Raw genomic sequence first — 115,343 nt, 5'->3', positions numbered from 1 at the left:
CTTTTGTCCAATCTATTATTTCTTTTTCACGTTACTACTATTTACTAATGTAACCCCTGTTGGTAAATCAATCGTAAAATCTTTTTCACTAAATGTAGGGTTGAAATCGACTTTGGTTACTATATACTCATTGGTTTGTTTGTTATTGTTCAGTTACCAGTTGATTTTAGCTCGAAACCTGTTTCTTTATCAATCCACCAGTCTTTAAATGATACATTAGGTTTCTCATTCCACAACCTGAACGGTCTTTTTCGTACCAGGAGAAGTATACTTTTTATTTATAATCCGAAAATCCAAATCTTTTTTTACTTTATTGATTACATTATTTTCAACAGTTTGTCCATCTGGATAAAGTCTGGCTTCCTTATCTCCTGTTGTATACTTTGTTGTCTTACCTGCTTTGCTGACAGAATAATCTATTTCTCTATTCTTTCTTATTTCTATTCATTCTTCTCCTTTTACTGTATGATCCCAATGCTTTATATGTCTGGTAGATTTCTGGAGTGTACCATTCATGCGATCATGCGTAGTGTCTGTTGCTTCAAAGTAGACAGATATTGGCTTCTTTTGGTTTATTTCAGCAATCACCTGATCAATATGTAAGGTTTGTTTTTCCTTACTAGCCGCCTCACTATTCACTGTTTCTGCTAACACTGTGGAAAATGGAGATGTTGCTGATAGCATTAAAGCCATCATACCTACTACTGCTATTGCTTGCTTTTTCATAGGAAATGTCATCCTCTCTTTTATTATTCATTTATTTGATCCAGCATAAGAGATTTTGTGAAAATAAATCTTTCATTTCTAGCTCAATCAGACAAATGAATAAGCTCCCCTATTCTCTACTCGTTTTATCTCTCTACTTATAGGTGGCTTTTGCATCACAAAAAAGCCTATCCTTCAACAGCAGGTCCTTCATTCACTTTCTAAAATAAACCTTAGAGGGACTAAAACGTATCCACAATAGTTGCTTATCATGAATCGATTTATGTATAAATTTTATTTACTATTGTACGTATCTACTACAATCGACCTATCCACAAAAAGTTCCACTCTTTATTTTCTTTTTTAATGGTACCGAAATTTCAAATTCAGCATCACCTTGAGTTTATTTTATGATTAGTAGCTAGCTCACTATTCATTTCATTTATACCTAATAATTCCGTTACCTCATTACCTTTTTCTTGCTGTTCTACATATCCTTAAAATGTATTTTCATATTGTCGTGTAGATAAGCCGCTTTCACTTTTCCTGTCATCAATCACATACTTGCTAGCAGTTACCGCATCTCCCTTATTTAATGCTATGTATAATTAGTTGGTTTTCATCTTTTTTCATGCTCTCTCCCGAGCTATTCCTAGAGAAACCTTTGTAAGCTTGTACACCACGCCCAGAGTGGGCGATCATACCGAAACACCTTTGGCATGAAGGGATTTGATAATTGCCCATCCTGCATTGTGATAATCACGCAGCACTTTCTGCTTCTCCTCCTCAGTCATTGGAGGGGGAGCTACGATATACACAGTTGTTTGGCCATCTTGAATTGACATATCGTATTTCATTAGGTCATCACCCCTTGATCTATCTATATGAGGTGAAGTGGGTAGGACTACCCTATATGGTACTTATTGCTAAAACCATAGTTAAGGTTGTTTACTTAAAAACTCCATGAAAGAATTGAGGAAATCACCAGAAAGGTCAGTTCCATTTGGTACTTTTATTTTGTCTGAAATAGAAACTATGCTTAAATTCAGTCCTTTTCCCGTGAAATTATAGGTATTAACCTCGGTATTGGGATACACATCACTATAATGATCTGATATCCCATAATCTTTTTTTTGAGAGTTATAAAAATTTGGTGCATATCTAATTGCGTTTTTCCACTCATAAGCTTCGGAATTACTAGGCGTTAATCCCATTTGGATAATAATTCCTTCTTTTTCGTTTTTATAAACTAAGGTTTTATTATTTTCTTGAAACACATCATGCTGTTCTTCAGATTCTCCTACTAGAGTTGGAACCATAGTGGAAATTTTCCAATCTCCTGTAATTTCAACATAGCCTTCTGGTTTAAAATTATTTTTAATGTTCTCATACATATTGTTGAATTTATTACGATCAACAACCACTGAATTTTTTTTATCGTCACACGAAATTAATATCAATGAAAATGCAAGCATATAACAAGCTAAAAAAAAGTAATATACCCCTTTTTTTGCAAACATCTAATCACCTTCTAATATTTGTGATTTTTATATCCACTAAATATTACCATAATGTAATAAAGAGTCAAACCTAACTAATTTTACAGAACAATCCTTAATAAAAGAAAACTATACCGTTAGGGAATGCTCTATGATCTAAAAAAAGGCTTCGTGGAACCGTCGCCAGTATCTACGTAAATCACTTACTTATTTAAGACTGGATACCCGGAATGAGATATCTATAGTAATAAACGGATAACTCAAATGACAAAATGTACCTTAGAAAGTCTAATTGACTAATAGTTACCATAGCTAAGAGAAATAAAGTAATAAAAAACTTTTTAACTCCTACCACATTACGTTATTTATAAACACCTATAATATGGGTATTATAAGAGTTAAGCTTGCATATAATTAAAAAACCGCAGGTGCGGGAACACCTACGGTTTGTACAATAAGCTGGCTCTCAATGGGGCTGGCTCAGGTCACGAAGTAAGATCGTCAAGCTTTTCCAGGCTCAATGGCGACCTTACTTTTTTGTCATTTTGACAAATAGTCCAATTAAAGCAATGCTGAATGTTCCGAATGCAAACATTATCATAGGTGCTTCGTATACGGACATAAGCATCCCCCCTTGCTACTATGACATGGGGATGAGCCAAGATCGCCATTGAGAGAGCCGATTCTATTGTACCTAATCATTATAGCCTGAATATTTTCCTATTCTCTGATTATTTGTTTGGGGGTATTGTATGGATCGCGTTGCTATATACCTACGCAAATCCCGAGCAGACCTAGAAGCAGAATCCCGAGGTGAAGGGGAAACCCTCGCAAAACACAAAAAAGCATTACTGAAGGTTGCAAAGCATTTGAACCTAAACATCATCAGAATACGCGAAGAAATCGTCTCTGGGGAAAGTCTCCTCTACCGTCCAGAAATGCAAGAGCTTTTAAAAGAAGTTGAAGCTCATCAATACGATGCTGTACTGGTGATGGATATGGATCGTCTGGGACGTGGTAATATGCAGGAGCAAGGACTGATTCTTGAGACATTCCGTCAATCTAAAACCAAAATCATTACCCCCCGAAAAACCTATGACCTAGAGGATGAATGGGACGAAGAATATAGCGAATTTGAAGCGTTTATGGCTCGAAAAGAGCTTAAAATCATTAATCGTCGGCTACAAGGTGGACGCATTCGCTCTATTGAAGATGGTAACTATATAGGCACACGCCCACCATATGGATATCTGATTGAAAAGAAGGGGAAAGAACGATACCTCATCCCTCATCCTGAGCAAGCACCTGTTGTGAAAATGATCTTCGAATGGTATGCACACGACGACTACCAACAACGACTGGGAACAAGTAATATCGCTAATCACCTAAACGAGCTTGGCTACCGAACCTATACAGAAAAACCTTGGACGGCTGCTTCAATTCTGGTAATTATAAAAAACGCTGTCTACATAGGTCGTGTACAATGGAAAAAAACAAGCTACAGAAAATCCACAGATGTAACTAAAAAAAGTGAAAAGAAACTCCGACCGCCAGAAGAATGGATTGATGCAAAGGGTAAGCATGAGCCTTTAGTTTCGGAAGAGTTATTTCATAAAGCCCAGAAAATTTTAAAGAAGAAATACCATGTCCCCTATCAATTAGTAAACGGTATTACGAACCCATTTGCTGGCGTTATCAAATGTGCTCTGTGCGGGTCATCTATGGTTTACCGTCCATATGGTGATAATGCGGCACATTTGAAATGCTATAACAAGCTTTGCAAAAATAAAAGTAGTCGTTTTGATTATGTGGAAAACGCCATAATAAAAAATTTGAAGAAATGGCTAAAACAATACAAAGCGAACTGGGATGCATATAAAGAGCCTGAAACAAGTACTAGCTCCATCGAACTGAAAGAATTTACACTAAAAAGCCTTTCACGTGAAATAGAGGAATTAGAAAATCAAAAATCTAAGTTACATGATTTTTTAGAGCGCGGCATCTATGACGAAAAAACATACCTGGATAGATCACAAAACGTAGCAACACGCATAGATGCAACAAAAGCAGCTATTAAAAAAGCAAAAGAAGAATTATGTGTGGAAATACAAAGAGACCAAGCACAGCATGACATAATTCCAAAGGTTGAAACTGTAATAGATCTGTATGAAAAAACAGATGACTCTGCCGAAAAGAATCATCTGATAAAATCAATCCTTGATAAAGTGATATATCGGAAGGAAAAGTATCAACGAAACGACCAGTTTGAAATAACCCTTCACCCTAAATTACCCCAATAAAAAAATGACACTTAGATGGATAACGTCTAAGTGTCATTTCATTTCCCTCTTTATCCATTCCAATCGGATCGTGCAGAGATACATCTTTTTTGGTTTTCTTCAGACTACGTAGGTGCATCAGGATTTCGATTTCAAAGTCATTAGTAATGCGTGGTTAGAATGTATAAATTTCTACGCTGTCATCGTATACCCTTACTTCACGAACGATGTGACGAATAATTTCCTGTTTGTCTTCAAAGGTAAGCTTCTCACGTCTTTTATTCAGATAATATTCGACCGCTTCTCGAAATTGGCTCTGGCTGTACTTGCTTCTTTCCTGATGCTGAACAGATTCTTTTAGAACTGTTAGTTTCTTTGTTAATTCCTCTTCTCTTTCCCTCAGCTCACGAATAGATTGTCGAATCTCTTCCTGGGATATACCCAGGTCTTGGGAAAATAAAGTAAGCAGTCGTTTTTTTCCATACCTAGCCTTTACGATTTCCGTTTCCATTCTAGATATTTCAACTTCTTCCAATGAAATACTTCTATTCTCCTGCATCGCTTCACTTGCTGCTGCAATTTCATTCGGTTGGTCCAGCCAGGTCATAATTGTTCTCCATACCTCGTTCTCCAGATTCTCAGCTATTATTTTTCTACCACAACCAGAATTTTTCGCACCTGAAAAGTTTTTTAGATCTGTATATTCAAGTATGGACTTCCCCCAGTTTTTTGCTCTTCTACCTGTCATCGTATTCTCGCAAATTCCGCAGCGTACTAACCCACTTAAAAGATACCGATTATTACTCTCCTTCGCCCATCTACGCCGTGATTCTTTCATTAATCGTTGTGCGTGTTCATACGTTTCTTTCTTTATAATCGCTGGGCAGGCGACTTGTATCCATTCCTCTTTCGGGCGTTCTCTCATTGGGACACGTTCCTCTGGAGCCTTATGCTTATTACCGAGCATTCCCTCCGTATTCCAACGATTTTGATAAAACTCACCGATATACGCTCGATTTTGAAGGATCTGTCGCACTACTTGCCGATGCCAGACATCAGCCCCACGTTTCGTCGGTATGTTCTTTTTTGTAAGGTAATGGGCAATTCCATTAATTCCCTTCACGAGATCGTTCGGTTTAGTAAACAAATCGAATATAAATCTCACAATTTGCGCTTCGTTTTCATTGACAATCATCTGTTCATGTTCTTTATCAAAGGCGTATCCATATACTTGAAAATCTCGCAATACTTTACCCTGCCGAGCTTTTTGTCTACGACCTCGGCTCATGCGTTCTGTTATTTTTGCTTTCTCAAATTCCGCGATTGCACCGCGCATGCTGTAAAACAGATTACCCTCGGGAGTTTTAGCATATTCACCATTAACAAAGACCAATTCCACACCGAGCTTATCTAGCTCATCTGTAATAATAAGTTGGTTCATAAGTTTACGCGAAAGTCGATCCGGGTCTAAGCATACGATTTTTTTAATGAGTCCAGCTCGCGCATCCTGACGCATTTTCATCAATGCAGGCCGATCGAGGAATTCCCCTGAAATTCCTTCGTCCACATATTCTAAAACTTCATCCGTTTTTGCTTTTCTTCGGCATTCGGCTATCTGGTCTTTCAAGCTGAACCCCTTCCTGGCTTGCTCCTCCGTACTCACCCTCGCATATACTCCGACCATCTAACCTCTCCTTTCTGTATTTTTCTTCCAGATAAGCATAGCAGGATAGTCGTATCTCGATAGTAGATTCACCTTCAATCAATTTGATATGCATCTATGCATCCCCCCCATAGAGGTTATGCGGGTTCTGCTTGTCTGCTTTCGAAAAAATGATTTTTTGCCAGCAAACGGTTTCGTCATTCGGATATTTGAATATTAGAGTTTTTTGTTGTTTATTCGTGATAATATTATTTTAAATCTAATGCGTATGAAGAAAGGAAAGAATCATTATGTTTGTTTTAATGAAAAACGATATAACGAAAATAGATATAGAAAAAGAGATTATGAATTCTAATATTGAATATAATGTCATTGCTCATGATAAAGAGCTATTAGAAAGTAAGGATATTTTCGAAGAACACCTTGAGGCTCAAAAGCTACATCTTGAACGATACCTGGTAAAAAAAGAGGGAGAGTATATAGGCATCCTGGATTATGGAATGTCTAGTCCTCGTGCAAAAAAGCCATGGCTCAGTCTACTTGTCATACACCATAAATATCAAGGTTACGGGTACGCCAAAAAAATATATATGACATATGAAAACATAATGAAAAACAAACAAGTACAGTGTATTCAAATAGCTGTTCATGCTACTAACAAAAAAGCATTACATTTCTGGACCTCTCTAGGCTATAGACATTATGATGAAAGAACTTATAAGGATAAAGAGTTTTATAGCTTGGAGAAACATTTGGACTAGCCACTAGTATATAAGTGGCGGGTTATAGATGACTGTAGGCTCAATTAGGATACTCCCTCTCCCTCTAACTTTTTGCTCTTCTTCAATACTTTTCAATCCTAGCAGGTTTTTTTATACCCTTTTACCTGTCGATACATCTCATAATCACATAAACAAGCGCATTTCCATGAAGGTTCGTCCAATCACTTTTCACTATTTTTGCTTAATATAGAGTATAAACGGATGGAGGTGGAGTGCATGTGTTGTTTCCGTAGACGTCGCTGTGGGTGCTTTAGACGCCGCCGTCGTTGTTGTCGTCGTCGCTTCTTCTGTTAGATCTAATCCGATACCGTCCAATATGCTACACGGGCGGTATCATTTTTCATGATTCAAATGGAACACTAGGGTAATTTCGGTAGGTCATTAATTTGTTACATAAAGGGTGATTCACTGCTTTTTATGGAGGGAATTAAAGGAAAGGTTGTCAATATGAGAAGACTATGGCAGTATATAAGGATATAAGAAACTCCCTATATTTTTTTGTGAAATTTCAAGTTCGTTACTATTTCTTCGGAGTTGTAAAACGGAAATTGAACATAATTCTTATATATTCAATTAGCATGAAACGGATGGAGGAAATGAATAATGTTAGATTTGCCAAATTGCCCAAAGTGTAATTCAGAATACACGTATCAAGATGGAAGTCTTTTTATTTGCCCTGAGTGTGCTCACGAGTGGTCTTTAGAATTAGAATCTGATAATAATGAGGATAAAAGAATTATCAAAGATGCAAATGGAAATGTCTTAAACGATGGAGATACTGTAACAGTAATCAAAGACCTTAAAGTAACAGGAAGCTCTTCAGTCGTAAAAATAGGTACAAAAGTAAAAAATATACGCTTGGTTGATGGCGATCATGATATTGATTGTAAAATTGATGGTTTTGGAGCTATGAAATTAAAATCTCAATTTGTTAAAAAGGCATAACGATCGTTTACTACAATTGCCGAATCGTTACCCCATACCTTATAAAAGCCGTGGGTGCTTTTGGCACCTACAACCGATACATAGCCTCTTCCACAAAGGAGAGCTCATTATTTTGGAAGAAGTGACCGTAAGAGCTAGGAAGCTCAGAGACGGTTGCTTCTTTTTAGTAAACACAGTTTTAGCACATTAGCGCGATCAGCAGTGTCCATGCATGTAATACTGTTCTATCTCACCTTTCATTCCTGATTGACTAATGACATTAGAATATCATTTTCAATGCATCTTGCTGCATAGGTAGCAAGTTTCGTTCCTTTATTCACCTGGTAACTTTCAATGGCTTTAATTAGTCCGATGGTACCAATAGAGATCAAATCCTCGCTGTCCTCGCCGGTGTTTTCGAATTTTTTGACGATGTGCGCCACCAATCGCAAATTATGCTCAATTAATTTATTTCGAGCGATGGGGTCTCCCGTTGCCATTAATTTAAGATACTTCTCTTCTTCTACCTCGGGCAGCGGTTGTGGAAACGCATTGTTTTTCACGTACGCCACAAACATAACCAATTCCTTAAACAGTAGCGAAAGCGCCACGAAGACACTTGACAAGTCTGCCACCTCCCCTTCAGTCTGCTCCTCTCCCTATCCATATGTAGGCAATTGCCTATACGTGCCTGTACAGAGCGAAAACCAATAAAATCCTGAAATAAAATCAACAGCTCTTAAAATAGTAAGCTAAAGGCACGCTCATAACAAAAAATACCCGACTGTATCTTTATTATATGAATGTAAACTTAGCAATAAAAAAACCAGCTAATAAGCTGGCGAATACGAATGTAATCTATATGTTAGGAAAATCTAACAATTCCTAATGTATTTAAGAACACAAGAATAATTAAGAAAGGTAGCACATATCTCACCAGTATAAACCAAATCCCAAAGAAGCTTGTTGCCAGCTTGGAACCTCGAACGAATTCAGCTTGTAACAGCTCTCGTTTCATTTTCATAGAAACAAACAGAGAGATAAGCAGGGCTCCTAATGGTAACAACATATTACTAACTAGATAATCTGCTGCCTCGAAAATGCTTTTGCCAAAAATAAGCTTATCTGACCAAATTCCAAATGACAAACAGGATGGTATTCCTAGCACAAAGACTCCCATTCCTGCTATCCAAGAATAACGTCGACGTTTGCTTGGATCTTTTCGCGTAAGCGAAGCTACAGTAATCTCTAAAAGAGAAAAAGCAGATGTAATTGTGGCAAAAAAGAAGAGTGCCAAAAAACAAGCTAGAAAGAATCCCCCTAAAGGTATTTGGCTAAATACAGCAGGTAACACATGAAAAAGTAATCCCGGTCCCTGTGTTGGTGTAAATCCAAGTGCGAATACAGCTGGAAAAATCGCTAACCCTGCCAGCAAAGATATGAGCAAATTCAAACTTACGATCGAAACCGCTGATCGTGTCAAGCTTACCGATTTATCCAGATAGGACGTATAGGTAGCCATGGCAGATGCCCCAAGACTTAGTGCAAAAAATGATTGTCCCATCGCAGCCAAAATGGTGGAGGATTCAATTTTGCTCACATCTGGTTTTAAAAAGAAAACAATTCCTTCCCATGCGCCAGGTAACGTTAAAGCTCGCCCCATAAGTACGATAAACAAAACAAATAAAGCAGGAAACATATATTTATTGGCTTTTTCAATACCATTTTGGACGCCACGAGAAATGATGATGATAGTTAATACGATAAAAATAAATTGGGCGATCAACGCTATATAAGGCTCTGAAATGACTTGCCCAAATAACTGCTCGTAATTCATATTTGGATGGCTTAGATTTCCAGTCACCGCCATACCCAAATAAAGTAATATCCAGCCACCTACTACACTATAAAAGGAGAATAATAAAAAGCAGGTGATGACACCCATGATACCTAAGAAGTACCATTTCGTTCCTGGAGCTAATTCCCGATAAGCAGACACCGCTTCCTTGCCTGTACTACGACCAATAACAAATTCACAAAGTAACAGTGGTAAGCCAATCAGTAGAGTAAAGAAGAGAAATAGTAAAAAGAAGATTCCTCCCCCACTTGTTCCTGCTACATATGGAAATTTCCAAATTGCTCCTAATCCGATAGCCGATCCTGCTGCTGCTAAAATAAATCCAATTCGCGATGTCCATTGTTCCGACTGATGACTCATACTATACTCCGCTCCTGACTTTTCTCTGCTACATTCTTTGGGACCTCTCTAAAAGCCCCCCCTAAACTTTATATTATACCTGATTTTCTTCCAAATCCAAAGTACTTTACGAGTATACTTTCGTTTTTGAAAAGGAGATCATAATTATTATTTGTAAAAAAAGACGACAGGTTACTTCTCTGTCGTCTGTCGTCTTCCTCATGATTTCCAAACCATATTTACCTATCTGACTACTATGATTAGTTATCTACAATCCTCTAGTCTTTTCCTGTTTAGAATTCTTCCCTATTGTAAAAGTGTAATAGGCTATATCCTTCTGACTGCTCTTAACCTTTTCTCACTTTAAAATGTTCAACTGCTGTCTGTAAATCTTTTGCGGTTCGATTCACTTCACTTGCAGAAGCAGCAACCTCTTCAATGGCAGCTAATTGTTGCTGAGAGGAAGATGCCACATTTTGTGTATATTGCGTAGCTCCCTGAGCAATTTGTGATAACTGCTCGATGGTTGCCGTGACCTCCTCTGTACTAGCTGACATCTCTTCAGAGGAAGCGGACACTTCTTCAATTTGGCCCGTAATGTTTTGAATGGAAGAAACAATTCTTTCAAAAGCTTGTCCAGCCTGTTCAACAGCTCCCACCGTTTCTACTACTTCTCTTTCTCCTTTCGTCATGGAATCCATTGCTTGTTGCGTACCTTCCTGAATACCTTGTACCAGCAATCTGATTTGATCCGATGATTCTTTTGATTGCTCAGCTAGTTTACGCACTTCATTGGCTACGACAGCAAAGCCTTTTCCATTTTCACCTGCACGTGCCGCTTCAATCGCTGCATTTAATGCAAGTAGATTGGTTTGATTAGAGATCGTAGTAATAGCACCCGTAATATGTCCAATTTCAGTAGAAACTTCATTTAAAATATTAATAACCACTACAGCTTCATTTACGGTCTGACTTAACGCTCTGATTTGTCCGATCGTATTTTGAATCACTATATTCCCTTGCTCAGCTTCTTTTGTTGCTTCTCCAGCTACCTCTGCTACTTGAGAAGCAGATTCCGCAATACGCTGAATTCCTGTTGCCATTTCTTCCATTGAACGTACACTTTCCAGAGCCCCTTGCATCTGGGTTTCTGAACCCGCTGCTACCTGCTGAATGTCTGCAGAAATTTGCGTCGTGGCTTGCGTTGTCTGTTCAGCGTGGACAAAGAGATTTTCTGAAGAATCAACCATACTTGCTGTTGTTCGATCAATCCCCTTCACAACCTCTTCAATGCTACATAACATCGTATTAAAGTTCTCTGCTAATACCCCTATCTCATCCTTAGAAGTTACTGGTACACGAACAGTGAGATCTCCTTGTGCAGTCTGTAAAGATAGGTCAGATACACCTTTAATGCGTTTCAATGTGTGCCGAATGGCATAGATACTACCACCAAGTAAAAGACCGCCCATACATAAACTTATCAATACAGGAAATTGTAAGCTTTGCAAAAGATCCTTTTGCATCAGATCATAATCAAAGTTAATGGCTAGTACAGCTGAAACTTGATCGGAACGATTCTTAATTGTGGTAAATACCGTTAAAATCTGTCTGTCTTCAGTAATAAAGGTTTTTGAAATACTTTCTCCCTTGTCCAATGCTGTTTGATACGCCATAAGCTGTGATGGATTAAGGTCGATAACAGTATTAGGCTTAACGCCCGCCTCTACAAGCTTATCACTTGCTAAAATAACTTTAAGCTGACTCTTTTGATCTGTTTCAATAAGGTCTGGAGCAAATAGATATCCATCTGTTATATATTCCGCTTTTAGTGAATTGTCCAACTTATTGGACAGACTTATAAAGACGTTGGTGTAACCCGAATAGGTGTTTGAATCGTCAGCAAGCAGACGTTTAACAGCATCTATTTCTGAAGATAATGTCTCGAGCTGGGTATCGACTGTTTTTGAAATCGCTGCAATTACTTGAATAAACATCTGTTTCTGACGATCGTATGACAAGACAATAGAAACCGAGGCAAATAAAAGAATGATGACGGAGATGAAAGCTATCGCACGAAACGAAAGGCTTCTGTGATTCAAATGGTATCGCCCCCCACAATTTTCAGTGATTTGAACAGACTTATGCATTATCTATATCGTCAATATACACCAAAAAATTTAGGCCTAATTACTTACTAACTGTAAAAAAAACGGGATTATACCTTTTCACATAAAAGAACAGTGTAATTTTTCCTGTTATTCTTCTGTTTTTTTGTTTTTCAGCTATAGTCACTTGACCAATACACGTCCTCCCATCTTCTCACATATACTGGCAAGATAGTTATCACTTCCGTCATTTTTGGAAAGGAGGTCTTGGGATGTCAACCTTATATCTTACAGAAACCGCATGGTCCCAGATTCAAAGAGCGGTTGGAGAATATCCTGATTTGGAAACAGGTGGGGTTCTTTTAGGTTATCAGCAAGATGCTACTAGTTGGATTATTACATTTGCTAGTGAGCCTGGTCCTAATGCATTACGGATGGAACATTCCATTTTATTTGATGATCCTTATCTTCGCCGTATCATTAGGCGTAAAACACGACCAAATAGTAAAATACAGTACATTGGCGATTGGCACAGTCATACAATGCCGCGTCTTACGCCTAGTCGAACCGACAAAAATACGTTCGTTCAAAAAAGCAATAAAAATGAATATCGTTCCAATTCCCCTATCATGTTGATCGTCGGATTAAACCGACAGGAACAGCTAATGGCTCGCGCTTATTTCTTAGACAGAGGAATTCGTTCTTTTTCTAAGATCGAAGTTCAAACGTCGCAAGCCGCTCGATAGCTAATTTAAATGCTTGAGTCGCTTTGCTCGCCGCTGATATCTGTTGGTTTTTAGCTACCACTACAATAGCGTATCGAGGACTATTAGCGGGAGCAAATCCAGCAAACCACTGATGCACCTTAGGCTCTCCTTTATATAAGACCTGTGCGGTTCCGCTTTTACCAGCGACAGATAACGGCAGGTCTTTCAAGGAGCTGCCCGTACCTTCTCGGACAACCTGTTGTAGAAAACGCGAAAGCTTTTGAGAAGTAACCTTGTCCACTCCTACCCCAGCTAGCTCATTCTCCGGAAACTCATAAAAGCGACTTCCATTCCGGTATTCAATTTCTGAGACGAGGCGAGCTTCCTTTGCTTTACCACCTCTAGCAATCATAGCCATCATATTTGCTGTCTGTAGAGGAGAAACCTGTACATCGCGCTGACCAATCGCTGTCTGAATGAGAACACCCTCATCATTTGGCGATACTCCTTTAGCAAACACTTGACCTTTCTCTTCTCCATCTAGCTGCTTAAAATTTTCCATTTTATATAATTGGTCAACCTGCCACCCAACTTGGTTGGCTAGCCCCATTTTCTCCGCTTGTTTCAAAATTCGTTCTCCACCTAAACGCTTGGCGATCTCAGCAAAAGTAATATTACATGACTCCGCAAAGGCTTCCAGCATAGTTAAGTGTCCATGACCTTCTTTTTTCCAGCAGGAGAATCCATATTTTCCATAGCTGCCTTCACAGGTAAAGGTTTCTCTAGGAGATACAACCCCATCCTCTAGTGCAGCGGCAGCTACGACTGTTTTATAAACCGATCCTGGTGAAATCTGAATTAATGCTTGATTTTTCCATTTCCCTTCTTCCACATTCACCTTCGTTGGGTCAAATTTTGGACGAGAAGCCATTGCCAGGATATCACTATTTTTCACATCAAGCACCACGACCGCCCCATCTTCTATTCCCGCCATATCCATTGCTTGTTCCATATATGATTGGATTTGGTGATCCACTGTTGTTTTCACGGTCAATGGATAAAAGGCATTATCCTCTATAGAAAATCTTGTATCCAATCCACTTAAGGGATTTCCTTGACCATCTACATAATAAGAAAGGATAGATGGTTGCATTCCTTGCAAAAAACGATCAAACGTTCGTTCTAGTCCAGAAGATCCAATCGGGGTATCGGCCATCATTTTTCCATTTCGTAAATCATCTGCATATAATTGCGCAATTCGCTCAGGATTTTGACTTACATACCCGATCACTTGTTTAGCAATACCTGTTGGAGCATACCGTTCCGTCATTGCTACAGATAAGATGCCTGGGATTTTTAAATCATTAATTTGCTTCATCTGTTTTTCATTTAATTCAATGATATTTCCAGCGAAGTCACGCAAAGGTGCCGGGTTTTTTCCTTTCTGAATCATTTTCATGATTTCAGACTCCCTACTTTGCACAATCTCCGCTACTTTTCTGATCTTCTCATTTACCTCTGTATTACCACGAGCCAATGGAAAAATAATGAGTGCATTTTTTTCTACTCCCGTAAGCGGTTCTCCATGACGATCTGTGATTTCACCTCGTCCACTATTTAATGTAATGGCCTGCTGTCTTTGCCGAACCGCCGCTTTAACCAAATCAATATTATGAGGGGAAAAAGAATGGGCTGCTGCTACCTGAATCCACCAAAGCCTCACTAATAATCCCCCGAACAGTAAACTGATAATTAGTAGGATAAGAAAGCTTCTCCGCTTATTAAGCGCTTGCAGATCCATTTTCTTTCTCACCTCCTTCACTGTTTCTCCCCAGTATTTCCCTCTAGCCACCTTTTCAAACCAAAAAGACCCACACCATGTAAGCTGGTATGAGTCTTTTGTAATCATTTATTAGCTATGTCTATTCAAAAAAACATTGGTTCTTATCATGTAAGATGTTGTGTATTTTTGTGGAGAGCAGATCAAGTGCTACCTTGTTATAGCCACCCTCTGGAATAATGATATTTGCATAGCGCTTTGTGGGTTCGATAAATTGCAAATGCATGGGACGAACAACATTTAAGTACTGTTGAACAACACTGTCTAAACTGCGTCCGCGCTCCTCAATATCACGCTGAATACGCCTCACGATACGAACGTCGGCGTCTGTATCAACAAACACCTTAATATCCATCATGTCGCGAATACGTTGGTCTTCTAAGATCAACATACCTTCAAGGATAATAACATCGGCTGGCTGGACATTAACCGTCATTGCCGCTCTAGTATGCTCCTTAAAATCATATTGCGGTTTTTCGATTGCTCGATAGTTGAGTAGCTCATGGAGGTGTGTTAGCAATAGATCATTATCAAAAGCAAAAGGATGGTCGTAATTTGTTTTTACACGCTCATCCATTGTCATGTAGCTTTGATCCTTATAATAAGAATCCTGCTCAATCATCAAGACACTCTCGTCTTTAAACTGGCGGTATAATTCTCTTGCAACGGTGGTTTTACCGGACCCGCTTCCCCCGGCTACCCCAATCAGTACGGGGCGACCCATTCTATAGCTCCTTCCTCATCATGTCATAAGGTTTCACCGGTTGGTTTACCTTCATTTTGACCAATGACATTGGATGACGTGCTGCATCTAATGTTTCATCAGTGACATGGTGCCAAATTTGTTCTACTTGTTGTGCAAAGAATGTATCTGGTCCAAAGAATTCTACCTTCGAGCCCACTTTAAAGTGGTTGCGCACTTGAACAGTTGCAATACTTGTAGCAGGATCATAGTCCATAACCAATCCGGCAAAATCGTAAGGGATCGGATGATCTGGTTCACCAAAGATTTGTTCTTGTGTGCTTGGGCTTCCGTAAAAGAATCCAGTAGACAGCGTACGTGGCGCAGCCTTGTACACTTCGTCGATCCATTCTTGTTTGATCTTGAAGTTTTTCGGATTTTCAAAGTAAGAATCAATCGCCATGCGATAAGCACGAGAAACGGTTGCTACATAATGGATAGACTTCATCCGGCCTTCCACTTTTAGGGAATCGACACCTGCGTCAATCATATCTGCAATATATGGTAACATGCTTAAATCCTTGGGAGACATCGTATATTGCTCGTCTCCTTCAGCAAACAATGTCTTGGCACCGTTTTTCTCTGCCTCTTCAAAGTTAAATCCATCTTCAAATAGATCATATTTCCAACGACAGGATTGTGCACACCCTCCACGGTTAGAATCACGCATCGCCATATGATTAGACAATACACATCGACCGGAATAAGCAATACACATCGCGCCGTGAATAAACGCTTCAATTTCTACATCAACATGAGATTTTATATCATAAATTTCTTTCATGGAAACTTCACGTGCTAGAACGACACGAGAAATTCCTTCATCTTTCCAGAACTGAACGGAACGCCAGTTCGTTGTAGAAGCCTGAGTGCTCAAATGCACTTCAATTTTTGGAGCCGCCTTCTTACATGCCTGAATCAATGCAGGGTCTGCTACAATAACAGCATCAATGCCAATATTTTGTAGTTCTTGATAATACTCCGCCATGCCACCTAAATCTTCGTTGTGGGCAATAATATTGGTCGCTACAAACACTTTAGCTCCGTGAGCATGGGCAAATTTAACCCCTTCACGCATTTCATCATAGGAGAAGTTATCAGCATTGGCACGCAAGCTGTACACTTGACCACCGATATATACGGCGTCTGCTCCATAACGAATTGCAAACTGTAATTTTTCTAGGTTACCTGCTGGAGCTAGTAACTCAGGCTTAGCAATCACCGATTTTAATCCTGTTTGATTTGGGGTTATAATCGTGCTCAAGATGATTCACCTCTCATTTCAATTTACGCAAGTCTTCTTTACCCGTTTATGCATGGTAAGGAATTGGTGGTTTATAATAAAATCCAGTGTTCAAAGGTCGATTTTTTGGTTGCAGGGCTTCGATTTTCTCAAGAAACTCAGCTGCTTTATCACGATATTGTTCTACATCAGATACGCACAAATCTAGAGCTTCACGATATAGCTTGGTCACTGCAATTAAATACTCAGAGGTATGCAGCAATCCTTCGATTTTCAAACTGTCCAATTCACCATTCACAAAATCCTCAAGACCATCAATCATACAGATATCTTCCGCACTGATAATATGAGTTCCATGGAGATCTTCATATACAGGATAGCTAATATTGCGGCGTTTTTCTTCCTTCACGTACATGCCGCGATCCATACTGGTATCTTCCTGTTCCATATCACGTCCCTGATGACCAAAATAAGCCGATACAAGATCACGTTTGGATTGGAAAATGCAAGTTGGACCATGTACTTGCGTTTGAATCTCGCATTTTGCTTCTTGTTGATTTTCAAGGGTCTCATCTATGGTCAATTCACGTGCCAATACAGCACGGCTTGCCCCTTTTTCTGCCCAATAATTAATTGTATCGTAACTTGTGGATAGCATTTCCATACTCCAGTGTAGCTTTAGCTTGGAAGCCACTTGTTTAGCAGCTACCAACACAGCCGGATCACCAAATACTACAGCATCTGCTCCCACTGTTTCCAAATGAATGAGAAAATCGTCTAATCCATCTAATTCTTCATTGTGCAATAACGAATTTATATTGATGTACACCTTAGCACCCTTACTATGTGCCAAGCGAATCGCTTCGTCTATTTCTTCAACGGTAAAATCTCCTGCATTGCGTAGTCCATAGCGTGCTTCTCCAATGCTTAGAGCATCCGCACCAGCCTCAATTAACGGCAGAACATCAGCTAATTTTTTTACCGCAACCAATAGTTCAGGCTTTTTCACGCACTGCCCTCTCCTCTCGTCTGCTTTACACTAATCGCAATCCCATCCCCTATAGGTACAATGGATGTTTCTAGTTGGGGGTGTCCCATTAGATGCTTGTTAAATCCATCAATCTTCTCGACCATTTTCTTTTGCCGTTTTCCTGCCGCTTGCGGATCAGTAACAAGACCACGGTATAAGACATTGTCCGTAATTACTAGACCCCCTTCTTTTAACAAAGGAAGGTATAATTGTAAAAAGGTGAGATATTGTCCCTTAGCAGCGTCAATAAACAAACAATCAAACTCATATGAACCTGCTAAACCCTTTGTCGCGTCGCCCTCTATCAGTTCAATTCGATCTTCTAGGCCAGCTTCTTTAAACGTAGCACGTGCGCGGGTGATTCGCTCTTCGTCTAGTTCCATTGTTACTATTTTTGCCGTAGGAGCAGCCTCAGCCAACCAGGTTGTTGAGTAACCAATGGCTGTACCTACTTCCAAGATGCTTTTGGGTCTTTTGATTAACAGTAAGGTACGTAAGAATTGTGCCCCAGTCAACTGAATGATAGGGATATTCTCTTCATGTGCCTCCTGCTCTAGTCGCGTTAATAGCGGGGAGCGCTGTGGAATAAGATCTTTTAAATAATTATCTATCGCAGGGTTCGTAATCATGTGGAAGGTCCCCCGTTCTCTTTCAACCAGATAGTATACATTTTGGTATAGAATCTGTCATAAGCTAATTCACAACCGTTCTATTATAACACATTTCACCAAAACAGCCACTATCGTTTTGTTACCAACTTCCTTGACTTTGAGCATTTTTAGAAACATGCTCTGCAAATGTCTTGGAGAAGTAATGCTCCTGTGTCCCGTCCTTTTTCGTCACAAAGAAGAAGTATTCGTTTTTTTGTGGATTCACGACCGACTCAAGCGACGCTCTACCAGGACTCGCAATCGGTCCAGGAGGCAGTCCCTCATGAATATAGGTGTTATATGGACTAGCTATCTTTAAATCTTCAAATGTAATGCGATCACGTTGCTTACCTAAGACGAACTGTACAGTGGCACATGATTGTAATTTCCAGCTATCACGTATTCGGTTATAAAAAATTCCAGCTACAATTGACCGTTCGTGGTCCACCACCACTTCACGTTCTACAATTGCAGCCAAATTAACCGCTTCATCTATTGTTAACTTGTGCTTCTTTATTTGTTCGGTCCATTCTGGCTTCCACTCTTTTTGAAACTGTCCCAGCATTTTGGCGATAATCTCATGCTCACTTGCTCCCTTACGAACCTCATAGGTTTCTGGAAACAAATATCCCTCTAACCGATATTTTCGCCCTTCTTTCTTGGGAATAGACGAGACAAACGGAAATTCAGGGAAATCTCCCTCGTTTATTTCATGTATAAAAATATCTTTCTCAATTAACCCTTTTTTAGCAAGCGCATCTGCAATCTGGCTTACGTTCCAGCCCTCTGGTATGGTAAAGCGAGCCACTTCTGCTTGAGTTCCCTCGCTCAACATATTGATCAATTGTTCGATGGTTACTTGTTGATCAATTTGATAGGTTCCTGCTTTCAGATCACCAGCTACTCCTTGATAGCGAACATAATACGAGAATAAAGTGGCATTTTTAATAATACCATTCTTCTCTAGCAGTGTAGCTATTTGCTTGACGCTAGAACCTGGAGGGATATCTACTTCGGTAGTAGCTGTAATGGCATTTGGTTGCAACTGTTGATATACATAAGAGGTCCCCACGCCGCCTACTATTAGGACAAGCAATGTGAACCATAGCAAGCCTTTTACTATAAACCCACCGCTTTGTTTCTTTCGCGATCGGGATTGATTCCTTAGCAAATCCTGTCTTTCTTCACTATCTTTTGCCAAACTCACACACTCCTCCTCACATTACATCGCCATTCATTATACAAAAAGATCGTATATCTTGCACGTTTTGATAACGATTCTTGTTGTTTGTCTATCCGTTTTTTCCATTATTTTTTATATCTTCAAAAACTCGCCTTACTAAATGGGCTTGACAAAGAGTGTCATCATCCAACTGCTCAATCTCTGTTAAACGAAACCATCTTGCTTCGATGATTTTTGTTCCATCTATCTGAATGCTACCTCCACTCACAGTCGCTGTAAAAACATTGCACACCACTTGTTCTTTCGTTGCATCTACAAATTGATAGATACCTGCTAGACCGATTAAATCTACTTGTAGAGCCGTTTTTTCAGATACTTCGCGCACAGCAGCATCCATAATTTTTTCTCCTGCTTGTACTACTCCTGATGGGATATTCCATAAACCTCCGCATTCTTTGCTTTCTTCTCGAATCAGTAAAAATTGATCTTCTTGTACTATTACCGTACTTACCATTTTCGTCGCCATAAGCTCCCTCTTCCATCCTTGATTTAAAAAAAGCATGAGCTACTGAAGAAAAGTCATCATCCTTGTGATGCCCTTTTCTCCAGTTGACCCATGCTCTGTTCTTCCTACGTGATCAAATACTAGCTCTCTTCGCTTTCCAATTCGTCGATCAATGTTTCAAAGGTAGCTTCTACAGCGTCCCATTCAGCATCATCTTCAATAGGCTCAAGAATGTCGCTTCCATCATAACGCAAGAAGTGAACTTCATACTCTTCGTTATCTTCCTGATCAACTGGAACTAAAACTAGATAATTGCGATCTTCCACTTCTAGGATGTACATGATGCGGAAATCACGGGTAGCCGAATCGTCTTCCCCTTCCTCCACCAATGCGATCACGTCGCCTACTTCATAGTCATTTTTCATGTCTTCACTCATTGTTTTCACCTCGAATTAGCATCCAAATACCCCTGAAGGATGAGTACGGCTGCCATTTTATCAATCACTTTCTTTCGCTTTTGGCGACTCACATCAGCCGAGATTAACATTTTCTCCGCTGCCATCGTCGTCAATCGCTCATCCCAGAGATGAACGGGTAACCCTGTCCGCTCCTTCAGTTGCTCAGCAAAAGCTTGACAGTATTCACCCTTGGGGCCAATCGTGCCGTTCATATTCTTCGGCAGACCAACCACCATTGCTTGTACTTGGTACGTCGCAATCCATTCTTCGATACGCCCAAAATCATTTTCTTTGGACGAGCGTCTAATCGTTTCGATTCCTTGAGCGGTCCAACCTAACTCGTCGCTTACAGCGACGCCTATGGTCTTTTCACCCAAATCCAATCCAAGTATTCGCATAATTATCTCCTATGAAGTTATGAACCTTTTGGTGACAAGTAAGCTTTCACCATTTCTTCAATTAGCTTGTCGCGTTCAATTTTACCAATTAAACTGCGAGCATTGTTATGGCGAGGAATAAATGCAGGATCTCCTGATAATAGATATCCTACAATCTGCGTAATTGGATTATAGCCTTTTTCTTGTAGAGCGCTATATACTTCTTCCAAAGTAGCACGTACTTCAGCTTCACTTGCTTCCTTTGGAGCGCTAAACTTCATGGTATTGTCCATAGACATAGCCTAACACCTCGCTTTATTTAAAAATGAGCCTATTATAAGCATAATGAGTAACTCATTTTTAGGGTTTATCCGAAAGGCAAAGGATTCACCCGCACAGCGAATGAATCCAGTTCACCTTGTTACTCTATATTGTAGACGTTTTACCTATTGATTTGCAACCGCTTGTCCTTCTACTACACTTGCAACAATAGAAAGTGCTTCGCCTAATTTAGCAGGTTCCTTCCCACCAGCCTGTGCCATATCAGGGCGACCACCACCGCCACCGCCACAACGGGTAGCGACTTCCTTGACAATTTTACCAGCATGGAATCCTTGGCCCATCAGGTCTTTGGTTACACCAGCTACAATGTTTACCTTATCGCCTTCTACAGAACCAAGGACAATAATTGCAGAGCCTAATTTATTTTTCAGCTCATCCACCATACCACGTAGGTTATCCATATCCGTTGCGGATACTTGAGTAGCCAAGAGTTTTACACCATTGATTTCTTGCACCTGATCCGTGAGAGTCCCTGCCTCAATATTACCCAATTTCGTACGTAGTGATTCAGCTTCGCGTTGTGTCTCTTTTAATTGAGCCAACACGCCCTCTACACGAGTAGGAGTCTCATGCAACTGTGGCGATTTGACCGCTTGTGCCACTTCTTTAAGTGTAGTTAACTGTTGATTTAAATACTGATAAGCACCGCGACCTGTCACTGCTTCAATACGGCGTGTACCGGCACCGATACCGCTCTCGCTCAAAATTTTAAATAGACCGATCTCAGCTGTGTTCCCTACATGGCAACCACCGCACAGCTCGATGCTATAGCCTTCAACATTAACTACACGCACAACGTCCCCATACTTCTCGCCGAATAGTGCCATCGCGCCCATTTCTTTTGCCTCAGCAATCTTCATGTTCGTAATGTTAACAGGTAAATTACTCCAAATTTGTTCATTCACGATTTGTTCGATACGCTCAAGCTCTTCTGCTGTAATGGAACTAATATGTGTAAAGTCAAAGCGAAGTCGCTCAGGAGATACCAAAGAACCTGCTTGATTTACATGTGTTCCTAGAACGTCTTTTAGAGCTTGATGCAACAAGTGCGTGGCTGTATGGTTTTTAATCGTAGCGTTACGTCCTTGTTGGTCTACCTCAGCCGCAACCTGATCACCTACATGCAATGTACCCGCTTCAATTAGTACTTGATGTACATTTTGACCATGAGGCCCTTTTTGTACATCTAATACGCGTGCTTTCACAGTATCTGCAGTCAAAGTACCCTCGTCATTAATCTGCCCGCCACTCTCAGCGTAGAAAGGTGTGCGATCTAGGACCACTTGGCAGGTAACACCCTCTTGAGCTTCGTTTACAAGTTGATTATTAACAATAATGGCCTCTACTTTAGCATCCGCAAACAATGTTGTATAACCGATAAATTCACTTGCTACTGTTAATTCCGACAATGCTCCACCTTGCGTCTGCATGCTGTCTACATCTTGACGAGCAGCTCGAGCGCGTTCACGTTGCTCTTCCATTGCTTGTTCGAAACCATCGCGGTCAACAGATAGACCATGCTCCATAGCAAAATCCTCTGTCAAGTCAATCGGGAAGCCATATGTGTCATACAACTTGAAGGTATCCGGACCACTTAGCTGGTTGCCACCAGATGCCTTTGTTACTTTTACCATACCTTCTAAAATGGACAGACCTTCTTCCAATGTTTCATGGAAACGTTCTTCCTCAGCACGAATTACACGTTCGATAAAGTCACGTTTTTGTACCACTTCTGGGTAAAACTCTCCCATCATATCGCCAACTGTTTTGGTCAGTGTGTACAAGAACGGCTTCTGAATGCCTAGCATTTTACCCATACGTACAGCACGGCGAAGCAGACGACGTAATACATAACCACGACCTTCATTAGATGGTAGGGCCCCATCTCCAATAGCAAAAGTAACCGTACGCACATGATCTGCAATTACTTTTAACGCTACATCCAACTCATCATTGGTTTTATAAGACACACCTGAAATTTTGCTAGTCTGTTCGATTAGCGGGAACAACAGGTCTGTTTCATAGTTGTTATCTACATTTTGGATGACAGAAACCATGCGCTCCAAGCCCATACCTGTATCAATATTTTTCTTAGGTAATGGGGTATAAGTACCATCAGGATTATGATTAAATTGGGAGAATACTAGATTCCATACTTCCAAATAACGCTCATTCTCTCCACCTGGATACAATTCTGGATCGCTTGGGTCATTACCAAATGATTCACCGCGATCATAGAAAATCTCAGTGTTAGGACCGCTCGGACCTTCTCCGATATCCCAGAAGTTACCCTCTAAACGAATGATACGCTCTTCTGGTACACCAATTTCTTTATTCCAAATCTCAAATGCTTCATCATCTTCAGGATGGATTGTAACAGACAATTTCTCTGGGTCAAAACCAATCCATTCAGGACTTGTCAAGAACTCCCACGCCCAATGAATGGATTCAACTTTGAAATAATCCCCAATGGAGAAATTACCTAGCATTTCAAAGAAGGTATGATGACGTGCTGTACGTCCTACGTTTTCAATATCGTTTGTACGAATGGATTTTTGTGCATTTGTTATGCGTGGGTTATCAGGAATAATACGGCCATCAAAATATTTCTTTAGCGTAGCTACCCCACTGTTAATCCACAACAAAGATGGGTCATCCACCGGTACCAAAGATGCACTTGGTTCAATACGATGTCCTTTACTCACAAAGAAATCCAAATACATTTGACGAACCTGATTACCTGTCAACTTCTTCATGCTGTTTGCCTCCTTTATTTTTCAACACGAGGTAATGACCTACTTCTGTTATTTACTCGGCCCACCATCGTTTTTGTATGCATTTGCTGACTTCAGACAAATAAAAAAAGCCCTCATCCCCTCAGGGACGAGAGCTATTGTCTCGCGGTACCACCCTGCTTACAGAACTCTCATTCTTCACACACAAGAACCGTGCTTGACTACGAGAGAAACTGTCGCTTTCATGACCATAACGGGGTCCTGCCGCCGGTTTTTTTCCGGTCTTCGGAGTAGCCTTCGGTTGTCCTTCTTTTGGAAGCTCTTTCAGCCGGGGAGCGTCCTCTCTTTGAAAAGGGTGCAACCTACTCGTTCCATCAACGATCTAGTCGCTATATAATTGATTACATTGAATAACGTTTCAACGTCATTATAGTGTTTTTTTCTAAGTAATGTCAACTTTGAGTTCGAATCAAAATCATGCGCTGAATAATCACTTTCAGTACTGCAAGTACAGGTATCGCCAGGATCATCCCGACCACTCCAGCTATCGCTTCTCCGGCAAGCAAAGCAAAAATAATCGTGAGGGGATGAAGATGGAGTGTTTTTCCCACAATATTTGGCGAAATGATATTACCCTCAATGATTTGTATTGCTAAGTTTATCCCTATAACAAACAAGGCTTGTTTTGTAGAAATGGTAAGGGCAATCAACAACGCCGGAACAGCCCCAATCAAGGGTCCAATAAAAGGAATAATGTTGGTCAAAGCCACAAAGCAAGCTAGTACAAAAGGATAGGGCATCTTAATTGCCCAATATCCAATAAAAATCAGCACTCCTACTATAAGAGACACAACCATTTGTCCGTGAATATATTTTCCCAACGAATCATTAATATCTCGCAACGCTACTTGTGTTTGGCGGCGGAACTTACGAGGTACCCATAAAATAAGACCTCGATGAATTTCTTTCATATCTTTTAGTAGATAAAAAGCAATAAAAGGAACAACCGCATATCCCAACACCTTTCCAAGCGTTTTTTTTGCACCATCAACAAACGAAGAAATATCCCGTGACATTTTTTCCTGCGATTGAATGATAGCTCGATCTACACCATGCTGAACGCTATCTGGCAAAAAGTATTTATGAGCCTCCCACTCTTGCATCCATGTCTCGTACCAGTTTGTTAAACGTGGCAGATCGTCTGAGAGTTCTATCAGTTGTTTAGTAAAAATAGGAATAGCATTCATCACAGTAATGACCACTAGTAGTACAAACCCCAAATAAATCAAAAGGAGAGCGGTCAAGCGCGGTACCTTCCTTTTTTCTAAACTTGTAACAACAGGATGAAGTAGATAGGCAATAATTAGTCCCACAATAAATGGAATGGTCACCTCTTCAATCAAAAAATATAGAGGTTTCAATGCAGGTCGAAGTAACACGAATAGATTGGCTATAATAAGCAATAAGATAATAGATACAGCAATATGATAAAAACGATAACGTTTTTGTTGTGGTGTTGGTTGTTTTGTCAGTTGCTCCATGGCATATCCCCCATATCTAAAAACTCCTTTTGGTAGGATGTGCGAAAAAGAGAGGAAAGATGCGGAAAAGCTAGTTATTTGAATCCAAAAAACAAAGCAACCTGTTCCACGAAGGGAAACAGGTTGCTTTGTTTTTTCTATGGGTAAAAAGTCTACCGCCACTTATCAAATGTGGGTTCCAGATTGAATAGAAGATTAGCGTGCAAACGAACGCTTCAGAACACGACCTAGCCTTTGCATATCTCGCTGGGAAAATTTCATTTTTCCCCACCCACTAAAGAATTTTTGACTCCGCTTAGACCTCATCAAATATCCAATAGCAGCTACGATCCCACTCATGATCAAAGTTCGAAAAATTCCGCGTCTCATTAAGCAGCCTCCTTCAGATTCTCATGGGATAAGATTGAAGTGTTACGCTTGTGCTCTTAGTTCTTGGTCATCCAGGAACAAGTCATTTAACGATTCCAAGGAACCGTCTTCTTCCACCTGATAAATAGAAGAAATTTGATCTCCAGACATGCTCATCTCAACATAGCAATTCCAGCAGTAGTACTGATTCGTTCCAATTTTACCAATATCTTTTGATGAACAATTGGGGCAAGTCATCATGCATAATAACCTCCTAAACGCTAATGCGCCTTAAATCCGGTGTGCATGGGGATAATAAGGTGTTCGTTTCCGATTGATACAGGCGTCGTTGCAATAATCCGCTTGCGCCCTTCGGTAATATCGGCAATCCAACCGTCCGATAACTCGTACCCTACCATCCTTTCCCAGTCAACAGAAAAATAAACATCTTCCACTTTTCCCAGCCAAGCACCGGTCTTTGTTACAACTTGTTTTCCTTTTAGTGCATGTTCACCTGTAAATAGGCAGAACATTTGATTCGTATCTAGATGGCGCATTGAGGTCACAACATGCTTGTCCTCTACAATGATGAAATCGTCCCCGATTGTACCGATATGGTTGGAATGAATGTAGCGTCCCTGCTGGAACCAGCCTGCTTCTTGCAAAACCAGACCAATGACTTGCAAGTGAAGATCACAGAGGATATCTCGGACAATCCCAATTTCTTCGCCGCTGTTCATGGCCAAAACTGGTAAGCCTACTACGTCCAATGCTCTCTTCATGGGCATCTCCTCCCGTTATGTTAGTATTGCAGTTGAGATGCTCTTATATCCTGCCTAAACTGTTCCACCTAAACCATACCTTCCTTTATCCGTACAAACGTAGCCGATCTTGTAAGTAGCTATAACGAATCCCTTCCTCGTCATTTTGCACCGCAATGCGAAAAGCATCTGGATCACCACACATTAGCAAAAATGACTTGCTACGTGTTACACCCGTGTAAATTAATTTTCTGCGTAACATTCGATAATAGTTACGTACTAAAGGTAAAATAACAATTGGAAATTCACTACCCTGTGATTTATGCACCGAGCAACAGTACGCCAGAGTAAGTTGGTGATATTGTGAACGGCGGTATACAACCTCTCGTCCTTCAAAGGACACCACCAATTGCTCTTCATTCTCCTCATTTTCTGTAGGACGAAAAATGGCAACAACTTCTCCCATGTCTCCGTTGAATACCTGTTCTTCTGCATTATTTACCAATTGAAGTACTTTGTCTTTTACCCGAAAAACCGTTTCACCAAATGTTACCTCTCGCTTCTGTTCCGAAGGCGGGTTGAACAAAAGCTGTAGCTCTTCATTGATGTGGTTAACACCGGCTACTCCTTTGTACACGGGGGCAAGAACCTGTATATCTTTTGCTGTATATCCTTTATTTACGGAACTGGAGCAGATTTGTTTCACAACATCAACAACATTTTGTGGCGAAGTTGTGAAAAATCTGCGATCTTGGGTTGGAGTAAGTAAATCTTGTGGTACTTTTCCCACTCGAATGTCATGAGCCAGTTGAATAATAGAAGATTCTTCTGCCTGCCGATAAATATCTGTCAACTGGACAACCGGGATCACATTTGACTCCAGCATATCAAACAAAACATTGCCTGGACCTACAGAAGGCAATTGATCAGGGTCGCCTACCATTACAACATTTATGTCCTTAGGGAGACAGCGGAATAATTGGTTAGCTAACCAAACATCCACCATTGACATCTCATCAATAATAATCATTTTGCCGCGAACGGGATTATCTTGATCATGCTCAAAGCTCTCTCCCTTCCACCCTAGAAGACGATGGATCGTCATAGCTGGTAATCCTGTCGTCTCAGACATACGCTTTGCTGCCCTACCAGTAGGAGCTACCAATAAAATGGGAAAGGGATTATCTTGTGTGTCATATTTCTTCATGTCCAAACTAATTCCCTGCAAATTAGCAAAAACATGACAAATTCCCCTAATGACTGTTGTTTTTCCCGTACCGGGCCCCCCAGTCAGTAGCATTAATCCTGAATCCATTGCTTTTTCTACTGCTTCTCGTTGTTTAGAAGCATAGCTAATACCTAATTCTTCTTCCACTTTTCCGATAGCTTGGTAAAACTCGGAAGCAGGATAGCTATCAGGATTCTCTCTTGAAGCAAAATAATGAAGTCGTTTGGCCAGTCCAATCTCTGCAAAAAATAAGGATGGGAGGTAAACGCGCTCCTCTTCCCAATGCACTTTGTTATCTATTACTAATTGTTCAATAGATTTCTGCACATCTTCTACCTCAAAAACGTGCCCACCACATTCTGTTAATAGCGAAATAGCCCGCTCCATTAATTCTTCATGAGGAAAATAAACATGTCCCTCACTATAACCTGTTTCCTGCAAAACATACAGACACGCTGCCATCACTCGTTCCGGGGAAGATGCGGCAATTCCTGTCGACAGAGCGATTTCGTCAGCACGTTTAAAACCAATGCCCTGCACATCTTCAATGAGCTTATATGGAGTTTCTGTCAATACCGTCATTGTATTATGCTTATACGCTTGATAAATACGTAAAGCTAAATGGACACCAATCCCAAACTCGTATAAGAAGACCATGGTACGCTCTAATGATTGATGCTCTAGAACTGATTCATAGATCTGCTTAGCTCGTTTGGGAGAGATACCTGGAATGGCGGCCAGATCGTCAGGGTTTTCAGCAATGATGGTAAGTGCATCGACCCCTAAATGTTCCACTATCCGCTTTGCCAGCTTCTTACCAATTCCACTAAAAAGTCCACTTGCTAAATACTTTTCAATACCTGATTTTGTTTTTGGTGTTTCACGTTCGTAGCGTTCGGCTACATACTGCTTTCCATATTTCGGGTGATCTTTCCACTCACCATAAAATGTATAAGTTTCATCCTCGTGAGGACGCGGAAAATGCCCTACAACAATAACATCTTTATCTTTAATCGGTTCCGTTGTCTCTTCCACTTTAAAACGAATGATGGCATACCAGTTCTCTTCGTTATAAAATATTTCGTGTTTTACTTGTCCTCGAATGTAGGTCTCACGAAACAACGGGAGGGCCTGTTGCTGCACGGTAGTACGCCTCCTTTTCTAAAAAACCTTGACTTTGGAAAGACTTCTGGAGCCAACCAAAGCCTTAGTTGAACTTTTTTCAGATAAATTTTCTGTAAGTAACATCCATCGTAAAAAAAATTCCACTATCCGGTGTGATAGTGGATGTATGCTACTTTTATTGTACTTTGAGGAAAAGGGTTTTGACAACTTGATTCGAACAAGCGTTCCAAACCTTTCACAACTAACTAATACTTTAACAACAAGCAGATTTATACTTTATTTTACTAAGCGCTTTACAATCTGCACAATTTTTTGAGCTGCTGCTATCACTTCTTCTTTTGTGTTGGTCATGCCAAAACTAAAGCGAATAGCTGAATCTGATCGCTCTTTGGACAAATTCATCGCTGTCAGCACATGAGATACCTCTAACGAGCCTGATGTACATGCAGAACCACTAGCTGCTGCAATACCCGCCAAATCTAGATTAAACAGCATCGTCTCAGTATTTACTCCTAGAAAGCTAACATTTAAAATATGTGGCAAAAATTGTTCATCATGACCATTTACCTCAAATGCAATTCCTGCTTCACTGAAAGCCTGTAGCATAGCCTGGCGCATATCTAAGTATTTTTGACGACGCTCTTCACGGTCGGAGCGCATGAGCTCGATTGCTTGAGCAAATCCAACAATACCAGCTAGATTTTCTGTTCCTGCCCGTCGTTTACGTTCTTGTGCTCCCCCGTGTAAGTATGGAGTAATTGTGATTTTACGTCCCATGCACAAAGCACCTACACCTTTTGGTCCATTGATTTTATGGGCAGATAAAGAAATCAGATCCACAGGTAGCTCATTTGCCTTGATGCGCAATAATCCAAAAGCTTGTACACAATCTGAATGGAACAGGATTCCTTGATCCTGCAAAAAGCTACCTATTTCTTGGATAGGTTGAATTGTCCCTACCTCATTGTTTCCATACATAATGGAGACTAAAATGGTATCAGGTCGTATTGCTTTTTTTACATCATCTAAGCTGACCATCCCCAATTCATCTACTGGTAAATAGGTTACTTCAAATCCCATTCGTTCGAGATGCTCACAAGCATGTAATACCGCATGATGCTCAATCTGAGTTGTAATGATATGCTTACCTTTTTGTTCATTAGCAAGCGCTCCACCGATCAATGCCATATTATCAGCTTCCGTACCACCGCTGGTAAAAATGATTTGACTGGGATCAGCCCCCAGAAAATCAGCAATTGTTTCCCGTGCTTTTTCCATTGCTTTGCGTGCTTCACGACCAAACCCATGAATACTGGATGGATTTCCATAAATCTCAGAGAAATATGGTTGCATGGCCAGTATCACTTGTGGATGAACAGGAGTCGTTGCTGCGTTATCCAAATATACGTATGAGTTCATGTTCTAATCCCCTACTTTGTAATCTAACACTAAATGTAGAACATATAATTATCAGTGCGTCCGTCATCTTGATAATTGATGAGGTCCCGCAGCGTAGTGGAGTCAATTACAGACGTTATACTATCTCGAATGCGCAGCCATAGATAACGCTTTGCTGGGTCCTCTTCTTCTGCAAACTCTACAGGACTAATTGGACCTTCTAGCACTCGCAAAATATCTCCCGACGTAATATCGTCAGGTGATTTGGAGAGTACATAGCCACCATAAGCTCCTCGAATGCTTTTTACCAACCCTGCATTCCGCAGGGGAGCGATTAACTGCTCTAAATAATGCTCAGATAATTCATGGCGCTGAGCAATGCTTTTCAATGAAATAGGACCGTCCCCATGACGGGTGGCTAGCTCCATCATAATAGTTAAGCCGTAGCGTCCCTTAGTCGAAATTTTCAACGTTAACAACTCTCCTCTATGTTTCACTGTACGTCTCTGACAAACTTCCCTGAAATTGTAGCACATGAGTCGCTTTCTTTTGGTCAAAATATGGTCAGGGAGGTGAGCTTATATGGCAACCAATAAGCGTTCCGAACGTGGACGAAACCATCCATCTGACGTTCTTTATGAAGTACCAGCAGGAACCATTGCTCACAAAGCAAGATTTGGTGCAAGCAAAACTAGCAAGCAACCAAATGAGAACGGAGATTTACCAAATAAACCGGGCGGAAATGTACGGACGTAAAAACAACAAGAATGAATCGGTCTTCTATTGCTTTACTAAATACTAAAGCTTTGTACTTTCCCGACAAGATTCCTTTTATCATTATTTTTTAAAAAATATTCATTCCTACAAGTACATGTTGCATGTAGAAACAAGAGTCACATGTTTACTCTGTAAGAAACCCTTCTCGCATGCTATTACTTCGATCTCTCTTGTTCAGAGGGTCGAAGTTCTTCTTTTTATCCAAAACAAAGAAATTGATCGCTACGCTCTAGTTATTTTTTATTACGATAAATATAAACTTTTCCCAAAAGAATGTAAAGGCATCGGAATAATAGGGGTTAATTTCGAGATGCTTGACGCTTTTGAATTTCTGCCTCATATCCTATCTGTTTAGGTTGATAAAATTTCTCTTCTACACCTTCAGGCAAATACTGCTGTTTCACATAGCCTTCGGGATAATTATGGGGATATAGATACCCTTCCCCGTGACCTAATTTCGCAGCCCCTTTATAATGCCGATCCCGTAAGTGAACAGGTACAGGCTTATGCCCTTCTTTTTGTACATGCATAAGTGCTTGATTAATTCCCATATACGCTGCATTACTTTTCGGTGCGGTCGCAAGATACGTGGTGGCTTGCCCTAAGGAAATGCGCCCTTCCGGCATACCAATCAATTCCAACGCTTGAAAGCAAGCTACAGCTACGGATAACGCTTGAGGATCAGCATTACCGATATCTTCTGATGCGGAAATTATTAAGCGACGCGCTATAAATCGTGGATCTTCACCTGCATCAATCATCCGAGCTAACCAGTAAAGAGCACCATCTGGATCAGATCCTCTAATCGACTTTATAAAAGCAGAGATGGTATCGTAATGATTATCACCACTTTTATCGTAGCGAACAGCTCTACGCTGGATAGATTCTACTGCCACATCCAGTGTAATAACGATCTCTCCTGCTTCATTTAATGGTGTGGTCGTAGCTGCTAATTCCAGTGCATTTAATAAGCGACGAGCGTCCCCTTCTGCGTAGTGAATCAAATGTTCTCTCGCTTCTGGTTTGATTTGAACCCGTAATTCTCCAAGTCCTTCAAGCTCATCAGTTAATGCTCTATCAATAACTTGCCCTAAATCCTCATCTGTTAGGGATTGTAAGGAAAAAATTTGAGAACGTGAGAGCAAGGCTGCATTCACTTCGAAAAAGGGATTCTCCGTTGTTGCCCCAATCAAAATGACTGTTCCCTCTTCTACATAAGGTAGGAGCGCATCCTGTTGAGATTTATTAAAACGGTGGATCTCATCAATAAATAACGTAGTACGCTGATTATTCATTACCAAGCGATCTTTCGCTTCCTCTACGATCCGCCGAATGTCTGCTACCCCCGCAGTAACCGCATTTAATTCACTGAAATGGGATTTGGTTGTACGTGCTATGACTTTTGCTAAGGTTGTTTTTCCCGTGCCCGGAGGTCCGTAGAAAATTAAAGAAGAGATCTGGTCCGCTTCAATAGCTCTCCGAAGCAACGATCCTTTGGCTAGTATATGTTGTTGGCCAACTACTTCATCTAGTTTTTTTGGTCTCATTCGTGCCGCAAGCGGCTTAGTACGCCCTTTAGAATCTTCCTGTTCATGGGCGAAAGAAAATAAATCCATCCTTCTCAACCCCCCAATCTGGTTTCTTCAACTATTTGCAACTATAATCTGTCTTTTGTTACCATAACTTTAAGATGTAATCATCCCTGTTCATTTTACTTAGAAAAGCAAGTTACGCCAAGTTTTGGAAGACAAACAATTTGGATGGCTGATTGTTAGTAGAATCAAGTCATTATCTTGAATCCAATACAGCATCTATAGTTCACAATTGATTACTAACCATACCGCGTTACCTTCCCTTCCGTAAAGAAAGTAGCGCAGAAAAGCCCGTGGGCCTCTGCGCTATCCATTACATCATTGTTAGTCACTTTTTTGTAAAACACATACTACTGTATAGGAATCCTGTTTACTATCCTTTTTTCGGTACCCAACCAATTAAATCCTGGACCACCACACTAGCTAAAATCAAACCTGCCACAGATGGCACAAAGGCGTTACTTGCCGGCGGTTGTTTTACTTTGCGAATAGGGGAATCGGGATTTTGAACAATCTGTTCCCGTACATCCGTACGAATTGTTACAGGAATCTCTTTAGAATATACTACTTTAACACCCTTATAAATGCGTTGCTTCTTCAGCTCACGACGAATTACCTTGGCAATAGGATCATAACTGGTTTTAGAGATGTCCTCCACTTGAAAACGTGTTGGGTCCATCTTGTTAGCTGCCCCCATACTTGAGATGATCGGGATATTACGTTTCTTTGCTTCTAAAATCACATGAATTTTTGCAGACACTGTATCCATCGCATCAACAATATAATCTAGCTTATGCTCAAATAGACGTGGAGCTGTTTCATCGTCATAAAACATCTGAAGTGTCACTACCTCACACTCTGGATTAATAGAGTGAATACGCTCTTTCATTAGTTCCGTTTTTTGTTGACCAACCGTGTGTAGAGTAGCATGAATCTGTCTATTAATGTTTGTAATGTCTACGTCATCTTTATCAATCAGGATCAGTTTTCCTACACCAGTACGTGCTAGAGCTTCTACTGTAAAGGATCCTACCCCACCGACACCAAGCACAGCAACGGTACTGTTTCTCATTTTCTCCAAGCCCTCTGGACCAAATGCCAGTTCACAACGCGAGAATTGATGCAACATTTCACTAACAACCTTTCCTACATTCATCTATTTTGATAAGTAACATTCTATCCATAAATTACATACTTTCCTGTCATAGATATATGACCTAGTAATCTTCTCAGATTTATACTTTTTATACAATCATAAAAATAGTGACATTCCGATTATACCTATCAATAGGCTTATATTCAATTCCTATTATTCCACTAGGACTCTAAGTAGATCGCGATCAGACATATGCTAGCATATTGAATTCTACAAAGCAAACAAAAAAACAGGTCCAACCAAAAGACGTTTTGTCTTGGTTGGACCCATTTACCCAAGTAATTTTACTTGTTGGTTACTTCTTCTTTTTTCTCTTCTTCAATAGTAGCGATAAATAGCTGTTTTAATTGATTCACATCTACTTCACTCGGCGCATTAACCATTAGGTCACTTGCGCTTGCTGTTTTAGGGAAAGCAATTACTTCACGTAAATTTGTACGTCCTGCAAGTAGCATTACCAAACGGTCTAGACCTAGAGCGATACCACCATGTGGAGGTGTACCATATTCAAACGCATCCATCAAGAAACCAAACTGCTCTTTTGCTTCTTCTTGACTAAATCCAAGGGCAGTAAACATTTTCTCTTGTACGTCGCGCTTGTAGATACGCATGGAGCCGCCGCCTAGTTCATAACCATTTAGAACCAAGTCGTAAGCTTGTGCGCGAATCGCACCTGGGTCTGTTTCAAATAGATGCAAATCTTCGTCTTTTGGACGAGTGAATGGATGGTGCAAAGCTACATAACGTTTAGCTTCTTCATCCCACTCCACTAATGGGAAATCTACTACCCATAAGAAAGCAAACTTACTGTGGTCAATTAAGCCTAATTCTGCACCTAGCTTGCTACGAAGAGCACCTAGAGAATCTGCTACTACTTTCGGTTTATCAGCTACGAACAACAATAGATCGCCTTCTTCTACTAGCAAGCGTTCTTTTATTGCTGTTATTTCTTCTTCAGAGAAGAATTTAGCGATTGGTCCTTTAACTTCACCATCTTTAAATGCAATCCACGCTAGACCTTTAGCTCCATAACGAGAAGCGAACTTGCCTAGATCATCAACATCTTTACGGGAATAATGTCCGCAACCTTTTGCATTGATTGCTTTTACTTGCCCACCAGTCTCAACTGTGCTTGCAAACACTTTAAAACCGCTATCTTTTACAAGATCTGATACGTTGGTCAACTCCATACCAAAACGAATATCTGGTTTGTCAGAGCCAAAACGATCCATCGCTTCTGCATACGTTAAGCGTGGGAATGATGTCCCTACGTCTGTACCAACTGTTTGTTCAAATACATATTGAACCATTTCCTCCATCATCGGCAATAGCTGTTCCATTGGTATGAAGGATGTTTCAATGTCGATTTGAGTGAATTCTGGTTGACGGTCAGCGCGCAAGTCTTCGTCACGGAAACAACGTACGATTTGATAGTAACGCTCGAATCCTGAAACCATTAATAACTGTTTAAAAAGCTGAGGAGACTGCGGCAATGCATAGAATTCACCTGGGTGTACACGGGATGGTACCAGATAATCACGCGCTCCCTCTGGCGTGCTCTTCGTAAGCATTGGTGTTTCAATATCTAAGAAACCCTTTTGATCCAAGAAATCACGGAACGCTTTTGTCGCTTTTGAACGTAAGTAGAATGCTTTCTGCATTTCGGGACGACGAAGGTCCAAATAGCGATATTTTAGACGAACCTGCTCATCTACTTCAATCTCATCTTCAATTAAGAACGGAGGGGTTTTAGCATCATTTAGGATGGTAATCTCCGTTGCAAGCATTTCGTATTCACCAGTTTTGATTTTCGGATTAACGGCTTCGGGTCCACGATGTACCAATTTACCTTTTACAGATAAAACATACTCGCTACGCACACGATCTGCTTTTTCCCATGCCTCTTTATTCACTTCTGGGTTAAATACCACTTGGCAAATTCCTGTACGATCACGCAGATCAATAAAGATAACGCCACCTAGGTCACGGCGCTTTTGAACCCAACCATTTAAAATAATCTCTTGCTCTACATGTTCTTTGGTTACTTCGCCACAATAGACAGTGCGCACATCAAATTTCATCGATGGTCCCTCCAATAAGTAAATGTTTCGTTCAATTGTTTTTCTTTATCCTTAACGTTTAGCCAAGAGCCAATCGCTTGCTTCTGCAAAACTAACTTCTTGCTGTTTTCCAGTCGCTAGTTCTTTTAGCATGACTACGCCTTTTTCCAGCTCTGATTCACCAATGATAGCAGCATACTTTGCTTCTACACGATCCGCTGCTTTTAATTGGCCCTTCATTTTACGACCTAAATAATCCATCTCTGCTTTAACACCTTTATTACGCAGATCATCTAGCAACTGGAATGCCTTCGTTTTCGCTGTTTCGGATTGCATCACGATGTAGGCATCTAGCCCTTTTTCTATTGGTAATTGAATATTTTGCGATTCTAGAGCCATTATCAAGCGTTCAATACTCATCGCAAAACCAATACCTGGCATATCTTCGCCGCCAATCTCTGCAACTAGCCCATTATAGCGCCCACCACCACACAATGTTTCAACCGCACCGATCTCTGCCATTTTAATTTCGAAAGCAGTCAGCGTGTAATAATCAAGACCACGTACCATACGCGGATTAATGTGGAATGGAATATGAATTGCGGTAAGGTATGCCTGTACCTCTTCAAAATGCTGTTTAGATTCATCGCTTAGATAATCTAAAATAGAAGGGGCATCTTTTGTAAGGGTTTGACATTTTTTATTTTTGCAATCCAGAACGCGTAAAGGATTCCGATCAATTCGGGATTGACAATCTTCACAAAGCTCATCTCGTACACCATTTAGAACCTCAAGCAATGCTCCACGGTGACGAGCACGATCTTCTAGAGTTCCTACACTGTTTATCTCTACGGACAAACCTGTAAGCCCTAATTCTTGATAGATACGCATCGCTACAGCAATTACTTCAGCATCAATTGCAGGATCTGCTGAGCCGATTGCTTCAACTCCGAATTGAACAAATTGGCGGAATCGACCTGCCTGTGGACGTTCATGCCGGAACATTGGTCCTAAGTAATATAACTTAGTAGGTTGATTAGGTACACCATACAGCTTTTTCTCCACATAAGAGCGTACTACCCCTGCCGTACCTTCCGGACGTAAGGTGAAATCTCCTTCTCCACGGGATTCAACACTGTACATCTCTTTTTCCACTACATCCGTAGTCTCACCTACGCCTCGTCGGAACAGTTCTGTCTGCTCAAATATTGGCGTTCGAATTTCTTGGTAATTGTAGCGTGTGCAAAGGTCTCGCATCTTCCCTTCGATGTGCTGCCAAAGCTCCACCGTGCCCGGCATAATGTCTTGTGTACCACGTGGAATTTGGATTTTCGCCATGTGAGTCTCTCCTTTTTTGTTTTTTACGTGCTATATAAAAAATCCGTACAGGGGCAAGTCAGGAAAAATAATTGTTAGAAAACACAAAAAATCTCCCGTCCTTGACATGCCCAACTTACGTACATGTCAGGGACGAGAGATTATATTCTCCCGTGGTGCCACCCTGCTTGGATATATATGTAATCATATCCCACTTCATTCTCATCCTAACGCCGATGCCGCGCCTTACAGTTACTCGTAGCAACGCTATCTTTCACTGGGGTCTTCAGGGAGGTCATTCACCTAATCGTAATAGAGAAGCACTTTCAGCCACGATGCTTCCTCTCTAGCTATTCGTCTAAAGGTTACTTGGTCCCGTCATCAGATCAAAATATATTACAGATCATAGCAAAATCGAGAGTGAGCGTCAACTATACAATCACCTAATTATTTATTAGAGTAAAGCGTATCTAAATCTTGCAGTTTTTTCTCGATTAACTGCTGATACGTATCATTATATGTTTTAGGATCTTTCGGATTTGGCCAACGCGACAATATTCCGCTACCAGGCCTCATCAATTTGGAGACGGCTCCACAGCCTAAGCCAAGAACCGTTTGTACCTCCTCCATCATAACGATGTTATAGATAGAATCTTGATCTCGTAGCGCATAGCCAACATTTTCAAGATTACCTAAAATATTTTTTTGTCGGTAGAGATAGTATGGTACATATCCTTGTTTCTTCGCCCATTCTTCGGTCTCTTGCATCATGTTTAGTATCTCTTCACGACTGGCTACCTGATATTTATCTTTATTTTGGGTCATTTCCGATGCACGTTTAAACGAGAGAGTATGAACGGTTAGAGAAGTAGGCATAAGCTTTTCTACTTCCTGAAGTGAATGCTTCATTTCCTGCATCCCTTCATTTGGCAAACCTATGATCAAATCCATATTAATGTTGGTTACACCCATCTCCATGGCCAAATTATATTTATCCACTGTTTCCTTGACTGTATGGTGTCGACCGATTGCTTGCAAAGTTTCTTGCGTAAACGACTGCGGATTGATGCTGATGCGGTCAACCTTCCACTTTTTCATGATCTCAATTTTATCAGGAGTGATGGTATCTGGTCTTCCAGCTTCTACCGTTAGTTCACGTACTTTGTCCATATGAGGAAAATGCTTATAAAGTGTAACAAAAAGTGCGTCTAACTCGTCAGCAGTAATACTGGTAGGTGTACCTCCGCCAAAGTAAATGGAGGTGATTACCAAGTTCTGGCGGGTCAACCAATCACCTATTGAGCGAATCTCTTCATGTAAACCTGCCAAAAATGGATTTACATTCTGACGATGCACACCAATCGCATAAGCTGGAAACGTACAATATGCACATTTTGTTGGGCAGAATGGAATTCCAATGTAGACAGAGACTTCCCGATCTATTTGATATAAATCAGGAACAACATGTAGCTGACGATCCACTATCTCTTGTAAGAGCTGTAGCTTGTGGGGGCGAACCATGTAGTCTTCTCGTAATTGACGATGAGCCTCCTCGCGACTCAACCCAGATTGTAGCATCTTGTGCAATAATTTAGTCGGTCGAATACCGGTTAAAATGCCCCACCCCTGTTCCATTCCGGTATGACGCTCCAGCAAAGTTAATAGCGTATAGCTAATTGCTTGCTTGGCTGTTTTGCGCATACCTTTTTCGGAAAGCTCCTTATAGGGACGATCGTACTCAAATGTATGCTTTTGATCGGCAAACAAAAGATGTCCAGTAGCATGGACTCCATCGTCTTGCGACTCACAACAAAGCTCTATCTTACTATCACGATGGGAGCAATTTTCCCAGTCTTGTACATAATGAATCGCGGGATCTTCATAGAACAGTGCGGCAATAAAGCCGATTTCACGTTCGAACTGATGACCCACGCATTTAATTTGCAACATGTTCTTCACCTGCTTCTTTCGCAATCCTTCTCATCTTACCTTACCAACATAAGGTGGTCAATTTCAGAGAAGGAACCAACTGTTCTCATAAAAGGTGGACGGATTTAGAAAGCCGTTCGTTGCATAAGAACGATTTTGGCATGATACATGCGAAAAAGGGAGTACATGAGATTATTAGACCATTGGTTTTTGCTACATGAAGCTCTCAACCTAAACTAGCCTGATTCCTGAACACTTGAACAGCTTTTCGCCACTTTCTAGTGTTTAGCACGCCGACGTAGCTCTTGTACCTCGCGGATGCTGATATGAAACTCCTGTGACATTTCTACATCGTTTAAAATGGCTTCTTTTTGTAAGAAATCATGAAAATCAACAGAAAAAATTTGACGGTTTAATTCTTGAGCGAAACGTTCTTTATTGGATTGGCGCATGCTTAATCCCTCCTTGCACTATTGTTTCCGCATGGGAAGATTTGCATGCATCTCAAAAAAAATGTCGAAAGTTGCAGGAAAGTATACGACCTATGAAGAAGATTATTGTTTTATGGAAAAATTGATTTTCCGCACGTCGGAATAAATGACAAACAGAAAGGATGGGACAAACGTGTTTTCTCGCAAGAAGATGATTATCGGGCTTGCAACATGTCTCACTAGCTTGGTCGCCCCCTTCCAAATGGTCTGGGCAGCAAACCAGGTGCAGGTAACAGCCGATAATTTAAACATTCGCTCTGGTCCAGGAACCAACTATCAACTCGTAAGTTCCGTGCCTAAGTCGACAAAACTAACCGTTATATCAAAAAAGGATAAATGGATACAGGTAAAATTACCGAATGGTAAGCAAGGCTGGGGAATAAATACATACCTTCAGGAGATCAAAGCAGCTCCTCAACCACCAAAGGTGATTTATTTAAAGAGTACGGTCGATATGTTAAACATTCGGACTGCACCCAATTCAGATGCTCAAATCATCCAAGTAATGGACAAGACAAAAAGCTACAAAATGATTAAAAAGGAAGGTATCTGGGCACAAATTCAGGTGTCTGAAAAAGTAACCGGCTGGATTAACGCCAAGTTTGTGCAACATGCTACTCCGCCCGCTACGTCAGCACCCCTACCGGGAACAACAGCACCAGCAGTCACTACACCAGATCAGAGCAATCAGCCTGCTAATGTATTGCCACCTGTAGAGCCTACTGTGCAGCCTCCATCTACCAGTAGTATTAAAATCTCTGTAGTAACTAACGTGTATGCAGAACCTAATGTCGCAGCCATGATTATCGGCCAGTTAAGCGCAGGGGATCAGGTAAGTAAATATTCGGAGTCAAATGGGTGGGATCAAATCTTATACAATGGGACAACAGCTTGGATCGCCAATCCAACAGCTCCTAAAACTGGACAGATAACACCTCCTCCGACACAGCCGAATCCTGCTTCATCAAGCTCTACGGTGAAGGTAACTGCAAATAATGTAAACATTCGAAGTCAAGCTAATACAACAAGCCAAGTCCTTACCCAAGTAAATAACGGAGTGGTACTACCGGTATTGTCTCAAAGCAACAACTGGTTTCAGGTAAAAACGCCGGATGGGAAAACAGGCTGGATTGCCAGCTGGTTGGTTACTAAATCAACTGTTGCTCCTCCCACGCTTGGAGTAGTTGATCCAAATGAACATAAGAACCAAAACTCCCTTCAGCCCTCAGTACCTAGTAATCAATCAGAATTGAAAATCAAGGTATTAAACGAAGGCACAAATGTTCGTTCTGGCCCAGGCACCGAATACGAGCCAGTAGGTACTGTACAACCAGGAGAAAGCTATTCGGTAATCAAAACAGAAGGCGATTGGTATCAAATTCGCCTAAAAGATAATTCAACAGCCTACATTGCTAGCTGGGTCGTTCAAAAGGAATCAACAGATATAGCCAATCTGCCTCCTTTAACCGGTAATGAAGCCAGAGGCAAATTGATTGTAGTTGATCCTGGACACGGTGGAACAGATAGTGGGGCTGTAGGGACGACATACAAGACGTTTGAAAAAGAAATTAACCTACAGGTTGCTCTGAAGCTAAAACAACGCCTAGAAGCTTCTGGAGCACGTGTGATTATGACTCGTTCCGATGATACAACTCTTACGTTGGAACAACGTGTTCAATTCGCTGTGCAAAACAATGCGGATATGTTTGTAAGTGTCCATCACAATACACATCCTAATGCAGCCACCAATGGGACCATCATTTTTTACTATCACAAAGGAAAATCGATGGAATTAGCCCAATTGACTCAAAATGAGATCGTTGCAACGACTCAATATAAAGATTTAACATCCAGATTCGGCGATTTTCATGTCATTCGGGAAAATCCAAAACCCGCTATTCTTGCTGAAATCGGCTTTATGACCAATCCACAAGAAGAAGCTAACTTACGTGATGATCAACATCAGCAAAATGCAGCTGAAGGGTTGTTCCGAGGCGTACTACGTTATTTCCAGGTTTATCCAAATTAATTTTTCCACACAAAAAAGCAGCTGGTCCGCCATGGACTAGCTGCTTTCTTTCTATGTGTGTAGCTTAATTAATCGGCTAGACCCTTTGTTTCATCTTTCATTAACTTTCAACAATTAACGTTACAGGTCCATGATTATGAATCTGCACATCCATCATTGCACCAAAACGCCCCGTCTCTACCTGAAGCCCTTTACTTCGTAGCACCTCATTAAATTGGTCGTATAATGGTTCAGCAACTTCTGGACGGGCAGCCGCCATGAAGTTAGGGCGACGACCTTTTCGGCAATCCCCGTATAAAGTAAATTGGGAAATAGATAAAATTTGCCCTCCTGTTTCCTGGACAGAGTAATTCATTTTACCTTCCTCGTCTTCAAAAATCCGCAAATTCGCTACCTTATCTGCTACAAACTCCACGTCTTTTATTGTGTCCTCATGCGTAATACCAACTAGTAACACCAGTCCTCGCTCAATTTTACCGACTACATCGCCATTTACGGACACACTTGATGCTTTTGCTTTTTGGACAACGACTCGCACTACTTATCACTCCGGTTCTATTGTTTTAAATTTATGTAAGCATTCCTTGTTTATGAAAGAAAAGACAGTGTCCCCAAGGAACCACTGTCTGTCACATAAAAATAAGGATATGTTAGGTATTTAGAATTCGACGAACAGAATAAATGTCTTTGATACGCTTGATTCGTTCTACTACGCGGTGTAGATGATCTATATTGTTAATACAGATTGTCATGTTGATAGTAGCCACCCGATTGCGATCCGCTTTGCCACTCACGGCAGCAATATTGGTTTTCGTCTCCCCAACTACATGTAACACGTCGTTTAACAAGCCTGTGCGATCATGGCCAGTAATTTCAATGTCTACATTGTAGTTCTGTCTCTGGTCACCTTCCCATTGTACAGGAATGAGTCGATCACTTTCTTCTACCGTCACATTCGGGCAATCCTTTCGATGAATGGAGACTCCCCGTCCTCTCGTAATGAAACCAATAATGTCATCCCCTGGAACCGGCGAACAACATCGGGAAATACGAGTCAACAAATTATCCACGCCTTCTACACGGATGCCTGTGTCGCTTCGGGTTTGCTTCGGAGTAGGTGCATGAGACTTAAATTCTTGAATAGCTTGTTGTTGCTGTTGTTGTTGCTCTTCTCGATCTCTACGTATTTTTTCCGTCAGTCGATTTGCAACCTGTGCAGAAGTAAGCCCGCCATAACCGACAGCTGAGTACATATCTTCGTCAGATTGAAAATTAAACTTAGCTGCTGCCTCTTTTACATTCTCAGCAGTCATAGTCTCTTTTAAATCAAAGCCACGTGCTTTTACCTCAGCTTCAATCATTGATAGCCCTTTAGCAACGTTTTCTTCGCGCTTTTCTTTTTTAAACCATTGCTTGATCTTATTACGAGCGTGCGCTGACTTCGCTATTTTGAGCCAATCTTGACTTGGACCATATGAGTGCTTGGAAGTCAAGATTTCCATAATGTCACCTGTACGCAACGCAAAATCAAGCGGAACGATCTTTCCGTTCACTTTAGCCCCAATGGTTCGATTGCCGACAGCTGAATGTATGCGATAGGCAAAGTCCAAAGGAACCGAGCCTTTAGGAAGCTCCACCACATCACCCTTTGGTGTAAAGACAAACACCGTATCAGAAAACAGATCCTGCTTGAGCGATTCCATGAATTCTTGGGCATTCGGTGTCTCTTCTTGTCCACCTTGAATAATCTCACGGAGATTACCAATCTTCTCTTCAAAAGAGCCCTGCACTTCTCCTTTGCCCTCTTTATAGGCCCAGTGAGCAGCGATACCAATCTCAGCTGTACGATGCATCTCCCATGTACGAATTTGCACTTCCAATGGTTCACCCTTAGGACCGATTACAGTGGTATGCAGCGATTGATACATGTTGGCTTTTGGCATAGCAATATAATCTTTGAATCGTCCTGGCATAGGCTTCCACAAAGTGTGCACAATTCCAAGGACAGCGTAACAATCACGAATATCATTCACAATGATACGTAAAGCAAGCAGGTCATAGATTTCGTTAAACTGCTTATTTTGTGACACCATCTTTTTGTAGATGCTATAGATATGCTTAGGTCTACCAGCAATCTCTGCTTCAATATGCAACTCATCTAACTTATCCGTAATCATTGCTTTCGCTTCTGAAATGTATTCCTCGCGCTCCGTCCGTTTCTTTTGCATGAGATTTACAATCCGATAATATTGCTGCGGATTCAAATAGCGAAGAGCCGTATCCTCTAGCTCCCACTTTACAAAAGCAATACCAAGGCGATGAGCCAGTGGTGCAAAGATTTCTAGCGTTTCATCCGATATTTCACGTTGCTTTTCTTCGGACATATGACGTAACGTACGCATATTATGCAAACGGTCCGCCAATTTAATTAAAATGACCCGAATATCTTGTGCCATGGCTACAAGCATTTTTCGATGGTTCTCTGCTAACTGCTCTTCTTTGGATTTGTATTTAATTTTTTCTAGCTTTGTGACTCCGTCTACCAGATGTGCTACCTCTGACCCGAATTCCTTACGTAAGTTGTCTAGCGTAATTTCGGTATCTTCCACAACATCATGGAGAAAACCGGCAGCAACAGTTACTGCATCCATGTGCATATCCGTCAAAATGCCTGCAACTGCAATCGGATGCATAATATAAGGCACCCCTGATTTACGCACTTGGCCCTCGTGAGCTTTGCGCGCTAAATCATAGGCACGCTCCAGCATAGTAACGTCCTCGTTTGACATATAGCTATTCGCTTTGCTTAAAATTTCCTCGATGCCCGTAGTCATATTTCCCTTCCTTAATCTTCACTCTGAAGATGAAAACCGTCTATCTTTCCCTTAAACGTATTACCTTTTATTATCTGGTATGAAAGGGAGAATGTAAAGGTAATAATCTTCCATTCTCTACTTAAAACTCACAAAATAGACACTTTCTTTTCGAGTTTCTCAGGCAAATCCACAAAAAACCTCTGCAAGCGAAAGGCTCACAGAGGTTTTTATACAAAATTTTAGTATGTGATTAAAGAAGAAACCGGGATGTCACCTAGTTTTTCACGACCATCGAGATAGCTTAATTCAATTAAGAATACAGCCCCTACTACGATTCCGCCCAATTGTTCAACAAGGTTGATTGATGTCTCGATCGTACCGCCTGTTGCAAGTAAGTCGTCAGCAATCAATACACGGTCACCAGGCTTGATTGCATCTTCATGCATTGCTAATGCATCACTGCCGTACTCTAGGCTATAATCAGCTTGAATAGCCTTGTAAGGTAATTTGTTTGCCTTGCGAATCGGAATAAATCCAACATTCATCGCATATGACAGCGGTGCCCCTACAACAAAACCACGCGCTTCCGGTCCTGCGATTACATCCACATTTAGGGTATCAGCAAATGTTTTTAGTTCATTGATTGCCGCTTTATATACAGGGCCATCTTTTAATAGGGTAGTAATATCTTTGAAACGAATCCCTGGTTGTGGGTAATCTGGAATCACGCGAATATAATCTTTAAAGTTCATTAAGGAATGCCTCCTACAAAAGAATAAAAACAAAGTATGTTGGGTGCTCTTCTTCTAAGGCTGATGAAGCATATCCAAATATTTTCCAAGTCCATCATGATTAGAAAGGAGCAGTTCGGCGTGTAGCTCGGCTTCCTCGCGCCAATCTTGGTATCGCGAAGAAGTATCTAAAGGCGCTTTTGCCGGTTCTGGATGCAATAGATACGCTTGCTCGCTATCTTCAATAAAACGGAGCTCTATAAAAATAGTAAGCATTCGCTCCACAATGGAACGCTTTAACTTCAATTTTTTAGCTAATGCATCAAGATGAGCCTTGTTGATTTTACCATATTGTCGAAAAATTTGATACAGCGCTTTAAAATCTTCTCGGCTCGGTACATGCAGCAATTCAAAAGCCTCATCCGCTTCTCCAAATAAGCAGTACACTGAATCCATTTCATGTAACGTAGCCATAGCTTGTCCCAAAGCAGATTTAGAAGAAGGAAGATCATATAAAACGATCGAGCGACATCCTTCTTTCCAGTCACCTTGTATCTCTCCCGCATTCGTTACATAAAGGAGTGACCTTTGAAGCAATTGTTGACTCGCAAGTAACGAGTACAAACGTTGATGATTAGCTTCTTGGAATGTAATTGTAATCAATTCATCCGTAGCTATCTTATCCAGCCATTTTTTCTCTTTATCACGCGAGCCCCGCCAGTCAAAAATCTGCTTATGCTTTACCGCTACATCACGAAGCAAGAATTGAGGCTTTCGTAACCCATTCCATTCATTAATCTGCAATTCACCAAGCACTGAAAGCTTTGATGTTGGGGCTACGCGTTCCATAATTTGGGCAAAACCAAAGCCGATAGCATCTAGTTGCGATTTCTCCTGCGACAATACACATTTAAGATGTGTCTCATCCTTGCCAATTTTACGCATACCTTGATGCCCGACTTCTTCACAGACAAGCATTGGAGTAGGGTTACCCATGCCGAATGGAGCTAAAGCTTCCAGTTCTATAGCAAGATCTAGACTCATTTCATCAAAGGCCACTTCAAGATCTACTCTTGTTTTGGGAATGAAGTCTTCTGGTTGTAACCATTCTTGTGATATACGATGCAACGCCTTGCGAAGCAAATCTACATTCTCTACAGGCAATGTCATACCTGCTGCCATTGTGTGCCCACCATAATGTGGTAGAAGTTCCTTGCACGCTGTCAATGCCTCATACATGTCAAAGCCAGCAATGCTTCGAGCCGAGCCTTTAGCTGTGCTTTTTTCAGAATCGATACCAAGCACGATAGCAGGTCGATAGAATTTCTCTACTAAGCGAGAAGCGACAATACCAACAACTCCAACATTCCATCCCTCTTTGGCTACAACCAGCACTCCATTCTGATCAGCAGGATATAACTGTTCTACCATTTCAATCGCTTCTTCTGCCATTGCTTGAACTAGCTCTTGGCGCTCACGATTCAACTCATCGAGTACTTCCGCTTGCTCCTTCGCTTCCTGTATATCCTCTGACACGAGCAATTTGACCGCTGCTTCTGCTGTTTCTAGTCGTCCACCTGCATTGATACGCGGACCAATAGCAAAGCCAACATGTCCCGCAGTAATCTCTTTCTCCTGAAGGCCGCACACATCAAGTAAAGCTTGGATGCCTACATTGTGTGTTCGATTTAATCGTTGCAATCCTAAGCTTGCTAGTACCCTATTTTCATCTACTAGGGGTACAAGGTCAGCAATCGTTCCTATTGCTGCCAAATCGATTAAATCCATCGGAGGTTCTTTTAACAGGGCATGTGCCAGCTTAAAGGCAACACCAACCCCAGCCAGCATGTCAAATGGGTAGGAACAGCCCGGTTTTTTAGGATTCATTACCGCAAACGCATCAGGTAGAAGCTCAGGTGGTTCATGGTGATCCGTCACGATGATATCAAGCCCCAGCTGATTTCCATGCGCTACCTGCTCTACTGCACTAATACCAGTATCTACAGTCACGACAAGCCGAAAACCGCTGTCATAAATGTATGACAACGCTGTTTGGTTTAATCCGTATCCTTCTTTAAAACGATTCGGTATATAATAATCAAATGTGGCTCCCAATTTTCGTAACAAATGCACCATCAAAGCAGTGGAGCTAACTCCATCCGCATCATAGTCTCCATATATACAAATCGGTTCCTGGCGCTCAATCGCCTGTTGGATTCGATGCACGCTTTTGTCCATGCCATCCAATAAAAATGGATCATGTAGCTGTTCTGGACTCACATGCAAAAAGTCACGTGCCTTTTGTGACGTATCCATCCCTCTTTGAACGAGCAAACGTGCCAGCAAAGGTGATATCCCACACGCTTGGGCAATCTCTGCACTTATTGCTTCATCATATGGGGTGAGTTGCCATCGCGATTTCGCTTGTAGCATGAGGCAGCCCTCCAATCCTCATCCATTATATAAAGAAATAGAGGGCATGCCAAGCATTCTTATAAACGCAAAAAAGCGTACTCTTTAAGAAAATCATTTTCCAAAGAAGCTTGGCTTGTGAAAAAGCCCAATAATAGCTGCCTTATCCACGAGTCTTAGAAGATTCCTCATCCCATGACTTTCCTTTTTCATCATATGGATTTATGTGAACAAACACATTTCGAATATCCTGATGTTTCTCCATTAAGTTTCGTTTTACATTTTTCCCGATTCGATGCCCATCCTCTACAGTTATGTTCGGGTCAACTGAAACCTTAATATCAACAATTTGATAGTGACCAGTTTCTCTAGCCCACAACTCATCAATTCGTAACACTCCCTCAACCTCCATAACTGTTTCACGCAACGGCAAGGCATCTTCTTCATGCAACACATGATCCATCGTTGAATGAATCGATTCCTTTAAAATATCGTAGGCCGTTTTTAATACAAGGAGGGATACAAAAATCCCAGCAATTGGATCAAGATAAACGGTCCAAGCTACCCCCATTTTTTCCCCCAGGATAGCTCCACCAACACCAATTAACGCAGCAAACGAGGAATATACATCAGAGCGATGCTCCCAAGCATTCGCAATTAATGATTGGCTATTTAATTTCTTTCCTAAATTATACTTATATCGAAACATCCATTCTTTTATTACCATCGAGCCTAATGCCGTCCATACCGCTAACATTCCAGGAGGCTCAAGCGGTTCATAAAGCGATTTATACGATGAATAAGCAATTTCAAAGCCCACAATAGCAAGTAGGATAGATACGATAATAGCTGAGATAGACTCTGCTTTTCCGTGCCCATAAGGATGATCCTGATCAGGAGGTGCCTCCGCTGCGCGAAGCCCTATTAAAACAGCAACTGATCCAATTACATCCGATGCAGAATGAACAGCATCAGCTACCATCGCTCTCGAATCAGCTACCATGCCAACAAGTAATTTGACTAGTGCGAGCAACAGATTGCCAACAATACCTATCCATGCAGCAAACTGAGCCTTTGCCAAACGATTTTCCATCTGGTTTCCTCCTCTTGTATATATTGTATGTACTTTGAGAATGAAAAAAACCGCAGGGGACATCCCCCACGGTTTATTCTATCCAATTTAGTTCTCATTAGGAGTAGCTTTCAATGCTTTTTTCTTCATTTCACGTTCTTTCATGGATACCCAAATTTGTGCAGCGATAAAGATTGAGGAATACGTACCGCTGATCAAACCGAAAATAAGAGCCAAGGAGAAGTTACGAATGCCTTCGCTACCAAAAATAGCAATCGCAGCAGCCGTAATGAACACGGTCAAAACAGTAAAGATAGAGCGGCGCATACTTTGCCACAAGCTCACGTTTACCATGTGCTCTAAGTCCTCAATGGTTTTTGTTTTCATTGTACGCATATTCTCACGGATACGGTCAAAGATAACAATCGTATCATTGATAGAATAACCCACGATTGTTAAAATCGCCGCAATAAACGTTAAATCTACTTCCAAACGGAACAAGGAGAACAACGCAATCGGGATAAAAGCATCATGTAAAATGGAGATAACGCAAGCAATCCCGAATAAGAATTGGAATCGAATGGCAATATAGACAACAATCCCGGCAGAAGCAACTAAAACAGCGATAATGGCTTTATTCACTAGCTCATTAGCAATCACAGGGTCAACCGTAGATTCCTGCTTCGTTACCTGATCACCGTATTTTGCTTTTACAGCGGCCTCAACCTCTTTTAATTTTTCTGGAGTGATGGTTTCTGTAAACGTTGTTGTTGCAAATTCTTTATTATTACCAAACTTCGTTACATCTTTAAAATGAACATCAGGAATTACTTTTGTAATAATTTGTTGAACATCTGCTTCATTAAATTGTTTGTTAATAAATAGGTCCAAACGAGTACCTGCTGTGAAATCAACGCCTTTGTTTAGACCAAACATTAGCATCGAGGCTAAGCCTAGGACTAATAAGATACCTGAAAACCAATAGAATTTGTGTCGGTTTTTAACAATATCAAATTTAACAACATCTTTTTCCTTAGAGTTCACCGATTTCACTCTCCTTTACACCAAACCAGCGAGGCTTCTTAAACGCATTGGAACGAAGAAGCAACCATAGCAAAAAGCGAGAGCCAAACACGTTGGTAATCAAGCTTACAATCAGAGTCATTGCTAGGATAATCGCGAAACCTTGAATGGAGCTCGTCCCAAAGTAAAAGAGCACGACACACGCAATCAAAGTAGTAACATGTGAATCAATGATCGTAATCAATGAGCGACGTTCACCGGCACGGAAAGAAGACAGAATCGTTTTACCTGTCATAATTTCCTCTCGAATACGTTCATAGGTAATAATGTTAGCATCTACCGCCATACCTACGGCCAAAATAAAGCCGGCAATACCTGGTAACGTAAGCGTAGCATGCATCCATTGTAAAACTACTAAACATACGTAAATAAACGCTGTTAAAGTGATATTTGCAATCAAACCAGGAACACGGTATACAAAAAGCATAAAGATAAAAATTAGTGCTCCACCGATATAGCCTGCGTTAATCGTCTTTTTCAAAGCAAGATCACCGAGGCTTGCTCCTACTGCCGTTACTTGCTTTTCAATTAATTTAGCTGGTAGTGAACCGGCATTTAGCGTTTCTGCTAATTCACGTGCTTCTTCTTTTGTGTATTTACCCGTTATTTGCGCACTACCACCTGTAATAACAGATTGAATCGTAGGATTTGTTAACAGGTTTTCATCCAAAAAGATGGCAACTGGTTTTCCTAAATTGTTACGTGTTACTTCAGCAAACTTTTCTGCATTGGCAAACTTCAGAGTTACAAGCGGTTCGTTTAGCTCACCGTAGCCAACAGCCGCTCCACCAGGTGCCAGGTCTGTTCCACGCATAACAACTTCACCTGTCATATCACGGAACGTCAATACAGCTGGTTTTCCGATCAATGTACGTAGCTTCTCAGGATCGGTAACCCCTGCTAATTTCACGCGTACGCGGTTAGGTTTCTCAATTGTTACCTCTGGTTCAGAAACCCCACCAATATTTACACGTTTTTCAATCATCTGAGCTGTTGCTGCAAGTAGTTCAGTGTTTGTTTTGTGTGTTGCATCAAGAGGTTCTACTTCATACAAAATTTCAAATCCGCCTCTTAAGTCAAGACCAAGTACGATATTACCCGCTACTTTTGTGGTAGTAGTGGCCATGAGCGTACCTAAGAGTCCGATCACCAGTAGGAAGAGAACAAATCTACTCCACTTTATCATCTAACATAATGCCCCTTTCCCAATGGATACCAAGCGTTCATACGCAAATATCCCAATTCAAAGAATCAATATGCCCATTATAGACTTGTAGAAAAATGCATGTCAAATTACCCCGTTATTTTTATACATATTAATCATCACATAGTTCATATATTTGCTAATTTTTAAGGAAAGGATATCGTTAACGAGGCGATGTAGGGTGGGCCGTTCCTCTCCTTTGTAGGCTGATATGACACAATCCCATACCTCTTCAGGAGTAATGTTATCGTAGCCGAGAATCAAAAATTCCTCTGCCTTACTTTTACATAAAACTAACATTTCCTGATATTTTTCAACCTCGATATAGCTCACCATATTCTCTCTATTTTCCATATTTATACACCTCTTTACGTGACCTTAGTTGTTTTAAAATCTTTCTCCCACACATAAAATCTAGTCATGCCCTAGGTGGCACGTCCATATGGTAATAGTGTAGTCATTAAAGCTTACAGGTAAATGTTAAAGAGAAGGGGCTATCCCTATGAAAAAATCCTTTTTTTACGGTACCATGGTACTCATCGTAGCAGGTGCCATTACTAAGGTTCTCGGTTTCGCCCATCGCATTATTCTTTCCCGCTTGATTGGTGCAGAAGGTATGGGTCTGTATCAAATGATCGTCCCACTTCTCTACTTTCTGATTACCATTACTACATTTGGTCTGCCTGTTGCCATCGCTAAACAGGTTGCAGAAGCGGAAGCAGCCAAAGATCGCCAGCAGTCTAGAAGATTTTTATACTTGGCATTAGCTATTACAACTGGACTTAGCACGCTAGTCTCATTATTGTTAGGTGTTGGTGCTCGTTTTTTCACAGAATTGTTCTTTACGGACTCACGAACCCATTTGTTATTGCTGACAGCTTTACCTATATTACCAATCGCTAGTATCTCGGCTGTCCTACGTGGTTATTTCCAGGGAAAACAAAATATGGTACCGACAGCCCTCTCTCAATTAATTGAGCAAGTAGTCCGTATTCTAATAGTGATAGGTATGACTATCACGCTTGCCCCTTACGGAATTCTTTTTGCTACCATTGGCGCAGTTGGTAGCATCTTATTGGGCGAGCTAGCTGGGCTTTTATACATGGTATGGAATTATAAAAAAAACAGGCGTGAACTGGGAGATCTGCTAAAGAGACCTGGCTCACGAAGAGCATTGTTTAAAAAAAGCTCTCCAGCTATCAAGCAACTCTTACATGTATCCCTACCGGTCACGATGAGCCGCGTAGTAGGTTCTATTGCTTATGTGATGGAACCAATGCTTGTCCCCTATGCTCTCATACTAGCAGGGTATAAAACCATTCAGGCGACCTCCTTATATGGTCAATTTTCTGGAATGGCTGTTCCCCTGTTACTTTTCCCTACTTTTCTTACCTATTCGTTATCCATTTCAATGGTTCCTGCTGTAGCAGAAGCTGCTTTTGAGAAGAACAGCAGGCTAGTTCATCGCCGCATTTATCAAGCAATGCGGATCACACTAGTCATTGGAGCTCCCTGTGCTGTTTTATTATATGTATTTGCCGAGCCTCTCTGTCAACTATTATACAAGCAAGCTGAGGTAGGATTATTATTAAAGCAATTAGCACCATTTTCCGTATTTTTGTTTTTCCAAGCTCCATTAGCTGCCGCTCTTCAGGGTTTAGATCAAGCACATGTTGTGTTCCGTAATACCCTGATTGGAACAATCGTCAAAATTGCATCGATGTTTCTACTGACATCTCGTCCTGAATTTGGAATTAATGGAGCGATCATTGCGCTAAATTTAAACATTACGTTAGTTACAATGCTCCATTTTGCTAGCCTTGTCAAAGGCATTGGTTTTACTATTCAGGTTGCCGAATTCGTAAAAATTGGCTTAGCTATGCTAGCTATCGGATATTGCAGTACGTATATGTCAGAGCACTGGTTCAAAGATACTGGTTTACTCCAAATGTTAATGATATGCTCTTCTGCTTCTATGTTTCTCTATATGATATTACTTGTTAGCATGAAGGTACTTGGTAAGCAAGATGTAGCACGCATTCCTTGGATTGGCGAGCAATTAAGCATGTTTTTCCCCCGCAGGTAATTATTTGCGGGGGGGTTGGGTTTTATTTACAAACAACTTACCTTGTTCATCAATGCTACAAAACATAATCTCGTTCGCATGACGAATGCCTAGCTTTTTTAATTCCTGTTTGAGCCAAAACATATTTTTACCTATTTTATCCACAGCATCAACCTGCACTTCTCCATCCATGATTAAGGGAATAGGAAAAACCACATTCAGACCCGATGAAGATTTTTTGGGTTTCTTTTCTTGTAGACCTAAATCTTGCAAGGTAACAGGCGACTTTTCTGGTTTCGTGAATACACTGACCTTTCCTGTCGTTTCCAATATGGCAAATTCAACATCAGCTAGGTTTTTTATATTTTCTTGACGTAAATGAATCAATAGGTCATCAAAGTTGAGTCGGTTTTTTTTCATCGCTTCTTCTCTTATTTCACCATTTGCAATCAAAACATCTGCTTCTCCGTTAACGAAATTCCTGATCTTTTTACTTTTCATAAACAAATACGCCATTCCAATTTCCAACAGCATAATAAGGATCATGGGCGAAAACATGTGCAGAAGTGGTTTATTAACCTGATCAATGGCAAGTACTGCCATTTCTGCCAGCATGATAGAAATAACAACATCAAACAAAGACATTTGCCCCAGTTCTCTTTTGCCCATCAGCCTCATGATGAGTAGGAGGAAAAAATAACTAAAGAGGGTACGCATAAGTATGGTTACTAGCTCCACGGTATAAGACCTCCCACATGTTCATCTACCTTATCTAGTAGTGTCCACGGGTACATCCTACCTTATGCGTCCCTCTCTTTTCCTTTCTGTTATAGCCATTTTTTCTTTTTAAAGACATAGAGCATCCATGACGTCAATAAAATCATTGAACCGAATGCGATGACAAACATGACAGGCTCTGCCTTATCCCCCATCCACCCAAAGGTGTTCATCCCAAAAATGCCTGTGATAAAGGTTAGTGGCAGAATAACAGTAGAAATAATGGTTAGGATACGTACTGTTTCGTTACTTCTGCCCGTAATAATCGTGTAATAAGTATCAAGTGCACCGTTTACTAAATCTCGAAATGTTTCTGTTGAGTCAACAATTCGTTCCAAGTGATCGGTTAAGTCAACATAGAAAGGAACATTTTCCTCTGAGATGTCGAAGGAGTATCGACCGTTTACATTGGCAAAAATCCTCTTTTGTGGCAAGATCACTCGACGAATTAAAATTAGAGTACGTTTTAACGCTAAGAATTCTTCCGTAATTTCTTCAGTTTGATGCTCATACATTTCATCCTCCAAATCATCAATACGAACACTTATACGGTCCATGATTGGAAAATATTCATCGGTAATCCCATCAACAATTGCATACAACAAATAATCTGGTCCTCGATTTAAGAAGTAATTGCTTCGATGACACTGAGCTGCGATACGCCCAATCGTAATCATTGGTGATTTATGAATAGTAACAATGTAATTAGGACCAAGAAAAACATTAAGCTCTACTGTCGTAATCTCGGTGTCGCTTTCCTCATTATAACGTAATGCGTGAAAAACGAAAAAATAGTAGTCATCATATTTATCCACTTTCGCACGTGGGCTGACGTGCAAACAGTCCTCAATGGCCAATGGATGGAACTCAAAAATTTTCGCAATATAATGCAGTTCCTGATTTCCCACATCATACAGATCAATCCACAATAAATCCTCTGGAGATTTCAGCCATTTATCCTTGGTTGTTAAATCTACATCATGGATCATCTTTTGTTCGGAATGATTATAAAAATAGGTTTTTATCATCGGTATCCTCACCCCCGTCTTTTTCCCTTATCCATCATACGAAAATTCGCGACGATGTTCAATCAAGAGATGAATAAGCCTGTCAAGCCTCTCATATAGATGATAGTAAGAAAGTGAATCATAAAGAGAGGATGGGATCGTGTTATGCGCAGTCATTCCGCCTCGGTGATGACGGGATTATTTCTAACGCTTGGCCTTGTCTTACTTGGTTCTATTTTTGCTGCATTACTTCTTTCCTTTACCAATGTAAAGGAAAGCTCACTACCCTACTTTAGCTATGTCATTAACATTTGTAGCTTGTTGATTGGCGGCTTTGTAACGGGGCGCAGATGCGGAGCAAGTGGCTGGTATTATGGAGGATTAACCGGTTTAGGCTATTTCTTTCTCGTCTTACTGATAGGGTTTTTAGGCTTTAATGCACCAATTAATCTTTCAACCTTATTGTATACTCTTTTTGCCTTTCTTATAGCAGGGATCGGCGGTGTCTTTGGTGTTAATACGTCCAATCGGCGGTAACTTCGATCTGGTGAATTGCACAGGCTTGTTCTTTTGCAAAGGAAAAAGCTGTTAGCAATACGCTAACAGCTTTTTTGTGTTTATGATTTATTTCGTATCTTCTGCAGGTGCTTCCAATTCCTCTTTTTTCGTTTCCGCTACTTCTTTTGTAGGGTTAGAAACGGTAACAGAGTTTACTGCACCGCGGTCGAACGTCATGTGTACATTGTGTGAAACCTTCAAAATAAGTGTATCGTCAGTAATGTCTTGGATAGTGCCATGCAGTCCTCCAATTGTTACAACGCGATCCCCTTTTTTCATAGCTGCCAACATACCATTGCGCTCTTTATTACGTTTTTGTTGAGGGCGAATCAACAAAAAGTAAAAGATCACAAACATAATAATAATCGGCAACAATCCACCTAAACCTTGCATGGTTCATCCTCCTTAGTTCTTAGAAAGATCTATTTTCACCCAAACCATATTGGGCAAAAAACTGGTCCCTGAAATCTCCCAAACGATCTTCACGGATCGCTTGGCGCACTTTTTCCATCAATTTAATGAGAAAGTGCAGGTTGTGATGCGTAGTTAAACGTATACCAAAGGTCTCTTCAGCTTTGATCAAATGACGAATGTAAGCACGCGTATAATTTTTGCACGTGTAGCAATCGCAATTAGGGTCAAGTGGAGTAAAATCACGCGCAAATTTAGCATTGCGAACGACTAATCTTCCTTGGCTCGTCATGCATGTCCCATTTCGCGCTATACGAGTTGGTAACACACAGTCAAACATATCAATTCCACGAAGTGCACCCTCAATGAGAGCATCTGGAGAACCTACCCCCATTAAATAGCGAGGTTTATTATCCGGTAACAATGGAACTGTGTAATCTAGCACTTCATACATCAGCGGGAATGGTTCTCCTACGCTAAGTCCACCGATGGCATACCCTGGAAAATCCATCTGTACAAGATCACGTGCGCTTTGTTCCCGTAAATCCTGGAACATACCACCTTGTACAATCCCGAATAAAGCTTGATCGTCCTTACGCTCATGCGCATTCAAACAACGCTCTGCCCAACGGGTTGTTCTCTCCATCGATTTTTTCACATAATCGTACTCAGCTGGATACGGGGCACACTCATCAAAAGCCATCATGATATCGGCACCAAGTGCATTTTGAATTTGCATTGCCTCTTCAGGTCCAATAAACAGCTTTTCCCCATTTAAGTGAGAGCGAAAGGATACTCCCTCTTCTGTAATCTTACGTAAGTTGCTTAAACTAAATACCTGAAATCCACCACTATCTGTTAAAATAGCTCCGTTCCAGTTCATAAATTTATGCAAGCCACCTGCTTCTTTAACGATCTGGTGACCCGGACGCAAGAATAGATGATACGTATTACTCAAAATAATGTTAGCGCCCATCCCGCTGACTTCTTCTGGGGACATGGTTTTAACTGTGGCTTGAGTCCCAACCGGCATGAATGCTGGGGTTTCAAAAGTACCATGCGGGGTATGAACTCGTCCCAGTCGTGCGCCCGTCTGTTTGCACGTTTTAATTAATTCGTAGCGTACTGCCAAAGTATCTGCACTCCTCAATAACCAGATGTGAACACCATCTGTTTCTTAGCATGTTTTTCCTACGTCTTATCTATTATAAAAGGTCTTATCATGAATCACAAGAAAACGTATAAAAATTCTTTTATTTAATTAACATCGCATCTCCAAAGCTAAAGAAACGATACTTACGGACAATCGCATCCTGATAAGCACGAAGAATATTTTCACGTCCAGCCAAGGCACTAATAAGCATGACCAGGGTTGATTTAGGTAAATGGAAATTAGTAAGGAGCCCGTCAATAATCGCAAACTCATAACCAGGATACATAAAAATATCCGTCCAGCCAGACTGAGCAACCAGCTTTCCACCATGTTCTTTTGCAATAGTCTCTAACGTTCTACAAGATGTAGTTCCAACAGCAATGACTCGCTTACCTGCTTCTTTTGCACTATTGATCAAATCAGCCATTTCCTGTGTTAATTGATAATGCTCCGCATGCATAACGTGCTCTTCAATTACATCTGCTTCTACAGGGCGGAATGTTCCTAATCCAACGTGTAAAGTAACATAGGCTACTTTAATTCCTTTTTCCTGAAGCTGTTTCAAATAATCTTGCGTAAAATGTAAGCCCGCTGTCGGTGCTGCAGCAGATCCTAACTCTTTAGAGTAAACAGTCTGATACCGTTCTCGATCGTCTAATTGTTCATGAATATATGGTGGCAAGGGCATTGAACCTAATCGATCTAAAATCTCATAGAAAATTCCCTCGTAAGAAAATCGAACAATGCGTCCTCCTGTTGGTGTAATCTCCTCGCAGACACAGCGAAGCATACCATCACCAAACTCTATCTCAGCTCCTACTTTAAATCGCTTCCCTGGACGTGCCAAGGTTTCCCAACGATCATCACCTAGCGATTTAAGTAACAGAATCTCAATTTTAGCCCCTGTCTCACTTTTTACGCCAATCAAACGGGCGGGCAACACGCGACTGTCGTTTACAACCAGCACGTCCCCCGCTTCTAAATACGTAATTAAATCCGTAAACTGCTGATGAGTTACTTCACCTGTTTGTTTATCAAGAACAAGCAAGCGAGACCCTGTGCGATCCTCTAGTGGATGCTGGGCAATCAACTCTTCTGGCAGATCAAAATCAAATAAAGTTACATCCACGTTTCTCTAATCTCCTTTTTCGCAATTCATTGCTGTTAGATATCCTACTAAGACTCCGAGGGCATTGGGAGTTGAAAATGCGTGTAACAAGCTGGTGTCGCAATACGTCCACGCGGTGTTCGCTGAATGAACCCAATTTGTAACAAATAAGGCTCACATACATCTTCAATCGTTTGAGATTCTTCTCCAATGGTAGCTGCAATAGTATCCAATCCTACTGGTCCGCCTGCAAATTTTTCAATGATGGCAAGAAGTAATTTATGATCAATATGATCTAATCCGCAAGCATCCACTTGAAGCCTCACTAAAGCTTCATGTGCAATTTCTTGTGTAATAATCCCTTCACCCTGAACTTGAGCAAAATCCCGGACACGTTTTAATAAACGATTGGCGATACGCGGTGTACCTCGCGAACGTTTGGAAATTTCCAGGGCCCCACCTTCTTGCATACCGATCTGTAGTATGTCTGCTGCACGCGAAACAATGAAAGCTAATTCTTCAATTGTATAGAATTCTAAACGATTAACGACCCCAAATCGATCACGTAGTGGAGATGAAAGTAGTCCCGCACGCGTCGTAGCTCCTATCAATGTGAAGGGAGGTAGATCAAGGCGGACATTGCGAGCACTTGGCCCTTTTCCGATGATGATATCTAGAGCAAAATCCTCCATTGCTGGATACAAGACTTCTTCTACACTGCGATTGAGTCTATGTATCTCGTCAATAAACAGTACATCCCCTTCTTGTAGATTCGTAAGGATGGCAGCTAAATCACCTGGTCGTTCAATGGCTGGTCCAGAGGTTGTTTTTAAATTAACACCTAGTTCATTAGCTATAATCTGGGATAAAGTTGTCTTTCCTAAACCTGGAGGTCCATATAATAGTACATGGTCCAACGCCTCTTTGCGCATTTTAGCAGCTTCGATAAAGACCTTTAAATTCTCCTTTACCTGCTTTTGCCCGATGTATTCGGATAAGAAGCGAGGACGCAAACTAAATTCGTTAGCATCTTCTTCCCACTGCATGTGGGTCGTAATAATCCGATTATCGTCCATCTTTTATCCCCTCATAAAGAGCGCAAGCCCCTGTTTAATCAATTGTTCTACACTGGCCCCAGTCTTCGCTGATTCCAACAATTTAGGACGAATCCCTTGAGTTTCGTTGTCTGAATAACCTAAAGCCATCAATGCCTGCATGGCTTCTTCTAACGCAGCCATGTCGGAATTTCCCTTCACCAATAAAGATTCTGGTGCAGACGTAACTAGCATAGATGGTGTAAATCCCTTCAACTTATCTTTCAAATCTAAGATCATGCGCTGAGCTGTCTTTTTCCCAATACCAGGAAACTTCGTTAAGTAGGTCACATTCTCTTGTTGAACAGCGGAGACAATTTGGTCAGGTGTAGCCCCAGCTAATATAGCCAAGGCTCCTTTTGGTCCGATGCCATTCACATCAAGTAATCGGCGATATAAATCACGTTCGTCTCTAGTTGCAAATCCATACAAATGAATCGCATCTTCACGTACATGGTGATGAGTAAATAAGCGGCAAGATTTCCCTTCATCTTTCACAAAATAATAAGGATTAGGACAAAAAACACGGTAACCTAGCCCACCTGCTTGCACTACAACGTATTCCGTATCTATATAAGAGACAATTCCCTCTACAAAATCAATCATTTCTTTGCACCTTCCGATATATCATAATACGTGCGGCTTTGAGCATGAGTAATCGCTACACCCAATGCGTCCGCTACGTCATCCGGTTTTGGTACTTCCTTTAACTTCAATAACATCCGTACCATTTCTTGAATTTGTTTTTTCTCAGCTCCACCGTAGCCAGTTACCGCTTGCTTGATTTGCATCGGTGTGTATTCAAAAACCGGGATTCCTTTTTGCTCAGCAGCTAAAATAATGACACCACGAGCCTGTCCTACAGTAAAAGCTGTAGTCACATTTCGATTAAAAAATAATTTTTCTATGCCCATTTCATCAGGCTGATACGTATCTAAAAGCTCGATGGTAGCATCATACACTTGGCGCAAGCGTAGGGGCACAGGTGTATGAGCTTCTGTCTGTATGCTACCATACTGCACAGGCTTTAAGGAACTTCCTTCTTTATCTATAAATCCAAACCCGACAATTGCAATCCCCGGGTCAATTCCAACTATCCGCATTACGTTCTCTCCGCTTCTTCCTGTCTTCCTCTAACTGTAACACAAACCAGACAGATTGCGAACATGCATTTCCGTTGAAAGTTTGATAACCCAATCCGAAAAACAATCGAACCCTAGCATTTTTTAAACCATTTCTTCGTCATTTTACGATTATTTTTCTCGAGTTTAATCTGTTGATTGATAAGGCCAACGCAAAGGCCAACACAGAAAAAGCCTGCTGAGATTTTCTCAACAGGCTTCCCTGCCTCGTTCAAAAACGTGGGACGGCCAATTAATGTTTGTTCATACCAAGTTCATCTGCTGCGTCATGTAGCATGTGAGCGTAATCGTCCACTTCATTCTGCATTTGCTTTTCGATATTATTTATTCTTCGATAATCCAATTTGTTATGACCTTGGTTAAGCTGAACATACAAGCGTTGGTGGAACTGGTCTTTGTAGCTTCCTCCTGGCATTGAAGACATACAAGAACTCCTCCTTCACATGGCCGTCCCCTACAGTATGCGATGTTAATGATTGTGGTATGTATCCCGATTTTACCTATTCCGTTCATTCGTAAAGGACGACAAGCTTTGAATGAAATGGATAACTGGAAGCATCCTATGGCTATAATCATTTGATTTGTTATCTCAAAGGGGGATATGTTATGAAAAAGAAATCCTTTTCTAGTCTCTATTTTCTGCTAATCTGCTTTTGTTTGCTATTCTCCCCCTCCACTGTTTTTGGAAAACATCATGCGTACGTAAGAGAAACAGATAAACCCGCTCCCTTTGCTCCGGGTTCCTTGCCTCAGGGGGGATTGACCATCATTGTCAAAACTTCTGTAAATGCTACTTTCCAATCCAAACTGACAGTAACAGGTCGGGAAAAATGGGGACAACTAATTGAAGCTAGGCCACGCATTTCAAGCTCTGAACCGGAATTTATTCGAGCCATAATCTATACGGAGAAAAATCGTTATCTATATAGTGACGATCAACGTCTATTTGAACAGGCTTCATTTCAAGAAGTACTATTAACGAACCCGTTACGTAAACACCTTGAAAAATGGGTTTCTTTAACAGAACAGAAGCATTATGGTACCTTATCTGGGTGGAATGAGGTGCAACGAAACTTTAAGCGTATGTCATATGGAACTGTCACAGATATTGAATCAGGTGAACAATTCCGTGTACAACGTCGTGCTGGTAGTGATCATGCCGACGTACAACCTTTAACGAAACAAGATACTTTCATTATGAAGAGGATATATCAAGGAAAATGGAGCTGGAAAAGGCGCGCCATTTTACTAACTATCAACGGACAGCATTACGCAGCTTCTATGCACGGGATGCCTCACGGTGGTGATGGAATTGCTGGAAATCAATTTAACGGGCATTTTTGTATTCATTTCCTAGGTAGCTCTACTCATAAGCGTCCCGAACCGGATGCTGGCCACCAATTTATGATTCGAAAAGCGGCTGGAACACTCTATTCTGCCTTGCGGAAGGCTAGTCCTCTCCAAATTATTGATTACTATCTCACTTGCTTACGAGAAGAAGAGCCTCTTGCTTCTTTTTTGGTTGCTGGATCACCAAGCTCTCTGGCTTCCATGAATGATCCAGTGTATGTTCGTGAACCGTTGCACCCACTTTTAGATAAGATGACAGCAGAAGAGCAAACCAGTGATATGTTCTCGGTCACCATCCCTGTGCAACTCTCCTATACAGAAAAAGGGAAGAACTATCAAAGAGTCTGTTATTTTACGTTAGTTAGAGGCTCTCAATGGGATCGTTGGCGAATTGCTGAAATGGAGCTTGTTGGAGAGTAACAGGAAAACGGCGATTAAAAAGGATGTTCCAAAGCAAGCTTGCTTTTCGGAACATCCCTTTTTATCTTCTAAACCTGCAATTGTCGATTCACTTACGCAGATACTGTTTCTGAGGTTGTCTGAGAAGAGCTTTTAACTACCTTGTCATTTCGAGACAAGCAGATATTTAATACAATTGCAGTTAGCGAGCCTGTAACGATACCGTTTTGCATAATCATCTTCGCCATTCCTGGTAGCTGATCAAACATTTGTGGTACCACTGCGGAACCTAAACCTACCGCTATACTACAAGCTGCAATTAACAGATTTTCATTTTTGGATAGATCAACACTAGATAAAATATTAATACCTGATGCCACTACCATACCGAACATAGCGATCATAGCCCCACCTAGTACAGCATCAGGAATAACAGTTGTAAGTGCAGCCAATTTTGGTAGCATTCCCAATGCAACTAGGATTACACCGGCACCCATAATGGCTTCCCGCCCTTTGATACCCGTCAGGGAAAGCAAACCCACATTTTGTGAGAAAGCGGTATACGGAAAGGCGTTAAAAACGCCACCCATTGTAATAGCAAGACCTTCTGCACGTAAGCCCTTTACCACTGTTTTGGATTCAATCTTGGTGTCAGTTACTTTACCGACTGCAAAATAGACACCGGTAGATTCCACCATACTGATCATATTTACTATTATCATAGTTAGAATTGCCATTATATCAAAGCGAGGCGTACCGAAATAGAATGGTTGTACAATGCTAATCCAGGAAGCAGTCCACACATGTGAGAAGTCAACCATGCCCAAGAAAAAGGCAATCATTGTGCCGGTCACAAGTCCAACCAATACGGCAATTGATCGGATAAATCCAGTAAAAAAGCGATTAAACAACAAGATTAAAAGCAAGGTTACAAGAGCTAGAAGTAAATTAGTAGGTGAACCAAAAGAAGCATTCCCTTCCCCACCAGCCGCATTCTTCATCGCAACAGGAATTAAGGATAAACCAATGATAGTGACAACTGAGCCTGTAACCACCGTTGGAAAAAAGCGTAGCATTTTACCAAATAAAGGCGCAAACAAAAATACAAAAATACCAGATACAATAATAGCTCCATATGCGGTTGTTAAGCTGTTACCAGCTGAAAGTGACACGGCAATAATGGGTCCTACCGCTGTAAAGGTACATCCCAGCATGACGGGAAGCCCCGATCCAATGTACCTTCCCCCATACACTTGAAGCAAGGTAGCAAGTCCACTAGTGAAGAGGTCCGCCGCGATTAGATATGCCATCTGTTGTGGCGTTAATCCTAATTCTTTACCGATAATGAGCGGAACAATAACAGCTCCCGCATACATCGCTAGAACCTGTTGAAAGCCCAAGGTAAAAATCTTTTGCTTGCTTAACATTGTGCTCTACCTCTCCCTTTTTGCCTTACGATTTGCATGCACCGATTTCCTCGATGAATTCAATACCTGTTTCAGGCGACATCGATTTGATTCGAGCTAACGAATGAATAGCAATCCCTCTGTCTTCCAGCAAACCTCGGCCTTCTTGGAAGCTTTTTTCTATGACAGCACCTACGCCTACTAACTCGGCACCAGCTTCTTTTACAATGTCGCATAACCCTACTAAAGCAGCTCCCGTAGCCAAGAAATCATCTACGATTAGTACACGCTCACCAGGCTTTAAATAGGCTTTAGCCACACTAATTTGATATGTTTCTTTGCGTGTGAACGAATGCACAGATGCCGTATACACATCATCCGATTGCGTAATTGCTTTTTTCTTTTTCGCATACACAAAAGGGACTTGTAGCGCAAAGCCCGTTGCCATTGCAAATTGAATCCCACTCGCCTCGATTGTTAAAACCTTCGTAATCTTTTCTTTAGCAAAGCGCTTTGCAAATTCTTCTCCGATCAGCATGGCTAACTTTGAATCCACCTGATGATTTAAAAAAGCATCTACCTTTAATACCGTATCAGATAATACGTTTCCATCCTGACAAATTCTTTCCTGTAATACCTTCATGAGTAGCCAAAAGCCCCTTTCCACATTTCAACAGAGTTATTTAAAAAAACAAAAAAACCCAAAAGGACAAGGCACTTGAATAACAACGTTCAAGTGAAACCTGTCCTTCTGGGTTTTTATCCCTTAGGTGTAGCTTTGTAATACATAACAAAGCTTGCATCGCTTGGACCAGTCCTTTTGTCAATAAACGAGCGACAAAAACGGAACCCTAGATGCACTTTCACTCGTAGTCAGATGAGATTATCGGTCATCCGGTAGAAACTTATGGGCCATATCCCCAAGAATTATACGAGTCATTTGAAATTGAATAGGTACACTGTAACATACCCACTATTTTTCGACAAGCAGTAAACACATCTAGCTCTTCAACATATTTTCCCATTATAAAATAGGAAGCGATTTCATAGAATAGAATCGTTCACCTGCTCTTATCCTCGTAACATTCGCACAAATTGGTATTCAACAAAAACAACCCGCTCTTCTGATATACCTACATACAGAGAAGCTGGTTGTTTTTTGTTGATAGATAATTAGCGATCTTTTGATTACTGAGGTTCAATCTGTCGTTGAAATTCGCTAAAAGTAGATAAAATACTGTTATATTCAGCAAGATCATGTACACGAATACCTTTATATAAGTGTCCAATCTCTTCTTTAGAAAGGCTCGCTTTCATACTGTCCGTATTAATTCGATAGAAGGTTTGAATCACTTTCTGATAGTCTGGTAAACCTTCAAAAAAAGTTAAAAAACCGTCAGGAGACAAGCCAAAGTAACCATTTTCTTTACAAATAGGAGCAAGATCATTCTCTTCTTTATGCAACACAATATAATCTGGATGAACCGAGACCAGCTCCCATCCGGCATACGGTTTCAATATTTGCTCTAACGTATTTTCTCTTACTTCTTTTTTCTCCTCACCTGTTACTCCACATACGTACGTACGAGTTAAGACGACCTGTCTTGGCATGGAGAATACAGGGACGCTTTCTTCCCCTTTAATCTGAGATGATATCCTACTTTTATCTACTTGATTGGTAAGCTTCATTTCAAGACGTGAAGCCCAGAACCCCAGTACTAACCCTACTGTTAACATAAGAAACAACATTAGCCATTTCCACTTCAGTTTTGCTGGGCGCAATGATTTGTGCATAGCAGAAAAACCCCTTTAGATGGCGTTTTCTCCTATTATTCTCCATCTCTAACGAGTTTTATACAATTATAGATTACTGAATAAATACCGAACATTAGTACAAGATAGAAGATCATAATTCGTTATTTTTGTTAATGTAAGCGTTTTTTATGTTGTCCACTTCGCATTTTACTCATGAAATCTTCGTAAATTTTGTGTTACTCCCCCCAAATTGTCTGTCGAAATTTAAAAACTTGTGATATGATCGAACTTGTCCAATTCTCAACATTTATAATATTTTAAGGGGGCTTTTCACTTGAAGAAGACACATCTAAACAGTGTGCTAGCTACCTCAATGGTGCTAAGTATGTTTGCTCTTCCTACAGCTCATGTAGGCGCAGAAGGAGAAAGCATTATTAAATTACGTTTAATGGAAACAACAGATATCCATACAAACGTAGTGAACTATGACTACTATAAGGATGCTCCAACTGACCAATTTGGTCTAGCTAAAACAGCTACCTTGATCAAAAACGCACGTGGTGAAGTTACGAACAGTGTTTTGTTTGACAATGGTGACTTGATTCAAGGAAATCCACTTGGCGATTTCATTCATGAAAAAGGATTGAAAGACGGAGAGGTTCATCCAATTTACAAAGCGATGAATCTACTTGATTATGAAGTAGGTAACATCGGTAACCATGAATTCAACTTTGGCCTTGACTATCTACAAGCTTCACTTAAAGGCGCAAAATTTCCATATGTAAATGCTAATATCTATATCGACGACAAAGATAACAATCCTGATAACGATAAAAACTACTTCACTCCTTACCACATCTTTGAAAAGAAGGTAAAAGATGAGAGCGGGAAAGAAGTTACAATTAAAATCGGTGCAATCGGATTTACTCCTCCACAAGTAACTGCTTGGGACAAGGGTCACTTAGAAGGTAAAGTAATTGCTAAAGATATCATTGAAACTGCAAAAAAATTCGTTCCACAAATGAAAAAAGAAGGCGCAGACATCATTGTTGCAATTCCTCACTCTGGATTTGAAAAGGCTCCAGCAAAAGGAAATGACGAAAATGCAGTTTACTACCTAAGTAAAGTAGAAGGCATTGATGCTATCCTGTTTGGTCATGCTCACAAGCTGTTCCCTAGCAAAGATTTTGATGGGATTGAAGGCGTTGACACAACAAAAGGTACTATCAATGGTGTTCCATCTGTTATGCCAGGCTTCTGGGGCGATCATCTAGGTGTTATCGACCTAACTCTTAAGCAAGTAGATGGAAAATGGCAAGTGATTGATTCTACAACCGAAGCACGTCCAATTTATGATGTTGCTACCAAAAAAGCTCTTGTAGAAGCTGACAAAGATATTCTTAATGCTGTAAAAGAAGACCATGAAGACACTTTGGGCTATGTTCGTGGACCGGTTGGGGAAACAAAAGCTTCCATCAACAGTTTCTTTGCATTAGTTAATGACGATCCATCTGTCCAAATCGTTTCAAATGCACAAAGATGGTGGGCAGAAAAAGCAACACAAGGCACAGAATTCGAAGGAACTCCAATCTTGTCTGCAGCTGCACCATTTAAAGCAGGTGGACGTAACGGTGCTGAATACTATACAGACATCCAGTCTGGTACTATTGCTGTTAAAAACGTCTCAGATCTATATATCTATCCAAATACAATTAAAGCTGTTTTAATCGACGGTAGCCAAGTAAAAGAATGGTTAGAGCGTTCTGCTGGACAATTTAATCAGATCGATCCAAACAAAAAAGAAGAGCAAGCATTAGTTAATGATGCTTTCCCAACTTATAACTTTGATACGTTGGATGGAGTAGAGTATCAATTCGATCTGACTCAGCCTTCCCGTTACGATATCAAAGGTACTTTGGTTAATGAAAAGGCTAATCGCGTAATTAACCTACAATATAACGGTAAACCTATCGATCCTAAGCAAAAATTCATCGTGGTAACAAACAACTATCGTGCTTTCGGTGGTGGTAATTTCCCTGGTATCGACGGTTCTAATGTAATTATCGATTCCCCAGATGAAAATCGTGAAGTATTAATTAACTACATTAAAGCTCAAAAATCCTTTAATCCAACAGCTGATGGAAACTGGGGTTTTGCACCAATCAAAGGCGATGTAAAAGTAACGCTAACATCTTCTCCTAAAGCAAAAGAAGTTGCTGAAAAGCTTGGATACATCAAACATATTGGTGAAGGCGAAAACGGTTTTGCTAACTACAGCATTGACCTTTCTACAACAACTCAAAAAGTAGCTGAATCTGCGGATACTTCTAAAGAAGAAGTGAAGAAAGAAGAGCCTAAGAAAGAAGATGCTTCTAAAGAAGAAGTGAAAAAAGAAGAGCCTAAGAAGGAAGACGCTTCTAAAGAAGAAGTGAAAAAAGAAGAGCCTAAGAAGGAAGACGCTTCTAAAGAAGAAGTGAAAAAAGAAGAGCCTAAGAAGGAAGACGCTTCTAAAGAAGAAGAAGTGAAAAAAGAAGAGCCTAAGAAGGAAGACGCTTCTAAAGAAGAAGAAGTGAAAAAAGAAGAACCTAAGAAAGACTCAAATAAGCTGGTTGCTGTTCGCGCAACGGCTGAAGGCCTAGGCATTCAAGTAGCCTACGATAATAAAACAAGAAGTGTTACTTTGACTAAAGGTGATGCCAAACTTGTTTATGTACTTGGTGCTTCTGAAGTAATTGTTAATGGTAAAACCGTAGAAACAAATTCTGACATCGTGAAAAACCGCCTATTCCTACCAGTTGGTCTTTTGGAGGAAACTTTCGGGGTAACAATTAAATAATTAGATTAAAAAAGAGAAAGGGACTCCCTTTCTCTTTTTTAATGAAGCGAACAACGTACGTCTATATCAGATCAAAAATAAAAGGAGAGAAAGATCCTCTCCTCCTACTCTATACGAATAAATTTCTCAAACATTGACTCCATCGTCTCAGTTGCCACTCTGAATGGACCGTATTGTTTATGTTCCTGAGTAATCTGCCAAATTGCTTCATGAACATATTCAGGATAATCGGTAATAACCCCATCAACCCCCATTTTTAAGAAGGTATAAATGGATTCATAGCTATTGGCAGTCCATACATAAACCGCTTTATTTAATGACTTGGCTTCTTTCAATACAGACTTGTTCAGCATGTATTCCTCCATTACGAAAAAATCACCTGGTAAGTCTTTTAACCCTGTTCGATTAGCAAATAATACAAACCCTACTTGTAAATTCGGATTGGTTCTCTTTACGTTATACACCACTGTATCATGCAAGGACTGAATAACACATTCCGTTTCAAATTTATTTTCTTTCAATATGCGTAGCAGGCTAGTGATAACATCCTTTTCCTGCTCGTACCCATGTAGTTTTACTTCTATGTTTAATTTTATTTTATTCTTAGCAAATTTGATGACTTCGTCTAATGTACTAATCTTTCCACTATATCTTCCTTGTTGCAGTGTGACTTCTCTTAATTCAGCTAATGTCATCTCATAAACATGTTTATTTATGCCTGCAAGCCGAGACAAATTAATATCATGTATAACTACGAGCTGTTTATCTTTCGTCTGTAAAATATCAATCTCTGCATAGTCAGCATGCGCGTCAATAGCTCCTTGTATGGCTTCCAGTGTATTTTCTACCCCTTTTTCTGTAGCACCTCGATGTGCCATGGTTATTGGTTTATGCTCGAAAGCAGGAAACACATACAAAAAGTTAACGACAGCTATAATAACCACACTCACGATAGCCATGTAGCTAATGAGTAATTTGTACTTATGTCTTTTTACAAATGTAGGATGTTTATCTGGGCAGACATGAGGATCATCCATTACGCGAATCTCTTCCTCACCAGCTTTACGAATATAAAACCAAGTCATAATGGATAGCATTAATGGTGTCAAAAAAATGGCAAAGATATAGATGAGATGTGTATATGCTATCGCTCCTAAAGCAGCCAAATAGCTATTGCTTGTTGACGTAGAAAGTCGGTACAATAGTTCAGAAACCCCATCTACAGATAAAAACAATAAGAAAAGCCCCGCAATGGTAAAAAGGGCTACAATAACAATACGCCCTAAATTCTTTTTGACAATTTCCCCACTCTTTTTAGCCGCTTTCCAAAAGCTTTTCTCCTCAAGCACTATAATCGGTAAAGCAAACATCCACCGAATGTTAATACAAAATACTAATAAAAGCACACCGATATACAGATAAACACCATATTCCATTTTAAATAATTCGCCTGTGATAAAATTAGGGATAGCTAATGTCGGAAGTAAAGTGCTACTGACCCCCAACTTCATTAAAGGACGCAATAACAATAGATAGAGGGCAAAAACAGGCAAAGAAAAAGTAAAAAGGGCTTGCAATGGTGACAACGCCTTACGTAACACAAAACGTAAATGCACTTTCTGTTCTTTACCCGCGTAATAGATCAGTAGAATTAATACAGCAAATTCGTAAAAAATGATCAAAACAGAAAATATCATCAACAGCACACTGGCTAATATTCCATACTCAGTAAGAAAAAAGTACAAGAGATTCTCATTTGCAGCATAGGTATACCCACTCTGTTGAATTAAGTTTTTCAAAACTACTGATAAGAATGGAATTACAATTATGATAGTAAATAGACGGTACATAATTTCAAACAACAAGATATTCCAAAAAGAATACTTCAACGTCTTCCAAGCGTATTTAAATAAATTCATCCAGTCTTCTCCTTACAACTCACCATCTTTATCTTTTATGTTAACCTCTATGATTGATCATTTCGATATGAAATCATGCTTATAATTATAGGATAAAATTTATTTATAAGTAAAGTTTTACTAGAATTGATAACTGCTTTAATGAAAACTACATGTTTTTCTTTCAGTGAAATCAGTAATTTTAGACTGCTAGAGCTATTTTCGTTCACAAATGATCATGAAGTGCTATTTTGAACAAAAAAGAGCGACCTGTGTCGCCCTTTATTAAAAATAGCTTTCTTTAAAGAACCTTCTACGTTCACGTTTTAATTTTCGCTCCAGTTGCAATAGGTGCGTGACACTTTTTATTCGGTAGCCTGGTAGCTTATTATAGATACCTGTAATCTCACGCAAGGGATTATCCGGGTAACGGAGTAAATGATGAATAATTTGAATTTCATCATCAGATAGATGCTTAATCTTGTGATAAGATTCGATTGCCTGATGATAAACACGCTTATCGTACTCATGCAAAAACAGCATGCGACTTGCTATCTGAACTATATCTACAATCTGCATATCAGGAGCTACGGTATCTAGATCAATTAAGTAACAACTGCCCGATTCCTTAATTAAAAAGTTGTGACTAGCTACATCTCGATGGGCTAAGGTGCCATAATAATGGGCCTGCTCCATCTGTTGGCTAATTGGCATTTGATAAGCTACCTGTATTACTTCCTGACCTTCTCTCTTAATCTCTTTAGCCATGCTTTGAACCATAAGTTCAAAACGATTTTGTGGACCACGTAAAGCAATTCGTTTGGAGATTCGCTGAAATTGTTCCAGTCTCCTCTCCCATTTCTCTAAAAGAGGCGGTTTCCTAATTTCCATCTCGGACAAAAAAGGGGAAGTGGGAAATCCCTCCGCAGTTAGATGAAACCTTGCCAATGCAGTCGCTGATTTTTTAATATCTCCTACATTCGTATAAGTAGCATCTCTACCATTTATTTCCTTCATCACAGTGTAGAATCGTTCTCCAATCGGTTGCACTTTTTGTCCATAGGAGTTCGCTACGTATTTCACGGTATTATAAAAACCTTGTTCTTGTAGTACGTCAGCTAAATGTGTAACCCATAAGGCCTTCTCTTCTTCCACATACCCTTTGACAATCCATGCCCCTCGATCGGTGCGAACAGAAAAAACGCTCCGTTGTGGTTTAATTCCATATATTTGGCAGCGAAACGCTTTTTCTAACGCTTTCAAAAAGTTAGCATCCATTTCTACTGTTTACCTTCAGCAGGACGTAAACGAAGATTCTTCATGACCTTTATCCCATTTAGGCCACATTTCGGGACGCGGTAAACTGGGATTGGCAGGCATGTGATGGGTGTGATGTCCATACATATGTGAAGAAGAATGTTGGTATGGCTGGACTTGCGGGCATGGTTCGACCTGCGGGTACGGCTTCATTTGTGGGTATGGCGTAGCCTCCGGATACGGCTTCATTTGCGGATATGGTCGCATTTTGGGTGCCGGATATGGCCGGGGCATTGGAGTCACTGGATAAACAGGTGGATAAGGATGAATCGGTTGATGGTACCCTGGGTAAGGATGAGCAGGCTTATGTTCTGAAGTACAATCATACTCTCCCCATTTATAAGTATTAGAAGCACTACTTTCATGACATGAGTAGCTATCTTCTCCTTTTGGTCGATGATGCGGCTGACCGCTATGCTCCGTGCAGCTAGTGCTAGAAGGACTTAGACTCGTAGTCTGATCTGGGCAATGTGGGCTAGAAGTAGTTGAAGAATAGTCTGGATAACTTGGTTGAACATAAGGTGGGCAAGGTGGGCAAGCTGGACAAGGTGGACAAGGTGGGCAAGCTGGGAAAGGTATTACAACTGGTGGATACATTGGAATGCATGTTGGCGGTGAAATAGGTACTTGATACATAGGTGGATGTGGTAATGGCATCGGTCTTTGTATTGGCGGCTGTATCGGTGGCAGTGGCTGTGGTTGTAACGGTGGCTGCGGCATCCTTCTTGGCATTTCTTTCTTTGGTGGGAACGGCATAGGCTTTGGTACAGGAACTGGTTTTGGTACAGGAACTGGTTTTGGTACAGGGATTGGTTTTGGTACAGGGACTGGTTTTGGTACAGGGATTGGTATTGGAATTGGAATTGGTCGCTTTGGCATCTCTTTTAAAGGTGGGATCGGTAATCTTCTCGGCCTTTCCTTAGGAGGAACTGGCATTACTGGTGGCTGTTCTTGTTTCGGTGCAGGTACAGGTGCAACAGGAGGTGGCACAATTTCTTCTGGCTGTGGTATAACTGGAGACTCCATCATCTCTGGTGATTCATAGGCTGGAGGTATCGGCATCTCCTTTCTTGGAACATGGGGTACTGGTCTTTCTTTCATCGGTCTTTCCTTGTGAGGTCTCTGTTCCATTCCCGGTCTTCTGGGCATACCAGTTGGAATTTTTACTTTCATACCAGGCATAATTTTATCCGGATTTTTTATTGTTGATTTATTTAGGTTCAATAGTTCCTGAAAGTCGACACCATATTTCTTAGCGATTTTCCACATGGTGTCCCCTTTTTGTACGATATGGATCTTCACAATTGCCTCTCCTCTCATACTTGAGTCCCTACCATGTTATGCGCCTCTAGGCGTTTTGCTCCTGTGCAATTTACCTCATAAAAAAACAGAGCCACGATAATATTCTGGCTCTGTTTTTTTGATTTTTCCCTTATTCGTATACTTTAACACCGTCTTCTTGGACATAACGACGGAATTCTTCCAATAATTGTTTCGTAACAGGACCCGGTTTTCCATCACGAATGATCCGTGCATCCACCTCAGATACTGAGATCACCTCTGCTGCTGTTCCTGTCAGGAATACTTCATCAGCGATATAGACATCATGACGAGTGAAAGGTTCTTCTTTAATCACATAACCTAGTTCCCTAACGATATCCATAATCGCTTGACGTGTAATGCCATCCAATGCCCCTAAGTATGTAGGAGGAGTATAAATGACACCTTTTTTTACAAGAAAAATATTATCACCGGAACCTTCTGTTACATAGCCTTCACTATTAAGCATTAACGCTTCACTAACACCAGCCATGCTAGCTTCCATACGAACCATCACGTTGTTCAAATAGTTCAAGGATTTGATCTTCGGATTCAATGCGTCTGGTTTGTTTCGTCGTGTTGGAACTGTCACAATTTTTAATCCTGTCTCATATAATTCTTGCGGAAAGAGTCGCAGTTGTTCAACAATAATAACAATATTTGCCTTCTTACAGCTCCGAGGATCAAGACCTAAATCCCCATCGCCACGCGAGATCACAAGACGTATATAGGCATCACGCAGTTCATTTTTTCTAACGGTTTCGACTACGGCATCCATCATTTCTTCAATCTTCATTGGAATAACGAGCATGATGGATAGTGCGGATTCATATAAACGTTCGATATGCTCTTGCAGGCGGAATACATTACCATTATAAACACGAATGCCTTCAAAAATTCCATCGCCATACAAGAAGCCATGATCATAGACAGAAATTTTCGCATTTTCTTTTTCTACAAATTCACCGTTTAAGTAGATCAACTGCTGCGTCATGCTACCTTCACCCTTTTTTCTAACGTTTTTGAATAGTATAAATCTACAAGCAGCATAGCGTCAATTCTTTTCACCTATACCCCTATAGGCAAACACGGGATAGCTACCCAGCACACGAACCTGACACCCTAATGCTTCTATCTCCGCAAAAGCACCCGGCATTAAAACTGAATCCATACTCTGTACAATATCCAATACAAAATGATAGCTACCCAGACCTTTTTTCGTAGGCCGTGACTCAATGCGAGACAAATTCAATTTACGCCAGGCGAATGCTGCCAATACCTGATATAGTGCACCTGAATAATCTTCTGGTAATGTGACCAAAATAGTTGTTTTGTACTTATCAGATACAGGTAAATCTAACTGACTTTTTCCCAGTAACACAAATCTTGTAAAATTGTTAGCATAATCCTGAATGCTCTCTTGAGCGAAAGAAAGCGGATATATCTCAGTATTTAATCTCGTTCCTATAGCTGCCCATGGTTGGTCAGGTTGTTCACTTACCAGTTTAGCGGCCAAAGCCGTACTGTTGGTATATTCAATCTCTACGTGTGGCAAATATTTTTGTAGGAACAAGCGGCACTGAGCGATGGCATGCGAATGAGATAAAACCTTTGTAATCTGTTGTAGGGGTAGAGGTTCCGGCCTAATTGCCATTAACAGATGCTGTGTGATCGGCATAGCTAATTCCGCTAAAATAGGTAAGTTCTCCCCATGTATCAAGCCATCCATTGTTAAATTAACCGTTCCTTCAATAGAATTCTCAATGGGTACCACACCAAAATCGGTCTGATTAGTATAAACTGCTTCTAGCACATCAAGAATGCTTACATATGGCTTAGTTGAAAGCTCCTCTTGAATTGGCAAATGACGCACTGCCTCCTCTGTAAATGTGCCAGATGGTCCTAAAAAAGCTAGCGTTCTCCCCATTATACTCCATGCTCCCATCTGATGTTTTTCTAAGCATTATGCTGTATATACAGGGCTTGTGTCAATAATTACACCATTATCATCGGGAAGGAGCACCATGGTGGAATAGCTTAGTTGATTCTTCAGCATGACTTGTTCAATAAACTGTAACAGTCGTTGTTTAGCTTGATCATTTTCAAAAAAGCAAAGAATGGTTGGTCCTGCTCCTGACAAGGCCGCTCCTAGGGCACCATAATCTTTAGCTTTTTCCACAATCTCAGATAGACCAGGAACTAAAGCTGTACGATAAGGTTGATGTAAGCGATCCTGCATAGCAGTAGCTAATAAATCTAACCGGTCTTGAGCAAACGCAGCAATCAATAAACTTGCGCGTGAAATATTATAAACCGCATCTTCACGGGAATATTGATCAGGCAATGCTTTCCTTGATTGATGAGTAGGTAATTCAAAATCAGGAATAACTACCAGCGTCTTCAACCGCTCAGGAACCGAAAATTTAGCATAGGGGACTTGCTCATCTTCATTATCTGGTAATGCTGAAACAATTAGACCACCAAATTGCGAGGCACCTACATTATCTGGATGCCCCTCCCAACGGCTAGCTATCGTAAATAGCTGTCCATCCGTATACGGCTTACCTGCAAGGGTGTTTGCTGCTACCAAAGCACCTACAACTGCTGCGGCACTACTGCCAAGCCCTCTAGTCAAGGGGACTTCCGTCTCTACTTCAATAGATAATTCAGGTGCAGGAAGCGAGGCCTTCTCAAATAAGAAGGCCGCCACTTTGTAAAGTAGATTGGTTTTATCTTGGGGCAAGCTAGCTAGTTCTGATCCCACTAATCGAATCGTAGTCTGGTCGGCAATGCTCATGGTTATGGTTGTGTAAAGTTGGAAAGCAAGACCGATTGTATCAAAACCAGCCCCCAAATTGGCTGTGCTAGCTGGTACTCTCACTGTTACTCTCTGCTTAGACATGTTGTTAGACACCTACTTTACTTTTTGATCAGTTCCATGACAGCTTCTCTTGTCGCAGGTACTTTCACTGGCTCATTAGCAATTGTCTTAATCGCAATGCTCGGATCTTTTAACCCGTGACCAGTTAAAACGCAAACAATACGGACTCCTTGTTCCAACTGTCCCATCCGACGTAACTTAATGATACCTGCAAAGGAAGCTGCGGAGGCTGGCTCACAGAAGATTCCCTCCTTTTTAGCTAAAAGCTGGTACGCTTCTAAAATTTCCTCGTCTGTCACGCTCTCTATGCGTCCATCTGATTCCTTCAATGCCTGTAAGGCTCCTTCTTTACTAGCAGGATTACCAATACGAATTGCTGTTGCAATCGTTTCAGGCTGTTCTACGGGATGACCTAAGACAAGTGGTGCTGATCCTGCTGCTTGAAAACCATACATTTTTGGCAGAGAGGTGATGGTTCCAGCACCTTTATATTCTTTAAATCCCTTCCAATAAGCTGTGATATTACCTGCATTCCCTACTGGGATTGCTAAAATATCGGGAGCCTCTCCTAAGCGATCACAAATTTCAAATGAAGCTGTTTTTTGCCCTTCAATTCTGTATGGATTTACCGAATTAACTAACGTAATTGGTTCTTCTTTTGTAATTTGTTGGACAATACGTAAAGCCTCATCAAAATTTCCATTAATTGAAATCACTTCTGCTCCATAAGCAATTGCTTGAGCCAATTTTCCAAGTGCAATGTTACCATCTGGAATTAATACGATACAACGTAATCCCGCACGAGCTGCATAAGCAGCAGCGGCAGCAGATGTATTACCGGTCGAGGCGCACATAATGGTACTGCTTCCCTCTTCCACTGCTTTGGCAACTGCCATCACCATGCCTCGGTCTTTAAAAGACCCGGTTGGATTTAACCCCTCATATTTAAAGTAGAGTTCAACTCCCCATTCTTCAGACAAGCGGGCTGCATGGACCAATGGTGTATTTCCTTCATGCAAGGTCAAAAGAGGTGTATTTTCTGATACGGGCAAAAATTCTTTATACTGTGCAATAATCCCTAGTCTATGCTTACTCATTATGAACAGCACCTGCTTCCTTATCTATGCCTTCCACTTGATAGTAACTTTTAATTTCGTTAATAACATCCATGCCCTCTAGTGTTTGTAGTACGGAGGCAACATTAAATTTAGAGGCAGTATGTGTAACCATTACAATTTCGGATTGGCCGCTATCTTGATACGGCTGCTGAATCACCTGATCTAAACTAACATCTTTCTCCGCTAAAAGGTTTGTAATTTGAGCAAGTACTCCGCGCTTATCTGCAACGATTAGACGCATAAAGTATTTCGAGAATTTCTTATCATCAGTCTTTAGTTTTTTCTCTTTATAGGGGGCCACTGTTCCACGTCCATTAACACCTAATTTCATATTTTTTACAACGGTGATCAGATCAGAAACAACTGCTGTCGCTGTTGGCATCTCACCAGCTCCAGGACCATAGAACATCGTTTCTCCCACCGCTTCACCATGTACATACACCGCATTAAACACGCCATTCACAGAAGCTAATGGGTGAGACTTATGAACCATTGTAGGTTGTACACTCACTTCAATCTCGTCATCATCGCGACGCGCAATACCAAGTAGCTTTACTTCGTAGCCTAATTTTTTACCGTAAGCAATATCCTCTTTACTAACTTTGCTAATTCCTCTTACCTGTACATCTTCTAAATTCATCGGAACACGGAAGCCTAGTGTAGAGAGGATGGCCATCTTTCTAGCAGCATCAAATCCTTCTACATCGGCAGTCGGATCAGACTCTGCATATCCAAGGGCTTGAGCTTCAGCCAAAACTTCCCGATACTCAGCCCCTTCTTTGCTCATTTTAGTCATGATATAGTTAGTCGTACCATTCACAATTCCCATCATTTTAGTGATTCTATCAGAGGAAAAACCTTCCACCAAAGCGCGAAGAATAGGGATTCCTCCAGCAACACTCGCTTCATATAAAACATCACATTTTTTTTCTTGTGCCTTATGCAGTAGCTCTGCTCCGTGCAATGCCATTAAGTCCTTATTTGCCGTTACTACATTTTTTCCTTGTGCAAGGGCCTTTAGCAGATAATCTTTTGTAGGCTGTATGCCACCAATCACCTCAACAATGACATCGATATCTGGGTCTTCTAATAGATCATCCACATTGGTGGTAATTTTCGTCTGATCGACTGCTACAGTTCGGGCTTTTTCTTTGTCTTGTACCAGAATCTTATGGATTTCAATACTCAGACCCGTTTGGTTAAACAAATCCTCCTGATGTGCATCCACAATCCGAACCACACCTGTTCCCACTGTTCCAAGTCCCATCAAACCTACTTTTACCTGCTTTTTATCCATGTTTACGCCTCCTTAGTTGTCCTCGATCTTATCCTCTACCCACGATCATCGCCTTGCGCACCCCATGTAACTTTTCAAGTAAATCTAAAAACTCCGTTGTTGGCATATGTAGCTGGGCCATATCCACTGACATCGTCACATTGGCAATCCCTTGTAATGGAATGGTTTGATTGATTGTCAGTACATTCCCGCCTTTTTCTGCCACGAATTGCAATACTTTCGATAAAATTCCAGAACGATGCTCGAGAGTAAGACTGACGGTCATAATTTTTTCACTCATCATAGCGTTGAAAGGGAAAATCGCATCTTTGTATTTATAAAAAGCGCTACGACTAAGCCCAACCCGTTCGACCGCTTCATTTACCGTATCGATTTCACCTGATTCCAACAATTTTTTAACTTCAATCGTCTTCGCGATCGATTCTGGGAGGATGTCCGCTCTAATTAAATAGAATTTTTCATCTCGTTTACTCATGTGTCCTCCTGAAAAATACAAGTGTTTTCTTATAAAGGACATTATACGCTGACTACGATACTCTGACAACCCCAAAAAGCGGATTACATGAAAGCTACTATCGACGCACACACTAGGCTGTGACAGCAAAATAGGCAAAAAGCCTATATTGTCCATGTTTTTCCAATCATATAGCATGTACCATCTTACTTTTAATGAAGGAGGTGTAACGAATGGGTGGACGCGGAAAGTCTGATAAATCTCAACGACGTAACCACAATGGTGTAGGAAAACCAGGATCTCTGGATCAATTCGGAAAAAAATTAGATGAGAAGCGCATGGCAGTCTCTCCAAATTATCAGATAGACAACGAGCGCGGGGGTTGATTGACGCTCACAAAACAAAAAGGCACCTCGTTTTAACATAACGAGGTGCCTTTATTAAGGTTTAAGATAACATCGTCTTGTGATAGGCGACTAACTCAGCATGCTGAGCAGGATCGACATCTGTGATAGAGAGCGTAACAATTGTGATATTATTATCAAACCGTTTTTGAATTACTTTCGTCATGGCTACTACTTCCGTTTTCGTACGTGGAATTACAAACGAGAGATTAACAAAATCCCCCTTTGCCAAATATCCATCTGTTCCTACATGAAGCTCCTTTTCTGAGAAGCTTAGGAGTACTCCCTCTCCCAGCTCTTCATTTGGTTTAGCTCCCATTCGCTTGTAGGGAACATTAATAATAAAGTCAGGCTTAACCAATTGTTGTGCCTGATTTTCTCGATCACCAGACTGGTTATTCGTGAGAGCGGATGCTTCTTGCTTACTTCCCTTTAATTTCGCTAGGATAGCTTGACGATTAGCATCATGAGAACTTACAACAGAGGAAGAGGTTTGCCCTTTCTGCTGCTTCGATCCCTCAACTACTGATTTTATGCGTACAGGCAGTAGTCCCATAATAACAACCGGCCATGCGATTTTTTCTGTATATACCTCGTAGGCTCGATACTCCTGACCTTCATTGAAACGCACATGAAGAATACAACCCAAAAAAGTAGGATTCGCCTGATCTAAAATACAAGAGAGTAACAAATAGTCTCCCTTCTGATACTCTATCATAGCATCCTTTAGAGCAACGGATTCATTTTCACGTGATACGTGTATAATGGTACCGCGTACAAGCTGTTTGTCTTCCCCCATAGTCCCCATCTCATCACACTCACTTTTAACGAAAGTTTACTCTTGGAACTCAAATTCGAATTTACCAATCTGAACGGTATCTCCGTCTTTCGCACCACGCTCACGTAGGGCCTGATCAATTCCCATCGTACGCATTAAACGTGAAAAACGCTGGATGGAGTCATAGCTGTTCAAGTTAGTCATCTTCGTTAATTTTTCAAGCTTGTCACCACTTACCACAAATATGTCATTCTCTCTTGTAATGACAAACGGTAAGTCTTCAGGCTCCGCTTTAAACACAACTCTTTCTTCTACTTCTACTACTTCTTCTACTTCAAAACGGTCTGGAATCGTCTCAAGTAAATCACTAATAGCATACATGAGCTCTTGTACACCCTGACGAGTCGCGCCAGAAATCGGATATATTTTCGCATCTGGACATTTTTCACGGAAAGCCTGCAAATGCACTTCTGCATCTGGCAAATCCATTTTATTAGCCACAATAATTTGTGGTCTGTCTTCCATGCGGGCATTGTAATGTTTAAGTTCTTCGTTAATTTGAAGGTAATCCTCGTAAGGGTCACGTCCCTCAGTCGCTGCCATATCGATCACATGTACAATCAGCCTTGTACGCTCAACATGACGTAAAAACTGATGACCAAGCCCAATACCTTCATGAGCACCTTCAATAAGGCCCGGTAAATCAGCCATAACAAAACTTTTTTCACCTAGGTCTACTACTCCTAGATTTGGAGCGATTGTTGTGAAATGATACGCAGCAATCTTAGGCTTTGCTGCTGTAACGGAAGATAGAAGCGTTGATTTTCCTACACTCGGATAACCAACTAAGCCTACATCCGCAATCAGCTTTAATTCCATACGAATATAACGTTCTTGACCTGGTTCACCGTTCTCCGCAATCTCTGGAGCCGGATTAGAAGACGTGGCAAAACGAATATTACCTCGTCCGCCGCGGCCACCTTTGGCAATGATTGCACGTTGACCATGTTCAATAAGGTCAGCAATCACTTCTTGTGTATCATCATCGTACACAGTAGTACCTGGAGGAACACGAACAATCATATCCTCTGATCCAGCACCGTGCATCCCTTTTGTTCTCCCGTGTTCACCACGTTTTGCTTTAAAATGTCGTTGGTAACGGAAATCAATAAGCGTACGTAAACCTTCGTCCACGACAAAAACAACGTTCGCTCCCTTACCACCATCTCCACCCGCAGGACCTCCGAGTGCTACATACTTTTCGCGACGGAATGAAACTGCTCCATTACCGCCGTCTCCACCTTTTACATAAACTTTTACTTGATCGACGAACACGAAATTGCCACCTCTCTACATTTTGCAAGGAAAGCTCATTTCAGCAATCCAGCCTGTATCGGTATGTATTTGTTCACTTACGAGCTTGGCCATACCCTTGTGATCATGAATAAGCTTTTCCACTTCCCCTGCAACTAATGCAGAGACCTGACCTTCCAAGTCAAAGTTGGCAAATACCTCATTATCTGAGTGAAACAATGTCACCACTAAGTGAGGATGTTCCACTTGTTCCGTATGCAAGTGATGCTGTAATAGCCCGATGCAAGTTGAAATCAAATAAAAAAAGCTATCGCTTTGCATCTCTAGCTTGGTCACATCTACCTGTGTTTTAACCTCTACTTCTACTATTATGTCTCTATTTAACGCATTAAACGTCAAAAAGAAAGCAGACAAACGCGAACAGTTTATGCGAGCAATCATACTTTCACGGTGAGCTTCCTCCGTCACTTTTTGTAGGTAAGCCTCCCCATCTTGGTAGCGTCCCAACTTCAAATAAGCATGGAGAACCTGGAGATGATTGAGCCAATCATGACGGTCCTGGTTTAAAATCCTCAATAACGTGTCCGCATGATCCGTTATAAACTTTTGTTCGTCCTTCATGTTTTCCCACCTGTCACTATATGGATTCCATCTTTTATTTTAACATAAGTACGAGTAGAGTAAAGGAGGATAGTGAGTAAAAAGAAAAACCCAGCGATTGGCTGGGTTTTAGCTTCTTGTCGTTATTACGCTTCAGCAACAACTGGTTCGATCACAACTTGTTTGCGATCGCGTCCCAGACGTTTGAAACGAACGATTCCGTCAGCTTTCGCGAACAAAGTATCGTCGCCGCCGATGCCTACGTTAGCACCTGGATAAATTTTTGTTCCGCGTTGGCGAACAAGAATGTTACCAGCTTTTACGAATTGGCCGTCGCCACGCTTTGTACCAAGGCGCTTAGCGATGGAGTCACGACCGTTCTTTGTAGAACCTACCCCTTTTTTGGATGCGAAGAATTGCAGGTCCATAGTGAATAGCATGTTCATCATGAGTGAGCACCCCCTTGCCATTTTGAATCTTGTACAGAAATATATGTTCCGTAGTTTTGGGAAATACCCAGTAGAGCAACCACTGTGCTTTCCGCCAGTAGTTGTTGCTTCTCTTCAAGAGTTGGATCATCCAAAGATGAAACCCGCCACTTTAAAAATCCGCCCTCTTCTGTGTTCATTTCCACATCCGGCTTCAAACCGAGCAAAAGATGTACCGCATTCAGGTTGCCTAAAATAATGGCCGATACAGCAGAACAAACAATGTCCTCCCCGTATTTACCAGCATTTGCATGCCCTGTCATAGCAATCTCTGCAATGCCCGTCTGAGATCGAATCACCTCGACCTTAACCATTACGCGTTGATCTTTTCGATAACAACTTTAGAGAATGGTTGACGGTGACCTTGCTTACGACGATAGTTTTTCTTTGCTTTGTACTTGTACACGATAACTTTCTCACCTTTACCGTGCTTTTCAACTTTCGCTGTTACAGTTGCACCAGCTACAGTTGGAGTACCCGCAGTTACTTTACCATCTTTGCTTACGAACAATACTTGATCAAAAGTAACTGTTTCGCCTTCAGAAGCAGTTAGTTTTTCGATGTAAAGGGTAGCACCCTCTTCAACTTTGTATTGTTTACCACCTGTTACGATAATTGCGTACATTCTATTGCACCTCCTATACTCAGACTCGCCTCATGCAGGTGTGGCTTTAAAAACCAACTTACTAAAACCTGATTCGCGCGGTTACAGTATGCTTCAAGGTACAAGCATAGCTGCATAACAATCAGAGAATATCATACCCAGCAGAAAAGGTCAAGAAAAACGTTTAGAATCAACCTTTTTGCCAACATGTAAAATCTGATATTCACTTGGGTGCATGGTTTCACGTGAAATAAATTGAACCATGGCACCCCATTCCTCCGCAAATTTCTCACGCCTTCCTTCCGCTTGAACATACTGATAAACATGAGGATGAAAAGCGGCTACAATAGCCTCTGCTTCCTGTGCTCGGATCAATGCCTTAGCCTCTCGAATAAAGCGTCCAGCTACTTCCTGTTCCGTTAAGATTCTCCCCTTACCACTACAAGTGATGCATGCTTTGGTTAGAATGGAGGATAGATTGTTTCTTACCTTTTTCCGTGTCATTTCCAATAGGCCTAATTGCGTAAAACCCATGACATAACTATTGGTTACGTCTTTTTCTAATTCTCTCTGTAAGGCTTCTTGTACAATCTGTTGGTTTTTTGCCTGCTTCATATCAATGAAATCAATAATGATAATGCCACCAATATCGCGAAGTCGTAGTTGTCTAGCAATCTCTTGGGCTGCTTCCACATTGGTTGCGGTGACGGTATCTTCTAGCTGCTGACCACTCTTACCCGTAAATTTCCCTGTATTAACATCGATAACGGTCATAGCTTCTGTCTGATCGATTACCAAGAAACCACCACTTTTCAGCCATACCTGCCTATACAGGGCTTTTTCAATTTCTTTATCGACACCATAGGAGTCTAACACAGAGGTTTTCCCTTGATAAAATTGAATTTTATTAAACATGGCTGGATGAATAGCCTTTGCCTGTACTCTAAGCTCATGATACAACTCTGCGTCATCCACTACTATTTCTACCATCTGATCTTCAGAGCGATCTAATAAAATACGGCTCACTGCATTATCTGCTGATAAAAGAAGGGACGGCGTTTTTTTCTTTCCTGTTTCCTGAAGCGCCGTCTTCCACTTTGCACGCAGGAAATCAAGTTCTATTTGCAAATGCTCCAGGGAAGCCTCCTCGGCCATCGTTCTTACAATGATTCCTTCTCCCTCAGCCAAATTATCGGTTGCCCACACTCTTAGTCGTTCACGTTTTTTGGCATCTACAATTTTACGTGACAAAGAGATAAGCCCTGCAGATGGCAAATAAACCAGCATGCGCCCCGGCAAGCTGATTTCGGATGTAAGTCTTGGAGATTTACTCCCTATCGCTTCTTTGCTAATTTGGACAATTTTTTCTTCGCCTACTTGCACTAAAGTCCGAATATTAGGTTTGGCTGCCCCTCGGTTCTGTACTTTCCAGCCTGGGGGCAACGCCTCGTCAATATATAAAAACGCTTCCTGTTCTTCTCCGATATCTATAAAGGCAGCTTGCATGGCTGGTAAGACTTTTTTTACTCGCCCTCTATAAATACTGCCAACTGCTGCCATTTGTTTGTCTTGTTCCATTGTCAACTCAGCAAGTCGACCTGCTTCCATGACAGCAATACGTGTTTCTTCTATGTCACGGCTCACGATTATTTGTTGGAGAGCACGCTGTTGTTTTTTGTTCAACTAATTTTCCTCCTGGAGGTCTGTCCTATTACTCATTGTAGCGCATTTCTACTCGATTTGAAAAATAGTAGAACTGCTTGTAACATAACCAAAAACCGTCACAAGCTACAACAAGCTACTGATCCAGTCTCGCTGGCGCCGTTCAACTAGACAAGCATAGAGTACATTCTCCTCAGGTAGTACACCACCTTGTTTACCCGTTATATAAAACAAATGGTATTTACCTTTTTGTAGCTTATGGGTAGCTTCCCAAACAGATAGAGAAGATGGAACACGAACAGGCTCTATCCTGTCTAGTCTGGGTGCTCCCTGATATCTTTTATGTAAAAAACGAACAAACTGATAAGGAAAGCGCTTGTATGCTTGCCCATTGGTAAGTGCCAAATAAATCGCAACAGCAGTTAGATTAGCATGGAAGAACCAAACTCCGGCTCCCAGCAGTAAAATAGCAAATCCACAACTACTACTAAATGATAAAATCGCCGCTTTCCGATAAGAAATGAACGATGTTAATACCGCTTGCACAATGCGCCCACCATCTAAGGGCCACATCGGTAATAAATTAAACAAAGCAATCATCATATTACTTTTCATAAAAAAATGGGCCCAATGCTCCGACCAAATACCTAACCACCAAAATAAAAGAGAAAAAAAAATCATAACGATATTCATAAAAGGGCCTGCTAATGCTACTACAATCTCGTCTATAGCATCTGCTGAGGGGGATTCCTCCATAACTGCAACCCCACCAAAGGGTAACAATTGAATTTCTTTTACTTCCCATCCGAGTTCACGAGCCGCCGCTATATGACCAAGCTCATGAATAAGTACAATGATGAAAAGCGCAATCGTTTCTATAAAATAGCCAGCCATTACAGCTAGACCAATGACCAGCCAAAATAAAAGATGGATGCGGACACGAATACCGCCTGGCCAAAAGTCATTCAAATGAAATCACGTCCAATGGATTAATAAATTTCCCGTTTTGTTTCATCGCCATAAATAGGTAACGCGTGTTAATCTCTTGATCGGTAAAAGGTTTGGCAACTCCAACAAGGTCCTTTGTATTCACCCAGTCATTTACAGATACATTTACCTTTTCAAGATTTCCATACCAAATCTCTCGACCATCGGTATACTGGATGATTACAGTGGTTCCATAGCCAGGTTTTTCCCCAACAGAAGTTACCCAGCCGGTATCCATATTGAGGACTTCTCCTTTATTCCCTAAATCAACAACTAATTTGGCACTTTTGGAATCATACTCCTTTGCTATTTTCCACTCCTTTGGCAAACTCCACTTACTTAGCTGATAGGCATTTGCTGGCACACTCTCCTTTTCTTTTTTATCAAAAAGAACCGGTAGCGCACTTGGTGAGTGACCTGTAACTTGTTCATACCATACCGCCACACCCTCAAAATTGAAATCGCGTGTCATCACTTCTCTTGATAAATCTCGCCATGTATTTGGAACACCAAATGGACTTTTTAATAAAACATACGCTATTCCAATAACCGCTAAAGAAAGATAAATTTGCCTTTTAAAGTGATAACCCACCGGTTTGCTAGGGGGAGTCTCGTTTGTGAAATCAGTGCTTCTTGAATATTGATCCGGGATAAACACTCTTTCCAGCGGATCATGTAGATCATCAATGTGTGGCGGCATACTGTCGCGCGATTGTAAGAGAAGCTGTTCTTTTCTTTCCTGCCTTCTATCCTTTACCCGTTCTCTCTCATGAAACATGCATCCCACCCCCTTTTCAGGCCAAGCTTTACTTGGAGTATATGACTTGTCTACGTGGGATATGACAATGTAAAACAAAGCTGTACATCGATAACATAAATGTAAAAAAACAGCCCCTCAAAAGAGAGACTGCTTCTTTTTATACATATTTGATCTTACAGACGATTAACGTTAGCAGCTTGTGGTCCACGGCTACCTTGAACGATTTCAAACTCAACTTTTTGACCTTCTTCAAGAGTTTTGAAACCTTCAGTTTGGATAGCGCTGTAGTGTACGAATACATCTTCTCCGCCTTCAACTTGAATGAAACCAAAACCTTTTTCTGCGTTAAACCATTTTACAGTACCTTGTTGCATGGAAAAAACCTCCTAGAAATGTTCGCCTTTTCAGACGATTAAAATATCTGTTAACCATCACTTAAAGCTTGTTTCAAGGAAAAAAGCCGTGCCCAACAGAGACTTGATCACATGGTGACGCTATCTCTGAAAAGCACGGCATATCATCCAATCCATCAAATCACTAGGTAAGTAAAATGGTTAACTTACCTTGAATATATCACACATTTATTGATTTGTCACGATTTTTAACTTAATCGAAACTAAGTTTCTGCTTCCTCATCCCAATATTCAGCACTACACCTATTGTTAAGAAGTTGGTTAGAAGAGAACTTCCACCATAACTAATAAATGGTAAAGGCAAACCAGTAATTGGCATTAACTGAATGGTCATTCCAATATTTTCAAAGATTTGAAACGTGAGCATTCCAACCACACCTGATACCACATAAGCACCAAATGGATCATTACACTCCATAGCAATCCGAATCATTCGATAAACCAATACGAAAAAAAGGATCATCATAATTCCTGCACCAATAAAACCCAGACGTTCTGCAATGACAGTAAAAATGAAATCACTCTCACCAACTGGTACCCACAACAAGCTAGCCTGTGTAGCTGTGTGTAAGCCTTTGCCCGTTAACTGTCCAGAGCCAATAGCAATAAGGGATTGTAAAAGCTGAAATCCTTGCCCTACTGGATCATGATATGGGTTTAACCAAGATTCAATACGAGCCCATTGATAAGGTTTAATCAATTTAAAAAAGATATCTTCTTTATGATAAATATAAACATAGGAAACCAATCCTACTGCAAAAGTAGCAATCCCACTAAAGCTAATCATGTGCCGTACACGAATACCACCGACGATCAACATAGTTGCTAGTATGGAACAAAAGACTAAAGCTGTCCCCAAGTCTGGTTGTTTAAAAATCATGAGAAGCGGTACCCCTACGATCAAAAACACAGGCCACCATTCATAGAGATAATACGGCTTACCTAATTTTTCTTCACGCTTGGACATATAATGTGCTGTAGCTATTATCGTAAAAATTTTCATTGGTTCAGATGGTTGAAACAGAACGACACCCAGATTATACCAACTAGTAGCCCCGTTGATAACCTTCGTAAAAAATACACCGAAAAGTAAAACTAACCCTCCAGCGTACACGATATATGATAGTTGCCGAAACACACGATAGTCGATAATCAGTGTACAAAACAATACGCCAAAACCAATACCATACCACATAAGCTGCCGATTTGCTGTCGCCACTCCTGGGGCAGAGCCACTAATACCGAGATAACTAAACAAGCCGAGACCTAGGAGGATTAACAGAATCAACCAATCCAACTGTTTTATATATCGTTTTTCAAAATCCATCTTTTTCCCCCGTGCATGATAAGGTCTAGTATCTGTAAGTCTTATATATTCTGAAATGCAAAGAAAAACTTGAAAACCAAACCTTTGGCACTAAGAACCTTCGTTGCACTTTGTTAAGATAAAATTTCCATAAGTTCGGATCAGTAAAAAAGAAACAGGAGTATACCCCTGTTCTCTGTTTCTCGACTAGTTTTCCTTATTTTAAGCCAAAAAACTTACGGAACTTATGAAAAACTCCTGGTTTATCCTGAAGTGGAAGTAAGGGAACTGATTCCCCTAACAAACGCCTTGCTACATTTCGATAAGCTAAGGAAGCGCGAGATTCATGATTCATAACTGCCGGCTCACCTGCATTTGCAGATTTAATGATATATTCATCATCAGGAATCACACCTAGTAAATCAATGGCAAGCAAATCCAGAATGTCTTCCACATCCAGCATATCACCATTTTTAACCATATGAGACCGTACCCGATTTATTACTAATTTAGGCATTCCTACATTTTCACGTTCGAGCAGACCTATGATACGATCTGCGTCACGCACCGCTGCCTTTTCCGGAGTTGTCACAACAATAGCCTGATCAGCTCCCGCTACGGCGTTGCGGAAACCTTGTTCAATACCTGCTGGACAATCAATAATGACATAGTCAAAATCACGCTTCAATTGAGTGACGATATCTTCCATCTGGTCTGTTGTAATCGCCGATTTATCCTTGGTCTGTGCTGCTGGTAATAGCGACAACGTCTCAAAGCGCTTATCTTTAATTAAAGCCTGTTGCAAGCGACAACTACCTTCCGCTACATCAATCAGGTCGTAAATGATACGATTCTCCAGTCCCATGACTACATCCAGATTGCGCAAGCCAATATCTGTATCTACCATACACACCTTCTGGCCATTGAGAGCCAATGCGGTTCCTATATTAGCAGATGAGGTGGTTTTACCCACTCCACCTTTCCCTGAAGTAACAACTATTGCAATACCCACGTATGCTCCCTCTCCTTCATTCCGTACCGTTATGCTTTCTTCTCACCCAAATCTGAGCGTAAGCGATGCAAAAAGTTCATTTTAGCGACTACCATCCGATCCTCTTCCAAATAAGCAAACTCGGTAGTACCACTATAGTCCGACCATTCATCTCCCGGACGGCTGATTACTTCCGCAATTCTCAGCTGGGTAGGGTGTAAGCAAGCGGAGGCGATTACAGCATCTTTGTCGCCATTCGTTCCCGCTTGCGCTACGCCACGAAGATTACCTAACACGAAGATACTCCCCGTACTTCTAATTGTACCACCAGGATTAACATCACCCAGTAGCAAAATATCTCCGTCGTACTCTAATACCTGACCGGAACGAACCGTATTTGTTTGTACAATCAATCCGGGAGCTTTGGCTTCTTTGCATGCTTCTTCTTTAAGAATCACATCCGAGTCGATCATATGAATAACCAGATTACCCTTCAACCGAATAATCTGTGTTAACTCTTCCTGTTGCTCTGGAGTGCAATAACGTTTCCCAAGTTTTAACGTAATCCTGATGAGAGGACCACTGAAAAATTGTTGATGGCTGTGCTCGATTTTTTCACGCAAATCATCTAAAAGCTCCGAGAATGAGCACGTATCGTCCATAAAAAAGACAAGCCCATCTTTGGTTCCTTTAATGATTACTTTACTTTTGGCCGTATTCATGGAGATGTTTCACCTCGACCGTTACCATTCGCCATTTACACAACAAACTCCTGCCTCGCTGATAAAAAACTCAGCGAATTTATCTTAGAAAGCCTACTCTGTCGGCGTTACCGTGCTACTAAGTGGATACAAGGCATGATAGGCTTCCAGCAATTCACGTGCAATCTTATCTGAACCATGTCCTCCAGAATGAGGAACCACTACCACGAAGGAAATTTTAGGTTTTTCGTAAGGTGCATACCCAAGGATCAATGAGTTATCAGAAGTTGTTCCACCTGTTTGAGCGGTACCTGTTTTAGCAGCTACACTAAATGGTAAACCTGCCATTGCTGTCGCAGCGGTACCTCCAGGCTGAGTAACACGACGCATCCCTTCTTGAACCACCTTGAGGTAGCTTGGATTAATATTAATTTTATTTAAGACCTGTGGCTCTATAGTTGTAATTACATCGCCTGGCTTCTTAGGATCAATAGATCCTTTCCGAATTTCTTTAACCATATGCGGACGAATTCGATAACCGCCATTTGCAACTGTAGAGACATATTGAGCTAATTGGATAGGAGTAAAACTATCATACTGTCCAATTAGAGCATCGGCAATACGACCCATCTCAAATGTTGGAGCCGGCCAACCGGCTTTTTCACTTGGTAAATCAATTCCAGTTTTAACCCCTAGACCAAATTGCTGATTGTAAAAATTAATAACCTTAAAGGATTCACGATAGCTATTTCCTTTTGCTATTTCACGTTCCTTTAATCTCCATCCCATTGTATACATGTAGGTGTTATTAGATACAGCTATTGCTCGTCTGGCGTCAACTTGACCATGGCCACCTAGTTTCCAGTTCCGTTTCTTAACATCCCCAAATTGGAAATAACCAGGGTCAAAAATCGACTCATTGGGTGTTGTTAATTTTTCTTGTAAAGCCATCATAACCGAAATTGGTTTAACTGTAGAGGCTGGTGGATATACCCCTCTTGTAACGTTGTTAAGCTGTGCAGGGGCAACTACCTTTTCATAATTCTCATTGAATTGCTTTCGATTATAGTGGAGGTTTAAATCGTAATCAGGGTAGTTAGCCATGGCCAAAACCTCACCCGTATTAGGATTCATCACGACAGCAGAAGCAGCGTCCACTTTTCCTTTAGCAGAGCGTCTCATGTCATTGACATTCCGTTTGAGAATTTCTTCTAATTTACTTTGAAAGCGATAATCCAAGGAAAGGATCAAATCATTTCCAGGTATTGCTTCACGGGTTCTTCCTTTCACTACCGTCTCTGCATCCTTGTTTACCTGCACATCCATAATGCCATCTTTTCCACGCAAATCTTTCTCATAATATCTTTCTAATCCCTCGACTCCAATACGATCTGTCTTGGAATAACCCATCGCGAGATACTCATTGACCTGACTTGCATTGATTGGACTGATATAGCCAAGAATATGTGTGGCAAAGGCTCCATCCTCATCTTGTCTAATTTGACGAACAGGTTCAACAATTACATTAATACCAGGTAATTCACTTAAATTTTCATTGATTTTGGCTACTTCAATTTCAGTAGCGTTCTCCTTGATGCGACGAGGAATAAATTTAGGCATGCTATAATCTCGCATACTATTTAAGATGCTAATGCGATGCCACTGATATTGACGTTGTTCAGGGGTTAATGGCAATGCCACATCCAAATCAAATCTAGCAGCATACTGAAGTAATTCCGCATCCGTTTTACTGCTCAGCTGACTAACAGAAGGCATCTTATTTAAGAGTGATTTTACTTCCTTTTGCAAAGATTCCTTTACTTTGTCTTCAAGAGCAATTGGATACGGTACGTTAGCTGTGATGATGTATTTTAATAATTGACTGTCATAAGCTGTCTTCGTATCCACGTTTTTGCCGTCTACCTGAATCGTTGCTGGCAATTTTTTTTGTAAAGCTTCACGATCATTTTCATCGAAAGGGGAACGCACTGTAAGTCCTAAAGCAAAAGCTGTTTTTACTAAATCATAGTCCTTTATACCCTTTAATTGATCCGAATTAGGCAGAGCATTTATTTTTGGTGTTAATTGCTGAATGACCTTCTGAGATTGCTCAGGCTTTAGAGTGACTGGTAATGTTGTCTGTAATTCAGTTGCTTTTTTTATCAGCTCTTTATCAGTCCCTATCTTTTCATCCATTTGCAACAAGCCCGTCAGCTTTTCAGCTACTGCTTCTTCATTAATTTCCCGTTTTTGCTCAGAGGTATAAGTAACCGTAAAAACAGGCTTATTCGAGACCAAAACATTATGGTTCACATCTAAGATACGACCACGTGGTGCAGGTATTGGCAATTGTCTAATACTATACTTTTCTAAATCGTGTTGATATTGTTCTCCTTCTACGATTTGTACATAAGCAAGTCGTAAAATGACAGCTGCAAAAAATATAAACACGAAAAAAAACAAAACGTTTAATCTAGTGGCAATATGGGATTTAGGTTGTTGTTGGTTCTCTCCCATTCGAGCTACTCCTCCTTCTGTCAGATCCTACTCATGAGAGCGCTCTTTGTTTTCTTGCACTTGCAAGCAAAGCTTTTTCATCGGTATATAAACGAATGCCGCAAACAACATATTAAGTAGAACTGTCGGAAAAATTTCGTGAGTAAGTGTCCATTGAACATCTACAGGATTGGTCATAAATAAACGAAATAGTGTATAAGTAAGCCATTCATGCCCAAACAGAACTAGAAGAAGCGTAGTAAACACCACGGCAAAGCTACGATGAAATAGCATTAAGACTAGTCCAGCAAAGTACCCTGCTACCATCATAGATAACGTATACACACCGATAATATGACCAAAAATAACATCTTGTAGCAGCCCAAAGACCAATCCATATAATAATCCTTCTCGTCTCCCGATAAACAAAGAAATCAGGATCGTTCCCACTAAAGCAAAGCGGGGAATCGTCTCGTAAGACATCCCCCATGCACTCGGCACAAAAACTTGTACTACCGACCCTTCCAATATGAACAGCAATAGCAAGAAGAGGGACAATTTCGTTCGAGATAACATATTATTTACCCCCTTTTCCCTTCGATTGCTGAGTGGTACCTTTTTGATCAGGAGATACCGATTCACCAGTTGGAGTCGTCACAGTCTTGCGATCAATAACCAAGACATCAGAAATTAACGTAAAATCAGCGTACGGTCTAATATAGGCGGTTTGAGTTAATCCATAGTCTCCTGGCTCTGTTTTGACTACTACACCGATTGGAAGTTTACTAGGAATCATACCACCCAAACCAGACGTAATTACCGCATCATTCATACTTATTTTTTGATCTAAAGGAATTTTACGCATAATTAATAATTTTTCAACCGAATCGTAATCCTCTAAAATTCCACTTACATACTTGGTAGTAGTTGCAGGCTTCTGTTGATTAGGAGCCTGTGAGTTAGTTGCATTTGTTTTATTGCCCGCATTTGCTGTATTATTTGTGCCATTTGTCTGTTGACCATTACCGGTAGTCGAAGGCGGAGTTTGAATTGGTTGAGTAGCCAAAATATATCCAGAGACATGGTTACGATTAGAGCTCTCTCTGCTTGTGAGCAATTCAACTGTCGCAGAGAAATTGGAAACATCCTTCACTCTCCCAATTAAGCCTTTAGAGGTCATAACTGCCATGTCCTTCTTCACGCCTTGTTTGCTACCACTACTGATAACTAATACATCATTCCATTGACTCGAATTCCTTGCAGCTACTTCTGAATAAATCACATTGTAGTCATTTAATTTTTGTTTTGTGCCAAGACTCTCTCTAAGTTGTCCATTCTCATACTTTACGGCTTTTAACTCAGCAGACATTTGAGCATATTGATCCAAACTTGCTTTTAGTACGCGATTTTCTTCATACACATGATAAGCATCTTGAACATTGTGAACAAACTGCGAAACAGCCTGGGCAGGGCGGTAAAAAAGCCCCTGCACCACGCTGGTTGTATCTTTCATAAACTTTTCTGGCCATGTCAAGTTCATTCTGTCTTTAGCGGTATACCCCATCACTACTAACAGAACAACTAAGCCAATTAATACAATTATAAGTTTGCGATTACCGAAGAATGACATAGACACGTCACCCGCTTATCGTCTTTTTGCGCGTGAAGATGTGATTCCGTGTTTAGATTTAAAGAGATGCAAATTCTCAAGTGCACGTCCTGTTCCAATTGCTACACAGTCAAGAGCATTCTCCGCCACATGAACAGGCATACCTGTCTCACGTGTTAATAAACGTTCAATGTGACGTAATAATGCTCCGCCTCCCGTTAGTACAATTCCACGGTCCATGATATCCGCAGCCAACTCCGGAGGACTTTTCTCCAACGTAATTTTCACAGCTTCGACAATCGACATAATCGTTTCTGCTAATGCTTCTGCAATTTCTGTACTCGTAACAGAGATGGTTTTTGGCAAACCTGTCACAAGATCACGACCGCGGATTTCTACCGTTTCTTGTTCATCCGGGGCGATAGCGGAACCAATTTCCATTTTCAACGTCTCAGCAGTACGTTCACCAATCATCAGATTGTATCGACGTTTAATGTACTGAATGATAGCTTCATCCATTTCATCACCAGCTACACGAATGGAACGACTAGTTACAATTCCACCCAGTGAGATGATGGCTACTTCCGTCGTACCGCCCCCAATGTCCACTACCATGCTACCTGTTGGCTCCCAAACAGGTAAGTCAGCACCAATTGCAGCCGCAAATGGCTCTTCAATTGTATATGCTTCTTTTGCTCCTGCTTGTTTCGTTGCATCCTCTACCGCACGTTTTTCAACCGCTGTAATCCCAGATGGCACACAAACCATTACACTAGGACGACGGCTAAAGAAGCCTTGGTTTTTCTGAGCTTGACGAATAAAATAACGCATCATGGTTGCAGTGGTTTCAAAATCAGCAATAACTCCGTCTTTCATCGGGCGAACAGCCACGATATTTCCTGGTGTACGACCAATCATATTCTTTGCTGCATTACCTACAGCCTCAATTGTATTTGTATCAGTGCGGATCGCTACAACAGAAGGCTCGCTCACCACAATTCCTTTTCCTTTAACGTATACGAGGGTATTAGCTGTTCCCAAGTCAATCCCCATATCGCGTGTGAAACTACCAAACATATTGAAAATCTCCTTCCATTTTGTCAAAACGGTCATTTTCCTAGGATGCTTCCGCTGACAGACAGGTATTATTTGTTTTGTGAAAGGGTACGTGTTACATATATCCCTGTTCTTTTAAACTAACGTAATGGCCATCTCCGATAATAACATGATCCAAAAGAGGGATTCCTACTAAATCCCCTGCTTGAAGCAGAATTTTAGTCACATTAATATCCTCTTTACTTGGAGCAGGATCTCCGCTTGGATGATTATGCAAACAGATGATAGAGGCACAGGAGCGTTTAATCGCTTCGCGGTAAATATCACGTGGATGAACAATAGAAGAATCCAAGCTTCCCACAAAAACTGTTTTCTTCCCAATCACCTGATTTTTTGTATTTAAAAACAGGCATACAAAATGTTCCTGCACCAGTCCAGCCATCTCCGGCATCATATAATCTGCTACATCTTTTGGCAAGCGGATACTGATACGAATATCCCTAGCTTTTATGGCTGATCTTCGTCCTAACTCCAACGCAGCTTGTATTTCCACAGCCTTAACGGGACCAATCCCGTTTATATCTGTCAGCTCCTCATGAGTAGCTGTTGCAAGTTGTTGCAAATTGCCAAACACAGCTAATAAGCGCTGCGCTACCCCTTGGACTGAATCTTTTTCTGTGCCAGTCCGAAGTAAAATCGCTAAAAGCTCGACATCAGATAAAGCACCAGACCCTTGCCTTAACAAACGCTCGCGCGGACGCTCATATGTAGGGACGTTTTTTAGCTTCAAATTGTTACAGTTCATCTCTTATTTTGCCCCTTCCGTCATTCCTGCCAAGTGGCTTTTATCATGGAGAAGCAATCTAAGAGGAACACCTACTTGTTTAACAGGGAAATTCCAAATTGATTAAGCATCTGGGCTAAGCGATTAAGTGGCAAGCCCACTACCGTAAAATAATCACCCTCGATTCGCTCTACAATCGTCGATCCAAGACCCTGAATAGCATAGGAACCAGCTTTATCCATCGGCTCTTTACTAGCGATGTATCCACGTATCTCCTCAGCTGTCATTGTTCGCATTTTAACCCGTGTAGATGAATAATCAACTGCTATCTTCCCAGTCGAGACATCAATAATAGCTAGGCCGCTATAAACCTCATGCTCGCGTCCTTCTAAAGAAGTGAGCATCCGAAATGCATCTTCTTCATCATGTGGTTTTCCCAACACCTGTCCGTCTAGCACAACAATTGTATCAGAGCCAATAACTAGACCAAATGACAAATTTTTGGCAACTGCATCCGCTTTCCTATGAGATAAGATTTTCACGATTTCTTCTGGTGCAATCTCTTCAGAAATCGTCTCGTCTACATTGCTCACCTGAATGCGAAAAGGCAAGCCCAAGCAAGCCAGCAATTCTTGACGTCGTGGGGAAGAAGAAGCTAATACGATTTGCTGTTCTGGATTCATTATATCTCCCCCTACCGAATTTTTTTATATATCCAAAAAGCGAAAACAAGCCCTCCGATACTGGCTAGATTTAGTTTTACCTCAAAATGAAGATTGTACTTCAAAATGTCCAAATCTGCCGCAGGACTCCATGTTAACATCTTACTCTCTCGAAGAAAAGGAATCCAAGGACCTAATATTTGCCCTCATAGACTACCAAACAAGAGACCTGATAACAGGACAATCAATAAAATTACAAATTCTTTCCCCGTCATTCTCTCTACCCTCGTTTTTTTATCGTTGTTTGGAAGAAAGTCGTTATAATCACACCTAAGTGTAGCAAAACTTGACATCAAGAGACAACTACCGAAGCAGTTCATTTTCGATTTATTTTTTTGATCATAACGAAAGAAAGGCCTTGGTTGCAAGAAACCTTTTGCAAACAAAGCCTTTTTTCTACTTGTTTTCCTTCATCCATTTAGCATAATAATGTAAATATTGCATAATTCCTTTTTGTACCTGCCAAGCATATGGCTCTGCATTGACTGTTTTTAGCTGAGTCATCGTGCTCATTGCCTGATTCATCCCCTGCACCATACCTGCTACATAGACTTGTTCCTTTTGTGACAGGGCCCGCTGTGTTGCTCTGCTATTGTCTAAAAAGGCGACATGCATGCTCTTTAATTTAGATTCTTGCTCGGCTGTAAGCGGTTGTACTTTTTGCTTATCTGTATTAACCACTTGACTGGATAACGCAGATAGCTGTTGGATGATATCTGCTCCCGATTTGATAAAAGCGTTAACGACACCTTTATCAGCAGAAGTACCTACTTCTAAAGCAGAAGCAGGGACAATCTGGACTTGTTTTTCCATAGCTGGTAGCTTCACTTCTTTTACATAGACATCAATTTGTCTTTGTCTAAAATTATCAGCCAATCCCAAAATAGCATCACGACTAGGAGCTACTCCGGTAAATAAATGAAGCCTTCCATCAATTTGATAAAGAAAATGGGGTAGTCCTTTTTCGTCAAGTGAAGCAATAGCTGGTTCAGCTGCTTTTTGGTCCGTAAACACTCCCATTTGGACCATGTAATAGTTTTGTTCCGGAAATTGTACGCTTGCAAGAACAGCATCTTCTATTTTCTGACTAGCAGAGACAGTTGCTGATGCAGCCTGCTGTGACGTTCCCTCTTTAGGTAAGCCTGCTTCTTGTACATGATTAGATCCGTTAGCTTGATTTCCTCCATGTACAGGAATAGATTTTTCACTGAGTACATTCTTACTTTCAGAACTAACAGAAGAGGGTTGTAGTTCATTTGATTTTGGCAGTGTAGCACCCGCTTGTGAAGGATGCACCAGTTGTTCTTGTACAAAGATATTTAATACAATAAAGCCAAATAATACTCCAAGAATGATGGCACTTATTGTCGTAATAAATACTCTTAAAACAGGTCTCTTGGACATATGTCCTTGATTTTTTATTAATTTATCCCACCATGCTGGGTTCTTTGATTGTTGAAGCCAATCAGAGGAATAAAGCCCCTCGTAGTATGAGGCCTGATATCCCTCAATTTCCAATCGATCCTCTACTATCGCTCTGACTTTCTCGTCTCTTTTCAATGAACCCTCATCTCGATACAATTCAGCTAAGAATTGTTCCTTACTCGTATGAATAGGTGGGTTTTGTTCCTCCAGCTTACCCAGTCGACGCATTGCTTCAGCCAATTCTAGCTCCGCTTCCTTGACTTGTTGCTCGTCGATTTCTTGTCTGGTTTCTTTATTGTCATCACCTTCTAACTCCCGTATTCCTCCATGTATTCCCTCATTACCCATAACCTTTTCTGCCTGTTCCTTTTTGTGATCATGCTGTACTTTTACCTGTATATTTTCTACAGGTTTGTTTGCCCCCGTTTTATTTTTTAGAGGGATGGTAGGTGATAGTTTTATAGATATTCGATTGGAAGGTTGTCCGCTCATAGTAGGTCCTCCTCGTTCTCTTAACTCTAGTACTACTAGTTTACGAACAGACCTAACAGGTTATGACTACTTAGGGAAGAAAAAATGTGCTATAGACATGCAACACATCAATTCTATCTATATAAGTTAAAAACCAGCCAACCGTCAAACAGCATCCAAATGGTATTCCTTCTTTTTTCATCCGTGGCTGTCGCCCTAATAGAATAACAAGTGCAATTGCACTAATTCCTGCTACAAGCAAAAGAGCAATTATATATGCCTTTCCAACAATTAGACCCAGTAAAGCAGCCAGCTTGATGTCTCCTCCCCCCACCCCTCCTTTTGTTATAATTGCTGTTACATACAAAAGTACAAAAGCCAATAACATGGCTAAAATATGTGTCGCAAATGTCTCTTTTTCTAAGGGATAAACCGATCGTATACACAAAAATATTAGAATAGCGGGCAATACAATTGTATTAGGAATCAGGCGTTTCCTCATATCCGTAAGGCAAATCACCCCTAGTAACCCCCCACATAACCATCTGATTAATCGTTCGATTTCAGCTCCTTCTATTAAGATATTGTACCAATCCCACTGAAGCATCCTAAACCACCTGCCCTTAGCTGGTTACTAAGTACACCTTTCTTTTCATCCTATTTCTTTTAACAAAGACAAAAAAACTGCCAGACAAATCCGGCAGTTTTCTTTGTTACCACTATCTAGTTTAGTATGACAATAAATGCTTTTATGCTCAGCTTTCCTGTGTTTCTTTAATCTTTTGTTCTAATTGCTCAGCGAACCAATAGGCGGTTTTCCAAATATCCCCAGCTCCCATTGTCAAGACGAGATCACCTGGTTGTAATTGTTTCACCAACTGATGCTGCACCTCTTCTTTGGTAGGAATGTACTGCGCGCGTGGATGGCTATTCACTTTAATTTTATCAACTAATATCTCCGAGGATACCCCTTCGATTTTCTCTTCGCCTGCTGGAGAGAAAATATCCGTAATAATCACTTCGTCCGCTTCCGCAAAAGCTCGGCTAAATTCTTCCATCAAGAAAAACGTACGCGTATAGCGCTGTGGCTGAAATATTGCAATTACTCGGCGACCACAAGACTTCGCTCCATTTAATGTTGCCATGATTTCTGTTGGATGGTGAGCGTAATCATCAACCACTAGAATATCCTGTGCATGACCAATAATTTGGAAACGACGTTTTGCACCACGAAACGTGCTCAAGGCCTGAGAAATTCTTTCAAAGGAAACCCCTGCTTCTAACGCTACAATCATCGCTGCTAAGGAGTTGGCTACATTATGCTTGCCTGGGAAGTGAAGAATTACTTCGCCTAAATGAACTTCCTTATGCCATGCCTGATAGGTCGTAGTTAGATCACCGCATACAATGTCCGTAGCGTAGTAATCCGCTGATCCACTAAATACAGGGTCAATGGAATACGTAATTACCTGTCGATTAATTGAAGGCATCAATTCACGTACATGCTCATCATCCAAACATAAAATAGCTGTACCATCTGGTTTTATGTTGCCTAGAAAATGAACATACGCCTTTTTCAGGTTGGCAAAATCCCCATCAAAATGCTCTAAATGGTCTGGTTCAACATTGGTTACAATGGCATACGCTGGATGGTATTCCTTAAAAGAGCCGTCACTTTCATCCGCCTCTGCAACTACATAATCACTTTTACCAGCTTTTGCATTCGTACCAGCGTTGACTAGCTCACCACCGATAATAAACGTGGGGTCCTCGCCACACGCTTCCAAAATGTGAGCTGTCATGGATGTTGTAGTTGTTTTTCCATGAGCACCAGCCACGGCTACACCTGTTCTCTCATTTAGAATCTTTGCAAGCATCTGTGAACGATGCAACAGCGGAATCCCTTTTTCCAGGGCCGCTGCAACTTCAGAATTTTCCTTCGATATACTAGTAGAATAAACGACGATATTTGCCCCTTCAATATGAGAAGCATCATGACCGATAACCACTTGTGCTCCTTTTTCTTGTAGTTTTCGGGCAAGATCGTTCATCGCTACGTCCGATCCTGTTACTTTATATCCTAAATCAACTAATACGCGTGCAATTCCACTCATACCATAACCGCCGATTCCGACGAAGTGGACATGTTGCAATGGTTCCACTTTATTCACCTACCTGTTCTACGGGGATTAAAAAGATTGAGCGTACCAAAGAGATGAAGTAAAGTGATCCGCAAATCAGCAACGTCTCATCGCTCTTCGTCTCGTCGCTCAGCCATTCACGCAACACGATTTCCCAATCATTAACACGTTCCAGTTGTTCTTGATTAAAGCCACCATTCAAAAAAGCATCCTCCAAGGTATCTACAGAGGCGGCTCTTGGAAAATCAAAGCTCGTGAGATACACGTTGGCAAATTCGAGCGGCGCCTCTTTAAGAACCCGAGCCATTTGAGACAACGGTTTATCCTCAAGAGCAGAGAACATTAAATAAATTCGCTTTGTATCATTTGCAAGTTCAGCTAAACTGTCGACTAGCATCGTGATACCTTCCGTGTTATGTGCTCCATCTATCATGCATAACGGTTTTCGTGAGACAATCTCCAAACGTCCTGGCCATGTAGCATGCTCCAAGCCTTTTTGTCTATCTTCTTCTTCCACAAAAAAAGCATAAAATTCCCTCATGAGATCTAGAACCATCAAGGCAACACCCGCGTTTTGCACTTGATGCTTGCCTAGTAATCCCAATTGATATGTAGAAGAGGATGGACGAAACAAACTATTATATTCAATATGCTGGGTTCCTCTTGAAACTTCTGTAAAGAGGGGCTTGGAATTAAATTCGCTACCTAACCGATAAAGCTTGCTGTTTTTTTGTTTTGTAATTCGAGAAATAACATCCAGTGCCTCTTCCTGAAGATATCCTACTACAACAGGCACTCCTGATTTGATAATGCCGGCTTTTTCCAAAGCAATCTCACCAATAGTTGAGCCTAGAACATTGGTATGATCAAGACCAACATTGGTAATGACACTTATAATGGGATGGACAACGTTTGTTGAATCTAAACGTCCACCAAGACCCGTTTCCCAAACCACAATCGCAGGTCTGACCACTCTGCCAAAATAACAGATCGCCAGTAAAGTAATAACCTCAAATTCAGTAGGACAGCCATACTCTGTTTCCTGTTCACAGCGCCCCACCAACGGCTTTATTTCATCCACAAGACGAACTAGGTCGTCCTGTGGAATGAGTTGGTTATTAAATCGAATACGTTCGCGAAAATCAGTGATATATGGGGAAGTAAAGGTTCCAACACTAATCCCCGCTTCCAGCAGAACGTGCGTCAAAAAAGTGCACGTAGAGCCTTTTCCATTGGTACCTGCCACATGAACAAATAACAAATTGCGTTCAGGATGCCCTAATTCCTCCAGCATCCAATTCATGCGCTCTAAACCAGGTTTTAGTCCAAAACGTAACAGGCTGTGAAGCCATTCCAACGCTTCATCATAAGTAAGAATGTGATCTGCCTTCATTTACCGTATGACCCCAATCGTTTAGTTATGACAAAAATGAAGCAGTCAAGCTTAGGATTCTAGATCAGCTAAACGAGCGATTACCTTTTCACGCTTGTTAGCGTAATCCGCCATTTTTGCTTTCTCTTCCTCAATGACATTTGCGGGAGCTTTTGCCATAAAGCCTGGGTTGTTCAGCTTTTTCTCAATGCGTTCTACTTCTTTATTTAGTGTATCAATTTCCTTCTCCAAACGCTTGCGCTCTTGTTCTAAGTCAAGTAACCCTGCAAGCGGTAAAAATAGCTCTGCTCCAGTGACAACAGCGGACATCGCTTTTTCCGGCGCTTCCAGATCAGTACCAATCACTAGTTTTTCAGGGTTGCAGAAACGTACCAAGAACTCTTCTCCACGTTGTAGACTTTGAAGAGATTGTTGATCGTTAGCCTTGATTACTAGCTCAATTTTTTTGGACATTGGCACGTTTACTTCTGCACGGATGTTACGTACGCTGCGGATAATGTCCATGAGCAAGCTCATTTCTGCTTCTGCATCGTTAAAAGTTAGCTCGCTTTTTACTTGTGGCCAAGCAGCAATAGTAATACTCTCACCTTGATGCGGTAGAGCTTGCCATATTTCTTCCGTGATGAAAGGCATGAATGGGTGTAACAAACGCAACGTCTGATCTAGTACGTATACAAGCACTGATTGAGTTGCTTTTTTGGCTTGTTCATCTGTACCGTACAATGGTAATTTAGCCATCTCAATATACCAGTCACACAAATCATCCCAGATGAAATTGTACAACAGACGACCTGCTTCTCCAAAATCAAAAGCATCCATCAATCGAGTAACATCTGCGATGGTTCCTTGAAGACGGGTTAAAATCCATTTATCAGGAGCAGATAATTCTTTGGTTAAATCGATATCTTCATACGTAAAGTCTTGTAGATTCATCAAAGCAAAACGCGACGCATTCCAGATCTTGTTTGCAAAATTGCGGTTCGCCTCTACTTTTTCCCAATAGAAACGTTGATCATTACCTGGAGAATTACCCGTTGCCAACGTGAAACGTAAGGCATCCGCACCATACTTCTCGATTACTTCCATCGGGTCAACACCGTTACCAAGCGACTTAGACATCTTACGTCCATCGGAATCGCGGATAATTCCGTGGATCAACACATGTTCAAATGGTTTTTCTCCGGTGAATTCTAACCCACTGAAAATCATGCGCGCCACCCAGAAGAAAATGATGTCGTAGCCTGTTACAAGTACGTTAGTTGGATAGAAGTATTTCATGTCTTCTGTTTCATCTGGCCAACCTAATGTGGAGAATGGCCACAAGGCAGAGCTAAACCACGTATCTAAGACGTCATTATCCTGAGAAAGGTTGCTAGAATGACATTTGCAGCATTCTGTGATATCGACGCGGGATACATGCAGCTCGCCACAATCCTGACAATACCAAGCAGGGATACGATGGCCCCACCATAATTGACGGGAAATGCACCAGTCACGAATATTTTCAATCCAGCGTAGGTACGTGTTTTTAAAACGCTCAGGAACAAATGTAACACTGTCTTTTGAGGCAGCATTTTTTAGTGCCTCATCTGCAAGAGGTTGCATGTTAACAAACCATTGTGTCGATAGATATGGCTCAACTACTGCGTCACTTCGTTCACTGTGTCCAACTTGATGGATATGTTCTTCAATTTTAAACATAACGCCTTGATCTTGTAAGTCTTTAATAATTTGCTTGCGACAAGCGAAACGATCAAGCCCTTTATAGGAAGCAGCATTTTCATTCATTACCCCTGATTCATCCATGACAATGATTTGTTCCAAATTATGACGTTGACCAATCTCAAAGTCATTTGGATCATGCGCAGGTGTGATTTTGACCGCACCAGAACCAAATTCAGGGTCTACATAATCATCCGCTACAATCGGAATTTGACGACCTGTAATCGGTAGAACCACCATTTTACCAACCAAAGCTTTATAACGGTCATCCTCTGGGTGAACGGCTACTGCTGTATCGCCCAACATCGTTTCAGGACGAGTAGTAGCCACTTCAATAAAGCCGCTTCCATCAGCTAATGGATATCGCATATGATGCAAAGCACCTTTTACTTCTTTATAAATAACCTCGATATCAGACAAAGCTGTACGAGCAGCTGGGTCCCAGTTAATGATGCGCTTCCCACGGTAGATCAAACCTTTGTCATAGAGGCGAACAAATACTTCACGAACAGCACGTGACAAGCCTTCGTCCATCGTAAAACGCTCGCGTGAGTAATCTAGAGCAAGCCCAAGCTTTTCCCACTGTTCACGGATATGGTTAGCGTAGACATGCTTCCATTCCCATACTTTTTCTACAAATTTTTCACGTCCCAAATCATGGCGACTTACGCCCTCTTCACGCAGATTTGCTTCTACCTTCGTTTGAGTTGCGATACCAGCATGATCCATCCCTGGTAGAAACAGCGTACTGTATCCTTGCATACGCTTAGCACGTGTAATAATATCTTGTAGCGTTGTGTCCAATGCATGACCCAAATGTAGCTTACCTGTTACATTTGGAGGTGGAATTACAATCGTATAAGGAGCTTTCTCTGGATCGCGCTCCGCTTTAAAGAATTCTTGTTCCATCCAGTAGGGATACCATTTGGCCTCCGCTGCCTTTGGATCATAGTTTTTTGGTAGTTGTGCATCAAGAGATGCTTGTTCGTTTGCCATAATCCTACTCCTCCTTATAATTGCACATCATTACATGGGCAAATAAAAAAACTCCTGATCATCAAAGGACGAAAAGGAGTTTGTTTCGCGGTACCACCTTTGTTAACGCGCATTCGTAATCATTCAAATACCTTTTCCACTAAGTAAAGGTACAGAACTCACGCGTTCACTCTAACAAGATAACGGTTTGACGCCGATTCCAACTACTTAATTATATCTCATTTCATTGGAATTGCTCATGGACGACTTTCCATATCCCTACGCCTTAGAGAATCTCGCAGCATAATGATTCTCCCTCTCTGCCAAGGTGGGTTTATGTACTCTTTCCAATCATAGCATTGTATATATAATCGTTTATATACAGCATATTATAGCGAACCCATAATGGTACGTCAAATAGAGAAAAATGTGAGTGCTTAAAAGAAGAAACGAAAGCTGTTTGATTTACCTTCCTCTCTAAATCAGACAACTTTCGTTCATTTTAATGAATGGCTTTTTTCTTAAAGCGACCGCCTTTTACATCATGAATGTTTCCAATGGCTAAAAATGCAGACTGGTCCCATTCTTCTACAATTGATTTTAATTTTGCCTCTTCCAATCTGGTGATTACAGTAAAGATAATCGTCTTATTATCCCTAGAATATCCACCTTCTCCATTTAAATAGGTAACGCCACGTCCCAACCTTGCAAGAAGGGTTTCACCAATTTCTCGATGCTTGTCACTAATGATCCAGACTGATCTGGATTCGTTAAAGCCCTCCAGTGTTACTTCAATCATTTTGTAGGCTATGTAGTAAGCAAGTAACGAGTACATAGCCTGATTCCAACCAAACACAAAACCAGCACTCCCTAAAATAAATATGTTTAGAAACATGATTACCTCTCCAACCGAAAAAGCTGTTTTTCTGTTAAACAAAATGGCTACAACCTCTGTACCATCCAGGGAACCACCATAACGAATGACCAAGCCTACCCCTATACCCAAAAATACACCTCCATAGACAGCAGCGAGAAATGGTTCTCTCGTAACAGCACTGACTGGGTGCAATAAGGTCGTAGCAATCGACATGATCATAACTCCAAACAATGTAGACAGAGCAAATGTTTTACCTATCTGCTTATAACCAATAAGTAGGAAGGGTGCATTTAACAAAAATAAAAAAAGACCTATTGGCCAGCCTGTTAAATGAGTAAAAATAATAGAAATACCCGTAATTCCCCCATCAATGACCTGATTAGGAATCAAAAATTCTTCCAATCCAAAAGAAAAAATCACGGACCCTAGAATGATAAAAAAAGCTCTTTTGAATAGTTGAACCGTATTAATCTTTCTGTGTTCAATCATAAGAACTACATCCTCTTTCCATTTCATTGTTTTCTATATTTTACTGCAATTCATGTAAATAAACGAATCAGAAAGTGCTTCTGGGCTTCACCCTCTATCCTCATTCTGCATACGCTGTTTCAGTAAGGGGTGATCATTATGAATTGGCGACGCTTTAAATACAGTTCTTTTCTGTTTAATTTGAAGACCTCCTATAAACAGTTTCTATTGCCTTTTACAGCCTTTCAGTTTATTAGAACCTTACTATTGCCTACCTCCCTTGATGTATTAATCTTAGGCCTCCTCGCCATTTCTTACGCAGCATTCTCGATGGATTGGCTGTAATCATGTCATGATATGTATCCAACGATCATGCAAAAAACGCCTCCTTTTCCAAGAAGGCGCCTAAATCAAAACGCTTGATTGGTCCATCTATTTAATCTCACCAGCCGATCCAAGTCCTTTTCCAATCGTTTAACTGCATATAGCTCTGTCCATTCATACCGTCTATTATAATAAGACTCCAGATTACGCATGATCCTCTCGGGATATTGTAAAAAATATTGTAGTAGCGAAATCTCTTCTGGCCGAAGGGGGAACACCTCGCTGTACTGTTCAAAAAGATCAGTTGCTGTTTTACTTTCCCCCCCTACCTGAAAATAATTACGTAGCATCATCGTTATATCTCGTACAGGAGTATCGAACACCGTTCGGTCAAAATTTAGTAAACGTATCCTGCCATTCTCATTCATAACAGTATGGCTTGGATGCGGGTAACCATGGATGAGCGATAGTCGAAATTGATTACTTGTTTCGTGGCGTCTTCTCCAAATCCGTAAATTTTCCAAGGCTTGATTAGCAGTGTCAGCGATGAAAGCATGATTTGCCAAAAAGACAACATCAAATGGGGACGCATAATCCCGTTCATTTGCGAGATCACGAAACATAGCTAACTGACGAAGCCAACTTTGCCATCTATTAATTAAGGCATCAACAAGCGGCTCCACCTGTTTTGGATCTTCAATTCGATAATTTTGAGTTAGCTGATGAAACTCCGCCAATCGAACAACTGTACCGGAAGCCCAATTAGACAGATTCGCTTTGGAAATCGAAACACTCTCTTCCCATTCGGATACATAATAAATCTCTTCCCCATGCTTTACATAAGGTTCATCAATTTTGGTATATAAAAGAGGTATAGCACCATCCCAACCTCTTTGCTCCAAATCCCTCAATACGCCACTCACATAGAGTAAACGAGTGGCCGGTGCAGCTGTTTTCTTGCAGGAATAACATCCATTTGAAGTAGTTCCTTTAAAGACTCCCGGAGCTTTAACCAATTCAATTGTTTGTACATGCATATCGTACTCGTAAAACAAGGGGAAGAGTTGATCGTACTGACTCATGACAATTGCCGTCCTCGTTCTGCTCGCTTCGCCAAGCGTTGCAGATGATAATCTAGTTCGCGTTGTCGCAATACTGACTTTTTGACATCCTCCATTGCTTGTTTATCCTCTTTTGTGCTAGCTTGAAGAGTTTTTTCCAACGTTTTCCACAAGTCCTGCGGATAAGCCATAAAAGAAAGTAGTAAACGAAATTCTTCATAGCTCAGTTCTTTTACCTCTTCATATCCATCAAGGAAGGCATCAATCAAAGCTGGATCTCCACCATCCAAAGCAATTTCCTGCAAAAAGCTTGCTGTATCTTTATGCTGAACAGTAAGAGAGGTTTTATAGAAGCCACGTAAAAACACCTTATCGTCAACCATCACCCAATTCTTTCGTGTTAGTTCCTTATGAGAAGCTGCAAGCACTTCCTCCGGTAAAGATACGTCCTTGATCAAGCTAGCACTGCGTTCCATTCGTTCTAAAATTGACGGAAACAAGCTTCCCCATCTATTTCTCTGTCTGACATTCTTTTCTCGTTCCCACTGCTTCAAAAAATTTTTTGTCCGTTCCACCACTTCCTGTGCATGCATTTGCTCACGTTTCAATAATTTTCCACCAATTTGGAGGGCTTGTGCCTGTTGAGCTTGATGCATTTGCGCTGTCATACGACCACATTCCAGCATGTTGTCAAGGGTGTAGGCAATAGGTTCTGCTTCGCTATGGTGATCTGTCAAGCTATACCCTTTTTTATTTGCTACTACATAGGGTTTAGAATCTTTTGTGCGGATAAATCGTTCAACGTTATTAACCCCTTGTCGTGCCATTTGCTCACGCCAGCCAAAAGACCAGCGCATATATTCTACACGAGGCCAAAGCCTCATCTCCTTAATTCCCCTGTTTGTTTCTATTAAATAGTAATCCGCCTTTGATGTAATTTTGATCGTTTTCAATTTATATCGTTTGCAGATGGGGGAAATATCTAATTGCTCCTTAGCCATGCCCTTCTCTCCCCTTATTGCGGAATGTAAAGAATTTGCCCCTCTTCTACCCTATCTGTTGACATTCGATTCGCCTCTTTAATTTTGGTCACGGACAAATCATATCGCTGTGCAATAGAATCTAAGGTATCATTTTTTTGGATGATACACATTTTCAATTTACTGAATTTTTCTGTACGATCCTGAACAAATGAGGTTAGGTTCCCTAATGCATCTCTACGTGAACTACTGCCATCACGTTTAGCTTTCGTTTGTTCTAATGCCTCCTCCTGTTTACTCTCCACACGTTGGTTTTTATTTTTTTCATTTCCATGTAGGTGGGAGAAAATATTGGAAAAATTCATCATTTCATTTTGCTCTTTATGATTGTTTTTTGAACCAATTGCTACTTTCATTTCTTTTTCTTGTTCAACCACTGGGGATGCAACGATTTCCTCTACCGATTTTTCTTCTTCCGCTTCTAGTTGAGCCATGAGAACCGAAGCCTCTTCTTCTGTGCTTAATTCCGTACTGATAGCAGGGGCTTGCAGTTCCTGATCATATTCCGCTGTATGAGCATGCACCCTATTTTCATCCAGGTCGACATGTACTTTGGATGCTTCTGTCGCTCTTTCTGTTGTTGCTTCCTTTTTTGCTGTTTTGGTTATATCTTCTTGATCATCTTCACTACCTTCCCAGTACTTTGCATATGGATCGGGATCAGCGGATAATTGCACTTTAGATTGAGAATGAGGATTCGCTATCCATTCCTCGCGTTGTTCAGTAACAACTTCTTTTGGCTCTGTAGCCATTTCTTGCTGTTTGACAACCGCTTCTTTTGGTTCTGTAACTACTTCTTGATGTTTTACAGCAACTTCTTTTGGCTCTGTATCTACCTCTTGATGTTTTATAGCAGCTTCTTTTGGCTCTGTAGCCATTTCTTGCTGTTTGACAACCACTTCTTTTGGTTCTGTGGTTTCTTCTTGATGTTTTACAACCGCTTCTTTTGGTTCTGTAACTACTTCTTGATGTTTTGCAGCAACTTCTTTTGGCTCTGTATCTACCTCTTGATGTTTTATAACAGCTTCTTTTGGCTCTGCAACTACCTCTTGGTGTTTTATAACCGCTTCTTTTGGCTCTGTAACTACTTCTTGGTGGTTTACAACCGCTTCTTTTGGCTCTGTAACTACTTCTTGGTGTTTGACAGCAACTTCTTTTAGCTCTGTAACTACCTCTTGGTGGTTTACAGCAACTTCTTTTGGCTCTGCAACTACCTCTTGGTGTTTTATAACCGCTTCTTTTGGCTCTGTAACTACTTCTTGGTGGTTTACAGCAACTTCTTTTGGCTCTGCAACTACCTCTTGGTGTTTTATAACCGCTTCTTTTGGTTCTGCAACTACCTCTTGGTGTTTTATAACCGCTTCTTTTGGCTCTGTAGCTTCTTCTTGATGTTCTGAAATCAATGTAAATGGTTCAGACTGCTCAATGTGAGATGGCGCCTCTTTAAAGGTAGCTTCGTATGGAGATTCATGCACCTCCTCTAGAGCAGCTTCATCTTCATCTTCATCTTCATCATCATCTTCAACTTTAACCGGCTCATGATAGGATACAGGTTCTGCATACACACCGTCAGTCCTTACCTCTTGATCTTCCACTGATTCTTCCACATATTCATTAGAAGGTGGTGGCTGAAAAGTAGCTTGATATGGAGATTCAGCCATATATTCCGGTTGGTACTGCATGGCAGAAACAGGTCCGGGTACCGGATTAGGTGGATATGGAGGTGGTTGATAAAACATTTGTTGCGGTGGCGCAAATGGTGGCATCTGGGCAAATGGATATTGTGGTGGTTGCTGATGATGAAACTGTCCTGCTATCGGTTGGAACGGGTTTGGAGGTGGTGGCGCAAAAGGAATTGGGTTCGGCTCTACACCAAACCCATGGCCTGGTCCCTGCCCAAAAGAATTTATTGGATAAAATGGCTGTGTACCGTACGGAGGTGCATATTGCGGGGGCTCTGGCATGGAAATTGGGTGGAATCCATACTCATAAGGTGATTGCTGCCCCATAGATTCTTCTTGTATATTTGAATAAGTTTGATAAGGTACATTACTTGATTGCTCGATTTCTTCAATTTCTTCCCTCTCTGCTTCTTCTTCAGCCTCTGCTTCATAAGCTGCATACTGTGGATGTTGATAACGAAAACGTGTAGCCGAATCTTGATCCCAGCTACTTTGAGCTACATCTCCTTGCTGCATTTCAAATCCCGGAAATGGCTGATATAGTGGGTATGGTTGATATTGCTCTATATCCGCCACCTCATCTATCAATTCTTGTCCTTCGTCGTTCTGTTGTTCCAATTGAGCCTCTACTTCTTTCTCTAAAGCGGTCAGCTTTCGTTCTAGATCATCAATAGTGACATGCTGATATTCATGTTCAGCACTCTCATCTTGAGCTACTTGAATATACTCCCAGGTATCAGCTGATTTATGCGATTGCTGTTCAGCACGTATCTCCTGTTCATTCTTTAGCTGAATTCCAGCTATTTTCAGATCAGCAGTAATAAGTAATTGTTTAGGGCCTTTTATCTCATAGTCAAAACTATCGACAATCCCGTGAATATCAGAAACCTCCTTGGTTCTGGAGATGGGAACAGAGATACTTAATGGTATACGATGCATGATATCCGCTTCTTCATCAGCGAAAAAAACTTCCGTATCTCCTTGTTCCAACTGCAATGGCGTAAATTTCATGGCCGAAACCAAGGTGTCCGTTCCGCCATTCGCTTTTGCATTGGCGTTCTTGGTCGGCACATACTTGCCTCGAAGTTGTAAGGACCCACATATCGTAATCTCATAATCATTTTCCCTTATTTCCAAATCGGGTAATAACTCCAGTTCCCGCAGTTCTTCAATTTCTGGTTTATCTGATGAGAGAAATATGGTCTCTTTCATTTGAAACGATAACAGTCCATCTTGTACAGACACACCTGCTCCTCCTTTCAGCTCCACAAGCATTTCCCTATATCTATATGGACAGAGCAATGGAAATAGAACATGAGAGAAGGATTTGACATAAGGTATACATCTCGCCTACTGATTTTGAAAAAAGTCCCGCAATACCATGATTCGGTAAAACGGGACTTTTATAAATCATAAAGTTCAACCATACTCATTTGAATAGTCATTACGTTTTTCTTTATTATTCCTTCTACCTAACTCTCTTCTTTTTCAAATGTTTTCTTGATTCGCTGAATAAGTGATGGTAACCATTCTTGTAAGGGGACGAATAGAAAGCCTGTCTCCTTTGCCTTTTCATTGCTCATGCACCAAACGGATTGTGATACTCCGAATGGAGACATGTGCTCATCCTCTGTCTCTGACATAATCACGGCTTGTTTACCAGTACTCTCTTCAATCAGGTTGATAAGTCCTTTTAGTGTAATACCCCCGTGGGAGCAAGCATTAAAAGTCCCCTCCAGTTCCTCTTCAGCAGCCCATAGCAAAAAACGTGCTGCTTGATTAGCTGGGATAAATCCAATAGTTGCATCTAGGTTCGGAATTCCGATTGGCCATTGTTTCATCACATGTTCTACGTGAAAATGTAAACGACGCGTATAATCATCGTCTCCCAATACAATCGGAAAACGAATGGCCGCCACAGGAAAAGGAGCTTCTTGAAAGAACACCGCTTCGGCCAAACGTTTGCCTTCCTTATAGGATGTTTCTTGTCTAGTCACATATTGAATAGGGTAGTGATATGGATCAAAATCTTCTTCCGTTACAAATCGGTCTACCTCATCATAGACAGATAACGTAGAGGTAAAAATATAACGAGACACTTTATCAGTAAAAACCTTTATAGCAATTCGAGCATCTTCTGATGCATAGCAAATATTATCAAAAATCATATCAAATTCGTAATCCTCAAATGCAGACAGCATAGACTCCTCATCATAACGGTCGACAATAATTCTCTCTACCTGGTTACCAAATGGGTCTTCGGTAAGCCCGCGATTTGCAAGGGTAACTTTCATTCCCTTATCCAAAAGCTCCTGAACCAACCTTTTTCCAAAAAAACGAGTTCCCCCTAAAACAAGCGCTGTTTGCACACTATACCTCCTTATTTTCAAATCCGTAACTATCAAACCAAATTTCAGATCGACTGACCGATAGCTCAATCGCTTTTTTTATGTACGAAATGGTATTTTGAGGAAGATCGTGAATAGAGAACCATGCTAATTCATCACATTTATGGGGTTCTGCATTATAAATCTCTCCTGACCATTCTGTTGCTGTTACAAAAAAGTCAATACGCTCATCATCTGACAAACGATGCATGATGCCCGTTATCGTTACTTGTTCAGGCTTTAAAGCAATGCCTGCTTCCTCACGTGCTTCACGAATCGCAGCTTCTATCACCTGTTCACCACCATCAAGGTGACCGGCTACAACACTGTAATTACCATCTTCATACCCGGTCTGATACCTTCTTAACAGTAGGATTTTGTTATCCCTTCGCAAAAATATATGCACGGTGACTGGTGCTGTGAAACGTTCTCCTCCCATGTCATTCCTCCTTGGTGTCTCTTTCTTTGTCTTTTATAGAACCCCCTATTTATTATAGCATCTTGCTAGGAAAAGTAGGTGAACTTTGCTTTTTTCAGCAAGTTTTATGAATACAAAAAAACAGATAGATGGACTGTTCCATCTATCTGCTTCACAACCTATATTCCCATTTGAACCAATTAATTTTGTTGCTTAGACTAGAGTAGCCATTGCCCTATAGCTTGCTTGAATGGTCTTTTCAATATCTTCATCAGTGTGCATAACTGAGACGAACATGCCTTCGAATTGGGAAGGTGGAATCATGATACCTTCTTGTAACAACTGTTGGAAATAACGTGAAAACTTATCCAGATCTGCTGTTTTAGCTGTCTCATAATTGACAACTGGGGTATCTGTAAAGAATAAGCATACCATCGATCCAACACGATTTACGGTATGAGGAATTCCTAATTTAGTTGCATTAGCTGCTAAGCCTTCTGCTAGGCGGGCCGAACGAGCATCCAGTTGTTCGTAGACACCTGGCTTACTAAGCTCTGACAATGTAGCAATACCCGCTGCCATTGCCAGTGGGTTACCTGATAAGGTCCCTGCTTGATATACGCTTCCCGCTGGAGCTACATGCTGCATAATTTCACGTTTACCTCCGTATGCTCCAACTGGCAACCCTCCACCAATTACCTTACCCATCGTGGTTAAGTCTGGTGTGATGTTATATAAGTCTTGCGCACCACCACGGGCTACACGGAATCCAGTCATCACTTCGTCAAAAATAAGGACTGTACCATGTTTTTCCGTAATACTACGCAATTCCTCTAAAAAGCCTGGTTGAGGTGGCACAACACCCATATTTCCACCAATTGGTTCTACAATAACAGCTGCTATTTCATTGCCGAATTTTTCAAAGGCAAGACGTACACTATCAACGTCATTATACGGTACCGTAATGGTATTTACTGCAATTGTTTCAGGCACACCAGGGCTATCCGGCAATCCTAATGTGGCAACACCCGAGCCAGCTTTAATCAGCAAACTGTCCGCATGGCCATGATAACAGCCTTCAAATTTCATGATTTTGTCTCGTTTCGTGTACCCACGAGCTAGGCGAAGTGCACTCATTGTTGCTTCTGTCCCTGAGTTTACCATTCTCACAACTTCTACTGAAGGGACAATGTCGCACACTAGCTTGGCCATCGTGGTTTCACGTTCTGTAGGTGCTCCAAAACTAGTACCAAGCAAAGCAGTTTCACTAATCGCCTGCAATACTTTTGGATGAGCATGTCCCAAAATCAAAGGTCCCCAAGAGCCAATATAATCAATATAAGTATGCCCATCTACATCGGTAATACGGGACCCTTCCCCTTTTTCCATATAAATAGGATTGCCCCCTACGCTTTTAAATGCACGCACTGGGCTATTAACCCCACCGGGAATGTATTCTACCGCTTCTTTATGTAATTCGATTGATTTAGTAAATTGTCGAGTCATTCCACTCACCCCATTAATATCTGTTATAGTGAAACTGTTAGAAAAAACGCTTGTTTGAAAGTGATCAAACAAGCGTTTTCCTGTTATGACAATATGCTCCTTATCAGGAAACAGCGCATGCATTGCAATCTATCGGATATTGTCCGCGTTTACTTATCCAATCCCAGTTTTTCCGCCATCTCATTTTCCCATTCATAAATCTCAGGTGTGAAATAAGATACGCGTGTTTTCTTGTATTCTTTCGTAGAGTACAATGTAATACGATCCGTGATACCTGTTTCATCCTCAATTGCTTGTAGGATTGATTCACACTCTTCCTTATCACGACCATGTACCATCGTAAAGATACTGTATTTCCAATCTGGGTAGGTAGGACGTAAATAGCAATGGCTAACCGCTCGGAAGGAACCCATTTTCATTCCAATTTCCTCAGCTTGTTCTTCTGGTACATTCCATACACCCATACCATTGGCACGGAATCCAGCTTTGCGGTGGTTTAGTACCGCAGAGAAACGGCGCATTTGACCACGCTCTACCAATACTTTCGCGTGATGTAATAATTCCTCTGTTGTCATGCCAGCATTTTTTGCCCATTCATCAAATGGACGGGAAGTGATAGGTAAATCCTTTTGCAATTCGATAATCACCTTGATATCTTCATCAGTGATACCAAGATCAATCGCTGCCTGACGCATTTCTTCCGTGTAGGTAGGTGCGGATTTCGTATTCGCTTCCGTTTCCTTTTTCACATCTAATTGTACTCCGATTTTAAACAGTTTTAGAGTCGGTAGAATGCGAATCGATTCCACATTAGACAATTCTCCTAAGATTTCAACCGTTTTTTCCAATCCAAAACGACTATTCGGAGGTAGAGCAATCGTGAACCACAGGTTAAAGTCATGGTTACGTTTATAGTTATGTGTAATACCAGGGTGGGAATTAAAAATCTTTACAGCCATCTCATCTAATTTATCTGGAGCAATACGAGCCGCTACAAGGCTTGATTTATATCCTAATGCTTTAGTATCACAAATAGCAGAAATTTGACGGATAGAATCGCCTTTCATTTTTTCCAAGCGAGCCATTAACTCTTCTTCTGTTGTTCCTAAATTTTCCGCCATGACTTTAAATGGTTCAGGAACTAATGGAATCTCTTTTTGAATGGCATCCAAAATCTCTTTATCTAACGTATCTAGTAAGTCAACCGACATGTTACAAACCTCCTTGTAGCCACTTGGCAACATCTTTTGCATGGTACGTAATGATTAAATCAGCACCTGCGCGTTTGAATCCCATCATCGTTTCCATAACGACGCCTTGTTCGTCAATCCAGCCATTGGCACTAGCTGCTTTCACCATGGAATACTCTCCACTGATATTGTAAACAACCAAC

General features: G+C 41.0%; 107 protein-coding genes, 1 pseudogene, 1 riboswitch and 2 other annotated features (1 of these 111 only partly in view). Of the genes and pseudogenes, 12 read left to right on the top strand and 96 right to left on the bottom strand.

All coding sequences use genetic code 11. The annotated features are described in order from the left end of the window. Positions 1–444: 444 nt before the first annotated feature. The 4 genes from ACQV1I_RS07280 to ACQV1I_RS07265 all read right to left on the bottom strand — a co-directional run bounded on the left by ACQV1I_RS07280 (position 445) and on the right by ACQV1I_RS07265 (position 2,826). Positions 445–726 (bottom strand): hypothetical protein, encoded by a 282-nt coding sequence (locus ACQV1I_RS07280; RefSeq protein ID WP_116333203.1) that lies wholly within the window; start codon positions 724–726, stop codon positions 445–447. A gap of 677 nt (positions 727–1,403) precedes the next feature. After that, the gene (locus ACQV1I_RS07275; protein ID WP_018672985.1) at positions 1,404–1,562 is read right to left on the bottom strand and encodes a hypothetical protein; all 159 of its coding nucleotides are present in this window, start codon (positions 1,560–1,562) and stop codon (positions 1,404–1,406) included. An 81-nt stretch (positions 1,563–1,643) separates the two neighbouring features. Next, positions 1,644–2,225 carry a hypothetical protein gene (locus ACQV1I_RS07270; RefSeq protein WP_116333202.1) on the bottom strand — a complete coding sequence of 194 codons (582 nt, stop codon included), beginning with the start codon at positions 2,223–2,225 and terminating at the stop codon, positions 1,644–1,646. A gap of 508 nt (positions 2,226–2,733) precedes the next feature. After that, on the bottom strand, positions 2,734–2,826 hold the full coding sequence (locus tag ACQV1I_RS07265) for a putative holin-like toxin (RefSeq protein ID WP_197235532.1): 93 nt from the start codon (positions 2,824–2,826) through the stop codon (positions 2,734–2,736). 130 nt (positions 2,827–2,956) lie between these two features. On the opposite strand from ACQV1I_RS07265, the gene ACQV1I_RS07260 reads away from it, so the two are divergent. Next, entirely contained in the window at positions 2,957–4,504 is a 1,548-nt protein-coding gene (locus ACQV1I_RS07260) for a recombinase family protein (RefSeq protein WP_116333201.1), read from the top strand. A gap of 154 nt (positions 4,505–4,658) precedes the next feature. Here ACQV1I_RS07260 and ACQV1I_RS07255 read toward each other — a convergent pair whose 3' ends face one another. Next, entirely contained in the window at positions 4,659–6,110 is a 1,452-nt protein-coding gene (locus ACQV1I_RS07255) for a recombinase family protein (protein WP_236645690.1), read from the bottom strand. Then, a complete protein-coding gene (locus ACQV1I_RS07250; protein WP_236645689.1) occupies positions 6,064–6,261 on the bottom strand; it encodes a hypothetical protein in 198 nt (65 codons plus the stop codon). Before ACQV1I_RS07250 ends, ACQV1I_RS07255 begins: the two co-directional genes overlap by 47 nt. Positions 6,262–6,436: 175 nt before the next feature. On the opposite strand from ACQV1I_RS07250, the gene ACQV1I_RS07245 reads away from it, so the two are divergent. Together ACQV1I_RS07245 and ACQV1I_RS07240 are read left to right on the top strand one after the other, a co-directional pair. Continuing rightward, positions 6,437–6,907 (top strand): GNAT family N-acetyltransferase, encoded by a 471-nt coding sequence (locus ACQV1I_RS07245; RefSeq protein ID WP_116333200.1) that lies wholly within the window; start codon positions 6,437–6,439, stop codon positions 6,905–6,907. Between the two features lie 624 nt (positions 6,908–7,531). Next, complete coding sequence (locus tag ACQV1I_RS07240) at positions 7,532–7,873, top strand: zinc ribbon domain-containing protein YjdM (RefSeq protein ID WP_018672180.1); 342 nt, start codon at positions 7,532–7,534, stop codon at positions 7,871–7,873. Positions 7,874–8,124: 251 nt separating this feature from the next. Here ACQV1I_RS07240 and ACQV1I_RS07235 read toward each other — a convergent pair. The 3 genes and pseudogenes from ACQV1I_RS07235 to ACQV1I_RS07225 all read right to left on the bottom strand — a co-directional run. Then, a pseudogene (locus tag ACQV1I_RS07235) lies at positions 8,125–8,478 on the bottom strand (sigma-70 family RNA polymerase sigma factor); the annotation flags it as partial. 239 nt (positions 8,479–8,717) lie between these two features. Next, the gene (locus ACQV1I_RS07230; protein ID WP_116333199.1) at positions 8,718–10,070 is read right to left on the bottom strand and encodes a sodium-dependent transporter; all 1,353 of its coding nucleotides are present in this window, start codon (positions 10,068–10,070) and stop codon (positions 8,718–8,720) included. A gap of 326 nt (positions 10,071–10,396) precedes the next feature. Next, positions 10,397–12,151 carry a methyl-accepting chemotaxis protein gene (locus tag ACQV1I_RS07225; RefSeq protein WP_116333198.1) on the bottom strand — a complete coding sequence of 585 codons (1,755 nt, stop codon included), beginning with the start codon at positions 12,149–12,151 and terminating at the stop codon, positions 10,397–10,399. A 278-nt stretch (positions 12,152–12,429) separates the two neighbouring features. Between ACQV1I_RS07225 and ACQV1I_RS07220 the strand changes: the two genes are divergently transcribed. Further along, positions 12,430–12,903, top strand: a complete 474-nt coding sequence (locus tag ACQV1I_RS07220) for a Mov34/MPN/PAD-1 family protein (RefSeq protein ID WP_094700256.1) — start codon at positions 12,430–12,432, stop codon at positions 12,901–12,903. Here ACQV1I_RS07220 and ACQV1I_RS07215 read toward each other — a convergent pair. From ACQV1I_RS07215 to cymR, 18 genes are all read right to left on the bottom strand, one after another. After that, positions 12,866–14,665, bottom strand: coding sequence for a peptidoglycan D,D-transpeptidase FtsI family protein (locus ACQV1I_RS07215; protein WP_094700255.1), 1,800 nt, complete (start codon positions 14,663–14,665; stop codon positions 12,866–12,868). The genes ACQV1I_RS07220 and ACQV1I_RS07215 overlap by 38 nt on opposite strands. A 121-nt stretch (positions 14,666–14,786) precedes the next feature. Next, a complete protein-coding gene (gene udk, locus ACQV1I_RS07210; protein ID WP_018672186.1) occupies positions 14,787–15,428 on the bottom strand; it encodes a uridine kinase in 642 nt (213 codons plus the stop codon). 1 nt (position 15,429) lies between these two features. After that, complete coding sequence (locus ACQV1I_RS07205; RefSeq protein WP_018672187.1) at positions 15,430–16,710, bottom strand: peptidase U32 family protein; 1,281 nt, start codon at positions 16,708–16,710, stop codon at positions 15,430–15,432. A 46-nt stretch (positions 16,711–16,756) separates the two neighbouring features. Further along, positions 16,757–17,698 carry a peptidase U32 family protein gene (locus ACQV1I_RS07200; RefSeq protein ID WP_094700254.1) on the bottom strand — a complete coding sequence of 314 codons (942 nt, stop codon included), beginning with the start codon at positions 17,696–17,698 and terminating at the stop codon, positions 16,757–16,759. Continuing rightward, positions 17,695–18,348: an O-methyltransferase gene (locus tag ACQV1I_RS07195; RefSeq protein ID WP_094700253.1), complete on the bottom strand. Its 654-nt coding sequence runs from the start codon at positions 18,346–18,348 to the stop codon at positions 17,695–17,697. Before ACQV1I_RS07195 ends, ACQV1I_RS07200 begins: the two co-directional genes overlap by 4 nt. Before the next feature lie 121 nt (positions 18,349–18,469). Further along, positions 18,470–19,576, bottom strand: a complete 1,107-nt coding sequence (gene mltG, locus ACQV1I_RS07190; protein WP_116333197.1) for an endolytic transglycosylase MltG — start codon at positions 19,574–19,576, stop codon at positions 18,470–18,472. 85 nt (positions 19,577–19,661) lie between these two features. Next, the gene (locus ACQV1I_RS07185; protein ID WP_116333196.1) at positions 19,662–20,078 is read right to left on the bottom strand and encodes an NUDIX hydrolase; all 417 of its coding nucleotides are present in this window, start codon (positions 20,076–20,078) and stop codon (positions 19,662–19,664) included. 119 nt (positions 20,079–20,197) lie between these two features. Continuing rightward, positions 20,198–20,494, bottom strand: a complete 297-nt coding sequence (locus ACQV1I_RS07180) for a DUF1292 domain-containing protein (protein ID WP_018672192.1) — start codon at positions 20,492–20,494, stop codon at positions 20,198–20,200. A gap of 5 nt (positions 20,495–20,499) precedes the next feature. Further along, a complete protein-coding gene (gene ruvX / locus ACQV1I_RS07175) occupies positions 20,500–20,913 on the bottom strand; it encodes a Holliday junction resolvase RuvX (RefSeq protein WP_116333195.1) in 414 nt (137 codons plus the stop codon). A gap of 17 nt (positions 20,914–20,930) precedes the next feature. Then, on the bottom strand, positions 20,931–21,191 hold the full coding sequence (locus tag ACQV1I_RS07170) for an IreB family regulatory phosphoprotein (RefSeq protein WP_003338316.1): 261 nt from the start codon (positions 21,189–21,191) through the stop codon (positions 20,931–20,933). A 147-nt stretch (positions 21,192–21,338) separates the two neighbouring features. After that, a complete protein-coding gene (alaS, locus tag ACQV1I_RS07165; RefSeq protein ID WP_116333194.1) occupies positions 21,339–23,990 on the bottom strand; it encodes an alanine--tRNA ligase in 2,652 nt (883 codons plus the stop codon). A 431-nt stretch (positions 23,991–24,421) separates the two neighbouring features. Then, complete coding sequence (locus tag ACQV1I_RS07160; protein WP_094700248.1) at positions 24,422–25,510, bottom strand: AI-2E family transporter; 1,089 nt, start codon at positions 25,508–25,510, stop codon at positions 24,422–24,424. 195 nt (positions 25,511–25,705) lie between these two features. Continuing rightward, positions 25,706–25,879 carry a hypothetical protein gene (locus tag ACQV1I_RS07155; RefSeq protein ID WP_197261760.1) on the bottom strand — a complete coding sequence of 58 codons (174 nt, stop codon included), beginning with the start codon at positions 25,877–25,879 and terminating at the stop codon, positions 25,706–25,708. A gap of 42 nt (positions 25,880–25,921) precedes the next feature. Next, positions 25,922–26,119 carry a hypothetical protein gene (locus ACQV1I_RS07150; protein ID WP_003345362.1) on the bottom strand — a complete coding sequence of 66 codons (198 nt, stop codon included), beginning with the start codon at positions 26,117–26,119 and terminating at the stop codon, positions 25,922–25,924. A gap of 20 nt (positions 26,120–26,139) precedes the next feature. Next, positions 26,140–26,640, bottom strand: a complete 501-nt coding sequence (locus ACQV1I_RS07145; protein WP_116333193.1) for a PRC-barrel domain-containing protein — start codon at positions 26,638–26,640, stop codon at positions 26,140–26,142. A gap of 85 nt (positions 26,641–26,725) precedes the next feature. Continuing rightward, positions 26,726–28,990: an SF1B family DNA helicase RecD2 gene (gene recD2, locus ACQV1I_RS07140; RefSeq protein ID WP_116333192.1), complete on the bottom strand. Its 2,265-nt coding sequence runs from the start codon at positions 28,988–28,990 to the stop codon at positions 26,726–26,728. Between the two features lie 258 nt (positions 28,991–29,248). Continuing rightward, positions 29,249–30,391, bottom strand: a complete 1,143-nt coding sequence (locus ACQV1I_RS07135; protein WP_094700245.1) for a cysteine desulfurase family protein — start codon at positions 30,389–30,391, stop codon at positions 29,249–29,251. 29 nt (positions 30,392–30,420) lie between these two features. Next, the gene (gene cymR, locus ACQV1I_RS07130) at positions 30,421–30,840 is read right to left on the bottom strand and encodes a cysteine metabolism transcriptional regulator CymR (RefSeq protein ID WP_003338326.1); all 420 of its coding nucleotides are present in this window, start codon (positions 30,838–30,840) and stop codon (positions 30,421–30,423) included. 112 nt (positions 30,841–30,952) lie between these two features. Between cymR and ACQV1I_RS07125 the strand changes: the two genes are divergently transcribed. Further along, positions 30,953–31,126, top strand: coding sequence for a hypothetical protein (locus ACQV1I_RS07125; protein WP_018672200.1), 174 nt, complete (start codon positions 30,953–30,955; stop codon positions 31,124–31,126). Between the two features lie 320 nt (positions 31,127–31,446). On the opposite strand, the gene ACQV1I_RS07120 is transcribed toward ACQV1I_RS07125, so the two are convergent. The 6 genes from ACQV1I_RS07120 to ACQV1I_RS07095 all read right to left on the bottom strand — a co-directional run bounded on the left by ACQV1I_RS07120 (position 31,447) and on the right by ACQV1I_RS07095 (position 39,653). Continuing rightward, positions 31,447–32,763: an AAA family ATPase gene (locus ACQV1I_RS07120; RefSeq protein WP_116333191.1), complete on the bottom strand. Its 1,317-nt coding sequence runs from the start codon at positions 32,761–32,763 to the stop codon at positions 31,447–31,449. A gap of 349 nt (positions 32,764–33,112) precedes the next feature. Further along, on the bottom strand, positions 33,113–33,868 hold the full coding sequence (locus ACQV1I_RS07115; RefSeq protein WP_018672202.1) for a tRNA threonylcarbamoyladenosine dehydratase: 756 nt from the start codon (positions 33,866–33,868) through the stop codon (positions 33,113–33,115). A 311-nt stretch (positions 33,869–34,179) separates the two neighbouring features. Further along, the gene (gene aspS / locus ACQV1I_RS07110) at positions 34,180–35,976 is read right to left on the bottom strand and encodes an aspartate--tRNA ligase (RefSeq protein WP_094700243.1); all 1,797 of its coding nucleotides are present in this window, start codon (positions 35,974–35,976) and stop codon (positions 34,180–34,182) included. A 51-nt stretch (positions 35,977–36,027) separates the two neighbouring features. After that, positions 36,028–37,293, bottom strand: coding sequence for a histidine--tRNA ligase (gene hisS / locus ACQV1I_RS07105; protein WP_116333190.1), 1,266 nt, complete (start codon positions 37,291–37,293; stop codon positions 36,028–36,030). Between the two features lie 426 nt (positions 37,294–37,719). Continuing rightward, complete coding sequence (locus ACQV1I_RS07100) at positions 37,720–39,222, bottom strand: coproporphyrinogen III oxidase (RefSeq protein WP_094700242.1); 1,503 nt, start codon at positions 39,220–39,222, stop codon at positions 37,720–37,722. Between the two features lie 257 nt (positions 39,223–39,479). After that, on the bottom strand, positions 39,480–39,653 hold the full coding sequence (locus tag ACQV1I_RS07095; protein ID WP_018672206.1) for a hypothetical protein: 174 nt from the start codon (positions 39,651–39,653) through the stop codon (positions 39,480–39,482). A 172-nt stretch (positions 39,654–39,825) separates the two neighbouring features. On the opposite strand from ACQV1I_RS07095, the gene ACQV1I_RS07090 reads away from it, so the two are divergent. Beyond that, positions 39,826–41,721, top strand: a complete 1,896-nt coding sequence (locus tag ACQV1I_RS07090) for an SH3 domain-containing protein (RefSeq protein ID WP_116333189.1) — start codon at positions 39,826–39,828, stop codon at positions 41,719–41,721. Positions 41,722–41,821: 100 nt separating this feature from the next. Here ACQV1I_RS07090 and dtd read toward each other — a convergent pair whose 3' ends face one another. The 8 genes from dtd to ACQV1I_RS07050 form a co-directional block, all read right to left on the bottom strand. After that, positions 41,822–42,259, bottom strand: a complete 438-nt coding sequence (dtd, locus tag ACQV1I_RS07085) for a D-aminoacyl-tRNA deacylase (protein ID WP_094700240.1) — start codon at positions 42,257–42,259, stop codon at positions 41,822–41,824. A gap of 112 nt (positions 42,260–42,371) precedes the next feature. After that, positions 42,372–44,555, bottom strand: coding sequence for a RelA/SpoT family protein (locus tag ACQV1I_RS07080; protein ID WP_116333188.1), 2,184 nt, complete (start codon positions 44,553–44,555; stop codon positions 42,372–42,374). Between the two features lie 221 nt (positions 44,556–44,776). After that, positions 44,777–45,289, bottom strand: coding sequence for an adenine phosphoribosyltransferase (locus tag ACQV1I_RS07075; protein ID WP_003338338.1), 513 nt, complete (start codon positions 45,287–45,289; stop codon positions 44,777–44,779). A gap of 54 nt (positions 45,290–45,343) precedes the next feature. Beyond that, entirely contained in the window at positions 45,344–47,701 is a 2,358-nt protein-coding gene (gene recJ, locus ACQV1I_RS07070; RefSeq protein ID WP_116333187.1) for a single-stranded-DNA-specific exonuclease RecJ, read from the bottom strand. Positions 47,702–47,843: 142 nt separating this feature from the next. Next, positions 47,844–48,773 carry a cation diffusion facilitator family transporter gene (locus ACQV1I_RS07065; protein ID WP_116333186.1) on the bottom strand — a complete coding sequence of 310 codons (930 nt, stop codon included), beginning with the start codon at positions 48,771–48,773 and terminating at the stop codon, positions 47,844–47,846. A gap of 87 nt (positions 48,774–48,860) precedes the next feature. Continuing rightward, positions 48,861–49,796: a protein translocase subunit SecF gene (gene secF / locus ACQV1I_RS07060; RefSeq protein ID WP_116333185.1), complete on the bottom strand. Its 936-nt coding sequence runs from the start codon at positions 49,794–49,796 to the stop codon at positions 48,861–48,863. Further along, the gene (gene secD, locus ACQV1I_RS07055) at positions 49,786–51,021 is read right to left on the bottom strand and encodes a protein translocase subunit SecD (RefSeq protein ID WP_116333184.1); all 1,236 of its coding nucleotides are present in this window, start codon (positions 51,019–51,021) and stop codon (positions 49,786–49,788) included. Before secD ends, secF begins: the two co-directional genes overlap by 11 nt. Before the next feature lie 102 nt (positions 51,022–51,123). Next, a complete protein-coding gene (locus ACQV1I_RS07050) occupies positions 51,124–51,393 on the bottom strand; it encodes a post-transcriptional regulator (RefSeq protein ID WP_116333183.1) in 270 nt (89 codons plus the stop codon). Positions 51,394–51,541: 148 nt separating this feature from the next. Here ACQV1I_RS07050 and spoVB point away from each other — a divergent pair, with 148 nt between their 5' ends. Next, entirely contained in the window at positions 51,542–53,125 is a 1,584-nt protein-coding gene (spoVB, locus tag ACQV1I_RS07045) for a stage V sporulation protein B (protein WP_116333182.1), read from the top strand. Here spoVB and ACQV1I_RS07040 read toward each other — a convergent pair whose 3' ends face one another. Together ACQV1I_RS07040 and corA are read right to left on the bottom strand one after the other, a co-directional pair. Beyond that, positions 53,126–53,842, bottom strand: coding sequence for a DUF421 domain-containing protein (locus tag ACQV1I_RS07040; protein WP_197261754.1), 717 nt, complete (start codon positions 53,840–53,842; stop codon positions 53,126–53,128). It lies immediately after the preceding gene. Between the two features lie 89 nt (positions 53,843–53,931). After that, positions 53,932–54,909: a magnesium/cobalt transporter CorA gene (gene corA, locus ACQV1I_RS07035; RefSeq protein ID WP_018672217.1), complete on the bottom strand. Its 978-nt coding sequence runs from the start codon at positions 54,907–54,909 to the stop codon at positions 53,932–53,934. 144 nt (positions 54,910–55,053) lie between these two features. Here corA and ACQV1I_RS07030 point away from each other — a divergent pair, with 144 nt between their 5' ends. Next, positions 55,054–55,425, top strand: coding sequence for a TIGR04086 family membrane protein (locus ACQV1I_RS07030; RefSeq protein WP_018672218.1), 372 nt, complete (start codon positions 55,054–55,056; stop codon positions 55,423–55,425). Positions 55,426–55,512: 87 nt separating this feature from the next. On the opposite strand, the gene yajC is transcribed toward ACQV1I_RS07030, so the two are convergent. The 7 genes from yajC to ACQV1I_RS06995 form a co-directional block, all read right to left on the bottom strand. Next, positions 55,513–55,839 carry a preprotein translocase subunit YajC gene (yajC, locus tag ACQV1I_RS07025; RefSeq protein WP_094701890.1) on the bottom strand — a complete coding sequence of 109 codons (327 nt, stop codon included), beginning with the start codon at positions 55,837–55,839 and terminating at the stop codon, positions 55,513–55,515. Between the two features lie 19 nt (positions 55,840–55,858). Next, a complete protein-coding gene (tgt, locus tag ACQV1I_RS07020; RefSeq protein WP_018672220.1) occupies positions 55,859–56,989 on the bottom strand; it encodes a tRNA guanosine(34) transglycosylase Tgt in 1,131 nt (376 codons plus the stop codon). Between the two features lie 121 nt (positions 56,990–57,110). Next, positions 57,111–58,139, bottom strand: a complete 1,029-nt coding sequence (gene queA / locus ACQV1I_RS07015; protein WP_116333181.1) for a tRNA preQ1(34) S-adenosylmethionine ribosyltransferase-isomerase QueA — start codon at positions 58,137–58,139, stop codon at positions 57,111–57,113. Positions 58,140–58,186: 47 nt separating this feature from the next. Further along, entirely contained in the window at positions 58,187–59,194 is a 1,008-nt protein-coding gene (gene ruvB, locus ACQV1I_RS07010) for a Holliday junction branch migration DNA helicase RuvB (protein WP_018672222.1), read from the bottom strand. A 3-nt stretch (positions 59,195–59,197) separates the two neighbouring features. Beyond that, positions 59,198–59,818: a Holliday junction branch migration protein RuvA gene (gene ruvA, locus ACQV1I_RS07005; RefSeq protein ID WP_116333180.1), complete on the bottom strand. Its 621-nt coding sequence runs from the start codon at positions 59,816–59,818 to the stop codon at positions 59,198–59,200. Continuing rightward, positions 59,815–60,315 carry a crossover junction endodeoxyribonuclease RuvC gene (ruvC, locus tag ACQV1I_RS07000; protein WP_094701896.1) on the bottom strand — a complete coding sequence of 167 codons (501 nt, stop codon included), beginning with the start codon at positions 60,313–60,315 and terminating at the stop codon, positions 59,815–59,817. The genes ruvA and ruvC overlap by 4 nt, the downstream gene beginning before the upstream one ends. Before the next feature lie 271 nt (positions 60,316–60,586). Beyond that, complete coding sequence (locus ACQV1I_RS06995; protein WP_018672225.1) at positions 60,587–60,778, bottom strand: hypothetical protein; 192 nt, start codon at positions 60,776–60,778, stop codon at positions 60,587–60,589. Positions 60,779–60,960: 182 nt separating this feature from the next. Here ACQV1I_RS06995 and ACQV1I_RS06990 point away from each other — a divergent pair, with 182 nt between their 5' ends. Next, positions 60,961–62,124 carry a hypothetical protein gene (locus ACQV1I_RS06990; RefSeq protein WP_116333179.1) on the top strand — a complete coding sequence of 388 codons (1,164 nt, stop codon included), beginning with the start codon at positions 60,961–60,963 and terminating at the stop codon, positions 62,122–62,124. 92 nt (positions 62,125–62,216) lie between these two features. On the opposite strand, the gene ACQV1I_RS06985 is transcribed toward ACQV1I_RS06990, so the two are convergent. The 3 genes from ACQV1I_RS06985 to ACQV1I_RS06975 all read right to left on the bottom strand — a co-directional run bounded on the left by ACQV1I_RS06985 (position 62,217) and on the right by ACQV1I_RS06975 (position 65,303). Further along, on the bottom strand, positions 62,217–63,530 hold the full coding sequence (locus tag ACQV1I_RS06985) for a nucleobase:cation symporter-2 family protein (protein ID WP_018672227.1): 1,314 nt from the start codon (positions 63,528–63,530) through the stop codon (positions 62,217–62,219). A gap of 25 nt (positions 63,531–63,555) precedes the next feature. Continuing rightward, positions 63,556–64,152 carry a xanthine phosphoribosyltransferase gene (locus tag ACQV1I_RS06980; RefSeq protein WP_026315214.1) on the bottom strand — a complete coding sequence of 199 codons (597 nt, stop codon included), beginning with the start codon at positions 64,150–64,152 and terminating at the stop codon, positions 63,556–63,558. Positions 64,153–64,255: 103 nt separating this feature from the next. Beyond that, a riboswitch (guanidine-I (ykkC/yxkD leader) is annotated at positions 64,256–64,375 on the bottom strand. A 322-nt stretch (positions 64,376–64,697) separates the two neighbouring features. Next, positions 64,698–65,303, bottom strand: a complete 606-nt coding sequence (locus ACQV1I_RS06975; RefSeq protein ID WP_094701900.1) for a BofC C-terminal domain-containing protein — start codon at positions 65,301–65,303, stop codon at positions 64,698–64,700. Between the two features lie 295 nt (positions 65,304–65,598). On the opposite strand from ACQV1I_RS06975, the gene ACQV1I_RS06970 reads away from it, so the two are divergent. Further along, complete coding sequence (locus ACQV1I_RS06970; RefSeq protein ID WP_116333178.1) at positions 65,599–68,100, top strand: bifunctional 2',3'-cyclic-nucleotide 2'-phosphodiesterase/3'-nucleotidase; 2,502 nt, start codon at positions 65,599–65,601, stop codon at positions 68,098–68,100. A gap of 104 nt (positions 68,101–68,204) precedes the next feature. On the opposite strand, the gene ACQV1I_RS06965 is transcribed toward ACQV1I_RS06970, so the two are convergent. From ACQV1I_RS06965 to ACQV1I_RS06925, 9 genes are all read right to left on the bottom strand, one after another. Next, complete coding sequence (locus tag ACQV1I_RS06965; protein WP_116333177.1) at positions 68,205–70,019, bottom strand: glycerophosphodiester phosphodiesterase; 1,815 nt, start codon at positions 70,017–70,019, stop codon at positions 68,205–68,207. A gap of 264 nt (positions 70,020–70,283) precedes the next feature. Beyond that, positions 70,284–71,276, bottom strand: a complete 993-nt coding sequence (locus tag ACQV1I_RS06960) for a phosphotransferase (RefSeq protein ID WP_094701906.1) — start codon at positions 71,274–71,276, stop codon at positions 70,284–70,286. A 15-nt stretch (positions 71,277–71,291) separates the two neighbouring features. Continuing rightward, the gene (safA, locus tag ACQV1I_RS06955) at positions 71,292–72,617 is read right to left on the bottom strand and encodes a SafA/ExsA family spore coat assembly protein (protein ID WP_116333176.1); all 1,326 of its coding nucleotides are present in this window, start codon (positions 72,615–72,617) and stop codon (positions 71,292–71,294) included. A gap of 130 nt (positions 72,618–72,747) precedes the next feature. Next, on the bottom strand, positions 72,748–73,629 hold the full coding sequence (ilvE, locus tag ACQV1I_RS06950) for a branched-chain-amino-acid transaminase (protein WP_116333175.1): 882 nt from the start codon (positions 73,627–73,629) through the stop codon (positions 72,748–72,750). A 60-nt stretch (positions 73,630–73,689) separates the two neighbouring features. Beyond that, positions 73,690–74,562, bottom strand: coding sequence for a prephenate dehydratase (gene pheA, locus ACQV1I_RS06945; protein WP_094701912.1), 873 nt, complete (start codon positions 74,560–74,562; stop codon positions 73,690–73,692). Positions 74,563–74,598: 36 nt separating this feature from the next. Next, positions 74,599–75,537, bottom strand: a complete 939-nt coding sequence (thrB, locus tag ACQV1I_RS06940; RefSeq protein WP_116333174.1) for a homoserine kinase — start codon at positions 75,535–75,537, stop codon at positions 74,599–74,601. A 17-nt stretch (positions 75,538–75,554) separates the two neighbouring features. Beyond that, positions 75,555–76,613 (bottom strand): threonine synthase, encoded by a 1,059-nt coding sequence (thrC, locus tag ACQV1I_RS06935; RefSeq protein WP_094701916.1) that lies wholly within the window; start codon positions 76,611–76,613, stop codon positions 75,555–75,557. Then, positions 76,606–77,931, bottom strand: a complete 1,326-nt coding sequence (locus tag ACQV1I_RS06930) for a homoserine dehydrogenase (RefSeq protein ID WP_094701918.1) — start codon at positions 77,929–77,931, stop codon at positions 76,606–76,608. The genes thrC and ACQV1I_RS06930 overlap by 8 nt, the downstream gene beginning before the upstream one ends. Before the next feature lie 28 nt (positions 77,932–77,959). Next, positions 77,960–78,406, bottom strand: coding sequence for an ACT domain-containing protein (locus ACQV1I_RS06925; RefSeq protein WP_094701920.1), 447 nt, complete (start codon positions 78,404–78,406; stop codon positions 77,960–77,962). 212 nt (positions 78,407–78,618) lie between these two features. Between ACQV1I_RS06925 and ACQV1I_RS06920 the strand changes: the two genes are divergently transcribed. Next, entirely contained in the window at positions 78,619–78,771 is a 153-nt protein-coding gene (locus ACQV1I_RS06920) for a hypothetical protein (RefSeq protein WP_003338374.1), read from the top strand. Positions 78,772–78,832: 61 nt separating this feature from the next. Here ACQV1I_RS06920 and ACQV1I_RS06915 read toward each other — a convergent pair whose 3' ends face one another. The 26 genes from ACQV1I_RS06915 to ACQV1I_RS06790 form a co-directional block, all read right to left on the bottom strand. After that, positions 78,833–79,588, bottom strand: coding sequence for a PilZ domain-containing protein (locus tag ACQV1I_RS06915; protein WP_094701922.1), 756 nt, complete (start codon positions 79,586–79,588; stop codon positions 78,833–78,835). Positions 79,589–79,624: 36 nt separating this feature from the next. Then, positions 79,625–80,902, bottom strand: coding sequence for a GTPase ObgE (gene obgE / locus ACQV1I_RS06910; protein WP_104148647.1), 1,278 nt, complete (start codon positions 80,900–80,902; stop codon positions 79,625–79,627). Between the two features lie 15 nt (positions 80,903–80,917). Continuing rightward, on the bottom strand, positions 80,918–81,502 hold the full coding sequence (locus ACQV1I_RS06905) for a Spo0B domain-containing protein (RefSeq protein ID WP_094701926.1): 585 nt from the start codon (positions 81,500–81,502) through the stop codon (positions 80,918–80,920). A 125-nt stretch (positions 81,503–81,627) separates the two neighbouring features. Continuing rightward, positions 81,628–81,921 (bottom strand): 50S ribosomal protein L27, encoded by a 294-nt coding sequence (gene rpmA / locus ACQV1I_RS06900; protein ID WP_026315215.1) that lies wholly within the window; start codon positions 81,919–81,921, stop codon positions 81,628–81,630. 5 nt (positions 81,922–81,926) lie between these two features. Next, positions 81,927–82,283 carry a ribosomal-processing cysteine protease Prp gene (locus ACQV1I_RS06895; protein ID WP_018672244.1) on the bottom strand — a complete coding sequence of 119 codons (357 nt, stop codon included), beginning with the start codon at positions 82,281–82,283 and terminating at the stop codon, positions 81,927–81,929. Continuing rightward, a complete protein-coding gene (gene rplU / locus ACQV1I_RS06890) occupies positions 82,283–82,594 on the bottom strand; it encodes a 50S ribosomal protein L21 (RefSeq protein ID WP_018672245.1) in 312 nt (103 codons plus the stop codon). Before rplU ends, ACQV1I_RS06895 begins: the two co-directional genes overlap by 1 nt. Before the next feature lie 11 nt (positions 82,595–82,605). After that, positions 82,606–82,687: a sequence feature (ribosomal protein L21 leader region), on the bottom strand. 57 nt (positions 82,688–82,744) lie between these two features. Then, the gene (locus ACQV1I_RS06885) at positions 82,745–84,256 is read right to left on the bottom strand and encodes an Rne/Rng family ribonuclease (RefSeq protein WP_116333173.1); all 1,512 of its coding nucleotides are present in this window, start codon (positions 84,254–84,256) and stop codon (positions 82,745–82,747) included. Between the two features lie 105 nt (positions 84,257–84,361). Next, positions 84,362–85,204, bottom strand: coding sequence for a M50 family metallopeptidase (locus tag ACQV1I_RS06880; RefSeq protein ID WP_018672247.1), 843 nt, complete (start codon positions 85,202–85,204; stop codon positions 84,362–84,364). Further along, positions 85,197–86,000, bottom strand: coding sequence for a M23 family metallopeptidase (locus ACQV1I_RS06875; RefSeq protein WP_018672248.1), 804 nt, complete (start codon positions 85,998–86,000; stop codon positions 85,197–85,199). The genes ACQV1I_RS06880 and ACQV1I_RS06875 overlap by 8 nt, the downstream gene beginning before the upstream one ends. Positions 86,001–86,155: 155 nt before the next feature. Continuing rightward, positions 86,156–86,356, bottom strand: a complete 201-nt coding sequence (locus ACQV1I_RS06870) for a cold-shock protein (protein ID WP_003338386.1) — start codon at positions 86,354–86,356, stop codon at positions 86,156–86,158. Between the two features lie 232 nt (positions 86,357–86,588). Continuing rightward, complete coding sequence (gene rodA, locus ACQV1I_RS06865) at positions 86,589–87,722, bottom strand: rod shape-determining protein RodA (protein WP_116333172.1); 1,134 nt, start codon at positions 87,720–87,722, stop codon at positions 86,589–86,591. A gap of 196 nt (positions 87,723–87,918) precedes the next feature. Continuing rightward, positions 87,919–88,713 carry a septum site-determining protein MinD gene (gene minD / locus ACQV1I_RS06860; protein ID WP_018672250.1) on the bottom strand — a complete coding sequence of 265 codons (795 nt, stop codon included), beginning with the start codon at positions 88,711–88,713 and terminating at the stop codon, positions 87,919–87,921. Positions 88,714–88,742: 29 nt separating this feature from the next. Then, a complete protein-coding gene (minC, locus tag ACQV1I_RS06855) occupies positions 88,743–89,414 on the bottom strand; it encodes a septum site-determining protein MinC (protein WP_018672251.1) in 672 nt (223 codons plus the stop codon). A 93-nt stretch (positions 89,415–89,507) separates the two neighbouring features. Next, positions 89,508–91,910, bottom strand: coding sequence for a penicillin-binding transpeptidase domain-containing protein (locus ACQV1I_RS06850; protein WP_094701934.1), 2,403 nt, complete (start codon positions 91,908–91,910; stop codon positions 89,508–89,510). A gap of 27 nt (positions 91,911–91,937) precedes the next feature. Next, positions 91,938–92,465 carry a rod shape-determining protein MreD gene (gene mreD / locus ACQV1I_RS06845; RefSeq protein WP_018672253.1) on the bottom strand — a complete coding sequence of 176 codons (528 nt, stop codon included), beginning with the start codon at positions 92,463–92,465 and terminating at the stop codon, positions 91,938–91,940. Between the two features lies 1 nt (position 92,466). Continuing rightward, the gene (gene mreC, locus ACQV1I_RS06840; protein WP_116333171.1) at positions 92,467–93,519 is read right to left on the bottom strand and encodes a rod shape-determining protein MreC; all 1,053 of its coding nucleotides are present in this window, start codon (positions 93,517–93,519) and stop codon (positions 92,467–92,469) included. A 15-nt stretch (positions 93,520–93,534) separates the two neighbouring features. After that, entirely contained in the window at positions 93,535–94,575 is a 1,041-nt protein-coding gene (locus ACQV1I_RS06835) for a rod shape-determining protein (protein WP_003338394.1), read from the bottom strand. A 94-nt stretch (positions 94,576–94,669) separates the two neighbouring features. Then, positions 94,670–95,344, bottom strand: coding sequence for a RadC family protein (gene radC, locus ACQV1I_RS06830; protein WP_269467103.1), 675 nt, complete (start codon positions 95,342–95,344; stop codon positions 94,670–94,672). A gap of 86 nt (positions 95,345–95,430) precedes the next feature. Next, positions 95,431–96,021, bottom strand: a complete 591-nt coding sequence (locus ACQV1I_RS06825; protein WP_018672256.1) for a Maf family protein — start codon at positions 96,019–96,021, stop codon at positions 95,431–95,433. A gap of 11 nt (positions 96,022–96,032) precedes the next feature. Continuing rightward, positions 96,033–96,185: a DUF4321 domain-containing protein gene (locus tag ACQV1I_RS06820; protein WP_255193767.1), complete on the bottom strand. Its 153-nt coding sequence runs from the start codon at positions 96,183–96,185 to the stop codon at positions 96,033–96,035. Between the two features lie 271 nt (positions 96,186–96,456). Continuing rightward, positions 96,457–97,977, bottom strand: a complete 1,521-nt coding sequence (locus tag ACQV1I_RS06815) for a sporulation protein (RefSeq protein WP_094701938.1) — start codon at positions 97,975–97,977, stop codon at positions 96,457–96,459. Between the two features lie 70 nt (positions 97,978–98,047). Next, on the bottom strand, positions 98,048–98,563 hold the full coding sequence (locus ACQV1I_RS06810; RefSeq protein ID WP_094701940.1) for a prepilin peptidase: 516 nt from the start codon (positions 98,561–98,563) through the stop codon (positions 98,048–98,050). 148 nt (positions 98,564–98,711) lie between these two features. Next, entirely contained in the window at positions 98,712–100,118 is a 1,407-nt protein-coding gene (murC, locus tag ACQV1I_RS06805; protein ID WP_116333170.1) for a UDP-N-acetylmuramate--L-alanine ligase, read from the bottom strand. A 1-nt stretch (position 100,119) separates the two neighbouring features. Next, on the bottom strand, positions 100,120–101,490 hold the full coding sequence (locus ACQV1I_RS06800; RefSeq protein WP_116333169.1) for a bifunctional folylpolyglutamate synthase/dihydrofolate synthase: 1,371 nt from the start codon (positions 101,488–101,490) through the stop codon (positions 100,120–100,122). A gap of 51 nt (positions 101,491–101,541) precedes the next feature. Further along, positions 101,542–104,208: a valine--tRNA ligase gene (locus tag ACQV1I_RS06795; RefSeq protein ID WP_094701946.1), complete on the bottom strand. Its 2,667-nt coding sequence runs from the start codon at positions 104,206–104,208 to the stop codon at positions 101,542–101,544. 61 nt (positions 104,209–104,269) lie between these two features. Next, positions 104,270–104,551 (bottom strand) — a binding site (T-box leader). A 138-nt stretch (positions 104,552–104,689) separates the two neighbouring features. Continuing rightward, on the bottom strand, positions 104,690–105,553 hold the full coding sequence (locus ACQV1I_RS06790; RefSeq protein ID WP_094701948.1) for a YitT family protein: 864 nt from the start codon (positions 105,551–105,553) through the stop codon (positions 104,690–104,692). Between the two features lie 138 nt (positions 105,554–105,691). Here ACQV1I_RS06790 and ACQV1I_RS06785 point away from each other — a divergent pair, with 138 nt between their 5' ends. Continuing rightward, positions 105,692–105,877 (top strand): hypothetical protein, encoded by a 186-nt coding sequence (locus ACQV1I_RS06785; RefSeq protein ID WP_094701950.1) that lies wholly within the window; start codon positions 105,692–105,694, stop codon positions 105,875–105,877. 65 nt (positions 105,878–105,942) lie between these two features. Here the strand turns inward: ACQV1I_RS06785 and ACQV1I_RS06780 are convergent, their stop codons facing one another. The 8 genes from ACQV1I_RS06780 to hemB form a co-directional block, all read right to left on the bottom strand. Beyond that, positions 105,943–106,938, bottom strand: a complete 996-nt coding sequence (locus tag ACQV1I_RS06780; RefSeq protein ID WP_018672265.1) for a phosphotransferase — start codon at positions 106,936–106,938, stop codon at positions 105,943–105,945. After that, entirely contained in the window at positions 106,935–107,918 is a 984-nt protein-coding gene (locus ACQV1I_RS06775) for a hypothetical protein (RefSeq protein ID WP_116333168.1), read from the bottom strand. The genes ACQV1I_RS06780 and ACQV1I_RS06775 overlap by 4 nt, the downstream gene beginning before the upstream one ends. Before the next feature lie 14 nt (positions 107,919–107,932). Further along, entirely contained in the window at positions 107,933–110,884 is a 2,952-nt protein-coding gene (locus tag ACQV1I_RS06770) for a LysM peptidoglycan-binding domain-containing protein (protein ID WP_161555054.1), read from the bottom strand. A 227-nt stretch (positions 110,885–111,111) separates the two neighbouring features. Beyond that, positions 111,112–112,008: an NAD-dependent epimerase/dehydratase family protein gene (locus ACQV1I_RS06765; RefSeq protein WP_018672768.1), complete on the bottom strand. Its 897-nt coding sequence runs from the start codon at positions 112,006–112,008 to the stop codon at positions 111,112–111,114. A gap of 1 nt (position 112,009) precedes the next feature. Then, positions 112,010–112,465, bottom strand: a complete 456-nt coding sequence (locus ACQV1I_RS06760; protein WP_018672769.1) for an NUDIX hydrolase — start codon at positions 112,463–112,465, stop codon at positions 112,010–112,012. Positions 112,466–112,657: 192 nt separating this feature from the next. Continuing rightward, complete coding sequence (hemL, locus tag ACQV1I_RS06755) at positions 112,658–113,950, bottom strand: glutamate-1-semialdehyde 2,1-aminomutase (protein ID WP_094701303.1); 1,293 nt, start codon at positions 113,948–113,950, stop codon at positions 112,658–112,660. A 149-nt stretch (positions 113,951–114,099) separates the two neighbouring features. Then, positions 114,100–115,161 (bottom strand): siroheme decarboxylase subunit alpha, encoded by a 1,062-nt coding sequence (gene ahbA / locus ACQV1I_RS06750; RefSeq protein WP_094701296.1) that lies wholly within the window; start codon positions 115,159–115,161, stop codon positions 114,100–114,102. A gap of 1 nt (position 115,162) precedes the next feature. Then, a protein-coding gene (gene hemB / locus ACQV1I_RS06745; protein WP_116333166.1) for a porphobilinogen synthase crosses the window boundary here: on the bottom strand, positions 115,163–115,343 show its 3' end. The gene runs 800 nt beyond the window's last position; 181 of the gene's 981 nt are visible here — the last part of the coding sequence; its start codon lies beyond the right edge, outside the window; the stop codon is at positions 115,163–115,165.

It is taken from the genome of Brevibacillus sp. JB24b (genome assembly GCF_051713385.1).
In the GTDB taxonomy this organism is placed as follows: domain Bacteria; phylum Bacillota; class Bacilli; order Brevibacillales; family Brevibacillaceae; genus Brevibacillus_B; species Brevibacillus_B laterosporus.
Note: the sequence above shows the minus strand (reverse complement) of the source record. Positions and strands in the feature narration are given on the sequence as shown.

What these genes read in the sequence shown, in the direction of transcription:
- ACQV1I_RS07280 (WP_116333203.1), bottom strand. Translation starts at nt 726, where the DNA reads ATGAAAAAGCAAGCAATAGCAGTAGTAGGTATGATGGCTTTAATGCTA.
- ACQV1I_RS07275 (WP_018672985.1), bottom strand. Translation starts at nt 1,562, where the DNA reads ATGAAATACGATATGTCAATTCAAGATGGCCAAACAACTGTGTATATC.
- ACQV1I_RS07270 (WP_116333202.1), bottom strand. Translation starts at nt 2,225, where the DNA reads ATGTTTGCAAAAAAAGGGGTATATTACTTTTTTTTAGCTTGTTATATG.
- ACQV1I_RS07265 (WP_197235532.1), bottom strand. Translation starts at nt 2,826, where the DNA reads ATGTCCGTATACGAAGCACCTATGATAATGTTTGCATTCGGAACATTC.
- ACQV1I_RS07260 (WP_116333201.1), top strand. Translation starts at nt 2,957, where the DNA reads ATGGATCGCGTTGCTATATACCTACGCAAATCCCGAGCAGACCTAGAA.
- ACQV1I_RS07250 (WP_236645689.1), bottom strand. Translation starts at nt 6,261, where the DNA reads ATGCATATCAAATTGATTGAAGGTGAATCTACTATCGAGATACGACTA.
- ACQV1I_RS07245 (WP_116333200.1), top strand. Translation starts at nt 6,437, where the DNA reads ATGTTTGTTTTAATGAAAAACGATATAACGAAAATAGATATAGAAAAA.
- ACQV1I_RS07240 (WP_018672180.1), top strand. Translation starts at nt 7,532, where the DNA reads ATGTTAGATTTGCCAAATTGCCCAAAGTGTAATTCAGAATACACGTAT.
- ACQV1I_RS07230 (WP_116333199.1), bottom strand. Translation starts at nt 10,070, where the DNA reads ATGAGTCATCAGTCGGAACAATGGACATCGCGAATTGGATTTATTTTA.
- ACQV1I_RS07220 (WP_094700256.1), top strand. Translation starts at nt 12,430, where the DNA reads ATGTCAACCTTATATCTTACAGAAACCGCATGGTCCCAGATTCAAAGA.
- ACQV1I_RS07215 (WP_094700255.1), bottom strand. Translation starts at nt 14,665, where the DNA reads ATGGATCTGCAAGCGCTTAATAAGCGGAGAAGCTTTCTTATCCTACTA.
- udk (WP_018672186.1), bottom strand. Translation starts at nt 15,428, where the DNA reads ATGGGTCGCCCCGTACTGATTGGGGTAGCCGGGGGAAGCGGGTCCGGT.
- ACQV1I_RS07195 (WP_094700253.1), bottom strand. Translation starts at nt 18,348, where the DNA reads ATGATTACGAACCCTGCGATAGATAATTATTTAAAAGATCTTATTCCA.
- ACQV1I_RS07185 (WP_116333196.1), bottom strand. Translation starts at nt 20,078, where the DNA reads ATGGCGACGAAAATGGTAAGTACGGTAATAGTACAAGAAGATCAATTT.
- ACQV1I_RS07180 (WP_018672192.1), bottom strand. Translation starts at nt 20,494, where the DNA reads ATGAGTGAAGACATGAAAAATGACTATGAAGTAGGCGACGTGATCGCA.
- ruvX (WP_116333195.1), bottom strand. Translation starts at nt 20,913, where the DNA reads ATGCGAATACTTGGATTGGATTTGGGTGAAAAGACCATAGGCGTCGCT.
- ACQV1I_RS07170 (WP_003338316.1), bottom strand. Translation starts at nt 21,191, where the DNA reads ATGTCTATGGACAATACCATGAAGTTTAGCGCTCCAAAGGAAGCAAGT.
- alaS (WP_116333194.1), bottom strand. Translation starts at nt 23,990, where the DNA reads ATGAAGAAGTTGACAGGTAATCAGGTTCGTCAAATGTATTTGGATTTC.
- ACQV1I_RS07160 (WP_094700248.1), bottom strand. Translation starts at nt 25,510, where the DNA reads ATGGAGCAACTGACAAAACAACCAACACCACAACAAAAACGTTATCGT.
- ACQV1I_RS07155 (WP_197261760.1), bottom strand. Translation starts at nt 25,879, where the DNA reads ATGAGACGCGGAATTTTTCGAACTTTGATCATGAGTGGGATCGTAGCT.
- ACQV1I_RS07150 (WP_003345362.1), bottom strand. Translation starts at nt 26,119, where the DNA reads ATGATGACTTGCCCCAATTGTTCATCAAAAGATATTGGTAAAATTGGA.
- ACQV1I_RS07145 (WP_116333193.1), bottom strand. Translation starts at nt 26,640, where the DNA reads ATGAAGAGAGCATTGGACGTAGTAGGCTTACCAGTTTTGGCCATGAAC.
- ACQV1I_RS07135 (WP_094700245.1), bottom strand. Translation starts at nt 30,391, where the DNA reads ATGAACTCATACGTATATTTGGATAACGCAGCAACGACTCCTGTTCAT.
- ACQV1I_RS07125 (WP_018672200.1), top strand. Translation starts at nt 30,953, where the DNA reads ATGGCAACCAATAAGCGTTCCGAACGTGGACGAAACCATCCATCTGAC.
- ACQV1I_RS07120 (WP_116333191.1), bottom strand. Translation starts at nt 32,763, where the DNA reads ATGGATTTATTTTCTTTCGCCCATGAACAGGAAGATTCTAAAGGGCGT.
- ACQV1I_RS07115 (WP_018672202.1), bottom strand. Translation starts at nt 33,868, where the DNA reads ATGTTGCATCAATTCTCGCGTTGTGAACTGGCATTTGGTCCAGAGGGC.
- aspS (WP_094700243.1), bottom strand. Translation starts at nt 35,976, where the DNA reads ATGAAATTTGATGTGCGCACTGTCTATTGTGGCGAAGTAACCAAAGAA.
- hisS (WP_116333190.1), bottom strand. Translation starts at nt 37,293, where the DNA reads ATGGCGAAAATCCAAATTCCACGTGGTACACAAGACATTATGCCGGGC.
- ACQV1I_RS07100 (WP_094700242.1), bottom strand. Translation starts at nt 39,222, where the DNA reads ATGTTGCAAATTAAATGCGTGGGTCATCAGTTCGAACGTGAAATCGGC.
- ACQV1I_RS07095 (WP_018672206.1), bottom strand. Translation starts at nt 39,653, where the DNA reads ATGCGCCAATCCAATAAAGAACGTTTCGCTCAAGAATTAAACCGTCAA.
- ACQV1I_RS07080 (WP_116333188.1), bottom strand. Translation starts at nt 44,555, where the DNA reads ATGACTACGGGCATCGAGGAAATTTTAAGCAAAGCGAATAGCTATATG.
- ACQV1I_RS07075 (WP_003338338.1), bottom strand. Translation starts at nt 45,289, where the DNA reads ATGAACTTTAAAGATTATATTCGCGTGATTCCAGATTACCCACAACCA.
- recJ (WP_116333187.1), bottom strand. Translation starts at nt 47,701, where the DNA reads ATGCTACAAGCGAAATCGCGATGGCAACTCACCCCATATGATGAAGCA.
- ACQV1I_RS07065 (WP_116333186.1), bottom strand. Translation starts at nt 48,773, where the DNA reads ATGGAAAATCGTTTGGCAAAGGCTCAGTTTGCTGCATGGATAGGTATT.
- secD (WP_116333184.1), bottom strand. Translation starts at nt 51,021, where the DNA reads ATGATAAAGTGGAGTAGATTTGTTCTCTTCCTACTGGTGATCGGACTC.
- ACQV1I_RS07050 (WP_116333183.1), bottom strand. Translation starts at nt 51,393, where the DNA reads ATGGAAAATAGAGAGAATATGGTGAGCTATATCGAGGTTGAAAAATAT.
- spoVB (WP_116333182.1), top strand. Translation starts at nt 51,542, where the DNA reads ATGAAAAAATCCTTTTTTTACGGTACCATGGTACTCATCGTAGCAGGT.
- corA (WP_018672217.1), bottom strand. Translation starts at nt 54,909, where the DNA reads ATGATAAAAACCTATTTTTATAATCATTCCGAACAAAAGATGATCCAT.
- ACQV1I_RS07030 (WP_018672218.1), top strand. Translation starts at nt 55,054, where the DNA reads ATGCGCAGTCATTCCGCCTCGGTGATGACGGGATTATTTCTAACGCTT.
- yajC (WP_094701890.1), bottom strand. Translation starts at nt 55,839, where the DNA reads ATGCAAGGTTTAGGTGGATTGTTGCCGATTATTATTATGTTTGTGATC.
- ruvB (WP_018672222.1), bottom strand. Translation starts at nt 59,194, where the DNA reads ATGGACGATAATCGGATTATTACGACCCACATGCAGTGGGAAGAAGAT.
- ruvA (WP_116333180.1), bottom strand. Translation starts at nt 59,818, where the DNA reads ATGATTGATTTTGTAGAGGGAATTGTCTCTTATATAGATACGGAATAC.
- ruvC (WP_094701896.1), bottom strand. Translation starts at nt 60,315, where the DNA reads ATGCGGATAGTTGGAATTGACCCGGGGATTGCAATTGTCGGGTTTGGA.
- ACQV1I_RS06995 (WP_018672225.1), bottom strand. Translation starts at nt 60,778, where the DNA reads ATGTCTTCAATGCCAGGAGGAAGCTACAAAGACCAGTTCCACCAACGC.
- ACQV1I_RS06990 (WP_116333179.1), top strand. Translation starts at nt 60,961, where the DNA reads ATGAAAAAGAAATCCTTTTCTAGTCTCTATTTTCTGCTAATCTGCTTT.
- ACQV1I_RS06985 (WP_018672227.1), bottom strand. Translation starts at nt 63,530, where the DNA reads ATGTTAAGCAAGCAAAAGATTTTTACCTTGGGCTTTCAACAGGTTCTA.
- ACQV1I_RS06980 (WP_026315214.1), bottom strand. Translation starts at nt 64,152, where the DNA reads ATGAAGGTATTACAGGAAAGAATTTGTCAGGATGGAAACGTATTATCT.
- ACQV1I_RS06975 (WP_094701900.1), bottom strand. Translation starts at nt 65,303, where the DNA reads ATGCACAAATCATTGCGCCCAGCAAAACTGAAGTGGAAATGGCTAATG.
- ACQV1I_RS06965 (WP_116333177.1), bottom strand. Translation starts at nt 70,019, where the DNA reads ATGAATTTATTTAAATACGCTTGGAAGACGTTGAAGTATTCTTTTTGG.
- ACQV1I_RS06960 (WP_094701906.1), bottom strand. Translation starts at nt 71,276, where the DNA reads ATGGATGCTAACTTTTTGAAAGCGTTAGAAAAAGCGTTTCGCTGCCAA.
- ilvE (WP_116333175.1), bottom strand. Translation starts at nt 73,629, where the DNA reads ATGACGCAGCAGTTGATCTACTTAAACGGTGAATTTGTAGAAAAAGAA.
- pheA (WP_094701912.1), bottom strand. Translation starts at nt 74,562, where the DNA reads ATGGGGAGAACGCTAGCTTTTTTAGGACCATCTGGCACATTTACAGAG.
- thrB (WP_116333174.1), bottom strand. Translation starts at nt 75,537, where the DNA reads ATGTCTAAGCAGAGAGTAACAGTGAGAGTACCAGCTAGCACAGCCAAT.
- thrC (WP_094701916.1), bottom strand. Translation starts at nt 76,613, where the DNA reads ATGAGTAAGCATAGACTAGGGATTATTGCACAGTATAAAGAATTTTTG.
- ACQV1I_RS06930 (WP_094701918.1), bottom strand. Translation starts at nt 77,931, where the DNA reads ATGGATAAAAAGCAGGTAAAAGTAGGTTTGATGGGACTTGGAACAGTG.
- ACQV1I_RS06925 (WP_094701920.1), bottom strand. Translation starts at nt 78,406, where the DNA reads ATGAGTAAACGAGATGAAAAATTCTATTTAATTAGAGCGGACATCCTC.
- ACQV1I_RS06920 (WP_003338374.1), top strand. Translation starts at nt 78,619, where the DNA reads ATGGGTGGACGCGGAAAGTCTGATAAATCTCAACGACGTAACCACAAT.
- ACQV1I_RS06915 (WP_094701922.1), bottom strand. Translation starts at nt 79,588, where the DNA reads ATGGGGGAAGACAAACAGCTTGTACGCGGTACCATTATACACGTATCA.
- ACQV1I_RS06905 (WP_094701926.1), bottom strand. Translation starts at nt 81,502, where the DNA reads ATGAAGGACGAACAAAAGTTTATAACGGATCATGCGGACACGTTATTG.
- rpmA (WP_026315215.1), bottom strand. Translation starts at nt 81,921, where the DNA reads ATGCTATTCACTATGGACCTGCAATTCTTCGCATCCAAAAAAGGGGTA.
- ACQV1I_RS06895 (WP_018672244.1), bottom strand. Translation starts at nt 82,283, where the DNA reads ATGGTTAAGGTCGAGGTGATTCGATCTCAGACGGGCATTGCAGAGATT.
- rplU (WP_018672245.1), bottom strand. Translation starts at nt 82,594, where the DNA reads ATGTACGCAATTATCGTAACAGGTGGTAAACAATACAAAGTTGAAGAG.
- ACQV1I_RS06875 (WP_018672248.1), bottom strand. Translation starts at nt 86,000, where the DNA reads ATGTTTCATGAGAGAGAACGGGTAAAGGATAGAAGGCAGGAAAGAAAA.
- ACQV1I_RS06870 (WP_003338386.1), bottom strand. Translation starts at nt 86,356, where the DNA reads ATGCAACAAGGTACTGTAAAATGGTTTAACGCAGAAAAAGGTTTTGGT.
- rodA (WP_116333172.1), bottom strand. Translation starts at nt 87,722, where the DNA reads ATGGATTTTGAAAAACGATATATAAAACAGTTGGATTGGTTGATTCTG.
- minC (WP_018672251.1), bottom strand. Translation starts at nt 89,414, where the DNA reads ATGAATACGGCCAAAAGTAAAGTAATCATTAAAGGAACCAAAGATGGG.
- ACQV1I_RS06850 (WP_094701934.1), bottom strand. Translation starts at nt 91,910, where the DNA reads ATGGGAGAGAACCAACAACAACCTAAATCCCATATTGCCACTAGATTA.
- mreD (WP_018672253.1), bottom strand. Translation starts at nt 92,465, where the DNA reads ATGTTATCTCGAACGAAATTGTCCCTCTTCTTGCTATTGCTGTTCATA.
- mreC (WP_116333171.1), bottom strand. Translation starts at nt 93,519, where the DNA reads ATGTCATTCTTCGGTAATCGCAAACTTATAATTGTATTAATTGGCTTA.
- ACQV1I_RS06835 (WP_003338394.1), bottom strand. Translation starts at nt 94,575, where the DNA reads ATGTTTGGTAGTTTCACACGCGATATGGGGATTGACTTGGGAACAGCT.
- ACQV1I_RS06825 (WP_018672256.1), bottom strand. Translation starts at nt 96,021, where the DNA reads ATGAATCCAGAACAGCAAATCGTATTAGCTTCTTCTTCCCCACGACGT.
- ACQV1I_RS06815 (WP_094701938.1), bottom strand. Translation starts at nt 97,977, where the DNA reads ATGAGCGGACAACCTTCCAATCGAATATCTATAAAACTATCACCTACC.
- ACQV1I_RS06810 (WP_094701940.1), bottom strand. Translation starts at nt 98,563, where the DNA reads ATGCTTCAGTGGGATTGGTACAATATCTTAATAGAAGGAGCTGAAATC.
- ACQV1I_RS06800 (WP_116333169.1), bottom strand. Translation starts at nt 101,490, where the DNA reads ATGAAGGCAGATCACATTCTTACTTATGATGAAGCGTTGGAATGGCTT.
- ACQV1I_RS06795 (WP_094701946.1), bottom strand. Translation starts at nt 104,208, where the DNA reads ATGGCAAACGAACAAGCATCTCTTGATGCACAACTACCAAAAAACTAT.
- ACQV1I_RS06790 (WP_094701948.1), bottom strand. Translation starts at nt 105,553, where the DNA reads ATGATTGAACACAGAAAGATTAATACGGTTCAACTATTCAAAAGAGCT.
- ACQV1I_RS06785 (WP_094701950.1), top strand. Translation starts at nt 105,692, where the DNA reads ATGAATTGGCGACGCTTTAAATACAGTTCTTTTCTGTTTAATTTGAAG.
- ACQV1I_RS06780 (WP_018672265.1), bottom strand. Translation starts at nt 106,938, where the DNA reads ATGAGTCAGTACGATCAACTCTTCCCCTTGTTTTACGAGTACGATATG.
- ACQV1I_RS06775 (WP_116333168.1), bottom strand. Translation starts at nt 107,918, where the DNA reads ATGGCTAAGGAGCAATTAGATATTTCCCCCATCTGCAAACGATATAAA.
- ACQV1I_RS06760 (WP_018672769.1), bottom strand. Translation starts at nt 112,465, where the DNA reads ATGGGAGGAGAACGTTTCACAGCACCAGTCACCGTGCATATATTTTTG.
- hemL (WP_094701303.1), bottom strand. Translation starts at nt 113,950, where the DNA reads ATGACTCGACAATTTACTAAATCAATCGAATTACATAAAGAAGCGGTA.
- ahbA (WP_094701296.1), bottom strand. Translation starts at nt 115,161, where the DNA reads ATGTCGGTTGACTTACTAGATACGTTAGATAAAGAGATTTTGGATGCC.